Raw genomic sequence first — 115343 nt, 5'->3', positions numbered from 1 at the left:
CACCTGGGTGCGCGCCGAATTGACGTAGCTGGCCAGCACCGCCGCGATCGGGCCGGGGTCGCCGGGCCGGGTGGCGCCGCTCGGGTCGCGCGCGATGCGGCCGGCCAGGATGGCGGCGTCGCTCTGTTCCTGGTTGATGTCGTTCTTGCGCTTGATTTCCCACAGGTCGAGCGAGACCGTGGTGCGCCGGTACGGGTCCCACACCATGCCGACATTGACGCTGCGCGATTTTTCGGGCGACAAGGCGGGATTGGGCGAGGTGATGATGGCGACCTGGGCCGGGTTGCAGGCGATCTCGACGCCCAGGCTGCAGCGCAGCGGGTCGACCGCGGTGGAATACGCGGCCAGGCCGCCGACCCCGTTTTCGGCCGTGCTGGGCGCGCGAAAACCGCGCGCATACGTGCCGCGCAAGGCGAAAGTGCGTAGCGGCGTCCATTTGACGCCGAACTTGGGCGTGTACGAGTCGCCGGCGTCGGTGTAGCGGTCGGCGCGCAGCGCGGCCGACAGTTCGAGCGCCGGGTGCACGGGCGCGAGCACCTCGCCGTACAGCGCGGCCACGTTGCGGCTACCCTTGTAGGCCGAGTAACCGAGGCCGATGACGTTGCCGCGCTCGGTACCGGGGGTGGGGGCCAGCTCGGCCGATTCGTGCCGGAAGTCGGCGCCGATGGCGACTCCGAGCGCGCCGCCGGGCAGCTCGGCCAGCTGGCGCGAGGCGCGCAGGTCGGCCTGCGCGATGCGGCTCCTGGCATCGTTGGTCCTGGCCGGCGCCAGCGCCGCGTACAGGGCCGGCGGGTTCAGGGCGGCGTTTTCGGCGATGCGCCACACGCTGCCCGGCGCCAGCGCGGCATAGGCCGGATTGGCGCTGGCCGCCGCCACGTTGGCCGGGCTCGGATTGAGCAGCGCGAACGCGACGTCGCGCTGCGGATATCCGCTGCGTTCGTTGCTGACCTGGTTTTGCGAGAACAGCAGGGCGGTATCGACCTCCCACGGCCCGAGCGTGGCCTTGGCGCCGGCCAGCAGGCGCACGAAATCGGAATCGATCTGGCTCATGCGCGGGTCGATATCGGCGGCCATGTAGCGCAGCCGCGCCGCCGTACCGAAGTAGGGATTGTCGGGATGGGCCGGGCCCAGCGCCACGGCGGCACTGTTGACCGGCCCGCCCGGATAGCCGACCGCGCCGCTGACCGCCGAGGGCGTGGAGGAGGAGGCCGATACGCTGCGGTACAGATTGAGCTCGGCGTAGGCCTGCACCCGCGGCGTGGCCTGGAAGGTGGCGCGCCCGAAAAAGTTGATCCGTTCCTGGCTCGGCTGGATCTGGTTGTAGCGTTGCGCGGCATCGATCAGGCAGCCGCCGCCGGGGTCGCCCTGCGGATGGGACGTGAAGCCGGCGCAGGCGGCGCCCGGAAAGGTGCGCGTAAAACCGGCCCCGGCCAGGTTGCCGCGGTTATCGTAATCGAGCGTAGCGGGATTGCGCACGTTGCCGTTGATGGCGCTGCCGGCGGTATTGCTGGCGGTGATGGCGCCGGTGCCGCCGAGCGACTCCTGGGCGCTGAAGCCCCAGTCGCGCAGGTCGCCGCGCCCGATGTGGCCGCGCCCGGCGCGCTCGCGGTTCCAGATCGCGCCGCGCCGCCCGTACTCGAGGCTGGCCAGCACGTTGTAGCGGTCGGCCTCCAGGTCGCCGCCGCCCCAGGTGAGCGAGGCGACCCCATCGTTGCCGTCGCGCTCGCGCGACTGGCCGAAGCTGGCGCGCAGCGTGGTGCCGTGGAAGTCGCGCCGCAGGATCACGTTGACCACGCCGGCGATCGCGTCCGAGCCGTAGATGGCCGAGGCGCCATCCTTGAGCACGTCGATGCGCTCGACGGCGTCGGCCGGGATGATGTTCAGGTCGGAAAACATTTTCTGGCCATCGTCGGCCAGGCCATAGGGCGCCACCCTGCGCCCGTTGAGCAGGACCAGGGTGGAGGCGGCGCCCAGGCCGCGCAGCGAGATGCCGGAGGCGCCGCTGGCAAAGCCGCCGCCGAAACTGGACGGCACCGAGCCCTGGTTGTCGACGGCCAGGGTTTGCAGCAGTTCGGCCACCGTGGTTTTGCCGGACCGTTCGATATCGTTGCGGTTCAGGGTGATGACGGCGGCCGCGGTTTCGGCCGTGGCGCGCGGGATATGGGTGCCGGTGATTTCCACCCGCGGCATGGGGCCGGGCGGGGCCGGGGCTTGCGCCTGGACGGCGAACGGAAGCAGGGCCAGACTGGCCCCGCCGCCGCCGGCGACCAGGCGCCTGAGCGAGCACGATATGCGCGATGCGTTCATTGCGGACTCCGGAAAACGATTGACTGCCCCGCCCGCTGCGCGCCGACATGACCATGATTCAGCTCAATCTATCTATTTGGAAAAGTTGACCGTGGTTTGATCTGGCGCAAGCTTCGATGGGGACGCGATGCACCGAGTTTTGCACCGGAGGCGCCGCCACGACTGATCTGGATCAAAGGTGACAGGCATCGGCGTGCCCATTGTGGGGAAGGCGCAACCGCTTGTAGCGTCTTGTCTTGACGGGCGCCGATAAAACAGCTTGCCAATTTGCAGGAATTGTTGATATAGTCGTTGCATCACTTTTGGATTCTTGCCATGCACAACGTCGTTTTCTTTACCTGCTACTTTTACTTTAGCAATTCCAACCCAAAGGCGGTGGAGTAGCGGCAGGTTCACGTAGCAACGACGAGATCTTGCAATATCCAGAAAAACCGCCAGTCATGGCGGTTTTTTTTTAGCCCGACCATTTTGAATCCAGTTTGAAACACCTAGCCACGGAGAACACCATGCCACGCACCGACGATCTACGCATCCGCGAAATGAAGGAACTGACGCCACCCTCCCACCTGATCCGCGAGTTTGCCTGCGGCGAGCGCGCCGAGCAGACCGCCAGCTCCTCGCGCGTGGCGCTGCACCGCATCCTGCACGGCCAGGACGACCGCCTGATGGTGGTGATCGGCCCGTGCTCGATCCACGATACCCGTGCCGCCATGGAATACGCGCACCGCCTGGTGGGCGAGCGCGAACGCTTCAAGGGCGAGCTGGAAATCGTCATGCGCGTGTACTTCGAAAAGCCGCGCACCACGGTCGGCTGGAAGGGCTTGATCAACGATCCGTACATGGATAACAGCTTCCGCATCAACGACGGGCTGCGCATGGCGCGCGAACTGCTGCGCGACATCAACGAGCTGGGCTTGCCGGCCGGGACCGAGTACCTGGACGTGATCAGTCCGCAGTACATCGCCGACCTGATCAGCTGGGGCGCGATCGGCGCGCGCACCACCGAGTCGCAGGTGCACCGCGAACTGGCGTCCGGGCTGTCCTGTCCGGTGGGCTTCAAGAATGGGACTGACGGCAACATCAAGATCGCGGTCGAAGCGATCAAGGCGGCCTCGCATCCGCACCATTTCCTGTCGGTGACCAAGGGCGGGCATTCGGCGATCGTCTCGACCAACGGCAATGAGGATTGCCACGTCATCCTGCGTGGTGGCAAGACGCCCAACTATGACGCCGCCAGCGTGGAACTGGCATGCCAGCAGATCTCGGCACTCGGCCTGGCGGCGCGCCTGATGATCGATGCTTCGCATGCCAACAGCTCCAAGAAGCCGGAGAACCAGATACCGGTGTGCGCCGACATCGCGGCCCAGGTGGCCGGCGGCGACGAACGCATCGTCGGCGTGATGGTGGAATCGCATCTGGTGGCGGGGCGCCAGGATCTGGTGCCGGGCAAGGAACTGGTGTATGGCCAGTCGATCACCGATGGCTGCATCGATTGGGACAGCAGCGTGGCGGTGCTGGAAGGCCTGGCCGCGGCCGTGCGCGAGCGCCGCTTGCGCCAGGACCTGTAACCGTTCGCTGACATGGTGCGCGGGGCTGCTCCGGCACTGCGCTGATTTCCCGGCGCGCCGCCGCCGGCGTGGCCGGCGTGCGCGCCAGCATATCGAACGGCGCCATACCTGGCAAGGCGCGCTTCAAACAGCATCGGATTGGCTTGCGCGACGAGTGGGCATGGCTGCGCATTGCAAACCACGGCAATCAATTACCTTTATTCAATCACAATTTCTCTGCTTGCACGCAAAAAAATGCCGCGCAATCGTGCATACGACACCAATCCTGTTGTTTATATACATATTCCGTATTTACCATTGACATCAAATATTCCCATATGTTTCTATCTTGGGCTTGATTGGCAAAAAGGCATAGATGTCGAACGCCAATCGACAAGTCGCTTTAAGCGAAGTGAAGAAGTTCAGCCGAGGGAGACAGCGCTACCAAGAGCTCGGCTGGTTGTACCTTGCACCGGAAGGACTCCGCAATCCGGACCCGGCCACCGCAAGGTTCGCTACTTAAATTGATGCATCATCCAAAAGATGGTGTTAATACTAATATTTTATAAATCAAGGGATTCACACATGATGACGGAAACCGTTTTATCGCGTTCATTGCGCCTGGTTTTTTCGGGCGGTATCGCCGTCGGCCTTGGCCTCGCAGCACTGCCTGCCGTGGCGCAGACCGCTTCCCAGGACAATTCGATGCAGCGCGTCGAGATCACCGGCTCGTCGATCAAACGCCTGGCCGCTGAAACCGCAATGCCGATCACCATTATCAAGCGCGAAGATATCGAGCGCACCGGCGCCACTTCGGCCCAGGATCTGGTCAATCTGATCCCGGGTAACTTCGGTGGCGGCGTGTCCGCCAACAACGTGGGCGCCTCCGGCGTGCCATCGACCGCCAACCTGCGCGCCCTGGGCGCCCGCTACACCCTGGTGCTGCTGAACGGCCGCCGGGTGGCGAACTATGCGGTCGGCAACAACCCGGTCGACTTGAACTCGATTCCGCTGTCGGCCATCGAACGCATCGAAGTGCTGCGCGACGGCGCCTCGGCTGTGTACGGCGCCGATGCGGTGGCGGGCGTGATCAACTTCATCCTCAAAAAAGACTACAAAGGGATGGAAGTATCGGCCTACAAGACCCACGTCGACCAGGGCGGCGGCAATACCACCAGCTTTAACCTGACCGGCGGCTTCGGCGACATCGCGACCGACCGTTTCAACATCCTGTTCAGCGCCAACCACGAAGAAAACGACAAGCTGCGCGCTTCCGACCGCAGCTTCTCGACCACCTCGGTGCGTGAAGACCTGGGCATCAACAAGTCGTCGCCGCGTAACGGCGTGCCCAACCTGAATTTCAGCGATACCCTCGGCAACAAGTACGTGGGCGTCAATCCGTACCGCTACAACGGCTGCAAGAACGATGAATTCAGCCTGGTCGTCAACAGCGAAAAAGGCTGCGGCACCGACTACGTCAAGTACATCGATCTGGTTCCTGAAGCCAAGCACGACAACCTCGTCACGCGCGGCGTATTCAAGATCAATGAAAACCACGAGCTGTTCGCCGAAGCGGCGTACACCCGCGACAAGATGATCGCGGCCGCCTCGCCGGCCCCGTACACCAAGCCCATGACGTATCCGGCGAATGGCCGTTTCTATCCGAAGACCATCAAGCTGCCGAAGGGCCTGATCCTGCCGGCTGGCTACAAAATGCCGAACGGCTCCGTCACCACGGCTGAAACCACGCTCGCGGCCGATATGGATGTGACCCCGACCGGCCCAATGTCCGGCACCTGGCGCACCGTCGCCGGCGGCGGCCGCAACGACCTGACCAAGACCGAGAACACCCGTATCGTGGTTGGCGCCAAAGGCAATATGGCGGGCTGGGATTACGATACCGCACTGACCTACGGCAAGAACGAAGTCGAGATCCAGTTCGGTCCAGGCAAGTTCAGCTATGCCAAACTGAAACCGCTGGTCGATTCCGGCGAGATCAATGTGTTCGGCACCCAGGATGCGGCCAGCCTGGCAGCCTTGCTCGGTTCGCAGCTGAGCGGCTTTGAAAACGGCGGTACCTCGGTGTCGAAAGAGTTCGACTTCCGCGTCTCCAAAGAGCTGTTCACCATGCCTGCTGGCGCGGTTGGCTTCTCGGTTGGTACTTCCTTCCGCAAGGAAACGCTGACCCAGGTCTCCTCGCCAGTTCTGTCGTCCGGTGACGAAGTCGGTGGTGCCGGTGAAATTCCTGGCGTGATCGGCGACCGTAAAGTGTTCGGACTGTTCAGCGAAGTGGTGATTCCAGTCGTTAAGAGCGTGGAATTGAACCTTGCTGCGCGCTACGACAAATACAAAAACGGTTTCGGTACCGAGTTCGACAACCTGAGCCCGAAAGTCGGCTTCACCTATCGTCCAAGCACCGTGATCATGGCGCGCGGTGCGGTGGCGCGCGGCTTCCGCGCACCGACCCTGGTCGACAACCTGAATCCGAAGGCGCTGAACAACACCTCGTCGAACTTCCACGACCCGGTGCGTTGCCCGAACGGCGTGCCTGTCAACAGCATCAACCCAGTGGGCGAACTGCAGGATGAGTGCTCGGTCCAGCTGACCACCCAGAACAGCGGCACTCCGGATCTGAAACCGGAAAAATCGAAACAGTTCACCCTGGGTCTGGTGTTCCAGCCAACCGCGACCATCAGCGGTTCGCTCGACTACTGGAACGTGAAAATCGACAAGTCGATCAATGCGATGTCGGAAAACACGGTACTCGGTGATCCGGCTGGCAACATCAACCAGTACTACCGCTATGATCCGTCGATCGCTCCAGGCTTGCCAGGATCGGAAAAAGATCCTATCCGCGGCAGCACCAACAAGGATTTCCCGCTGGCGTACGTGGCCCTGCCACGCGTCAACACCGGCAAGTTCTACGCCGCTGGTGTCGACTTGAACCTGAACTATCGCCAGAAGATGGGCGATATGGGTACCGTGGGCGCGAACTACGATGCGACCAAGTACACCAAGCACGGCTACCAGTACGAAGGTTCGCCGGAAGTGAGCGATCTGGGTTCGTTCAAGGATTTCGGTCCAACCCCGAAATTCCGCCACATGCTGAGCATGACCTACGGCATCGGCCAGTGGAACGCTTCGGTGACGCATAACTACACCAAAGGCTACGAAGACTACACCGATCCATCGCTGATCAGTGCTACCTACCCGCTGGTGCGCAAGGTCGATGCCTATTCGACGTTTGACGCAACGCTGGGCTGGAAACCGATGAAAAACGTGAGCATGACCTTCGGTATCAAGAACATCGCGGACGAAGATCCACCATCGTCGCGTAACGGCGCCAACTTCCAGGTCGGTTACGATGCGACGTTCACCAACCCGCTGGGTCGCACGTTCTATGCACGTCTGAACTACAAGTTCCTGTAATTGCCGGGGTGCGCGGCGGTTGACAGACAGCCATCGCGTACTCTTGTAAGAAACTTGTATGACGTAAAAAACCCCGCCGGACGCTCTGTCCGGCGGGGTTTTTTCATGTGCGCCTGCCCGGACGCACGCCTCATGGCGAGACGTCGTTTCGCTGCTGAGCTCGAGCGTCAAGTGGCCCTCGTTTGATGTATCTTCCCGCGTGAATTTTTTGGCGTGCCGTCGTCGGTCCGGTCGACGCGATGCCGCTGCAGTGCGCCAGAAATATCCTGTGCCATCCCCTGGTTCTTGCGCACGTTCGACTAAAATTTATCATGGCGATAAAATATGTCGCTCTGATGGGCCGCCAAGGCGAGCCTTCTCCGTGGATTTGTGAAATGCCGGCGAACAATCGCGGAGGGGCCATTGATTGAGCTGGGGAAGCTGCGACAGCATATTGCTGATGCAAGCCTGGACCTCGAGAACGACGAGCATATGTGGGTAGCTACGCGCAAATGCCGTAGCGATCTGGAGAAGTACAGCTGGGACCATGCCCAAGTCGGCCGTATGCTGTGCGCGCTTCGTCGCGGACGCCAACCCAAGGGTGACTACAACAAGTCCGAGTGGTGCGAAGTTGATGGAGGCGAGATGTTCCCATGCGATGTCTAGCACTTGCCCTTTGACGAAGTGTGAGGCGAAAGAAATCCTCGTGGCCTGTCCATCTATTTGAAATTTTCATTGGGCGACCATGGCGAGCTGATGCTGGTGCTCGTTTCCTGCCATCTATAAATGAATGCACGGAGAACTGCCATGAAGACAAGCATAAGCTGCCGGGTTTGCAAACAGGGCGCCTTGCACGAGACGGTTTTTCGCCGCGAATTTTTCCCCAACAAGAATACGGTCAGCGTGGAGCTTCTGCAATCGACGTGCACCGTGTGCGGCGCTGTGTGCACCTTGTCCGCGCAGCACGCGGAAAATCTGCGCCGGCTTGCCGCCCGCAAGCCGGCGTACGAAGGACTGTTGATGGGGGAGGAATACCTGGCACTGCGTAAGCGCCATGGCTTGACCCAGCAACAGGCATCGAAGATATTCGGCAAAGGCGTGATCGCATTTTCGCGCTATGAGAACGAGGATTCATATCCGGATACCTCGACCCGGCTGTTGATCGAACTCGCGATTGCCCGCCCGGATATTCTCAAGACGCTGGCGGAGCGTGCCAATGTCACGGTCCCGCTGTGGAAGGAGCGCCGCGAGGACGAGAAAACCATGACGGCTGGCACACGCACTGCCCCGGCGCCCGGCCGCGTGATCGTCACGCATGAGTAATGCCTTACGCAAGGACGAAAAAAAAACCGCCGAACGCGGCGGTTTTTTGTCAGCTGAAAACGCTTAAAACGCGTAGCTGGCGCGCAGGTACACGGCGCGCCCGATCGGGTCGCTGAAGCGTGGATCGTAGCCCTTCTGGAACAGGGTGCCCTGGTTCGAGAACGGCGGCTGTTCGTCCAGCAGGTTCTTCAGGCCGGCGGTCAGGGTCAGGCCCTTGATGCCGCTGTAGCTGCCCGACAGGTTCAACAGGCTGTACGCCTCGACCTTGTGCTTGAACTCCGGATCGACCTGATCCTGGTCCTGGTACGCGGACTTGAACGATTGCGACAGGTTCACGCCCCACGGGCCATTGGACCAGTTCAGCGCGGCCGTGTGCTGCCAGCGGAACACCGGCGCCATGTCGGCGTAGCGGCCCACGTTGTGGATGAACTCGCCACTGCGCTCGTTCTGGTAATCGTACTTGTGCACGTAGGTGCCGTCCACCGTCACGGTGAAGTTGCCGGCGCTGGTGCGCGGCAGGCGCAGGGTCAGGCTGAGATCGACGCCATCGGTCTTGACTTCGCCCAGGTTGTTGAGGAAGTCTTCGATCGCGTTCGGCGAACCGTCCGGATTACGCAGGAACAGCGCCTTGTACTTGGCGTAGTTGCCGTAGATCGTTTGCTCGGGCAGGGCGGCGATCTTGTCCTTGAGCTGGATGTTCCAGTAGTCGGCCGCGAAGGTCACGCTCGGGATCGGCTCGACCACGGCGCCGAAGGAAAAGGACTTCGATTTTTCCGGTTTCAGGTTGACATTGCCGCCCTGCAGCTTGAACTGTTGCAGGTTGCAGTCGCGCAGCGGGTTCGAACCTGGCTGCGCCTTGCCGCCCGGGCACAGGATCGGATCGCTGTAGCTATCGTTGGTATCGTTGCGCGATGGCGGACCGTTTTTCTCGAACAGGGTCGGGGCGCGGAAACCGGTGCTGGCCGAGCCGCGCACCAGCAGTTGCGGCATCGGCTGGTAGCGCAGGCCGATTTTCGGGTTGGTGGTGTTGCCGACGTCGCTGTAGCGGTCGTAACGGGCCGCCAGCTGCACTTCCAGTTCCTTGGTGAACGGCAGGTTCAGTTCGGTGAACAGGGCCTGGATATTGCGCGAGCCGGTTTTCGACAGCGAACCGGACAGGCCCGAGCTCGATGCCTGCGAAGCGATCGCGCGGTTGACGTTGAAGTCGGCTGTCTCGCGCCGGATTTCGGTGCCGACCGCCACCGCCATCTGGCCGCCGCCCATCGCCATCAGGTCGCGGCTGGCCTTGAAGTCGAAGGCGGTGTTCTTGACTTCGGCGCTTTGCACGCGCCCGCGCAGGGCGGTGCTTTCAAGGTAAGTCTTGCCGGCCGCGTCTTGCAGCGCGAACGGGTTGAGGATGCCATTGGCCACGCCGGCCGCGAACGCGGCATCGGCCACATAGCCGCCCATGAAGTCTTCGCTCGACTTCGACATCGAGTGCGACAGGCCGCCCTTGTAATCCCAGCCCGCCAGCAAGCCTTCCATGCCGAACACGACGCGGTCGGCCTTGCCCTGCGAATCGATGGTGCGCTGGCCCGATTCAAGCGGACGCCAGTTGATCGACAGCGGCTGGCCCGACACGCCGCTCTTCGGATAGTACTTGCTGGTGTTGGGCATGATCAGCCCGGTCTGCGGCGGTGGTGCCGTGCGCGAGGTCACGTCGTTTTGCGAATGCAGGAATTCCAGGCTGGCCAGGTGGTCGGCGCCCAGCTTCATGCTGCCGCGCGCGAAGACCGCCAGTTGTTTCTGGTCGGGCATGCTGTCGATCTGGCGCGTGTAATCCTGGCGGCAGATGCCGTCCGCGTTCGGTACCGAGAATGGCGGATTGCAACCGCTGGCCCAGCCCGGATTGCCCGACTTGTCGGCGCCGGCATCGTAGAAGTTGCCGGGGAAGGTGGTGCCGGAAGTGAGGTTCAGGCCGCGGCTCGGGACGATGCCGGTTTTCGAGAATTCGCGCTGCTGCGAATTGATCGATTCCTGCTTGTGCCAGTCGACCACGCCGAAGACGTTGAAGCCATCCTTGTCGAGGTTGCCGAAGCCGCTGGACAGGTTGACCCGCTCTTCGTCGCCGCCTTCCTTGCGTGGGCGCACCAGTTCGCCGGTGATGGTGGTGGTGGTGACCGAGCGCTTGGTGATGAAGTTGATCACGCCGCCGATGGCGTCGGTGCCGTAGATCGCGGAAGCGCCGTCGCGCAGCACTTCGACGCGGTCCAGGGCGGACAGGGGAATCATGTTCAGGTCGACGCTGGAGCTGTCGTACGGGTGGTTGGCGAGGCGCCGGCCGTTGAGCAGCACCAGGGTCTTGTCGCCGCCCAGGCCGCGCAAATCGGCGCTGGCCTGGCCGCCGGTCGGCAAGCCGCTGCTATTGCCGCCAACCACGTTGCCGCTGCCCATGGTGGTCTGGTTCGATGGAATGCGCGACAGCGCTTCCTGGGCCGTGGTCAATCCCTGCTTGATGAATTCGTCGGCCTTGATGACGCTCAGCGGCGTGGCGGTTTCGCTTTGCATGCGCTTGATCGACGATCCGGTGATCTCGACGCGCTGCATTGGCTGGCCATCCTGTGCGAACGCCGCGCCTGCGAGTCCGCCGCCGGCAGCGAAGATCGCGCCCAACGACAGGGATAATACGGTTGGCTTCATCATGCTGTTCAACTCCATCCAAAAGTGAGAGGGGACTATAGAATCATCAGGTGCTGCGGGTGTCAATCGTGCAAGATTCCGTTTGATCAAAATACAACGGAAATGGCTAAATTGTTTAGCTTGATTTACAAAGTAAGCTTCCAGTCAGCAATCATGTTCCTGTAGGCAGCAACCGCCGCGACGCGACAATGCGTGTGCGCGTACATATACATACTTGCAGGACAGGGCAATGAAAAAGGGCGACGCCTGCGCGTCGCCCTTCCGTCATGCGTTCGCTGCCGGTTCAGACTAGAACTGGTAGCGCGCGCCGGCCTTGAAATAACGGCCGATGGCGCCGCTGGCGTCCATCGGGTTGTAGCTCATGCCGCCGTAGGTCAGTGCATCGAGCGGTGCGATCTTGTCGAACACATTGTTGATCGAACCGAACAGCTGGAAGTTCTTCGACAGGTTGTAGCGCACCGACAGGTCGGTCGAGGTGAACGAAGCGAGCGTGCATTCCGCGTTCGGCGCCGGGGTGCCGTTGGCGAATTTGGATGCGCAGATGTCGCCCTCGTACTGCACGTTCTTCATCTTCGAGCGGTAGTTGGTGGTGGCAGTCAGGTTCAGGTCTTGCCAGTCCCAGCCTGCCACGAAGCTGACCTTCTGTTTCGGCGTACCGGCGCAGTTGGAGGTGTCGCAGTTGCCGTGGGTGCCGGCGTACTGGTACTTGACGGCAGCCGACTCGGCACGGATCCAGGAATCGATGTAGGTCCAGGTCAGGCCCAGGTTGGCACGGCCATAGTCGCCGAGACGGAACTTTTGCTTGACGTCCAGGTCGACGCCCTTGATCTCGGTAAAGCTCGAATTGCGGTACGGCGCGTTCGAGATCAGGATGGTGCCAGTGTTCGGAATCGCCACGCCGCCGACCACCAGGTTGTTATCCGCGCGCACAGCGGTCGGCAGGGCCGCCGCTTCGTTGTACGGCAGCGGATTGATCTCGTCGCTGCGCTTGATCTTCCACAGGTCGACCGACAGGCTGGTATCGTTCAGCGGATCCCAGACCATGCCCAGCGTCATGCCTTTCGAGGTTTCCGGCTTGAGGGCCGGATTGCCGACCTTGACTGCGGCCAGCGAGATCAAGCAATCGGTGGCGCTGCCGCCGCCGGCTGCCGGCGTGCCGCCAGGGCAACGGACTGGATCGCGCGTGGTGGCGGTGCCGGTCGAACGCGACGAGGCGCTCGCTTCAGCGGCGCCCGGCGCGCGGAAGCCTTCCGAATAGGTGCCGCGCAGGGCGAAGCTCTTGACCGGGGTCCACTTGGCGCCGAATTTCGGCGTGGTCGAGGAGAAGTTGGTGTACTTGTCGTAACGCAGCGCGGCCGACAATTCCACCGATTTCAGTACCGGCGCCGCCACTTCGAGGAATACGGCCGAAATCTTCTCTTCGCCCTTGGCGGCCACGTACGAGGAATTGATGCTGCCATCCTCGGTGCCCGACAACGATGGATTGTCGAGTTTTTCGCGGCGGTGTTCGCCGCCCACGGCCAGGCCCATGGCCCCGCCCGGCAGCTGGAACAGCTCGCGCGAGGCCTTGAAGTCGACGATGTCGAGCTGGGTGGTCGAATGCGAGGTGGCGGTGCGCACCATGGCCGCGTACAGCGAGGCCGGGTTCTTGCCGGCCTGCTCGCCGAGGTAGTACGGGAAGTAGGAGCTGGCCGGATTGCCCAGCGCATCCTTGACCACGCGCAGGTTCAGCATATTGCTGTACATGAGGTCGAGTTTCGATTCCGAATGCACGTAGGACGTGTCGAAATCCCAGCCCATGCCGGCGCCCTTCAGGCCCACCACCAGGCGGTTGAATTCATTGTTGACCGAACGCTCGCTGGGACCCACGTCGAAGGCCGAATAGCGCACCCGTACCGGCACGCCGTACGGGTTTTGCGGGTGGTTGGCGGCCAGCTGCATGGTGGTGCCGGCGCCCGAACCCCAGTTGGTCACGCCGGTCGGATTGGCAGCCGTCGGCGGACCGGCATAGGTGCGCGTGATTTCGCCCGGCACCAGGGTGAACGAGGTATCGCGTTTCGAGTAACCGATTTCGCCGTAGACTTGCAGGTCTTGGCCCAGTTTCTTGGTGGCGCGCGTGTACAGGTTCAAGCCATCGACCTGCGGCTGCATCGAGCGGAACTGGTCGTGGTGCCACAGGCAGCCGCCTTGCGGATCGCTGTTGGCGGTCTTCGACAGGGCGCCGCAGCCGGGCAGCGAGACGTAGGTATTGTTGGCCGGGTTGCGGATCGAACCGGCCGGGCTGGCGCCGGTGTTGTTGCTGCCGGACAGGTAGCCGGACGCGAACTGGGTATCCATCGCATAGCCGTATGGGCGCAGGTCGCCGTGGCCGATCCAGCCACGGTTGGCGCGGTCTTTGTTCTTCAGTTCGTTGTTGGTGTAGTACTCGGCGTTGACCAGCACGTTGTAACCGTCGGCTTCCAGGTTGCCCTTGCCCCAGGTCAGCGAGCCCTTGGCCATTTCGCCGTCCTTGTATTTGGACTGGCCGATCGTACCCTTGGCGATGATGCCCGTAAAATCCTTGCGCAGGATGATGTTCACCACGCCCGCAATCGCGTCCGCGCCATAGGTCGAGGAGGCGCCGTCTTTCAGCACTTCAATGCGCTCGACCGCTTCCATCGGAATGGTCGACAGGTCGGTAAAGCTCTTCTGGCCATCATCGGCGCGGGCGAACGGCGCCATGCGGCGGCCGTTGAGCAGCACCAGGGTCGAGGTGGCGCCGAGGCCGCGCAGCGAAATCGCGGTCGAACCGGCGGCAAAGCCGTTGCCGAAGCCTGTCGGCAGGGAACCTGCGCCATCGGCGGTCAGGGTCTGGAGGTATTCCGCGACCGTGCCCTTGCCGGACTTGGCCATGTCTTGCGCAGTAATGACTTGGACTGGAGAAGCGGTTTCGGCGCTGGCGCGCTTGATGCTGGAACCGGTGACTTCGACGCGTTGAATCGGACCTGTTACTGCGTCCTGTGCCATGGCCGGCGCGGCCACGGAAAGTGCTGCCGAAGCGATCGCCAGAGAGACGGCGTGCGCAATTGCGGTTTTTCTAAACATGTGTAACTCCAGAGGGTATCAATGTTAAAGACGTCTATATCTGCATGCCTATTTCGCTTTTTGCACTATTCCCAGCACAGGCTTGCTGAAATTGGCAAAAAACACATGCAGTCTCCCGTTTTCTTGGGAAATAGTTGGTGAGAACATTTTCCAAGCGCACATATATCAACACCTGAGTGTCTGACTGTCAATGTACACACCGTTCATTTTGGCAGCGAAACAACAGTTCCCCGACGCTACAATTTTGTACTTGAATTTGTGGGCGTAGTCTGTCGTCGGCCTGTGTCGGCAGGGTTGCGGCGAAGGCAAGGCGCGCCCGGATATTGTTCGCCTGTCATGACCGCGCGCCCCTGAAATGCGCTATCGTGATGGCCTGCGCACTGCCGCAACCGAACCGCACCACGACCAGGAAAGACCGCGCCACATCCATGCTTGCCTATATCCTGCGCCGCCTGTGGCAGATGCTGCCCACCATGGCGGGCGTCGTGCTGCTGGTGTTTATCTTGTTTAACTGGGTTGGCGGCGATCCCGCGTATCTGCTCGCCGGCAAGATGTCCGATGCCGCCGAGATCGACAACATCCGGCGCCAGCTCGGCACCGACCAGCCGATGCATGTGCAGCTGTGGATGTTCGTCAGGCAGATTCTCACCTTTGACTTCGGCAATGCCTGGAGCACCGGCGAGCCGGTCTCGCGCATCATCGCCAGCCGGCTGGGGCCGTCGCTGACGGTGCTCATTCCCCTGACCGTGCTCGAAACCGCGACCGGCATCGCGCTGGCGCTGGCCGTGGCCTTCGTGCGCGGCTCGCTGACCGACCGCGCGGTGATGATTGCCTGCACGGTCGGCATGTCGGTCAGCATCCTGGTGTACATCATCGCCTTCCAGTACGGCCTGGCCTACAAGATGGGCCTGTTTCCGGTGCAGGGCTGGGGCGCCGGGCTGGGCGAGAACCTGCTGCGCTATGCGGCGCTGCCGGTGCTGATCGGGCTGGCCGTGTCGATCGCGCCGACCCTGCGCCTGTACCGCAGTTTCGTGCTCGACGAAGTGCAGCAGGACTATGTGCGCACGGCGCGCGCCAAGGGACTGTCCGAACGGCGCATCATGTGGGTGCATGTGCTGCGCAATGCCGCCATTCCCATCATCACGCACGTGATGGCGAACCTGCCGGCGCTGCTGATCGGCGCATTTTTGCTGGAGCGGTTTTTCGGCATTCCCGGCATCGGGCGCGAAGTCATTCTCGCGGTCGAGCGCAGCGATTTTCCGGTGATCAAAGCGATTACCGTGTACGTGGCCGCTGCCACCATGCTGTTCAATTTGCTGGCCGACCTGCTGTACCAGGCGGTCGATCCGCGCGTGCAGCTCGCGTGATGACGGGCGCACCGGCGGGCCTGTGGACCCTGGCCATGCGGCGCCTGCGCGCCGACCGCGTGGCGATGCTGTCGCTGGCCGTGGTGGCGCTGTTCCTGGCCATGCTGGCGCTGTCCTCCATGGGCCTGGTCGCCGCCGGCTGGGAAGAGGAGGTGGGCGTCACGTATGCGCCGCCATCGTTCATCGGCCCCGATGCCTTGACGCACGAGGGTGCCGGCGTGGCGCGCACGGCGCCGCCGCCCAACCCGTTCGATCCGCTGGCCGGCGACATCGCCGCCATCATCGCAGCGCAGGGCGCCGCGATTACCGCGCCACCGCCAGCGCGCCTGCCCACGCTGGCGTTCGGGGCCGACAAATGGGGGCACGACGTCCTGCTCAAAACCATCAAGGGCGGCGAAACCTCGATCGTGGTGGGACTGGCGGCGGCGCTGCTGGCGGTCGCGCTGGGGACCTTGTTCGGCGCATTCTCCGGCTACTTCGGCGGCGTGGTCGACGACCTGTTCAACTGGTTCTACAGCGTGTTCACCTCGATTCCCCCGATCCTGATGATCCTGGCGGTGGCCGCCGTGTTGCAGCACAAGGGCGTGGCGACCATCGTGCTCATACTCGGGCTGACCGGCTGGACCGGGCCGTACCGCCTGATCCGCGCCGAGTACATGAAGCACAAGGGGCGCGAATACGTGATGGCGGCCGACGCCATCGGCGCCTCGCACTGGCGCAAGATGTTCTCGCATATTTTTCCCAACATCAGCCATGTGGCGCTGGTGCAGCTATCGATCCTGGCGGTCGGCTTCATCAAGGCCGAAGTGATCCTGAGTTTTCTCGGCTTCGGCGTGCCGGTCGGCGTGGTGTCGTGGGGCAGCATGCTGAACGAAGCGCAGAACGAACTGATCCTCGGCAAATGGTGGCAACTGACCGCCGCCGCGACCGCCATGGCGCTGCTGGTGACGGCGTTTTCGCTGTTGACCGATGCGCTGCGCGACGCGCTCGATCCGAAACTCAAGTAGAAGGCCCGCATGCTGCTTCAAGTAGACAATCTGCGCATTGCCTTCCGCGTCGACCAGCACACCACGGTCGAGGCGGTGCGCGGCGTCTCGTTCGCGCTGCCGCGCAATGCCACCGTGGCGCTGGTGGGCGAATCGGGCAGCGGCAAGTCGGTCAGCTCGCTGGCGGTAATGGGTTTGCTGGCGCCGGAAACGACGCTGATCGATCCGGCCTCGCGCATCGTGTTCGACGGACGTGAATTGCTGGCGCTGCCGGCCAGGGAGCGGCGCCGCCTGTGCGGCAAGGAGATCGCGATGATCTTCCAGGAACCGATGTCCTCGCTCAATCCCGTGCTGACGGTCGGCTACCAGATCGGCGAAGTGCTGCGCCTGCACATGGGCATGAGCGCGCAGCAGGCGAGGGCGCGCACGCTGGCCTTGCTCGATGAAGTGGGCATGCCGGATCCGGCGCTCAAGATCGACGCCTATCCCGCTCACCTGTCGGGCGGCCAGCAGCAGCGCGTGATGATCGCCATGGCGATCGCGTGCGAGCCGGCCTTGCTGATCGCCGACGAGCCGACCACCGCGCTCGACGTCACCATCCAGAAGCAGATCATCGCGCTCATCGCCCGCCTGCAACAGCGGCGCGCCATGTCGGTGCTGTTCATCACGCACGACCTGGGGCTGGTCGGCGAGATCGCCGACCACGTCATCGTGATGCGCCATGGCGAGGTGCGCGAGCAGGGCCTGGCGCGCCAGGTGCTGGAGCGGCCGGCAGATCCCTACACGCGCGCGCTGCTGCACTGCCGCCCGCGGCTGGACCAGCGTCCGCTGCGCCTGCCGGTACTCGGCGACTATCTGGACGATCGGTTGGAAGTGCAAGAGCAGGCCGCCGGTCCCCAGCGCGTGCGCGGTTACGCGGCCGGCGACGAGGAAGTCCTGGTCGTGCGCAACCTGAGCAAAAGTTTTTACGCGCGCGAGGGACTGTTCGGCAAGCGCGAACTGCGCGCCGTGAGCGACGTCTCGTTTACCCTGGCGCGCGGCAAGACGCTGGGCGTGGTGGGCGAGTCGGGCTCGGGCAAGAGCACGCTCGGACTGACCCTGCTGCGGCTGCACCAGGCCAGCGGCGGCACGGCGATCTTCGACGGCAAGGACCTGATCGGCATGCCGGCGCGCGAATTCATGGCCTACAAGCGGCGCATCCAGATCGTGTTTCAAAACCCGTATGCCGCGCTCAATCCGCGTTTCACGGTGGGGCAGATCCTGCTCGAACCGATGCGCATTCACCAGATCGGCGCGGGCGACGGCGAACGCACGGCCATGGCGCTGCAACTACTCGACAAGGTGGGTTTGCCGACGCAGGCGATGCAGCGCTATCCGCACGAATTTTCGGGCGGGCAGCGGCAGCGCATCGCGATTGCGCGCTGCCTGACCCTGCGTCCGGAAATCCTGGTGTGCGACGAATCGGTGTCGGCGCTCGACGTTTCGGTGCAGGCGCAGGTACTCAATCTGCTGCAGGACCTGCAAGATGAATACCGCATGAGCTACATCTTTATTTCGCACGACCTGTCGGTGGTGAAGTACATGGCCGACCGGGTCATGGTGATGCGTGCCGGCAGCGTGGTGGAGATGGCCGATTCGGACGAGCTGTACCGCAATCCGCAGCACGCCTACACCAGGGTCTTGCTGGGGGCGATCCCGGGCGCGTAAATATGCGCATGCCGGGGCGCGCTTGCGGCAATGCGGGCAGCGGGCGATTTCCGGCGCATTTTCGGCTAAGATAGCGGCATGCCCAATCTTATCGAATTGCTTCAGGTCTACGGTGTGCTCATCGTGTTTGCCATCGTGCTGGTCGAGCAAATCGGCTTGCCGATTCCCGCTTTCCCCATCCTGATCGTGGCCGGTGCGCTGGCCGCGGGTGGCGAGATCAGCTTGCCGGTGTGCCTCGCCGTCAGCATCGGCGCCTGCCTGATCAGCGATGTGTTCTGGTTCAACGCCGGGCGCTTCTACGGCAAGCGCATCCTGCGGCTGCTGTGCAAAATCTCGCTCTCGCCCGACTACTGCGTCAGCCAGACCGAAGACCGCTTCAAGCGCTTCGGTCCCAAATCGCTGATGGTCGCCAAATTCATTCCGGGCTTCAATATCATCGCCTCGCCCATGTCCGGCGCGCTGGGCGTGAGCACGCCGCGCTTTTTGGCCTTCAGCATGACTGGCAGCCTGCTGTGGAGCGGCACCGGGATTGCCATCGGCGTCATCTTCCACAACAGCGTCGACAAAGTACTGGTCATGCTCGAAGACATGGGCAGCAGCGCGCTGATGGTCTTGCTGAGTTTGCTTGCCCTGTTCGTCTTGTACAAGTACATCGAGCGGCGCCGCTTCCGCCAGGGCATGCAGATCGAGCGCATCAGCATGAGCGAGCTGGTCCAGCTGATCCACGGCGGGCAGCATCCGATCATCATCGACGCGCGCAGCGTCACCGCCCAGCAGCTCGAACAAGCCGTGCCTGGCGCGCTGATCTATAACGCTTGCACGCCCGACAGCGTCATGGCGCTGCTCGACAAGGAGCGCCACATCGTCGTCTACTGCAGCTGCCCGAACGACGTCACGGCGGCCCAGGTCGCCAAGGAACTGATTTCCAAGGGCTACCACCGGGCCCGGCCCCTGCATGGTGGACTTGACGCATGGAACGCCCACCACAGCGGCGCGAGCGACCCGCAGACTGCCCACGCCGGCTGATTCGGTCCCATTTCCTTTCGTTTTGACCCTGCTGCGCGTAGCTATACTACGGGCAGCGTTGCCGGAACTCGCCTTGCCGCAAGAATTTATCGTTCTAATGTACTAAAACTACAAAGAAAGCTTGCACCTCGGGCATGTGATCCATTAAGCTTGGCGAGTCCATAGAACACTTGCCACCATGACTCAGCACGCTACCGCGCCATCTTCAGCTTCCCCGTCCCCCGCCTATGCCGACGGGCCGCGCCTCCTGGCCGACATCGGCGGCACCAACGCCCGCTTCGCGCTGGAGACGGCGCCCGGGCAGACCGGGCTGATCGAGGTGCTGCCCTGTGCCGACTATCCGACTCTGGCCGATGCCCTGCGTGCCTATCTGGGCTCGCCGAAGGTGCTTGCCGCCGGCGTGGGCGCCTTGCGTCACGCGGCGCTGGCGATTGCCAATCCGATCACGGGTGACCTGGTGCGGATGACCAACCATCATTGGGAATTCTCGATTGCCGCCTTGCGGCGCGAGTGCGGCTTCGAGACGCTGGAAGTGGTCAATGACTTCACCGCGCTGGCGCGTGCCTTGCCGCACCTGGCAGCTAGCCAGAAACAGCAGATCGGCGGCGGCGTGGCGCGTGCGCAGACGCCGCTGGGGCTGGTCGGAGCCGGGACCGGGCTGGGCGTGTCGGGGCTGATTCCGTCGGACGACGGCTGGACCGCGCTGCTCAGCGAAGGCGGGCACGTGACGTTTTCGCCGGCCAACGAGACCGAAGTGGCGATTTTGCAGTTCGCGTGGCGCCAGTACGAGCACGTGTCGGCCGAGCGTCTGCTGTCGGGCGACGGTATCGAGCTGATCTACCGCGCGCTGGCGCACTATACGGGGCGGGTGGCGCAGGAGCTGGACGCGCCCGAGATCTCGCGGCGCGCGCTGGCGGGGGAATGCGCTTTGTGCGACCAGGCGATCGACGCCTTCTGCGGCATGCTGGGCACGGTGGCGGGCAATCTCGCGGTCACGCTCGGTGCGCAGGGCGGTATCTATATAGGTGGCGGGATCGTGCCGCGGCTGGGCGAGCGCTTTGCGCGGTCATCCTTCCGCAGCCGCTTCGAGCAGAAAGGGCGCTTCGTCAATTATCTGGCGCAAGTGCCGACCTTTGTCATCACGGCCGAGTACCCCGCCTTTCTTGGCGTCTCCGCCATCCTCGCCGAAAAGCTCGGCAGCTAGGTAATTTCCCACGAACGAAACCGGGTCCCTCACGAATTCCTACAACCGGGGTCAGAGCTCTAACTAGAAATTAGTTGCATGTGAAGCAATTCTTCAGCACCGGGGTCTGACCTCTGATTAGCAACTAATTGCGAAATCTCAGCGCCGGGGTCTGACCTCTGATTAGCAACTAATTGCGAAATCTGGCGTGATCAGCGCCGGGGTCTGACCTCTGATTAGCAACTAATTGCGAAATCTGGCGTGATAATCGGGATTTCGGCCTGGTCGTACTTGAGAATTTCGGTGGTGGGGCATCGCCTTCATAGAGCGGAGGCAGGGCAGGATCTGGGCAGCACCGTTATCTGCTATTCGCCCGGCAACTAATTTCTAATCAGAGGTCAGACCCCGGTTGAAGCGTGTAATCAGAGGTCAGACCCCGGTTGAAGCGTGTTTTGAATCTGGGGGGGCAATTAATTGCTAGTCAGAGCTCTGACCCCGGTTTGGGGTGCTGGCCAATTTGGTGCAGGGCATTTGCAGGGGATTCTGACGCCCATGCTTGTCCTTTTCGCGCTTTTATCAGGTACAATGGCCGCAGTTGGAGGAAACGATGTCGATCGTTCGTGTAGTGCGCGCCCGGAGCTTGGCCTCCTTGCCGCTGCGGCGAACCAGCGTTTCTCTTGAAAATCAACGGTTTAGCCTCGCCAGGTATGCAGGTAACCGTGTGGCAGGGTTCGCATCTCGCCACCAGTAACATTCCCGCCCAGCGCGCTTCGTCCCGGGCGACGGATTCCAGTTTCAACGTGTTTCTCTGCAAGATGGTGTCATTCTGTGACGCTCGCTGCCATGCGTTGAGTGGTATTTGTTTGATTTTTTCTCTGCAGACCTAATTGCAATATCCGCATACGACATCGTTATGAATACTGATGAGGCCAAACGGGTCCTCGAAACCGCTTTGCTCTGTGCGCGCGAGCCCATGTCGATTCATGGCATGAAGAAGCTGTTCGTCGATGTCGATGACCATGGCCGCCCGATGGGCGCCGGGGTCGGTGCCGATACCATCAAGATCATGCTGGAAGAATTGCGCCGCGACTGGAGCGAACGCGGCATCGAAATCGTCAGCCTGGCCAGCGGCTGGCGCTTCCAGAGCCGCCCGGAAATGAAGCAGTATCTCGATCGCCTGAGCCCGGAAAAGCCGCAGAAATATTCGCGCGCCACCCTGGAAACGTTGGCGATCATCGCTTACCGCCAGCCAGTCACACGCGGCGATATCGAAGAAATACGTGGCGTTGCCGTCAATTCGCAGACGATCAAGATGCTGGAAGACCGCGGCTGGATCGATGCCATCGGCCACCGTGAAGTGATCGGGCGCCCGGCCTTGCTGGGCACGACCAAGCAGTTCCTCGACGATTTGGGCTTGAATTCGCTGTCCCAGCTGCCGCCATTGCAGCAAATCAGCGACATGCGGGGCGGTCTCGAAATGGAAGCACTCGAGGCAGCCTTGCAGGAAAATTTTGATAAAGCGGCGGCCTCGGAGGCCGCAAACGACGATGGTGCAGGTAGCGGCGACGCGCAGGAGGAATTTCCTCCCGCCGTCGCGGATGCGGCCGGCTCCGATACTTCATCTCCTGAAGTCCTCATTCACGACCCTGCGCCAGAAATAACGGTTGACGCTGCGCCAGGTCAGCACAACCAAGAAACGAATAATGAATCCAACTAAACCGACAGAGACAAGTACCGCCGACGTAGCAGGCATGGATGAGGCCGTAGCAAAGCCAAAACGCCGCACCAAGGCACAGATAGAGGCGGACGCCGCCGCCGGCATCGACGCGCCGAAACCGAAGCGCGCCGCCGCTAAAAAAGCCGTCGCCGACGTCGAGGCCGCCGCGCCCGCCGAGGCGCCAGCCAAGCCTGCCGCCAAGCCGCGCGCCAAGAAGCTTGTTGCCGTTGAAGCGGCCGAGTCCGCTCCGGCAGCCGCCAGCGCCCCAGCCGCTGCGTCCGTGAGCGCCGCGCCCGCCGCCGGTACGCCCGCCGCCGGTATGCCCGCCGCCGGTACGCCCGCCGCCGGTATGCCAGCAAGCGCCGCGCCAGCCCCGGCCGCCCGCAAGCCGCGCGCGCCGAAAGCGGCCGTCGCCGATGCCGCGCCAGCGCCCGCCGCCGGTGCCGCCGCCCCAGCCGCCGACGGCTCCGCTCCTGCGAACCAGGACCGTGGTCCACGTCCGCCACGCGGCCCGCGCCAGATGCGCGAACTGCGCGGCCAGCGCGAAGCCCGTATCCAGATGGAGCGCGCCGAATCGGGCGAGCCGGAAGTCGTCGCCGAAGCACCGGCCGAGCCGGTTGCCCGCCCCGAGCGCGGTCCGCGCCCGGAGCGCAGCCTGGACGCCAAGCCGCGCGTGAAAAAGAACAAAAAAGGCAATCCTGGCTTGCAGCACCACGGCAAGAACAAGATGAGCGATGCCGATGCCGCGTTTTCGTACGTGACCTCGGACGCCTTCGACGCCAACGACGGCGGCCGCGCGCAGCCAGTCAAGCAGGTGCGCCGCGACCTGACCTCCGACGACGACGCGCCGAAGCTGCACAAGGTGCTGGCCGAAGCCGGTCTCGGTTCGCGCCGCGACATGGAAGACCTGATCGTCGCCGGGCGCGTCTCGGTCAATGGCGAGCCGGCCCACATCGGCCAGCGCATCCTGCCGACCGACGCCGTGCGCATCAACGGCAAGCTGATTCACCGCAAGGTCACCAGCAAGCCGCCACGCGTGCTGGTGTACCACAAGCCGGCCGGCGAAATCGTCAGCCATGACGATCCGGAAGGCCGTCCATCGGTATTCGACCGCCTGCCGACCATGAAAGCCGGCAAATGGCTGGCCGTCGGCCGCCTCGACTTCAATACCGAAGGCTTGCTGCTGTTCACGACCTCGGGTGACCTGGCCAACCGCTTGATGCACCCGCGCTACAACATCGACCGCGAATACGCGGTGCGTACCCTGGGCGAGCTGGAAGAGGGCATGCGCCAGAAGCTGCTGGCCGGCGTCGAGCTCGACGACGGCGTGGCCTCGTTCACCAAGATCGCCGATGGCGGCGGTGAAGGCATCAACAAATGGTACCGCGTGGTCATCGGCGAAGGCCGCAACCGCGAGGTGCGCCGCATGTTCGAGGCGATCGGCCTGACCGTCTCGCGCCTGATCCGTACCCGCTACGGCATCATGACCCTGCCAAGCAACCTCAAGCGCGGTCGCTGGGATGAGATGGAAGAAAACACCGTGCGCGACCTGCTGGCCGCGTTCGGCGTCGAGAAAAAAGGCGCCGGCGGTGACGCGCGCGGTCCGAAAGGCCGCAGCGATGCCAAGCCGCGCACGGACGAGGACAAGCGTTCCGATGGCAACCGCATCGACCGCGTCGACGCCAACCGCAATGCCGATCCGTTTGGTCCGCCAAATGGACGTGGCGGTGCGGGACGCGGCGCCGGTGGCCGTCCGCAGGGGCGTCCGGGTGGTGCGGGCGGCGGCATGGGCGGCCAGCCACGCGGTGCCGGCGGCTTCGATGGCCAGAGCCGTGGCCAGGGCCAGGGTCGCCCGCAGGGTGATGGACAGCCGCGTTCGGCGCGTCCGCAGGGCGATGCGCAGCCGCGCAGCGGCCGTCCGGGCGGTGGCAATGGTGGTAATGGCGGTAATGGTGGCGGGGCCAAGGGGCCGCGTCAGCCGGATCCGCTGCAAACGACCTTCGGTTTCGGCAATGCCGGCGGCGCTAATCGCCGTCCGCAGGGTCCGCAAGGCCCGCGTAGCGCCGATCACGGCATGCCGCGTCGCGGTCGCCGGGGTTAATTTTTTCCCTAAGCGCGCGTTGCGGTTACCGTTGGCGCCCGCGTTGCCCGCATTGCTCGCGTACACCGTTATCTCGTCGGCTCTGGCATTGCCAGAACCGACTTCCCGCGCAGGCGGGAACCCAAGTTTGCTCTGAAGCCAGTGACGGCACCGAGAACTTGGGTTCCCGCCTGCGCGGAAACGACGGAGGGTGTTGTTTTGTATCCCCCCGGCGCGCGCACGGATCTCCGCGCGGCACTCCTGGCGCGGCTTTTGTTTTAAGATTGATAAGTGTTGTATGCCTGTTCATTTGCCCGTCATCGGATTGCGAACGGCCCGATAACAGGTTATAATCTGCAGCCTAATAAAAGTTCTTCCCACCACAGACTGGTGCAAGTACTTTCATCTGGTCGGGAGTATAGGAAGATGGGCAGATGCCCATTTTTTTTTTGGTAAATCGTTTTTAGTGGTCCTGCGGGACCGTGATCTGGAGAACTTGTTTGCAGCAGTTTGAATTAATCGCCAAGACAGTCAGTGGCCTGGGCTACGAACTCGTTGATGTCGAACGGGGCGAGCGCGGCATCCTGCGCGTGTATATCGATTTCACTGCAGCCGACGCGGCCGAAAAAGGCCCGATTACGGTCGAGGACTGCGCCACCGTGAGCCACCAGCTGTCGCACGTACTGACGGTCGAAAACGTCAACTACGAGCGCCTGGAAATCTCGTCGCCGGGGCTGGACCGCCCGGTACGCACCCTGGCCGATTTCGCGCGTTTCGCCGGTTGCGAATGCACCGTGAAGCTGCGCGTGGCCATGCCCGGCACGGCCGACCGCAAGACCTACACCGGTATCTTGCAGGCCCCGCAAGGCGAGAATGTCGCATTGGAATTTGAAAGCAAGGATGGTCCGGCGCTGTTGGAGTTTACGCTCGCCGACTTGGATAAGGCACGCTTGGTGCCGCAGGTGGATTTTAGGAGTCGCAAAGCATGAGTCGCGAAGTTTTGTTATTGGTTGATGCGCTGGCGCGCGAAAAAAATGTCGATAAAGATGTGGTCTTCGGGGCGCTCGAATTCGCCTTGGCGCAAGCCACGAAGAAGCGTTACGAGGGCGAAGTCGACATTCGCGTGTCCATCGACCGTGATTCGGGCGAGTTCGAGTCCTTCCGCCGCTGGCACGTGGTGCCCGACGAGGCTGGCCTGCAACTGCCCGACCAGGAAATCCTGCACTTCGAAGCCAAGGAAAACATCCCCGACATCGAAGTCGACGAATATATCGAAGAACCGATCGAGTCCGTCGAATTCGGCCGCCGCTTCGCGCAAGACACCAAACAGGTGGTCTTGCAGCGTGTGCGCGACGCCGAGCGCGAACAGATCCTGGTCGACTTCCTGGAGCGCGGCGACTCGCTCGTGACCGGCACCATCAAGCGCATGGAACGCGGCGACGCGATCGTCGAATCGGGCAAGATCGAAGCACGCCTGCCACGCGACCAGATGATCCCAAAGGAAAATCTGCGCATCGGCGACCGTGTCCGCGCTTATATCCTGCGCATCGACCGCAATATGCGCGGCCCGCAGGTGATCCTGTCGCGCACCGCGCCGGAATTCATCATGAAGCTGTTCGAACTGGAAGTGCCGGAAATCGAACAAGGCTTGCTGGAAATTAAATCGGCTGCCCGCGATGCGGGTGTGCGCGCCAAGATCGCCGTGTATACGGCCGACAAGCGCATCGACCCGATCGGTACCTGTGTCGGCATGCGCGGTTCGCGCGTGCAGGCCGTGACCGGTGAACTGGGCGGCGAACGCGTCGACATCGTGCTGTGGTCGGAAGATCCGGCGCAATTCGTCATCGGCGCCCTGGCGCCGGCGAATGTGTCGTCGATCATGGTCGACGAAGAAAAGCATGCGATGGACGTCGTGGTCGACGAGGAAAACCTGGCGATCGCGATCGGCCGCTCCGGCCAGAACGTACGCCTGGCTGCCGAGCTGACCGGCTGGAAGATCAATATCATGACGGCCGAAGAGTCCGAGAATAAATCGGCTCAGGAAACCGCGGCAGTCCGCGCGCTGTTCATGGAAAAACTCGACGTCGACCAGGAAGTGGCCGACATCCTGGTGGAAGAAGGCTTCGCTAGCCTCGAAGAAATCGCGTATGTGCCGATTTCCGAGATGCTCGATATCGAATCCTTCGACGAAGATACCGTCAACGAACTGCGGACCCGTGCCCGTGATGCGCTGGTGACTGAAGCAATTGCTTCGGAAGAAGGCCTGGAAGGGATGGACGAGCAGCTGGTTAACCTGGAAGGCATGGACCGCAACACTGCGGGCAAGCTGGGCCTGGCCGGTATCAAGAACGTTGAGGCGTTCGCGGCGCTCGCGTACGACGAATTCGGTGCCATCTTGGCGCTGGCGTCGGACCGTGCACGTGATCTGATCAAGAATGAATTTAATGATGTGACCGACGACGAGATGAAGCTGGTCGACTCAAAGTATGACGACCGCGCCAAGGCGCTGCAGGCGAAAGCCTGGAGCCTGGCAGAAGTGGCCAAGGCTTAATTTGAGTAACCTTATCATCTGTCTCGACACAAAGAAAAGAGGACTGAATGGCGAGTAACAACGTAGCCCAATTTGCCACCGAACTGAAGATGCCTGCAGATTTGCTGCTGACGCAGCTGCGTTCTGCCGGCGTCGATAAAAGTTCGACGTCAGATCCATTGTCGAAAGATGATAAGGATAAGTTGTTGGATCACCTGCGCCGTACCCACGGCACGGCGACCGACACCGAGAAGAAGAAAATCACGCTGACGCGCAAAGAAACCACCGAGATCAAGCAGGCTGACGCCACTGGCAAGTCGCGCACGATCCAGGTCGAAGTGCGCAAGAAGCGCACCTTCGTGCAGCGCGACGATCCGGCACCGGCGCCAGCGCCAGTGGCCGTAGCGCCCGTTGCACCGGTGATCGACGCAGCCGAAGTGGCGCGTCGCGAGGAAGAAGCACGCCGCCAGCAAGAGCTGATCGCGCGCCAGGAAGCCGACCTGCGTGAAAAGCAGGAGCGCCTTGCCAAGCTCGACGCCGAAAAAGAAGCCCAGGTCAAGCAGGCCGAGACCGACGCCAAGAAAGAAGCGGATGCCGAAGCGAAGCGCGTAGCCGCTGCTGCTGCCGCCGCCGCCGCTGGTGCCGACCAGGCTGCCGCCGACGAAGCGAAGAAAGCTGCCGCCGACGAAGCCAAGAAAAAGGCTGCTGTCGCCGCGCAGGAAGCTGCTGCCCGCGCCGAAGCGAACGACCGCGCCCGCAAGGCCGTGGCCGACGAAGTCGCGCAGATCAAGGCCATGATGAATGCGCCGCGGCGCGCGATCAAGGCGCCGGAACCGGTTGCGCCACCAGTGGCCGCGATCAAGCCGAAGCCGCCCGAAGGCACGCTGCACAAGCCAGCCGACAAGAAGCCGGGCGACAAGCCGGGCGACAAGAAGCCGGTTACGGCGGACAAGAAGTCGATCAAGTCGGCCAATGTCTCGTCGACCTGGTCGGACGACGCGAAAAAACGCGGCGCGCCGGGCTCGATCAAGCCACGTGGCAACACCGGTTCGCCGGGTGGCCGCGACAGCTGGCGCGGTGGCGCCAAGGGCCGTCGTCCATCGCACAGCGATGACCGCGAAACCAATTTCCAGGCGCCGACCGAAGCGGTCATCAAGGACGTTCACGTTCCTGAGACCATCACGGTCGCCGAACTGGCGCACAAGATGTCCGTGAAGGCATCGGAAGTGATCAAGCAGCTGATGAAGCTGGGCCAGATGTGCACCATTAACCAGGTGCTGGACCAGGAAACGGCGATGATCCTGGTGGAAGAGATGGGCCACAAGGCATTTGCGGCTGAACTCGACGATCCGGAAGCACTGCTGGCCGACCAGGGCGAACACGCCCACTTCGAAGCCGTCTCGCGCGCACCGGTGGTCACCGTCATGGGTCACGTCGACCATGGCAAGACCTCGCTGCTCGATTACATTCGGCGTGCCAAAGTGGCGTCGGGCGAAGCGGGCGGGATCACGCAGCACATCGGCGCTTACCACGTCGAAACGCCGCGCGGCATCATCACCTTCCTCGACACCCCGGGTCACGAAGCGTTTACGGCCATGCGTGCAAGGGGAGCGAAAGCGACTGACATCGTGATTCTGGTGGTTGCCGCCGACGATGGCGTGATGCCGCAGACGAAGGAAGCAATTGCTCACGCAAAAGCTGCCGGCGTACCGCTGGTGGTGGCGATCAACAAGATCGACAAGCCGGGTGCGAATCTGGACCGCGTCAAGCAGGAACTGGTTGCTGAACAAGTCGTGCCGGAAGAATACGGTGGCGAATCGCCATTCGTGCCGGTGTCGGCCAAGACCGGCGAAGGCATCGATGCGCTGCTGGAGCAGGTTCTGCTGCAAGCCGAAGTGCTGGAACTCAAAGCCCCGGTCGACGCGCCAGCGCGTGGCCTGGTGGTCGAGGGACGTCTGGACAAGGGCCGTGGTCCTGTTGCGACGATCCTGGTGCAGTCCGGTACCCTGCGTCGCGGCGACGTGATCCTGGCTGGTTCCTCGTATGGCCGCGTGCGCGCCATGCTGGACGAGAACGGCAAGGCGATCAGCGAAGCTGGTCCGTCGATCCCGGTCGAAATCCAGGGTCTGACCGAAGTGCCGGTGGCCGGTGAAGAAGTCATGGTCATGGCCGACGAGCGTAAAGCGCGTGAAATTGGTCTGTTCCGTCAAGGTAAGTTCCGCGACGTCAAACTGGCCAAGCAGCAAGCGGCGAAACTGGAAAACATGTTCGACAACATGGGCGAAGGCGAAGTCAAGAATCTGCCTGTCATCGTCAAGACCGACGTGCAGGGTTCGCAGGAAGCGCTGGTTGGCTCGCTGCAAAAACTGTCGACGTCCGAAGTGCGGGTACAGGTTGTGCACGCGGCGGTCGGCGGCATTACGGAATCGGACGTCAATCTGGCGGTCGCATCGAAAGCGGTCATCATCGGCTTTAACACCCGTGCTGACGCCCAGGCGCGCAAGCTGGCCGAGTCGAATGGTGTGGACATTCGCTACTACAACATCATTTACGATGCGATCGACGAGATCAAGGCGGCGTTGTCGGGCATGCTGGCACCGGAGAAGCGCGAGCACATCACCGGCCAGGTCGAGATTCGCCAGGTGATCCTGGTCTCGAAAGTCGGCGCGATTGCCGGTTGCCTGGTCACCGATGGCGTGGTCAAGCGTTCGTCCTCGGTTCGCCTGCTGCGCAACAACATCGTGGTGTGGACTGGCGAGATCGACTCGCTCAAGCGCTTCAAGGACGACGCGAAAGAAGTGCGCGCCGGTCTGGAGTGCGGCCTGTCGCTCAAGAACTACAACGATATCGAAGTCGGCGACGTCCTCGAAGTGTTCGAAGTTCAAGAGATCGCCCGTACGCTGTAATCGTTGGATGCACAACGGTGCGGCGCCCTGGAAACGGGCGCCGAACCGGTGGCCGCCAGCTGACGCTATTCCGGCCACCGCCTCCCAAACCGTCATTCCCGCCTGCGCGGGAATGACGGTTTTTAAGTTTGTGGTTTTAGGCCATGACGCCGACCCCGGCGCTGCGCTTTTCCACCTTACAAAATCATAAAGAGTAGTATACGAACATGGCTAAACACAGCAAAACCATTCCCGCCCGCGGCTTGCGCGTGGCTGACCAGATCCAGCGCGACCTGGCTGAAATCGTCGCGTACGGTCTGAAAGACCCGCGCATCGGCATGATCACCATCACCGAAGTCCAGATCACCCCCGACTACGCCCACGCCAAGGTGTTCTTTACCATGTTCAAGGACGACAAGGAAACGATCAAGAACACGGTCGACGGCCTCGGCGCCGCAGCCGGCTTCATCCGCAACCAGCTGGGCAAGCGCCTGCACATCCATACCTTGCCGATGCTGCACTTCGTGCACGACACCTCGACCTCGCGCGGCATGGAAATGTCGCTGCTGATCGACCAGGCCAATGCCACCCGCGCGGCCGATGCCGAGCCGGACCCGGTTCCGGATCCGGTTCCGGACCCGGTTCCGGTGCCTGAAGATACGGCGGCTACCGCCAGCAAGCCCGACACCGAATAACGCGGCATGAAACAAGCCCATATCAAACGCGTGCGCGACCTGGTCGACGGCGTGCTGCTGCTCGACAAACCGGTCGGCCTGTCGTCCAATGACGCGCTGATCAAGGCCAAGCGCGTGCTCAACGCCAAGAAAGCCGGCCACACCGGCACGCTCGACCCGTTTGCCACCGGCTTGCTGCCGCTGTGCTTCGGCGAAGCGACCAAGTTTTCGCAAGACTTGCTCGAAGCCGACAAGACCTATGAAACCACGGTCCACCTGGGCATCACCACGACCACCGGCGACACTGAAGGCGAAGCGATCGACATGCGCGACGTCGACGTCACCCTGGCCCAGATCGAAGCCGTGCTGCCGCAGTTCCGCGGCCCGATCATGCAAGTGCCGCCGATGTATTCGGCGCTCAAGCGCGACGGCAAGGCCTATTACGAGTACGCACGCGAAGGCATCACGCTCGAACGCGAAGCGCGCCCGGTCACCATCCTCAAGCTGGAACTGATCTCGTTTGAAACGCCGCTGCTGAAGTTAGCGGTTACTTGCAGCAAGGGCACCTATATCCGCGTGCTGGGCGAAGACATCGGCCACGCGCTCGGCTGCGGCGCGCACCTGATCCAGCTGCGCCGCACCCAGGTCGGCGCACTGACCATCGATGGCATGGTGACCCTGGAAGCCTTGCAGGCCCATGCGGAACCGCTCAGCCTGCTGGCGCCGGTGGATGCCTTGCTGTCGAGTTTCCCGGCGGTGCAGCTGAGCGAGGAACTGGCCAAGCGCTTCCTGCAGGGCCAGCGCCTGGCGCTCGGCAAGGAAGCGCTTGCCTTGCCGGATAGCCTGGGCCGGGTGCGGGTGTATCACGAGACCCGCCTGCTGGGCACGGCGAACTTGCAGGAATATGCGATCCTGGCGCCCGAGCGCCTGATCGCGGCCGTGCACGCGTAAATGCCGTTCACACCCTTCCACTTGGGTCCCGGCGCGGCCATGAAGGCCGTGGGCGGGCGCCATTTCAGCTTCATGGTGTTCGGCGGCGCGCAAGTGCTGATCGATATCGAGCCGCTGGTGGGCCTGATCCAGGGCGCCGACATCCTGCACGGTCCGACCCATACCCTGGCTGGCGCGCTGCTGATCGGGAGCGCGGCCGCGCTGACTGGCAAACCGGTCAGCGAGTTGGTGCTGCGCCTGCTGAAGATCGCCCATCAGCCGATCAGCTGGCTGGCCTCGTGCATGGGGGCGTTCCTCGGCACGCTGTCGCACATCATGCTCGACGCCATCATGCACAGCGATATGCATCCGTGGCGGCCGCTGTCGAGCAGCAATGGCTTGCTCGACCTGGTGTCGGTGAACGAGTTGCATCTGGCATGCCTGGGGCTGGCGCTGCTCGGGGGCGCGGTGGCCGCCTGGCGGCTGTACAAGGCAAGCCGGCAGCGGCCGTATTAGCCGCGTCGCCCGCGCGACGGGGTGAGCGCGTCGCACACGGCCGTCCCCCCGCTTCACGACATCACCAGTGATAGGTCAAGACCGTGAACACGGCGGTACTGCTGCGGGTATCCACCAGCGGGCTGTCGAGCGCATTGCCCATCAGGCGCGAGGCGACCATGCCGCTGCTGAGCGCGTACTTGGTGCTCAGGTCGATATTCCAGCGCAGCGACAGATAGGCGTCCTTGACCCCGCCCCCGGCCCGGTACACCGGCTTGCCGCTGCGCGCGGCCTGCGCGGGCGAGATGCCGAAATACGATTGCATGTAGCTGTGGTTGACCACGTTCATCCCCACGCCGGCATTGAGCGACTGGTGGGTACCGAGCCGCATGCTGTAATTGGCACCCAGATTGAGGCGCACGCCGCCGTGGTCATCGCTTCCTCCGTACAGCACGTTTGAATGGAAGCCGATATTGTGCGCCAGCCGGTAACTGGCAAACGCCCCCGCCTCGATCCCGAGCTGGAATTTGCTGTCCTTGTCGTCGCCACGGTGCGAGCGCGCGCCATAGGTGAGCAGGGGGCCGTACTTGAGCATGGGATCTTCCGACAGCTGCATGCCGACTTCGCCCGGCTCGGCAAAGATGCCGTTGCTCCACTGGGCTGAAATACTCGGCAGCACGATCGCTTTCATCCCGCTGCGGCCCTCTTTCGCCTGCACCAGCGCGGCGATCAGGCTGATGTCGACATCCGTGGTTCCTTCCGGCATCTGGGTGGTCGGCGACTGCGCCGCCGCCGGCAGGCAGCAAGCGCCCAGGGTCGTGAACGTGGCGATGGAGGCGAAGCTGGCGCGGGCGCGCGCCCGGGTTGGGATGGTCATGGTTTCCTGTGGAAGTGCGTTGGTCAGATGTAGCCGAGTTCGAGCCCGCGCAGCACCGCGCGTACGCGGTCGCGCACGGCCAGTTTGGCAAGGATGTTTGAAACGTGATTCTTGATGGTGCCTTCGCTCGGCCCCAGCGCGGCACCGATTTCGCTATTGTTCAAGCCGGCCGCCATCAGCGCCAGGATTTCGGTTTCGCGCGCGGTCAGGCGCGCGCCGCCCTCGGCCGGTATGCGCGTGCCGCCAGCCTGTTCGTAGGCGGCGCGCGTGCGTTCGGTCAGTCCCGGGCGGAACAGGGTGGCGCCGGCGGCGACGCTGCGGATGCCCTCGGCCAGGCGTTCGAGCGAAATATCCTTGAGCAGGAAGCCGCGCGCGCCGGCGCGCATGCCGTCGAACAGCGCTTCGTCATCGTCGAAGGTGGTCAGGAGGATGGTGGGCGGCAGCAAGCCCTGCTGCCTGCGCAGCAGCTCGATGCCCGAACACAGCGGCATGCGCACGTCCAGCAGCAGCACATCGGCCTGGGCCTGCGCGATCACGCCCACGGCTTCGTCGCCATTGGCCGCTTCGGCCACCACGCGAATGTCGGCGGTCAGGTCGAGCAAGCCGCGGATGCCGCTGCGCACCAGCATCTGGTCGTCCACCAGCACCACGCGGATCATGCCGCCGCTCCCGATGCCGGCAGGCGGATGCCGAGCGCGAAGCCATGCCGCGCGCCATTCGCGGCGTGCAGGCTGCCGCCCAGCTGGGCCAGGCGTTCGCGCATGCCGCGCAAGCCATTGCCTTCGGCCGCGCCGCCGCTGCCACGGCCATCGTCGGCGATGTCGAGCAGCAGCTCGCCGCCGGCGTCGCGCCGCAAGGCGACCGTCATGACGGCCGCGCCGGCGTGGCGGATGGCGTTGCTGACCGCTTCCTGCACCGCGCAGAACAGCGCATGCGCGACCGCCGCCGAATCGATCCCGAGCCGTTCGCCGATGCATAGCTCGATGCGCGGCGCCGGAATGCCGGCGCACAGGGTTTCCAGCGCCAGGCGCATATCGATATCGCATCCGCCGCGTTCGCTGCTGACCAGCAGGCGCACGTCGGCCAGCAGGGTGGCGGCGAGACTGCTGGCCGTGGCCAGCGCGGCCGGGGCCGCGTCGCCGGCCTGGCGCTTGGCCAGGTCCAGGTGCAGCTTGAGCGCGGTCAGGTGATGGCCGGCCATGTCGTGCAGGTCGCGCGCCAGGCGCATGCGTTCGCTGGCGCGCACCGCTTCGCCCAGCAGGGCCTGGGTCGCCTGCAGTTGCGCGTGCGCCGCGGCCAATGCGACGCGCGCGCGCCGTTCGCCCAGGGCCACATGCACCACCGTCGTGACGACGGCCATGATCATCGCTTCGCCTGCCGCGAGCATGCAAGCCATGATGAAGCGAGCGTCGGACATGGGCAGGTCCAGGATCACCAGCAGGGTTGCGCCCGACGAAACCAGGGCCGCCGCCGCCAGCCAGCGCAGCGCGCTGCGCAGCGGCAGTGTGCCGAGCTGGGCGGTGAAGACATAGACCAGGCCCATGTCGCCGACCACTGCCAGCACCAGTTGCAGCCCCAGCGCCGCCGGCGAGCGCAGCACGGCTGGCCAGGCCGGCCCGCTGGCGCGCAGCCAGGCCAGCGCGGCAAAGCCGATGGCGCAGCCGGTGCGCAGCAGGCGCACCAGCAGGGCGGTCAATTCCCTGCGGTCGGTGCCGGCGCTCAGCGCCGATGGCGGCGTGGTGAAGTGGTTGGCGACGATGCTGGCCAGGCGGCCGGCCGCGCTATGGAGCGCGTCGAAGTCGACCTGGTAGCTCCACAGCAGCGCGCAGCCCGGCCCCGTCACCACCAGGCAGGCCAGCGGCCATACGGCGCGGGGGAATAGTTTGTCGAATCGGGATGTCGTCATGGCGCTTTGTGAGCGCCGGGAGCGCTTGCTGTCGAGGTGGCAATTCTACGTGACGCGGCGCGGCGCGGGTCAGTGCCGGAAGTCATGCGGCGCCTCTATCTTGTGGCACATGGCGGCGCGCCCGCCCTGGACTAGAATGGCAGTCCCACTTTCTGTATTGCCACCGATGAAAACGCTGACGAAATTGCTCTTGCTTGCCGCCTGCCTGCCGACCGCCGTGCCGGCCGCCGATACTGTCGTTGCCGATTCCGTCGTGACGGTGGAGATCAACGCGCAGCGCGATTCCGAATGGATCGGCTACCGCCATGCCTACAAGGCGGCCGCCTTCTTCGCCCCGTTCGTGCGCACGCGGCCCCTGATCCAGGCCCATTTGCAGGTGCGGCCGCAGCGTCCCGAGGTGCCGCTCGAGGGCCTGCGCCTGAGCGTGGCGGGTGCACGCACCCGCTTCGAGGTGGCGGTCGACGCCATCGGCCGGGCCGAACTGCCGATGGAAAAGAAGGCTTACGAAGACGATGCCGTGATCACCCTGAACCGGCAAAAGGGCAATTACTATTTCAGCGGGCGCTATAGCATCCGCGAGCGCGACGACGGCGTGTACGAGGCCAGCCTGCTGCGCGACGCCTGCGAGCAATTGCTGGCGGCCCAGCGTGCCTCGGGCTACCGCATGCGCCTGTTCGGCAAGCGGTGCGCCGGCATCAAGATCGTGTATCCGGCCGGTTCGGCGCCCGAGGTTGCGCTGGAGGTGGGCGGTGCGCCGCCGCGCATGCTGGCGCCGGCCGAAGCCCATCCGTTCGAGGATGGCTCGATGGGCCTGTACCAGGTGGTGACGGTGCGCTTTGCCGACTTGCCGGCCGGGGCCAAGGTGACGGCCGCCACGCGCCCGCTGGCGATCGGCACCTTGTACGAATAGCGGGACGGGCCTTAGCCGATCGTCAGGCCGACGACCTACAGGAATTCGACCCGGCCGTTGACCGTATCGATGGCGGGCAATTCCGGGTCGCTGGCAAACGCCATGGAGCAGATGTCGGTAGGTGTACCGAGCGCGATCGGGCCGTTGGCGGTCATCCAGTGGCCGTCCGCGAACACGTTGCCGGTGCGGAAAACGTAGCGCGCCAGGTTGTGCAGAAAATTGAACGGCCACGACGGCGCTTCGGTCTCGCCGGGCAGGGCGAGCAGGCGCAAGGTCAGTTCCAGGCCATAGCCGCTGTCGTCCGGGTCGCCCGACTCCTTGCCGTACAGTTCCGACAGGCCGTAGGTGACGTAATGCCAGTGCGGCAGGCCCTGCGTGCTGCGATAGACGCTGATGCCGTCCAGCGGATCGCCCCCGCCCATGCTCGCGCGCAGCACCGTTCCCACGTGGCGCGGCTGCTGGCCGGGATACAGCCGCGCCAGGCTGGCGTCGATGGCGTCCCAGCCATCGTTGGTGGTGTCGCTGCCGGCGTGATCGCTCATCATGATTCCATTTGGTAAAGAGAGGGCGATGATGCGACGCATCGGCGCGACTCGGCAATCGCGGCGCGGTGAGCTTGTCATGCTGCTGACACGAAAAGCAGTCACAATTGCACCGGAGCGGTGCATGCCTGTGGTGAAAAAAGCAGCAAGCCATTGAAATTGCAGGGCTTTTCAAATTGGTGGTGCGCAATACGCCGGTTTAGCATGCTATACTAGTCGGTTCCTGATTTAAGCAGCACCGTACACCTTCGTACACCACGTACATTTCCGTTCCTTACGACCATGTCAAATTCAAAACGCGCAATTCGTAACATCGCTATCATCGCCCACGTTGACCACGGCAAAACCACGCTCGTGGACAAGCTGCTGCGCCAATCCGGTACCTTCCGTGAAAACCAGGCAGTCGAAACCCGCGTAATGGATTCGAACGACCTCGAAAAAGAACGTGGCATTACGATTCTGTCGAAGAACTGCGCGGTTGAATACAACGGCACCCACATCAACATCGTCGACACCCCAGGCCACGCCGACTTCGGCGGCGAAGTCGAGCGCGTGCTGTCGATGGTTGACTCGGTGCTGCTGCTGGTCGATGCGCAAGAAGGCCCGATGCCGCAGACCCGCTTCGTGACGCGTAAAGCGCTGGCGCTGGGTCTGAAGCCTATCGTGGTCGTCAACAAGATCGACCGTCCGGGCGCACGCGCTGAATGGGCGATCAACCAGACGTTCGAACTGTTCGACAAACTGGGCGCCACCGACGAACAGCTCGACTTCCCGGTCGTGTTCGCATCGGCCCTGAACGGCTACGCCAGCCTCGATGCGGAAGTGCGCGAAGGCGACATGACCCCGCTGTTCGAAGCCATCCTCAAGCACGTTCCTGTGCGTGACGACAATCCGGACGGCCCGCTGCAGATGCAAGTGACCTCGCTCGATTACTCCTCGTACGTCGGCAAGATCGGCATTGGCCGTATCTCGCGCGGCCGCATCAAGTCCGGCCAGGACGTCATCGTCCTGAACGGTCCTGATTCGACCCCGATCAAGGGCCGCATCAACCAGGTGCTGAACTTCAAGGGCCTGGAGCGCGTGCTGGTTGACGAAGCCGTCGCCGGCGACATCGTGCTGATCAACGGTATCGACGAAATCGGCATCGGTTCGACCATCTGCCAGCCGGACACCCCGGACGCGCTGCCGATGCTGACCGTCGACGAGCCGACCCTGACCATGAACTTCATGGTCAACAACTCGCCACTGGCCGGCCGCGAAGGCAAGTTCGTCACCAGCCGCCAGCTGCGCGACCGTCTGGACCGCGAACTGAAAGCCAACGTTGCCCTGCGCGTAGCGCCGACCGACGACGACACGATTTTTGAAGTCTCGGGCCGCGGTGAGCTGCACCTGACGATTCTGATCGAAAACATGCGCCGCGAAGGCTTCGAGCTGGCCGTATCGCGTCCACGCGTGGTGTTCAAAATGGTTGATGGCGTGCGCCACGAGCCGTTCGAGCAACTGTCGGTTGACGTTGAAGAAGCCAACCAGGGCGGCGTCATGGAAGAACTGGGCCGTCGTCGTGGCGACCTGCAAAACATGGAATCGGATGGCAAGGGCCGTGTTCGTCTCGAATACAAGATTCCTGCGCGTGGCCTGATCGGCTTCCAGGGCGAATTCATGACCCTGACCCGCGGCACCGGCCTGATGAGCCACGTATTCGACGAATACGCACCGGTCGACAACTCGAAAGGCGAAATGGCTGGCCGTCGCAACGGCGTGCTGATCTCGCAAGACGACGGCGCGGCGGTTGCTTACGCGATCTGGAAACTGCAAGACCGCGGCCGTATGTTCGTGGTGCACAACGACCCAGTGTACGAAGGCATGATCATCGGCATTCACTCGCGTGACAACGACCTGGTCGTCAACCCGATCAAGGGCAAGCAGCTGACCAACGTGCGTTCGTCGGGTACCGATGAAGCGGTGCGCCTGGTACCGCCGATCCAGATGTCGCTCGAATACGCGGTGGAATTCATCGCCGACGACGAACTGGTCGAAATCACGCCAAAATCGATCCGCCTGCGCAAGCGCTACCTGAAAGAGCACGAGCGTAAAAAAGCTGGCCGCGATTCCGCGTAATTGACGCCCACGGAGTGCCTCGCATTCCGTAGCGACAACGCCTTCCCCTGGGCTTGCATCGACACGATGCTGGCCTGGCGGAAGGCGTTTCGGCTTTCAGCACAACCCGGCACCACCGGGGTCTGACCTCTGACTCGAAACATTTCTTCATTGGGGTCAGAGCTCTGACTTGAAACATTCCTTCATCGGGGTCAGAGCTCTGACTCGAAACATTGCAGAAAGAATAGGCATGTCGTATCCGTATTTAAGCGATGTCATCAGGGACCTGACCGGCATCGACCTGCCGTTGCCGATCGCCACCTTCGGCTTGCTGGTGGCGTGCGCCATCATGGCCGGCGCCGAGTGCCTCAAGCGCGAGCTGGCCCGGCTGTACGCGGCCGGCCGCATCGGTCCGGCACATAAGCGCGTCAAGGGTGACGATGGCGTGGTGAGCGAGGTGGCGGTGCCGCCGCAGGAGATCGTCAATGATCTCGCCTTTGTGGTGGTATTGGTGGGCGTGGTCGGCGCGCGCCTGTTCCACATCCTGGAGCATACCGATCAGTTTATGGCCGATCCGTGGAGCATGATTTTCAGCCGTTCCGGCCTGAGCGTGTTCGGCGGGCTCATCCTTGGCACGGTGGCCGGGGTGATTTGCGTGCGCCGCTGGAAGTTGCCGATCCGCCCGCTGCTCGACGCAGTGGCGCCGGCCATGATGCTCGGTTACGCGCTCGGCCGCGTCGGCTGCCAGGTGTCCGGCGACGGCGACTGGGGCACGGCGGCGAACATGGCGCTGAAACCCGAGTGGCTGCCGACCTGGTTTTGGGCGCAGACCTACGACAACAATATTTTCGGTGAGGTGCTGGCGGCGCCGGGCGTGTATCCGACGTCGGTGTACGAGACGGTGATGGCGCTGGCTTGCTTCGCGCTGCTGTGGAAGCTGCGCAAGCACCAGTTCAAAAGCGGCTGGCTGTTTTCGGTGTACCTGGTGCTGGCGGGGCTGGAGCGGCTGCTGATCGAGCAGATCCGGGTCAATCCGAAATTCGCCCTGGGGAGTGTTCAGGCCAGCCAGGCCGAGATCGTGGCGCTGGTGCTGGCGCTGGCGGGCGCGGTCGGCGTCCTGCTGTTAAGCCGTCGCAGCAGCGCGCTCCAGGCACCTGAGGCGTTTTAGCTGAATGCAACATCGCCACACCGGGAGCTGAGCGATATTTGCAATGTTGCAAATTAGAGCTCTGACCCCGGTTGTAGGGAAAATCAGGCCGGAGTCGGACGAATTAGCATTGTTGCTAATCAGAGGTCAGACCCCGGTGGGCTCTAATCAGAGGTCAGACCCCGGTGGGCTGCTTAGTGCAGGCCGAGCAGGGCGAGGACGCGCTCGCGGCTGATGCCGACCAGCGCCGAGGTCAGCGCCAGCAGCGATTCGTAGTTCGGGGTGCTGGCGGTGTCGGCGAAATCCTGGGCCATCACTTCAATGTCGGCCGGCGGCGCCTGGTCGACGGCGGCGCGGCTGGCCGCCGCACTGAGCGCCTGGCTGGCCGCATCCTGCGAGCGCTGCACTTGCGCGAGCGCTTGCACGACTTCATGCAAACTCTGGCGCAGGGCGTCGGCGTTGCTGGCGCCCCATTGCTGTGGCATGACGACGTCGGTATCGGCTTCCACCGCGACCCGCCCCACCCCCTGGATCGAGAGCGAATCGCGTACCATCGGCCAGGCCGTCTCGGGCGTGCTGAAGACCAGCGCGCCGCTGCCGTCGGCGCTCACGCGCATATTGGCCGGGGCCAGCGCGCGGTCGAAGCGCACCACGATGTCGTCGCGCGTCATGGAGGGATCCACCGTCACCGTCAGCGGCTGGGTGTTGCCGCCCACCGAAAACGACAGGGTTTGGCCGGCCCCGGCGGTGAGCATGTCGAGGTTCAGGCCCTTGATGCGGAAGCGCTGGCTGGCCGGCGCCGGACTGCTGAAGCTCAGGCGCGCGTCGACACTGCCGCCGCTGGCCTGGCGCCGCTTGTCCATGGTCGCGCCAAGCTGGCGCAGGTGGGCTTCGATGGCGCCGCTGTCGCCACGGCGCGAGCTGAGTTTGGCGCTCAGCTCGCCCTTGAGCGCTTGCAGCTGGCCGGCCACCTGTTCCAGGAAATCGAGCGCTTGCTGGGCGCTGGCGACGTCGCCCTGCAGCTGGTGGTCGACGCTGGCCAGGCCGCGCCGCAGCGGGGCGGGGGTGCTGCGTGCCGGCGCCACCGGGGTCAGCTGGGGCGGACGCCCCCCTGGCGTGGCGCCCGGGGCCGCCTCGCTGCGCACGCCGCTGCCGTTGGCGCCGGCCGGGCCGCTGGTACTGCCGGTGGTGGGACGGATCGCTTCCATGGCGTCAGAGTGCCGCGAACAGGGACAGGTTGCCTATCTTGGCATAGGCCTTGTAGGTCGCTTCCAGCGCGCTGGTGTAGCCGCTCAGCTCGGTCGCGGCGAGGCCGTAGTCGAGCTGGCCGATGTCGGTCAGCGCCATCTGGTTCGACAAACTCACATTGCTGTGGTTTTCGTCGAGCGTGCTGAGGATGTTTTGCGAGCCGCCCAGCACGGCGATCTTGCCGGAAATGAGCTCGAGCGCGGTGTCGAAGCCGTCCAGGTTGGCCGCCAGGGTGGCCCGGGTGGCCGGATCATTGGCGCTGGCGCCCGGCGCGCTGAGCGCGGCCAGGGTCATGTCGAGCTGGTTGAGCATGGTTTCGATGCCGCTCATATTGCCGTTCGCAACCTGGGTGATGCCATTGCCGACCACCACCGTCTGGTCGTTGGTGTTGCCGGCGTAGCTGTAGCGCGAACCGATTGCGGCGGCCGCGTTGTAGGCGATCGGGGCGGTGCCGGTCTGGGTGCCGGAAAACACATAGCGCCCTTCCTGGTCGATCGAGTTGGCGCTGTAGAGCAGGCTTTCGCGCAGGGCGGTCAGGGGCGAGACCATGGCGGCCAGGTCGGCCGGGGCGTTGCCGCCGTCGGACGACCAGACCAGCAGGTCGCGCCCTTGCATCATGTCGTTCACCATGCTGCCGAGGTAGGCTTCGTTCTTGGTCAGGCGGATCTTGAGCGCGGCGATATTGTCGCGGTACTGGCCAACGGCGGACTCTTCGCGGTGCAGGCGCGACATGCGCACCGTGTCGACCGGGTCGTCGGACGGCAGCAGGATCCGGGTACGGCTCGCCATCTGCTGGTTCACGTAGCTGATGCGCTCCTGGTTTTGCTGGAGCGAGATATTCATCGTCGCTTGATATTGGCTGGTGGCAATCCGCATACGTTTCTCCTTAACCCATCATGGCCAACGTCGCATCGAACAGCGAATTGGCTACTGACATCACTTTCATGTTCGCCTGGTACATATTCTGGTACTCGACCAGATTGACCGCTTCTTCATCCTTGTTGACGCCGCTGGTCGAGGTCCAGTCATCCATCGCATGGTTGCGCATGGTTTCGGCGGTGGCCAGGGCCACCCGGTTTTGCTGGCTGTCGACGGCCAGCTTGCCGACCAGCTGGGAATCGGCGTCGCTGATCATGACCGAACCGAGCGTGCCGATGATGACCGGCTGCTTCTTGATGTCGATCATTTTTTGCAGGTTGCCGCTGTCGCCAGGGGTATTATCGCCCGAAAACGCGAGGTCGGCGGTCTGGTAGCCGGCCGTGACCTGCAGCATGTTCGAGGGGCTGCCCGGGGTGAACACGAACAGCGGGCCGCCGGCCGTGCCGTTCATGGTGTAGCCGGCCGCCAGCTGGGTGTTGACCTTTTGCGCCAGCTGCTGGGCCAGGTCGGACACGCCTTGCTGCATCGGCAGCAAGATGTCGCGTTCGTACAAGCCGAGGCCGCCGAGCTGGGCGCCGACCGCCGTCTTGTCGAGCTGGAACGAGGAACCGGCGAAGTCGACCCGCAGGTTTTGCGCCGCGCCGCCTTCGGCCACCAGGGTGGCGGCGACGTTGCCGATCACCAGCGCCTGGCCGGTCTTGAGCGAAATGCTGCGCGTGCCGTCGGGCTGGTCGGTCACTTCCAGGCCGACCTGGGTGGACAGGGCGTCGATGGCCAGGTCGCGCGCGTCGACCAGGGTCGAGGTGCTGCTGCCGGAGGCGGTGGCCAGGCCAATCTGGCGGTTCAGGTCGGCGATGGTCTGGATCGAGGCGTTGGCCGACGCAACAATCGCGCCGCGCTGGTCGCGCAAGGATTGCAGCTGGCCGTTGTAGACATTGTTCATGCTGTTGAAGCGCTGCGCCATGGCGCTGGCGGCGGTCAGTACTTGCTGGCGCAGCGGGGTCGAGGTGGGGTCGACCCCGGCCACCGCGTTGAGCGCCTGGAAGAATTTGTCGACCCCGTTGCTCAGGCCGGCGTCGTTGTCGCCCATGACCCGTTCGAGCTGGGTCAGGTAGGGCTGGGTCTGGGAATACTGGCCGACGCCGGAAGCGGCGCGCCACAGTTGCTGGTTCTTGTAGCCATCCGAAAAACGCAGCAGGGAATTGACCGCCACCCCGCCGCCGGCCGACCGCGTGCCCGTCTGCGGACCGACCGCGGTCAGCAGTGCCGACTGGCGCGTGTAGCCCTTGGTTTGCAGGTTTGCAATGTTTTGGCTGGTGGTCTGGAGCGCGAGTTGGGAAGCCAGGGCGCCGCTGAGGGCGTTGTTCATGATGCTCATGGTGTCACTTCTTTCTCGATGGGCCGGCAAGATGGGCCGTCATACTGACAAGGCGACCGTTTACTTGCTTCCATTAAATTTTTTGGCGGGAAGTTTGCAGCGGCATGGGCAGCGGGCCCGCTGCCGGCGCCGCGACCGCCGGCAATAATTGGCGCAGGATGGCGTCGGCCACGCCGAAGGCGCGCTGGTGCGCCATTTGCCCGGCCATCAGCTTGTCGGCCATGTCTTGCATGTCGCGGTTGACCGGGTCCTTGAACACGCTCTCGTCCTCGGCCATGGCGCGGGTGCCGTTGCGCATTTGCTGCAGCATATTGCCGATAAAAAAACTTTCGAATTCGATGGCGGCCTTGGTGGCTTTGGCCACGAACACCGGGTCGGCGGCCGGGGCGACAGCGGCCTCCTGGCCGGGGCCCATGCCGGCGCGGTTGAGCTTGGTGGTCAGGTCGAGTGGATTCATGGCAGCAATTCCTTAAATGACGACCAGTTCGCCTTCGATGGCGCCGGCCTGGTCGAGCGCTTGCAGGATCGCCATGATGTCGTCGGGGGTGGCGCCCAGGCTGTTGACGATGTCGATGATGGTTTGCAGCTTGGCGCTGGCGGGCCACTTGAACATGGCGCGCCCGGCGCCCTGGTCGACCGACAGCTTCGATTGCGGGGTGACGGCGGTGCGTCCGCCCGACAAGGGGCCGGGCTGGCTCACGGCCGAGCTTTCGGAAATCACCACCTTGAGCGAACCGTGGGTGACGGCGGCCGCCTTGACGCGCACGCCTTCGGCGATCACCACCGTGCCGGTGCGCGAATTGAACACCACTTTCGGCACGTCGCTGCCGACGTCGACCGACAAGGCTTGCAGCTTGGCCATGAAGGCCACGCGCTCGGTCGGGTTGGCCGGGGCGATCACCTGGATGCTGGCGCCGTCGGCCGTGGTGGCCAAGGGCCCGAAGCGGCGGTTGATGGCTTCGACGACATTGGTGGCGGTCTCGAAGTGCGGCGTTTTCAGGCGCAGCATGACTTCGGCGCGGGTCGAGAAATCGCTGCCGATTTCGCGTTCGATATGGGCGCCGTTGGGAATCCGTCCGCCGGTCGGGGTGTTGACGGTGACGCTCGAGCCGCTGGCGCCGGTCGCGTTCAGGCCGCCGACCACCACATTGCCCTGGGCCAGGGCATACACTTCATTGTCGGCCGCGCGCATTTGCGTGAGCAGCAGCACGCCGCCGCGCAAGCTCTTGGCGTCGCCCAGCGAGGACACCGTGACGTCGATCGGCTGGCCGCGCCGGTAGCCGGGCGGGAAGACGGCGCTGACCATGACCGCGGCCACGTTCTTGTTTTTCGCTTCGGCGCCGTCCGGCAGCTTGACGCCGAACTGCTTGAGCATATTGACCACCGACTGGCTGGAAAACTTGACCTGGCTGCTGTCGCCGCTGCCGTTCAGGCCGACCACCAGGCCGTAGCCGACCAGCGGGTTCTCGCGCACGCCTTCGACACTGACCAGGTTGCGCAGCGTTTGCGCGGCCGAGGCCGGCAGGGCAAAGCAGACCAGCAGAGTCAGGGCGAGGGTGAAGAGACGGGCTTGGATCATGTGATTACCTCAAAACGGCGCTGGCGAGAGCGCTCAGAACGGCATCCAGGGGCCGAGGAAGAAACGGGTCAGCCAGCCGGGTTCGTTGGCATTGGCGAGGGCGCCGCGGCCCGAATAACTGATCTGGGCATTGGCCACGCGCAGCGACGAGACCTGGTTGTCGGCGTCGATGTCGGCGGCGCGCAAGAAGCCCTTGAGGCGCACGAATTCTTCGCCCTGGTTCAGGGTCAGGCTTTTTTCGCCGGCCACGCGCAGCAAGCCGTTGGGCAGCACTTCCTGCACGATCACGGTCAGCGCGCCGGACAGGGCGTTTTGCTGGGTGCTGGTGGCGTCGCCCTCGAAGCCGCGTTCGGCCGACAGGTCGATCGCGGCCTTGGGAAATTTCTTGCCCAGCAAGCCGGGCGCGGTCACGCCCACGCTCGATTCCTTGCTGATGCTGGTGCCGGCGCGCTTGCTGGCCTGGGTGGTTTCCTGCAGGATCACGGTGACCACGTCGCCGGTGCGGAAGGCGCGGCTGTCGGAGGTCAATGGCACGGCGTCGGCGTTGAACACGCCACCCGACAGGCCGCCGCGCGTTTGCGCGCGCGGCAGGGGCGCGCTTTCGTCGGCCATCGCGCGCGGCGGCGGCTGGACGCTGCTGGCGCAGCCGGCCAGCAACACCAAGGCGAGCGTGGCGGCGCCGGCTTTCATCAGCGCGCCGCCTGGGCCAGGTACTGCAGCATGTTGTCGGCGGCCGAGAGCACCTTGGTGTTCATCTCGTAGGTGCGCTGGGCGGCGATCATGTCGACCATTTCCTCGACCACTTGCACGTTCGAGCCTTCCAGCGCGCCCTGCTTGAGCTTGCCGAAAGCGCCATCGCCCGGACGCCCTTCGGCGGCGGCGCCGCTGGCCGGCGTTTCCGAGAACAGGTTTTCGCCGAGTGCCAAGAGGCCGGTCGGGTTGACGAAGTTCGACAAGGTCAGCTGGCCCAGTTCCGACGGCGTGGTGCTGCCGGCAATCGTCGCCGAGACCATGCCGTTTTCACCGATGGTGATCGCGGTGGCATTGTTCGGGACCGTAATCTGCGGCACCAGCGGCAAGCCCTGGGCATTGACCAGGGTGCCGGTGGCGTCCACCTGCAACTGGCCGGCGCGGGTGTAGGCCGGGTCGCCGTTGGGGCGCCGCACTTGCAGGAAGCCATTGCCGGAAATGGCCACGTCGAGCGGCTGGCTGGTGGTTTGCAGGCTGCCGTTGGTGAATACTTTCTGGGTGCCCAGCAAGTGGGTGCCGTTACCGAGCTGCACGCCCGATGGCGACAGGGTATTGTCGGCGCGCTGGGCGCCCGGCTGCTGGTCGACCTGGTAGAACAAGTCCTCGAACACGACGCGGTCGCGCTTGAAGCCGACGGTGTTGACGTTGGCCAGGTTGTTGGCGATCGCCTGCAGTTTGGCGTCCTGGGCTTGCACCCCGGTTTTGCTGATCCACATTGCTGGATTCATGATCTTTTCCTTTTACGTGTTGGGGGCGCGTCAGGCGCCGAGCAGGCGGTTGCCCACTTCGTTCATGTTGTCGCTGGCCTTGAGCAGCTTCATCTGGAGCTCGAAGCTGCGGTTCAGGCTCATGGTGGCGACCATTTCTTCGACCGCCGACACATTGCTGCCTTCCAGATGGCGCCCGCGCACCGTCACCTTGTCATCGGCCGCCAGCGGCTGGCCGCTGCGCGAGACGATCAGCCCGCCTTCGTTCTTGGTCACTTCGCCGGCTTCGGCGTTGACCAGGCGTAGCTTGTCGATCACTTGCATGTCGGTCGTGCCCGGCGCCAGCACCGACACCGAGCCGTCCGCGCCGATGGTCACCGCGTTATGCGGCGGCAGCACCACCGGGCCGCCTTCGCCCAGCAGCGGATGGCCGTTGACCGACAGTGCGCCATCGGCATCGATATTGATGGCGCCGGCGCGGGTATAGGCTTCGCCACCCTGCCACTGGACCGTCAGGTAACCGTTGCCGGTGATCGCCACGTCGAGGTCGCGCCCGGTTTCCTTGATCGGACCGGAGCGGCCCGACACGGCATCGGACTGCATCCGCACATAGTGGCGGTCGTCGAAACCCGCGCCGCCCAGCGCTTGCGTGGCCGATAACTCCAGGTTGGCGCGAAAGCCGGTGGTGTCCATGTTGGCCAGGTTGTTGGCGTGGACCTGCTGGGCTTTCAGCGCGCGTTCGGCGCCGCTCAGTGCTGTAAAGATCAATTTATCCATGTTGCTCCCTCACGTCATTCATTATTTCCGTACGGATACTATAGTGCCTGCATCAAGGACTGGATCATCTGATTTTCTGTTGAAATCACCTTGGAATTGGCTTGATAGTTGCGCTGTGACGTCATCAGGCCGACCAACTCTGACGTAATGTCAACATTCGAGCGTTCCAGGGCGCCGGTATTGAGCTTGCCAGCCAGGCCGCTGCCCGGGGTGCCGTACAGGGCCGCGCCGGAGGCCGAACTGGCGGTCCAGCTGGTGTCGCTCATGGCGGTCAGCGATCCTTCATCGGCGAAGGTGGCGATCGCCACGGTACCGACCACTTGCTGCTGCTCGTTGCTGTACTTGGCCAGGACCGAACCGTCGGTACCCATTTCGACGCCGATGAAGGTGCCGGAGGCATAGCCGTCGGTGCTGTTGGTGGTGGTGATGGCTTCGCCGGCGAACTGGGTGGTGCCAGTATAGTTCACGTCCAGCGTGATCGCGGCCGCGCCGTTGGTCGGGGTGATGTTCAGGGTGGTCACCGGCGGCACCGGCGGCAGCTGGCCCAGGTTGCTGAAGGTCAGGGTGGTGGTGGTGGCCAGCGGGGCGCCGCCGTCGACCGCGTAGTGCACCGTCATGGTGGTGCCGGCGCCCTTGATGAAATACTGCGACAGGGTGTGCTGGCTGCCGAGCGAATCGTAGACCACCGATTGCTTGGCCATATTGTAGGTGGTGGCGTTGGCTGGGTCGAAGGCGCCGGCCGGGGTCACCCAATCGTTGGACAGGTTGCCGACGTAGTTGACCTTGGTGCTGGCGACGGCCGGGATCTGGCCGGTCGGCACTTCGATATTGCCCATCACGCCGAGCGCGGCGCTGCCCTTGATCGCGGCGTAGCCCTGCACCGAGCGGCCGTTGCTGTCGACCAGGAAGCCATCCTTGTTGGCCGAAAAAATGCCGACGCGGCTGTAGTTGACGATACCCTGGCTGTCGCGGCTGACGAAAAAGCCGCGCCCATCGATGGCGGCGTCGAGGCTGCGCCCGGTGGTGGTGACGCCACCGTTCAGGCCGATGCTCTGGGTCATCGAACCGACTTCCACGCCGGTGGCCTGGGAACCGGCGTACATGGCCGAAAAGTTGGCGCGGGTGCTCTTGAAGCCGTAGGTGCCGGCGTTGGCGATATTGTTACTGACTGCTTCAAGCTGGGTGTTGATCGACTGGATACCCGACAATGCGATTTCGAAACTCATGATGTAATCCTTTAATTTGCGGTGGAGGAGTTGGCGGCCGCCAGCGATGCGCCGGACTTGCCGTTGAAGCCAGTGACGGACGAGGGCGCAACATCGCCGATTCCTGCCACCTTGAGGACCACACCGCCACCGGCCGACATGCGCACGCTGTCCAGGCGGCCGATGACTTCGATGGCGCCCTGCGCCCCGGCGCTCGTTTGTACTTTGATATCGTATTTCCCTGGCGCCAGGCCAAGCGCGACCGGATCGATGGAAAACGCTTGCGGACCCGAACCGCGCGAACCGAGCTGCACGTCGTGTTTCACGCCATCGGCACCGGTCAGGGTCACGGTGTTGGTGGCGCTGGCCGCGGGGAGGGTGATGCTGGCCTTGAGCGGCTTGCCGTCCAGGCGCACGCTGTTGGTGCTGACGGTGATGTCGGAGCCGACCTGGGCGCCCAGGGCCAGGGTCTGGATGCTTTCGAGCACGCTGGCGCTGGCGCTGTTGAGCTTGGCGAGGCTTTGCATCGCCTCGGTCTGGCTCAGCTGCGAGAGCTGGTTGACGAACTGCGAGGGATCGCTTGGCTCCAGGGGATCCTGGTTGCGGATCTGCGCCACCAGCAATTTGGTGAACATGTCCGCCGTTTCGCTGGCCGGGGCTTGGCCTACGATGGTGTTGGCATTGCCGGCAGCCTGGTTATTGGCGCCGTTGAGGTTATTGGTGAGCATGGGATCAGCCTTCGCCGAGTCGCAGCAGGCCCGCTTGCATCGACTTGATGCGTCCCAGGACTTCCACATTGGTTTCAAAGGCACGCGAGGCCGACATCATGTCGGTCATCTCGGCCACCTGGTTGACGTTCGGGTAGAACACCATGCCATCGGCATTCGCTACCGGATTGCCCGGTTCGTAGGCCTTGCGCAGCGGTTCGGCCGATTCGACCACGTCGAGTACCTGGACCCGGCTGCCGGCGCCGAGCTTGCCGGAACCGCTGTCGAGCATGGCGGCGAACACGGGTTTGCGGGCACGGTAGGTTTCGCCTTCCGAGCCGGACACCGAATCGGCGTTGGCCAGGTTGCTGGCGATGGTATTCAAGCGCACCGACTGCGCCGCCATGGCCGAACCTGCAATTTGGGAGATATCTTTAAAGCTCATGATTATTGTCCTGCGATGGCTTTGGCCAAACCCTTGAGGCGCATATTCACGAAGGTCAGGCTGGTCTGGAAATCGGATGCGTTTTGCGAGAACGCGGCTTGTTCGACGCCGATTTCGACTGTATTGCCGTCGGCGGTGGGGTGGTACGGGACGCGGTACAAGGCGTCCTGGTCGTCGGCGCCCAAACCAGGCATGTCCGACTCGGTTTCGATGCGCTGCTGCAGCATGGCGCCGAAGTCGACGTCGCGGGCGGTGAATCCTGGCGTGTTTTCGTTGGCGATATTGGCTGCCAGTACGCGGGTGCGGTCGGCGCGCACATGCAGCGTGTCGGCGTGCACACCAAGTGCCTTTTGGAAATCAATCGACATGAAGCTTCCTCCGTGAATGAACTGCAGTGTGAATCTGGTTAGAATGAGGCTGTGCGGCGTTCCTTGCGTCGTGCGCAACGTTTGCCAGGGTGCTACTTATGCTTGAAGTCCGTCGCGCCACCAGCGCCTTGTTCCTGCCATTAACGGCCGCTGCGCTGATTTCATTAGCCGGGGGCAACATAAATGCGGCAGAAAATGCGATCACGGCCAGGCTGGAGCAGGCCGCGCGCGAACAGCTGGCGCGCCAGGCGGAAACGGCTGGCTTGGCGGAAGCGCAATTTACTGTCAATGTGGCAACGCCGCGCGCCGCGCCGCCCTGCGCCAAGCCGGTCGAGATCGAAGCGGTCGACACGCGCACGCCGGCGCGCATGCGCTTTGCCGTGCTGTGTCCGGATGCCGGCGGATGGAAATATGAATATGTGCTGCGCGCCTCGGTCAGCGCGCTGGTGGCGGTCGCCGCCGCGCCGCTCGCGGCCGGGCAATTGCTGACGGCGCAGGATGTCACGCTGGAGCGGCGCGATGTCACCACATTAAGCGATGCCATCAGTTCGGCCGAAGCGGCCACCGGGCAAGCCACGCGGCGCTCGCTGCGGGCCGGCGAAGTGCTGCGCCAGGCGCAGTTGAGCGCACCGCTGTTGGTCAAGCGCGGCGAACCGGTGGTGATGCTGGCGCGTTTCGAGGCGATCGAGATCAGCACCGCCGGCGAAGCGCTCGACGCCGGCGCACTCCATGCGCTGGTGCGGGTGCGCAACCTGGCCAATGGCCGGGTGGTGCGCATGCGCGTGATCGCCCCCGGCACAGTCGAACCGGTCGAGCTGCCGCGCTCGGCGCAGCCGTAGTTCACTCCGACGCTCCCTGCAAGCGCGCGGCCAGCTTGGTCAGCTTGGCGGCGTAGGCCGGATCGGTGGCGTAGCCGCCCTTGGCCAGGCCCTGGGCAAAGGCGCGCGCATCGGTGCCGGTGCCGATCGCGCCAGCGTAGCGCGGATTGTCCAGCAGCACCTGGGCGTAGTCGCGGAAAGCGGCGCCCTGGTCCGGGTAGCTGCGGAAGCGTTCGGTTTTCTTCACGGCCGTGCCGTGTTCGTATTCGGTGGTGGCATTGTCGGCCACCTCGCCCTGCCAGTTGGGACCGGCCTTGATGCCGAACAGGTTGTGGGTGCTGGCGCCTTCGGCCTGGCGCAGCGGACGCTGGCCCCAGCCCGATTCCAGCGCGGCATGGGCCGATACCAGTTGCGGCGCCACGCCCAGGCGTTCGCCGGCCTGGCGGGCCCACGGCGCGATCTGTTCCAGGAAGGCTTTTTGTTCGGAACCGTCGGCAAAGGCGGCGCCGACAGCGGCGCTGGCCGGCGCTGCCTCGGCATCTTGCAGGCGCGCCTGCAGCATGCGGCCCTGCGGGCTCAGCATGGAGGCGCCGCTGTCGGCACTACCCTGGCTGATGAAATCGGCAATCTCGTTCTGCATCGCGCTGTAGACGCCGCCGAAACCGGCGCCGCCGCCCACGGCCGCCATCGGGCGCGTGGACTGGGCTGGCGCGGTGGGCGCGATGCTGGCGGTATGGAAATCAGCGTGCCTCATACAAGGTCTCCTCTCCGTGCAGCACACGCTGCATGATGGAAAATTGTTCGGTCAGCAAGGCGCTGTTGCGAACATTCAAACGTTTGCATTCAAGTACCAGTTGCTCCAGCGCTTGCCAGTCGGCGGCGAGCTGCTCGCCTTGCGCCGCGGCCACGCCGGCGATCAGGGTGGCCATGCCGGCGGCCGCGCCGCACAGGGCGCGCACCAGCGAGACGCGCTGCACGCGGCGCTGTTCCATCGCGTCCAGCAGCGGCGTGAGCTGTTCGGCCAGGTCGGCCAGCTCGGCGCTGCGGTGGCGCAGGGCGGCGTCGAACTGGCGCGCCAGCAGCGCGAGGATGGCCTGGCAAGCGTCCAGGTCGGCGCTAACGCCGGCGCTCAGCTTGCCGAGTGCCTGCTCGCGCGTCATGCGGCTCATCGCTGGCCTCCGTGGAAGCGCGTGATCAGGCCGGCCAGGCGCGCCGGGTCGAACGGCAATTCGCCCTTGGCCAGCGCGTCGCGCAATTGCGCTACGCGTTCGTGGTCGATCTCGGGCATGGCTGCCAGGGCCGCCATGGCCGGCTGCAGCACTTCCGATTGCAGGGCGGCGGCGCTGGCGGCCACGCCGGCGCCGCCGCTTACCGGGGTCTTGGCCTCGGGCGCGGGCGCGGCGCTGCTGCGCTGCACCGCCGAGGCGTCGGCGGAGGCACCGCCAGAAGAGATTTTCATGCGTGGACCTCGGCTTTTGGATTGGATCGTCATGATTATTTGCCCTGGGCGCCGGCGCCCTTGACGTTCTTGAGTTTGTTACGCAGTTCCTCGACCGAACCTTTGGTGCCGGCCGCCGTGTCGGCGCCGACCTCGTTCTTGCCCGGCACGCCGAACATGGCGGCCACGGTATTGGCCTGGCTGTGGGTCAGGATCAGCAGTTCGATGCGGCGGTTCACGGCCGCGCCGGTATTTTCCGGCTCGAAGGGGGCACGGTCGGCCATCCCGACCACTTGCAGCACGCTGTCCGGATTCATGGAACCGGCCAGCAACTGGGAGCGGGCCGCCATCGCGCGCGCATTCGACAAGGTCCAGTTGGAGTTGCCATCCTGGTCACCCGCATACTTGCGCGAATCGGTGTGGCCGACGATCAGCATCTGGTTTTCCATTTTTGCAAACAAGGGACCCATCTCGCGCATCAGGCGCCCGAAGCGGTCGGTCGGCATGGCGCTGCCCAGCAAAAACATGCCCTGGCGGTCGGTGTCGTGCAGGGTGACGCGCAAGCCGTACGGGGTGATCACGGCTTCCAGGTTGTTCGACAAACCCGCATCCACGCTCATGGTGCCCAGCTTGCGCGACAGCACGGCCAGTTCGGCCGGCGAGTCGTAGCGCACTTTCGGGCCTTCGCCGCCGTTTTCCTTTTGCGAGGAGGTGCCGCTGTGCGGCATGGCGAAACGCTCGATCAGGCTGCCGCGCGGGCCGCCGCCGATTTCCGGCTTGTTGCCCTGGCCATCGGCGTAGCTGCCGTTTTGCTCGCGCACCATGGCTTTCATGGTTTGCTGGTCGCGCGCCGCCATCAGCCACAGCACCAGGAACAAGGCCAGCAGCGCCAGGCAAAAGTCGGCGAACGCGACTTTCCAGGCGCCGCCGTGGTCGTCCTCGTGCGCCTTGCCACGGCCGCGCACGATGATCGCGGCGTCGTGCTTGTCATGCTTGTCATGCTGCTTTTGCACGCGGCTCTCCTGCACGGTCGGTGGCGCGGCGTTTCGGCGATGGCGAATCCTCGCCTTCGCCGCCCATCGCGTTGATCCAGCTTTCCAGCTGGGCGAAGCTTGGCTTGATGTTCAATTGCACCAGGCGGCGGCCGGCATCGATGGCCAGCAGGGCCGGTTTGCCGGCCACGTGGGTGACCAGCACGACTTTGACGCATTCCATGTTCGACGCTTCCTGGTTCACCAGTTGCTTCATCATGTTGCTGATCGGGTCGAGTACGCCGTAGCAAAAGAAAATGCCGAGGAAGGTACCGACCATCGCGGCGCCCACTTTGGCCGAGATCGCGCCCGCATCGGCGCCCTCGGCTACCGAGTTCATCGCCAGCACGATACCGAGCACCGCCGCCAGGATGCCGAATCCGGGCATGGCTTCGGCAATCTTGTGCAGCGACTTGGAGGGCTGCACCAGCTCTTCGTGAATGGCTTCCAGTTCCTGCTCCAGTACGCCTTCAAGCTCATGGGCATTGATTTTTCCCATGGCCATCAAACGGAAATTATCGACAATAAACGCCAACAGTTTAGGCTCTTCCAGCACCAAGGGGTAACGCTGGAACAGCGGGCTGGACGCCGGGTCTTCCACGTGGGCATCGAGTGCCTTCAAACCACCTGCCGCGGTCTGCAGCAGTTCATACATCAATAACAACAACTGGCGCTGGAACTCGGAACCTTGCTTCTTGCGCACGATGATCTTGCGCAACTGGGTCGTCAATTCCTTGAGCACATGGTTGGGGTTACCCAACACCAGCGCACCGGCACCGCCGCCGGCGATGATCAGGATCTCGACCGGGTGCCAGATGGCATCGAAGGTGCCGCCCATGAGCACGAATCCGCCGAAAATACAGCCGAGAACGATAGCAATGCCGACTAGTTGCTGCATGTTAAATTCCTTTGGTAAGTCGTGAAGTGCGAAAGAAGCGGGTAAACCATGTCTTGATCAGCCTTTGAGGGCTGCCTTCATCTTGGCCAGCGCCGCCTTGTTGAGCTGGCAGACGCGCGCGTCCGACAAATCGAGGACGGCGGCAACTTCTTTGTAGCTCAGTTCGAATTCGTAAATCATCTGGATCACGCGCTGTTCGCGCTCGTCGAGGGCCATCAGGGCCTGTTCCAGGCTGTGCTTGATCATGAACTGCTCTTCCGGGCCGGGCGCGCTGTGGGCCCGTTCCGCGGCTTCCTGCAGCACTTCGTCAAAGCTCAGCAGCAGTTCGGCGCCATCGTCGAGCTGGTATTGCACATAGGCTTCCTGGCTCAGGCCCAGGGCGGCGGCCGCTTCCTGGTCGGTCGGCTCGCGCCCCAGCGAGCGGGTCAGGGCGCGCACCTGGTCGCGCATCTTGTGGCTGTCCTGGCGCACCGCGCGCGGACGCCAATCCTGGCGGCGCAGCTCGTCGAGGATGGCGCCACGGATGCGCAAGGAGGCGAAGCTGCCGAATCCGGCATCCGGCATGCCATAGCGGCGCAGCGCTTCGAGCAAACCCATCAGGCCGATCTGTTCCATGTCTTCGCGCCCCATCACGCCCGACACCTGGGCGTTGAGCTGGCGCACGATGCGCTTGACCAGCGGCGCGTAAGCGACCAGCTGGCGCTGCTCTTCGCGGGCGTCGAGCACGGGCGCGTACTCGGCCACCTGGGCGGCGCCATACGCGGCGCCGTAGTCGCTGGCGTGCCCGGTCGCAGCGCCATGGGCCAGCGGGTTACCGCCCACGTAGCTGGCGCCGCTGCTGCAATCGGTGTAATCGGCGTGATAGGCCACAGGATCCCCGGTTCGCTATTCGATGATCAGTTTGCCGATCATGACTTCGGAGAACGGCTTTTCGAGCTTGTCCTTGTCATAAGTGGCGGCGAAAGTGCTGTTGAGCTGTTCGGCGTACTGCTCGACCGTCAGGTCCTGGGCGGCGCTCATGGTGTACGCCGACAGGGCGCGCACGGCCACGCTGCGCAGCATTGGCAAGTCATCCTTGGCTTTCTTTTCCTGCTCGAGCGTGGTCGACAGCACCAGGTCGGTCGAAATGTAATGGGCCTGGGTTTCGCCAGGGGCGCGGCGCAGCATGACGATGACCTTGTCGAGCGAGACGTAGCGCGCCGGTTTTTTCGGATGCGCTGCCGCTTCCGGGGCGTGCTTGCCATCCTTGGCCGGCAGCGGCTGCTTGAAGTAGAGCGCCGCGCCGGCGCCGGCCGCGCCCAGGATGCCGATGACCACGAAAGCGACGATCAGTTTGGTGGTCTTCTTCATGCCGCAAGCTCCCGCCCGGACAGGGAGAAGGTGGCGGACGGATGGCCCGCTTCGGCCAGCGCGCGGCCAGGATCGTTGTCATGCGTGTCGCGCTCGGGCTGGCGCTGGCGGCCCTGCTGCTCGCCAAACGCGGCGCCGCTGCGCGGGGTGGCCGTGATGGTCACGGCGACATCGCTGAACTGGCGCTGGGCCAGGTCGGAACGCATGGCATCGCTGACACTGCCCAGCTGGCGCCGCACTTCGCTGTGGGTGGCGCTGATATTTACTTCCAGCACGCCGCCGGCGGCGTGGCGGATCGCGATCTCGATGCGGCCCAGCTGCGGCGGGTCGAGGCGGATCACGGCCTGGTCGATGTTGCGGCCCAGTTGCAGTTGCAGGCGCTCGCCCAGCGCGTCGCGCAGCGGTTGCTGCCAGTCGGCCGGGTTGGCCGGCAATTTCAGGTCGAGCGGGGCGGCCACGCCGGTACTTTGCGAGGCCAGGGCGTTGGCGCCGCTCATGACGTTGCCAGGGCCGGCCACGGGGGCGTCGCTGCGCGGCGCGCTGTCGGCTGTGGCGGCCACGATCGGCTGGGCAGTGGCGGCGACGCCGGTTTTCTGGGCGAGGGGCGCGGCTGCCGTGCCGCTGTCGCCAGTGCGCACGGGGGCACGCGGGGCCGCTGCCGGTGCCGGCGCGGCGGCCAGGACTGGTGGCGGCACGGCCAGCGCGGCCGCCGCTGGCGTACGGGGTGCGGCGGCGCCGCTATCGCTGGCGCTGTCGGCGGGGGCAGTGCTGCTGGCGCTGGCCGCTGGCGGGGCGCTGAAGGTGAACGAGACGGTGCTGGCCGGGGCGGCGGGCAGGGCGGCGGCGAACGGCGCGGCTGGCACGGCCGGGGTCGCGACGGCGGCCGGAGCGGCCGGGGCGGCAAAGCTGGCCGGGGCGGCAAAGCTGACCGGGGCGGCGGCAAGCGGCGTGGCAGCAGGCACTGGCGCGGCCATGGCGGCAGGCAAGCTGGACTGCATCGGCATGGCCGGCGGCAGGACGATGCCGAGCGGCAGGGTCATGCTCATCGTCATGCTCATCGCGGGCGTGCTGGCCTGGTCCGGGGTGGCGGCGGCGACCGGCGGCGCGGCGCTGTCGGGCAGCATGCCGGGGTCGGCCAGGGTGTCGGTGGGCGCGGCGCCGGCGCCGGCGCTATCGGTGTCGCCTTCGGCCACGGCCAGTCCGGCGGCGGCGCTGTCGAACATCAGCCAGTTGGCGAACGGCGCGGCGGCATCGGTGCCAGGGGTGACTGGCGTGGTGGTGGCGGCGGGCGCGGCGGCGCCGGGGGCGGCCGGGGCGGCGCGAGAAGGGGTCAGGTTAGCGAGCATCATGATTTATGCCTGGTTACGTTCTGTGTCAATTTCATTGTCGAGGGCGTAGGCGATAAAGCCAGCTTTATTTGCGTGCATATCGTGCATTTGCGCTCCCAGCGCTTCCAGCTCGGCGGCGCACAGCTCGGCGGCCTTGTCGTGCTGGGCGCGCAGCGCTTCCAGCGCATGTGTTTCCGCCGCGCTCCACGGGCCGCTGGCGGCCAGCACCCGCAGCTGGGTGCTCAGGGCGCCCACGGCGTGGTCGAGCGCAACCCAGTCGCGCGCAGCGCCGGCGCTGGCCAGGGCCGCCGTCAGGGCCTCGAGGGCGGCGCGCCTAGGCATTGCGCGCCTGCACGCCGAGCCAGCCCTGGCGGATCGTGCCGAGAATCTCGACCACTTCGTCCAGCAGCACCGGGTCCATCTTGATGCCGGCCCCGTGCAGGCGGGCGGCGCAAAAGTCATACAGTGTTGCCAGGTTTTCCACCACGTCGCCACCTTGCTCGAAGTCCAGCGAGCTGGACAGTCCATTGATGATTTCGACACATTTGTCGATGCTGGCCGCCTTTTGCTCGTAGCGCTTGCCGACGATGTGGGCGCGCGCGCGGGCCAGCTCGTCCAGCAAGCCGTCGGTCAGCAGCAGGACCAGCTCGACCGGTGAGGCGCGCGCCGTCTGAGCATCAAGGTTAACCGCGTGGTAGTCGCCGTAAGCGTCGGAATAGGACATCTTTTCCTCTCTTGATCAGGATTTGTCGCCGAACAGCGCGTCGAACATGGAGGTGTTGGACGCCATGCGGCTTTGCAGTGTTTGCAACTGTGTAAATTGGGTCAGATAGCGCTTGTAGGCGCTGTCGTACTGCTTGTCGAGCTGGTCCTGGCGCTTGGTCAGGCTGGTCTGCAACTTGGTGTTTTGTTCCAGGCGCTGCTTGAGCTGGCCGTCGGTGCTGCTGCTCCATTCCTTCAGGTAGCTGTCGAGATTGCCGGCGATGCCGCTGCTGCTGCCGTTCAGGCTGCTGCCGATCAGGGTGTCCAGGCCTTTGGGCGAGACCGCGAGCTGGCTGGTCAGGCGGGTGGCGTTCAGGGACAGGCTGCCGTCGCGGGTGGCCACGATGCCGTAGGCGGCCAGGCTGTCGGCGCCGTTGACGCCGCGCAGCATGCTGACCATGCGGGTTTGCAGCACGCGCACCCCGCCATCGTTGGCGAACACGCCGGGGGCGGCGCTCTTGGACGGGTCGCCCGGCGCCACCATGGCATCGATCACGCCCTTGAGCTTGTTGTAATCGTCGACGAATTTCTGCACCTTGGCCACGGTGGCGGCGTTGTCGCTGGCCACCGTCAGGGTGACTGGCGCGTCGCCGGTGGCCTGGGCCTTGGCGAAGGTCATGGTCACCCCGTCGACATTGGTAAACACGTTCGAGGCCTGGGCGATCGGGGTACCGCTGCCCTGAGCGCCGAGCCAGACCAGGGCATCCTGGCCGGTCACGACTTGGGAAGCGTTGAGGGGATCGTCGAGTGCGGCTTTGAGGCCGGCATTGTTGACCGCCGCCGTGTTCAGGGAAATATTCCCGGCCGCGCCAGTCGTCTTCGAGGTCAGCATCAGCTGGGTGACGCCGTTGACGGTGACGATCGAGGCCGACACGCGCCCATTGTTGGTCGGTTCGGCATTGATGGCGGCCGCGATTTCGCGCGGGGTCAGGGTGCCGTCGGCGTCGCTGTTGGCGGTGGCCAGGTTGACCGAAAAGCCGGGCACGCCGCCCAGTTCGATGCCCAGGGTGCCGCCATTGGCCGCGCTGTCGGCCAGGTTGTTGTAGGACACCTGGTTGGCGGTGGCGACTTTTTCGACGAAAAAGCTGTAGCTGCCGGCGCTGGCGTTGGTATTCGCGCTGGCGGTGCCGATCGCGCTGTTGCTGAAGGTCGCGGTCTGGCTCAGCATGGTCTTGCTGGCGGTCAGCGCGCTGAGCGAGCCCTGGTAGGACGAAATCGCCGAGCGCAGGGCGGTCAGGGCTTGCGCGGCCTGGGCGGCCTGCTTGGTCTGGGCCGTCAGGATGCTCTGGCGCGCCGAGGTGTAGTTGGTCGCCAGGCCGGCTGCGGTGGTGGCCGGATCGTAGGTATTGCCAATGCTCGCCATGGGGTTCTCCAGAGTATCTAAAATGAAATTACTTGCGGCCGGCCAGCCACGATTGCGTGGCCAGGTCGTCTTCGCGCTTGCGCTCGACGCGGTGTTGGGCCAACGCCGCCACGCCTTTTTTCTGTTCCAGTACCTGGTCGAGCAACTGGCGCTCGCTCCAGGCATCGTTCAGGGCGCGCTGCGACACGGCCATGGTCGCTTCGTGCAGGCTCAGGTCGGTGCGATGGGTGTCGGCCAGCGCGATCACGGCCAGCTTGTACTGGCCGCAGTTAAGCGCCAGCGCGAGCGGCAGGGCGCCGCTGGCGCCGCTGCCGGTGGCCAGGCCGTCCAGGCGTTCCAGGTTGGCCTTGTAGCGCGCCTGGGTCGCCTGCTGCGCCGCCAGGTCGGCCTGGAGGCGGTCCACCTTGGTAGTGCGCAGGCGTACCAGGGTGTCCAGGCTGTCGATCGTGTGCTTGATGGTCATGACATCATCGCTTCCAGTTGGGAAATGCATTCAGGCAAAGGCGCCGCTTCGCGCGTACCCTGGCACAGGTAAGCGTCGATATGCGGTTCCAGGCGCACCGCGTGGTCGGTCAGCGGATCGGCGCCCGGCACGTAGGCGCCCAGGGGAATCAGGTCGCGCACGCGGGCGTGGCGGGCCAGCGCGGCTTTGAGCTTGCGCGCGGCCAGCGCATGCTGGGTCGGCACCACCTGGGCCATGCAGCGGCTGATGGAGGCGGCCACGTCGATCGCCGGGTAATGGCCGCGTTCGGCCAGTTCGCGGGTGAGCACGATGTGGCCGTCGAGGATCGCGCGGGCGGTATCGACCACCGGGTCTTGCTGGTCGTCGCCTTCGGCCAGCACGGTGTAGATGGCGCTCATGCTGCCGTGTTCGTGCTCGCCGTTGCCGGCGCTTTCGACCAGCTGCGGCAGGGCCGAGAACACCGACGGCGGATAGCCGCGCGTGGCCGGCGGCTCGCCCAGCGCCAGCGCCACTTCGCGCAGCGCCATGGCGTAGCGGGTGAGGGAATCGACCAGCAGCAGCACGTTCAAGCCCTGGTCGCGGTAATGGGCGGCGATTGCGTGGCACAGTTCGGTTGCGCGGATGCGCATCAGCGGCGATTCGTCGGCCGGGGCGATCACCAGCACGGCTTTTTTCAAGCCCTCGGGGCCGAGCGACATGTCGACGAATTCGCGCACTTCGCGCGAGCGTTCGCCGATCAGGCCGACCACCACCACGTCGGCCACGGTCTGGCGCGTGATCAGGCCCAGCAGCACGGACTTGCCGACCCCGCTGCCGGCCATCAGGCCGACGCGCTGGCCCTTGCCGATGGTCAGCATGGAATTGATGGCGCGCACGCCGACATCGAGCGGCTCGACCACCGGTTGTTTTTTCAGCGGATTGATTTTGGGCGGCGTCATGTCCAGGCGATGCTCGCCGCCCAGGCGGCCCAGGCCGTCGATCGGCTCGCCCAGGCCATTGACCATGCGCCCCAGCCACGAAGGGCCGATCTGGAGGGTGGCGGCGGTCGGGCTGGGCAGCACGCGGGCGCCCGTGGTCAAGCCGATGGCTTGCTTGAACGGCATCAGGAACGAGAGGCGTTCGCGGAAACCGACCACCTGCGCATCGAGCCACTCGCCATCGACCGTTTCGATGCGGCAGCGCTGGCCCGTGTGCAGGCGGCAGCCGGCCGATTCCAGCAGCAAGCCCGAGGCACCGACCAGGCGGCCGGTCGGGATCGCGACCGGCACGTCGTCGAGCTCGACGGTGCGCAGGGAATCGGCCAGATTGCTCATGCTTCGACCTCCTCGGCCACCCGTTCGGGCACCGCCAGCAGCTGGGCGCTGACCTGCGACATGCAGGCCGCCAGGCGGCCCTGGCAACCGGCGTCGACTTCATTGTCGCCGGCGCGCACGCGGCATTCGCCCGCTTGCAGCGAGGGATCGGGCAGCAAGCTCCATTTGGCGGCGCGCACCGGATCGAGTTCGGTGATGCGCTTGAGTTCTTCCGGATTGAGGCACACTTCGATGCTGTCGCGGGTCGGCGGCATGGCGGCCAATGCTTCGTCGACCAGGGCCAGCAACTGGACCGGCTGCAGCGCCAGTTCGGCGCGGATCACCTGGCGCGCCACCTTGCCGACCAGGTCGACGACTTCCTTGCGCTGGGCGGAACGGAATTCCTCGACCATCTGGCCGAGCTGGGTGAACATGCCGTCCAGCGGGCCGGCCAGCTGCTCGAAGCGGTCCTGCACCTGCTGCATGGCTTGCTGGCGGCCGGCGGCCAGGCCCTCGGCCAGTCCGGCGGCGTAGCCTTCGGCGCTGCCGCGCGCCTGGCCGCTCTCGTATCCCTCGCGCTGCCCCTGCTGGTAGCCTTCTTCGACCGCGTTCTGCCACTGGCCCGCAGCCTCGGAGGAATGGGCGGCACCGAGCGCGTCGAGCTGCGACAGCGGCGGAAAATGATAGGGGCGGAATTGTTTCATTCTATGACTGCCTCGGCGAACAGTTGCACTTCGATCTCGCCGTTGTCGGCCAGTTGTTTCACGGTTGCCATGATGTCCTTGCGCGTCTGTTCGATGCGCGAGAGCGGCACCGGACCGGCGCGGCGCAGCAGGTCGTCGAAGTTCTGGGCCTGGCGGCGCGGCATGGTGGTGAGGATGGCGTCGCGGATCGCCGGTTCGGCGCCCTTGAGGGCGATCGCCCACTGTTCCAGCGGCACGTCGTCGAGGATGCGGGTAATCGTGGCCTCGGTCTGGCGCGACAGGATGAAAAAGTCGTACATGCTCATTTCGATTTCGGACACCACGTCCGGATCGTGGGCGCGCAGCAGTTCGACCATGCCGGCGCGGTTGCCCGGCAGCCGGTTGAGGATCTCGGCCACCTGGCGGATCCCTTCCACGCTGGCGCTCTGGGTGTCGAGCGCGCCCAGGCAGCGGGTCACCAGCTCTTCCAGTTCGGTCAAGAGGTCGCGGTCGATTTCATCCAGCCGCGCCAGGTTCAGCAGCACCAGGTCGCGCCCTTCGAGCGGCAGGGCGTCCAGGATCTGGCCGGCCAGCGCGGGCGGCAGGAAGGCCAGGAACACCGCTTGCATCTGCACGTGCTCGTTGGCGACGTAATCGGCCAGCCATTTCGGCGAGGCCCACTGCAGGCGCGCCATCATCGGGCGGATGGCATCGCCGTAGATGTTGTTGAGCACGCTGTTGGCGATGTCGCTGCCGAGCGCCAGGTCGAGCGAGCGCTTCAGGTAGCTGCGCGAAGCGCCATGCACGCCCGACTGCTGGCGGTAATCGTCGAAGAAGGTTTGCATCGCCACGCGCACGGAATCGACCTTGATGCCGCTCATGCGCGACATCACTTGCGTCACTTCCAGCAATTCCTCGCGGTCGAGGCAGCGCAGGACGGCCGCGGCCGGCTCTTCGCCAATGCTCAACAGGACGATGGCGGCCTGTTCGACAGGGGTCAGTCCAGGCGCCTCTTCGGCGTCCACGTTATTGTCCAGTTCGGCCATTTTTCTGCATCCATTGTTTGACGACTTCGGCGACCCGCTCCGGTTCCTTGGCAGCGAGAACTTTCAAGTGATCGACCATCACATCGACTGCCGAGCCGGCAGGGGGAAGATCGTAGTTTTCCAGCAAAGGCACCATCGGCAGCGCTGCGCCGAGGGCCGGGACCGCGCCGCCCGCCGCCTCGCCAGCGCGGTCGCCGACGCGCATGGCGGGACCTGCCACCGCGCTGGCGGCACCGGCCGGGCCAGCGAGCAGCTGGGCGTCGGCGGTGGCTGGCGGCGCCAGGCGCACGGTCAAGAGGCGCAGCAGCGGACGGATGATCAGCAGGAAGCCGAGCAGGATGCCCACCGCCCACGCCGCCCAGCTGCTCATGTCGACCACGTTGTCGCGTTCCTGCCACCATGGGGCGGCGACGGGCTGGACCGGGAAGCTCATGGCGGACACGGTCAGCACATCGCCGCGTTCGGTGTTGATGCCCAGGCCGCTGCTCAGGGTTTTTTCGATATTCGCCAGTTCGGTGGCGCTCCAGCCGGTCTTGGCGGCGGCCACGTGGTTGTTCAGTACCACGGCCACGCTAAGCTTGCGCAAACGGCCACGGCTGCGCTTGATCTGGGTGATGTTGCGGTCATAGGCGAACTGGCGCGTGCTGGCATTCTTGCGGGCGCTGCCATCGTCGGCTTTCGGATCGGTGCCGGCGCCGGCGCCGGCGACCTGCGGTTCGGGCATGGCTGGCGGACGGTTCGACAGGGTGCCTGGCACGCCGATTGCCATGCGGTTCTTTTCCTGCTCTTCGCGCACCGCTTCGCTGGTCACTTTCGGGGTGTCGCCGTATTTTTCGCTGGTTTCCTCGATCTTGTCGTTGTCGATGTCGGCGGTGACGCTGAGCTTGAAGTTATTCGCGCCCAGCACCGGGCCGAGCAATTCGTTGACGTTGCCGCGCACCTGGTCCTGGTATTTCTTGGCGTTCGCATCCGCGCCCTGGGCGGCGCCGTCGAAGCCGTCGCTCAGGTCGACCCGCGAAGACAGGTAGTTGCCGGCCTGGTCGACCAGGCTGACGCGCTGCGGGGACAGGCTGGCGACGCTGCCGGAGACCATGTTGATGATCGCGGCGATCTGTTCCGGGGCCAGGGTGCGGCCCGGTTTCACGGCCACCACCACCGAGGCGGACGATTTTTCACCGTCGCTGGCCACGAACGAGGTCGAGCGGGCGATCGACAGGTGCACTCTAGCCGAGGCGATGGCGTCGAGCGAGAGGATACTCTGCGACAGCTCGCCTTCGAGGCCGCGCCGGAAGCGCACGTCCTGCACGAACTGGGACACGCCCAGCGGATCGTTCTTGTCCATCAATTCCAGGCCGGCCGGCAGCTGGGCGGTGACGCCCTTGGCGGCCAGCAGCATGCGCACCTTGCCCAGCTGCGAAGCGGGCACCAGCAGCTGGCCGGTTTCCGGATGCAGGCGGTAGGCCACCTTGTCGGCGTCGAGCACGGCCATCATGTCGCCCGAGGCAACCCGCTCGTTGGCGCCGAACACCGGCTTGTAGCCAGCCTGGTCGTTCCACATGTACATCATCACGGCGGCCGTGATGGCGATCGCCAGCACCAGCATCGGGGTCAGGTTGTTGCGCAGCGCTGGCGGCAGCGAAGGCATGGCGCCCATGCGCCCGGCGAAGTTGGATTTGAGAGAGGCAATCACGCTGGTTTTTCCCTGCGGTTAAGGTAACGTTGCAAACAGGTGCTCAGACCGGGAGCTTGATCAGCTCGTCCACGGCGCCCATGACCTTGTTACGCACTTGCATCAGCATCGAGAAGGACAGGCTGGCTTCCTGGCTGGCCAGCATGGCGCCGACCAGGTCGTCGCTCTTGCCGCTGTCGACATCGTTCATTTTCTGGCCGGCCTGGGCATCTTGCTGGTTCACACTGTCGAGCGCGTTTTTCATGCTCTGGGTGAAAGAAAACCCGGCCGGGAGCGCTTCGCCGGCGGCGCGGCCCAGGTTGGCGTGCGCGGCCAATTGGCCCGCATCGTTGGCCAGCACTTTCAGCTCCGACTGGAGTTGGCTGGCGAGTGAATTCGATGTTGTAATTCCGACTTCCATGTTGTCTTCCCTGCATAATTTTTTGTTCATAATCAAACAGTTACGACGAATTCCATGTCGTAGCCGGCCTGAACGGGTAAGCGCCAAGTGTGCGCGTTCCGTGCCGCGATTCCAAACGAAAACATGCTCGACGGCAAAATAATTTATTGCTGAGTCGGGTAAAACCAACAAATTTCGCCAAACCGCTTGGAGCAGAAGCAAAGGTGTCGAAATGCCTAACAAAATCGCTTACTGTTGGTAACGGGAGGGACTGTCAGAACTTGAGCCTGCCCGCTAAATTATTGCCGTACGGCACTATATCACAGCTTACCGCGCTGCAACTATAATGCCACATGGAAATTAAATGCATCAAATAAAAATGCTCTGATATACTGTTTTCCTCAAATAAAACAAAGAGTTGCCCTCTTTGCCATGCACTTGCCGAGTTACTTATGACCATGATAAATAAGACAAACTTGCCGGCAACACCGCAGGTGCTCGATCCCCGGCTGCTGGGCCGGCCCGTCCATTTACTGCCCCAATTCGCGGCCCAGTTTGCCGAGGATCTGGCCGCTGCCTTGCGCCAGCCGGCCTTGCGCCGTTACTGGGATGGCTTCCAGCTCGCGGCGAGCGGTTTCGTCGGCCCGCCCGACCCCAGCCAGAGCGGGCGCTGGCTCGGCTTTAGCGGCGGCGCCGGCGGCATCGCCTTCGCGCTCGAACGCTCCCTGCTGCTCAGCGTGCTCAACCAGCGCTACGGACGGCGCGGCGCGGCCCCCGCGCCCTCGGTCGACCCGGCCACGGTCAGGGTGACGGCCACGGAAGAACGCCTCGCAATTGTGTTAGGTCAACAATTAGCGTCGGTGCTCTCCAAGCGGGTGGATGCAAACCTTGCGCGGGCGAATAATGAACCCAACGCAGCTTCCACCGAACTGGTGCCGGGCAGCGTGCCGCCGGCGCCGCCCAGCGCCGATGGCTGGACGCTCGGCATTACCCTGCGCCAGGCCCAGAGCGGAGAATGCGGCCAGCTGTGGCTGGCGCTGGACCAGGACATGGTGGCGCGCGTGCTGCTTGGGCTGGCGCCGGAGCGTGCGCGCGAGCACGCGCCGCCGCGCGCCAGCGTGGCGCTCGGCACGGCCTTGCAAGTGACGCTGGAGGGGCGCCTGGTGAGCAAGGAAATCACGCTCGAAGCGCTGTTTGCGCTCAAGCTGGGCGACATCATTCCCGTGACGGTGGGCCGGGCCGATGTCTTGCTGGCCGAGTCGCGCTTGTTTACGGCGGCGGTCACGGAACATAACGGGACGCTCTGCTTAACCTCTTTTGAAGATAGCGACTAATGAAAATCAACGAGAACGAACTTCAGGCGCAGGACCAGGACGCCGGGATCGACGAAGAATTGATCATCGATGAACCCCGGATGGGGGTGCCTTCCGGCCTGGAGGGCGCGCGCCCGCTTGAGAAGCGTCCCCAGCGCGACTTGCCGCAGATGATGCGCAAGATTCCCGTGACCTTGACCCTGGAAGTGGGCTCGGCCCGCATCTCGCTGCAGGAATTGATGGCGATCGGGCCGGCCAGCGTGATCGCGCTCGACGTGCTGGCGGGCGAGCCGCTGGTCATCAAGGTCAACGGCACCCCGATCGGGCGCGCCGAAGTGGTGGTGGCCGGCGAACAGTACGGGCTCAAGGTCATCGACCTCGACGGCCTGGACCTGGACCTGATCACTGCATGAGAGGGGGCGCACGCGGCCATGGCGCGCGGCTGGCCGCGCTGGCCTTGCTGGGCGCCGGCCTGCTGCTGTGCGCGCCGGCCGCGGCCCAGGATTTGCTGGCCGGGGTGATCCCCGGCGCCAAGACCGACCTGACGGTCAAGTCGCAGGTGCTGGTCCTGATGACCTTGCTTGGGCTCTTGCCCATCATGGTCATGATGATGACCTGCTTCACCCGCTTCGTGATCGTGCTCTCGCTGCTGCGCCAGGCGCTCGGCTTGCAGCAGGGCTTGCCGAACCGGATCATCACCGGCGTGGCCCTGATCCTCACCTTGCTGGTGATGCGCCCGATCGGCGACCAGATCTGGCGCGACGCCTTCGTGCCCTACGACCAGGACAAGATCGGCATGCAGGATGCCCTGAAAGTGGCCGAAGTGCCGCTCTCGCGCTTCATGCTGGCCCAGACCAGCAAGGCCGCGCTGGCCCAGGTCGCGCACCTGGCGGGCGAACCGGCCGCGCTGGAGCCGCACAAGCGCGCGTTCACCGTCAAGCTGGCCGCGTTTGTGCTGAGCGAACTGAAAACCGCATTCCAGATCGGCGCCATGCTGTTCATTCCCTTCCTGATCATCGACCTGGTGGTGTCCTCGGTGCTGATGGCGATGGGCATGATGATGCTCTCGCCGCTGGTCATTTCGCTGCCGTTCAAGCTGCTGCTGTTCGTGCTGGTCGATGGCTGGACCCTGACCGTCAACACCCTGGTCGGCAGCATCCGGCCGTTCTGACAGACCGATTGTGATGGGAGGAGAGAGGCGATGACCCCCGACGTGGCCGTGGACCTGATGGTCGGCGCACTGCAGATCGTGATGCTGATGGTGCTGGTGCTGGTGGTGCCGGGCCTGATCACGGGTTTACTGGTGGCGCTGGTGCAGGCCGCCACCCAGATCAACGAGCAAACCCTGAGCTTCTTGCCGCGCCTGCTGGTGACCCTGCTGGCGGTGATCGTGGCCGGGCACTGGATGACGAGCTACCTGATGGATTACTGCGTCTCCGTCTTCCAGCGCGCCGCCGCGCTGGTCGGCTAGGCGCATGGAACTGGCCGGCTACCTGCTGCCGCTGCTGAACGCCCTGTGGTGGCCGTTCATCCGCATCCTGGCACTGCTGAGTGCGGCGCCGGTGGTAGGCGACATCCTGGTGCCGCTGCCGGTGCGCGTGCTGCTGGCGCTGGTGCTGTCCTTCCTGATGCTGCCTTTTTCCCCGGGCAATGCGGTGGTCGACCCGTTTTCCGTGCTCGGCATCGCCACCACGCTGGAGCAGGCCGTGATCGGCGGCGTGCTGGGGCTGGCCATGCATTTTTCGATGTCGGTGGTGAATGTGCTCGGCTACCTGGTATCGAGCCAGATCGGCTTTTCGATGGCGCAGATGAACGATCCGGTCAACGGCACCGCCTCGGACGTGGTGTCGGGGCTGCTCTCGCTGCTCGCCATCATCGTGTTTTTCGCCATCGACGGCCATCTGGTGCTGACCGGGGTGCTGGCGACCAGCTTCAAGGCCTGGCCGGTGGGCGGCGGTTACGGGGCGCTGCTGTTGCATACCGTGGCGCTCAAGGCGGCCTGGATTTTCGCCGCCGCCATGCTGCTGGCGCTGCCGATCGTGTTTTCGACCCTGGTGGTGCAGCTCGGCTTTGGCCTGTTGAACCGGGTGGCGCCCTCATTGAATCTGTTTTCGCTGGGCTTTTCGCTGACCACCCTGTTCGGCTTGATGATGCTGATCCAGATCGTGCGTTTCATTCCCCAGCACTACATTGCGATGAGTAACCAGGTGCTCGAACTGATAGCCCAACAAATGAAGGCGGCCCATGGCTGACGATGCGAGCGGTGGCGACAAGACCGAAAAGGCCTCGCAGCAAAAGCTGCGCAAGGCCCGCCAGGAAGGCCAGGTGGTGCGTTCGCGCGACCTGGGCACCGCCATCGGCATCCTGATCAGCCTGAAACTGTTCGCCATGCTGCTGCCGACCTACCTGGCCTCGTTCCGCAGCCTGTTCGACCTGGTCTTCATCCCGCTGGGCGCGGACGGGGTCATCGAAAACGCCATGTCGACCATCTTCAGCAGCGCCATGTGGCTGTTGATCAGCATGGTGCTGCCGCTGCTGGGCGTGCCATTCGCGGTGGTGCTCTCGTCCCTCATCCCGGGCGGCTGGGTGATCAGCACCAAGCACTGGGAACCGAAAATGGAGCGCCTGTCGCCGATGAAGAACCTCGGCAACCTGATGACGGCCAAGCATGGCATCGGCGTGGCCACCTCGGTGGGCAAGGCGGTGGTGCTGGGGTCGGTGCTGGTGCACGTGAGCCGCTCGGGCATGAATGCCTTCGTCGAGCTGCAAAAGATGCCGCTCGGCGTGGCCCTGCCGACCGGCGCCGGCCTGATGCTCGACGCCCTGATGGCGATGTGCATGGTGTTCGTCATGTTCGCCGTGCTGGACGTGCCGATGCAGGCGTTCTTGTTCGCACGCAACCAGCGCATGAGCAAGCACGACCAGAAGGAAGAACACAAGAGCAGCGAAGGCAAGCCCGAAGTGCGCCAGCGCATCCGCCAGTTGCAGCAGCAGATGGCGCGCCGCAGCGTCAACAAGACCGTGCCCACGGCGGACGTCGTGATCGTCAACCCGGAACACTATGCGGTGGCGCTCAAGTACGAGGCCAGCCGCGCCGAAGCGCCGTTCGTGGTGGCCAAGGGGGTCGATGAAATGGCCCTGTACATCCGCCAGATTGCGCGCCAGCACAATATCGAGACGCTCGAACTGCCGCCGCTGGCGCGCGCGATCTACAATACCAGCCAGGTCCAGCAGCAAATTCCGGCCCAGCTGTACCAGGCCGTGTCGCAGGTGCTCAACTATGTGCTGCAACTGAACGCTTTTCGTGCCGGCCGGCGCACTGCGCCGCCCCGTTTTCCCAACGAGGTGGTCGTGCCATCTCATCTGAGTGAGGTTCCCGCCACATGAGTTTCTTGAACAGCCTGCTGGTCGAGTTGAAGCGGCATAAATTTGCCACTCCGGTGTTCCTGCTGGTGATCCTGTCGATGATCATCCTGCCGCTGCCGCCGGTGCTGCTCGACGTGCTGTTTACCTTCAATATCGTGCTGGCCATGATCGTCATCCTGGTGTCGGTCTCGGCCAAGCGGCCGCTCGACTTCTCGGTATTCCCGAGCGTCATTCTCGGCACCACCATGCTGCGCCTGACCCTGAACGTGGCCTCGACCCGGGTGGTGCTGCTGCACGGCCACCAGGGCACGGACGCGGCCGGTAAAGTGATCGAAGCCTTCGCCAACGTGGTTATCGGCGGCAATTTCGTGGTCGGCTTCGTGGTGTTCGTGATTTTGATGATCATTAACTTCGCGGTGGTGACCAAGGGTGCCGAGCGCATTTCCGAGGTATCGGCGCGGTTTACCCTGGACGCGCTGCCGGGCAAGCAGATGGCCATCGACGCCGACCTCAACGCCGGCCTGATCAACCAGGAAAAAGCCCAGGTGCGGCGGCGCGACGTGGCCGCCGAAGCCGACTTCTACGGCGCCATGGACGGGGCCTCGAAGTTCGTGCGCGGCGATGCGGTCGCCAGTATCCTGATTTTGATTATCAATATGGTGGGCGGCGTGGCCATTGGGTCGCTGATGCACAACCTGTCGTTCGGCGACGCCTTCCGCCAGTACGCCCTGCTGACCATCGGCGACGGCCTGGTGGCGCAGATCCCGGCGCTGCTGCTGTCGGCCGCGGCCGCCATCCTGGTGACCCGGATCAGCGATTCGGGCGACTTCGAACAGCAGGTCGGCGGGCAATTGCTGGCCTCGCCGGCGGTGCTGTACAGCGCCTCGGGCATGATGCTGGTGCTGGCCATGGTGCCGGGCATGCCGTGGCTGATGTTCGGCATCTTTGCCGCCGTGCTCGGCTATGTCGGCTGGCGCCTGGCGCGCATGGTCAAGGCGCCCGACCAGGCCGGCGTGGCGGCGATCGAAGCGGCCCTGCGCGACGAGCGCGCGCCGGACCTCGAATGGCACCAGTTGCCGGCGGTGCAGCCGCTGACGGTGGCGGTGGGCTACAAGCTGGTCGCTCTGGTGGACGCCGCCCAGGGCGAGCCGCTGACCAAGCGCATCAAGGGCGTACGCCAGAGCTTGTCGGAAGCGATGGGTTTGCTGCTGCCGCCGATCAATGTGCGCGACGACTTGTCGCTGCGCCCGACCCAGTATTCGATCATGCTCAGCGGCACCGTGGTGGCGGAAGCGGAAGTGGTGCCGGACTGCCTGATGGCGATTCCCTCGCCCTCGGTGTACGGCCAGCTGGACGGCATTCCCGGGATCGAACCGGCGTACGGCATGGCCATCACCTGGATTGCGCCGGACGACAAGGCGCATGCGCTGGGGCTGGGCTACCAGGTGGTCGAGGTGCCGAGTGCGATCGCCACGCACTGCTCGAAGGTGGTGCGCGACTACCTGCCGGATCTGTTCCGCCATGAAGACGTGCCGGCGATCCTGGAGCGGCTGACGGCGCTCTCGCCGAAACTGTCGTCGGCGCTGGACAAGGCGCTCACGCATACCCAGTTGCTGCGGGTATTTCGCGTACTGCTGGCCGAAAATGTGTCGCTCAAGGATATCGTGGTGATCGGCACCACCTTGCTCGACAGCTCGGAAACGACCAAGGACCCGATCTTGCTGGCGGCCGAAGTGCGCTGCGCGCTGCGGCGCCAGATTGTCACCGCGCTGTTCGGGAAAAAGAAGGAAATGCCGGCGTTCAATCTGTCGGCCGAGCTGGAGAATATGCTGCTCGGTTCCCTGAACCAGGCGCGCCAGGGCGGGAAGGTCGCGCTCGACAATTTCCCGATCGATCCGCAACTGCTGTCGCAGCTGCAACTGAACATGCCGGTGGCGCGTGAGCAGATGAAACAGCAGCAGAGTGCGCCGCTATTGCTGGTGCTGCCGCAGATCAGGCCTTTGCTGGCGCGCTATGCGCGCTTGTTTGCGCCGGGCTTGCATGTGCTTTCTTACAACGAGATTCCGGAAAACCGTGATGTCAGCATCGTCGGAACGGTTGGATAAGTGTCTTAACCGGGGTCAGACCCCAAGCTTCATTAACCGGGGTCAGACCCCAAGCTTCATAAGCCATGTTCCCCGGCACCGGCCTCTGGGGGCGACGGCTCATGGTTCGCCGTACGCCATGTCGCCCGGCAGCGGCTCCTGGGTGAAGCGCACCGTCGTGGTCGCATCCGGCCTGCTTGAGCCGGTCAGCAGCAGCGCCACTTCCGCCATCGCGCGGAACAGGGACGGGGGCAGGGCGGCGCTGATCTGGGCCGAATACTGTTGCAGCGGCTTGCCCGGCCATAATCCTTGCCGGACACTGGCGCGCGCCAGGCGCAGCCCGGCCTGTTCGACGGCCAGCTTGAGCCCCGGCAGCGCCTGGCGCAACTGCGCCACCGCGCGCGGATGCTCGGCCGCCAGCTCCATCAAGACCCCATCGACCAGTTCCAGCTGCACCGTGGCATGGCTGCCGTCGGCCAGCACCACGTCCAGCCGCAAGGCCGCCTTGGCGCGCTTGCGCCGGCTGGGCGGAGGATCGGGCACGCCGGTCAGCAGGCGCAGCGCCAGTTGCTGGCCGCCAGCCCCCGGCAGCACGAAACGCCACGCTTCCGGATGCCACAGCATGGTTTGCTGCCCCGTGGGGGTGACCTGCAAGGCGTGCTGCACGCCCGACCTCAGCAAGTTGCCCGGCATGAACTGGGAGCGCCCCTGCTCTTGCAGTGTCGCCAGCTGGGCGCCGTAGGCGCGCACCATGGTGCGCCACGCGTTGGCCAGGCTGGCGCCGTCGAGTACCGGCCAGGCCAGCTGGCGCGCCATGAAGACCTGGTCGGTGCGCATCGAGGCGCTTTCGTTCAGGTTGGCCGGCAGGCCGGCGCCCGACGCGGCCGCGGCCACCGGTTCGGAGACCGGCAGCGGCAAGCCCGTGCCAGCGGCGCCCGCCCTGGCCGGCGCCGGCAGCAGCGACACCGGCGCCAGCGCTGCAATCAGCGGCGCGCCCAGCGGTTGCGAAGTGATGGTAGACATGGCGTTCACGCATGGTCAGGATAAAAAAAGAGCCAGCCGGGTTCCCGGCTGGCTCGGTCGTTCCCGGCTGAAACGCCGGCGGCCGTGCCGGTTATTGCAGCAGCGACATGACCATCGAGGACATGCTGTTGCTCTGTTTCAGCATCGCGGTGCCGGCTTGCAGCAGCATCTGGCTGGTGGTCATTTTCGAGCTTTCGCTGGCGAAGTCGACGTCCATGATGCGGCCGGTCGCAGCCTTGCTGTTGGTGCTGATGTTCGACAGGTTGTTGTAGACGTGTTCCAGGCGGTTGGCCGAGGCGCCCAGGGCCGAGCGCACGGTGCCGATCGAGGCGATCGCGGTGGACAGCTTGTCGATCGTGGTCGAGGCGGTGCCCACGCCGGTCAGTTCGGTGCCGACCGTGTTCGGGGCGGCGTAGTTGGCGGTGGTGGCGCCGACGTCGGTGCCCAGGGTGGTCATGCTGGCCGACATATCGACCGTCATTTTTTCACTGGTGCTCGAACCGATCTGGAACGTCATGGCCGAGGCGATGGTGCCGCCGACGAGCAGCTTGGCGCCGCCGAAGGAGGTGTTGTTGAGTACGTTGTTCAGTTCGGTGCCCAGGGCATCGTATTCGGACTGCATCGCGGTCTTGTCGGCCGCGGTGGAGGAGGCATCGGCCGATTGCGTGGCCAGATCCTTCATGCGCACCAGCATGTTGCTCACTTCGTCGAGCGCGCCTTCAGCGGTTTGCAGCATCGAGGTCGAGTTTTGCGTGTTGCGCATCGCAACAGCCATGCCGCTGGTCTGGGCTTTCAGGCGGGTGGCGATCTGCAGGCCGGCGGCGTCGTCCATCGACGAATTGATGCGGTATCCGGTCGACAGGCGTGTCATCGAGGTCGACAGGCTGCCTTGGGTACGGTTGATCGAATTTTGTGCGGACAGGGCAGCGTTGTTAGTGTGCAGACTCAGCATGATCGAACTCCAGAGGGTGGGGGTGGGGGGGCGCCGCGGTATCTTGCGCTCTTATAAGTACAAGACGACCGTTTCGTCAAGCGCGTTAAGTGCCGCATGGAAATTAATCGAACTATTTTTTGTGCATGAAAAAAGCCAGCCGGAGCAGGGCTGGCTTGGCGGGAACCCGGCGCCTTGGCCGGGCATCCTTCGGGGATTACTGCAGCAGGGACATGACCATCGAAGACATGCTGTTGCTCTGCTTGAGCATGGCGGTGCCGGCTTGCAGCAGCATCTGGCTGGTGGTCATCTTCGAGCTTTCGCTGGCGAAGTCGACGTCCATGATGCGGCCGGTGGCGGCCTTGCTGTTGGTGCTGATGTTGGACAGGTTGTTGTAGACGTGTTCCAGGCGGTTGGCCGAGGCGCCCAGCGATGAGCGCACGGTGCCGATCGAGGCGATCGCGGTGGACAGCTTGTCGATGGTGGTCGAGGCGGTGCCGGCGGCGGTCAGTTCGGTACCGACCGTGTTCGGGGCGACGTAGTTGGCGGTGGTCGCGGTGACGTCGGCCACCAGGGTGGTCATGCTGGCCGACATATCGACCGTCATTTTTTCACTGGTGCTCGAACCGATCTGGAACGTCATGGCCGAGGCGATGGTACCGCCCACGAGCAGCTTGGCGCCGCCGAAGGAAGTGTTGGTCAGCACGTTGTTCAGTTCGGTACCGAGCGCATCGTATTCCGACTGCATGGCGGTCTTGTCGGCGGCGGTGGAGGAGGCATCGGCAGCTTGCGTGGCCAGATCCTTCATGCGCACCATCATATTGCTCACTTCGTCGAGCGCACCTTCAGCGGTCTGCAGCATCGAGGTCGAGTTTTGCGTGTTGCGCATGGCAACGGCCATGCCGCTGGTCTGGGCTTTCAGGCGGGTGGCGATTTGCAGGCCGGCGGCGTCGTCCATCGACGAATTGATGCGGTAGCCGGTCGACAGGCGCGTCATCGAGGTCGACAGGCTGCCTTGGGTGCGGTTGATCGAATTTTGCGCGGACAGGGCGGCGTTGTTGGTGTGAAGGCTCAGCATGCTCAAACTCCTGGGTGTTGGGGGTGGGGGCTGTTCGGAGCCGCGCTGGTGTCGCGCTCTCATCAATACAAGGCGACACTTTGATCCAGATCATTAAGTGCCACATGGAAATATATTTTAGTGTTGCCGCTGCGGCCATATGGCGCTGCGCATGGGCGAAAAAAAACCAGCCGGGTGGATGGCTGGTTTTCCGGGGAGGCCGGCTTGCCGGCCGGGCATGCGTGCCGATTACTGCAGCAGCGACATGACCATCGAGGACATGCTGTTGCTCTGCTTGAGCATGGCGGTGCCGGCTTGCAGCAGCATCTGGCTGGTGGTCATTTTCGAGCTTTCGCTGGCGAAGTCGACGTCCATGATGCGCCCGGTGGCAGCCTTGCTGTTGGTGCTGATGTTGGACAGGTTGTTGTAGACGTGTTCCAGGCGGTTGGCCGAGGCGCCCAGCGATGAGCGCACGGTGCCGATCGAGGCAATCGCGGTGGACAGCTTGTCGATGGTGGTCGAGGCGGTGCCGGCGGCGGTCAGTTCGGTACCGACCGTGTTCGGGGCGACGTAGTTGGCGGTGGTCGCGGTGACGTCGGCCACCAGGGTGGTCATGCTGGCCGACATATCGACCGTCATTTTTTCACTGGTGCTCGAACCGATCTGGAACGTCATGGCCGAGGCGATGGTACCGCCCACGAGCAGCTTGGCGCCGCCGAAGGAAGTGTTGGTCAGCACGTTGTTCAGTTCGGTACCGAGCGCATCGTATTCCGACTGCATGGCGGTCTTGTCGGCGGCGGTGGAGGAGGCATCGGCAGCTTGCGTGGCCAGATCCTTCATGCGCACCATCATATTGCTCACTTCGTCGAGCGCACCTTCAGCGGTCTGCAGCATCGAGGTCGAGTTTTGCGTGTTGCGCATGGCAACGGCCATGCCGCTGGTCTGGGCTTTCAGGCGGGTGGCGATTTGCAGGCCGGCGGCGTCGTCCATCGACGAATTGATGCGGTAGCCGGTCGACAGGCGGGTCATCGAGGTCGACAGGCTGCCCTGGGTGCGGTTGATCGAGTTTTGCGCGGACAGGGCAGCGTTGTTGGTGTGAAGGCTCAGCATGGTCAAACTCCAAGTGGTAGGGTGGGGGCTCCGGAGTCGCGTTGCTTCGCGCTCTCATCACTACAAGGCGACAGCTTCAGTCGGATCGTTAAGTGCCGTACGGAAATATATTTCGGTGTTGCCGCTGCTGCATGTTGCGGCGCGCAGGGACGAAAAAAAAGCCAGCCGGGTGGACGGCTGGCTTTCTGGGGACCCGGCTTGCTCAGCCGGGCGTACTACGCATTGCTGCTTGCGGATTACTGCAGCAGCGACATGACCATCGAGGACATGCTGTTGCTCTGTTTCAGCATGGCGGTGCCGGCTTGCAGCAGCATCTGGCTGGTGGTCATTTTCGAGCTTTCGCTGGCGAAGTCGACGTCCATGATGCGCCCGGTGGCGGCCTTGCTGTTGGTGCTGATGTTCGACAAGTTGTTGTAGACGTGTTCGAGGCGGTTGGCCGAGGCGCCCAGCGACGAGCGCACGGTGCCGATCGAGGCGATCGCGGTGGACAGCTTGTCGATGGTGGTCGAGGCGGTGCCGGCGGCGGTCAGTTCGGTACCGACCGAGTTCGGGGTAACGTAGTTGGCGGTGGTGGCGGTGACGTCGGTCACCAGGGTAGCCATGCTGGCCGACATATCGACCGTCATTTTTTCACTGGTGCTCGAACCGATCTGGAACGTCATGGCCGAGGCGATGGTGCCGCCGACGAGCAGCTTGGCGCCGCCGAACGAGGTGTTGGTCAGCACGTTGTTCAGTTCGGTACCGAGCGCATCGTATTCCGACTGCATGGCGGTCTTGTCGGCCGAGGTCGAGGAGGCATCGGCGGCTTGCGTGGCCAGATCCTTCATGCGCACCAGCATGTTGCTCACTTCGTCGAGCGCGCCTTCAGCGGTTTGCAGCATCGAGGTCGAGTTTTGCGTGTTGCGCATCGCAACAGCCATGCCGCTGGTCTGGGCTTTCAGGCGGGTGGCGATCTGCAGGCCGGCGGCGTCGTCCATCGACGAATTGATGCGGTAGCCGGTCGACAGGCGCGTCATCGAGGTCGACAGGCTGCCTTGGGTGCGGTTGATCGAGTTTTGCGCGGACAAGGCAGCGTTGTTGGTGTGAAGGCTCAGCATGATCGAACTCCAGGTGTAGGGGGGGGGGCTTCGGAGTCGCGTTGCTGCGCGCTCTCCCAAGTACAAGACGACCGTTTCTCCGAAGTCATTAAGTGCCCAAAGGAAATAATTTGAATTATTTTCCCGCCACGCTGGGACCTCACCGGCCTGGAATCATATTTCCCTTTGTAATGAATGACTTAGTGAATGCATGACCCGATTGAGGAGGGATAAACCCCGGCCGCCGGGCTGGCGCCAAGATGAGGTTCTTTCAACTTGCGGAGAGCTATCATGAAATGTTTGCTTAAATCATCTGTCTTGTTGTGCGCCGTGTTTTGCCTGGCGCAGGGGGCCGGGGCCGCGCCGGCAGCCACGCCGCAGCGCGCGGGCGGCGCCGTCCGCACCATCGTTGCGGGTGGGGAAACGTTGGTCATGCAGGGAGACCGGTTCATTGCCAGACTGACAGATGAACAGAGCACGCATTACTTCTATAAAGAGGGCCGGCTGTCCAACGTCTACCGTTCGGATGGCAAGTTCGCCACGTATTACTATGACGACGAGAAGCGCCTGGAGCGGATCGAATTTTCCGATGGGCAGGTGCAGCGGGCCGTGTATCAGGCTGGGGTGCTGGTATCGATCGACAGTTCCTCGGGACAGCGCATGTTCATGGCGCCGGCTGCGGCGCTGGACAAGCGGACGGCAGCAGCCCCCGGCAGGCAGGCGCAGCTCGCGGCGGCAGCTGTCCCCGCTGCCGCCGGAACGGCGGCGCCGGATGCCCTCAACAAAAAACTGATGGCCATCGTGGGCTGGGAAGAAAAGAGCTGGGAATGCCGTCTCGCGCCCGATGAACAGACCATTTGCATCGGGCGCGGGGGAGGGGGCGGCGACAGCGGCGGCGGTGGCGATGGAGAAGGCGGTGGCAGCGGCGGCGCGCCCTACGGCGGCACTGGCTGGACGCCCGGCGATAACGCTCCTTCCGGCGGCGGCGCTGGCGCTGACGGGGGCGGGGGCGGAAGTGGCGACGGCGGCGGCTACGGCCCGCGCTACCCGACCAATTTGCCTACACGTATGAGTTGCCTGTCCGCTGCGAGCGAGACCTTCGAGATCATGCGCGATGAGGTGTGCACCATGGTCCGCGATCCGACCATCTGCATGGAGCAGAACTTGTTGCTCTTTCAGCAGCTGTGGCAAGAATGCATCGCCAGGTTCCCCCATTAAGCCGTCGCCTGTGAGGAGAAAGAGCATGATTTCCATCGGATCGGATGACCTTCGACGCATCCAATATTTCATCTTCGCGGTCCAGCGGCTCAACGGCATGGCTGACGTCCTTGCCACCTGGATGGCGAACGGGACGATGACCGCCTGGGATGGCACGCCGGCCCGCTTTGCCGACTGCGAAGCGGCGGCGATGGCGTATTTCGACGCGCGCCCTGGACAGGAGGGGCTGCGCCACGACTATCTGGCGGCACTGCGGGCGGCGCGCCAGATCGACCAGACCCTGGCCGCCTTCCTGGCCGGTGGCGCGCAGGGCGACCTGAATGCCTTGCTGGAGCAGGCCAGCGCGGCGCTGAACCAGTTTGCGGGCATGATCGACAGGCTGCCGGACTACCCCGGCGCGGACCTGGACGCTCCCGCCTTCAGGACCGAAGCGCGCCACTGTTTATCGCTGCGCCAGGCTGCATAGCGGACGGGGGCCGGAGGCGGGGCGGCGTTTGCCGTCCGCTTCCGAATAAGTGCTGCGCAGCCGGTTCGTGTTGGCTTATCATTGTCATCGTCGGCACGGCGCGCTGCGCGCCACACGCACTTCCCCAACTCAACCCACCATGATGGTATGCCCCCGAAAAATGAATTGATCCGCGCCAGCGGCCTGGATACCTTGCGCGCGATTGCCATTGCGCTCGTGTTGATGTCTCATTATGGTGGTTTTGTCAGCGGCAAGGACACCTTCGGCGTGGTGGGCAGCGTCGGCTGGACAGGGGTGGACCTGTTTTTCGTGCTCAGCGGCTATCTGATCGGGAACCAGATCCTGTCGGCGATCGCGCGCAAGGAAGACTTTTCCCTGAAGGCCTTCTTCGCCAAGCGCCTGCTGCGCACGCTGCCGAATTACTACTTCATGCTGGCTGTGTATTTTCTGCTGCCGGGCTTGCTCAGCGGCTCGAGCACCACGCCGCTGTGGCGATTCCTGACCTTTACGCAGAATGTCGGCCTGGCTTATGGGCAAACGTTTACCCACTCCTGGTCATTGTGTATCGAAGAACAATTTTATCTGGCGCTACCCCTGGTGGCGCTCGCGGTGGTGCGCTGCAAGCGGCCGCTCGCCATCGCCTGGTGCCTCATTGGCGCTGCCATCGCCGCCGGCATGCTGGCGCGCGGCAGCGCTTTTGTACTGCATGAGTACGATGCTTTTTCGGCAGAAACGTATTACTCCACCTGGTGCCGCTTCGACGAATTGCTGCCGGGCGTGGCGATTGCCCTGCTCAAGAACTTTCATGGCGCCCTGTATGAGAAGATCCTGGCAAAGGGCAATGTGTTATTGGCCGCCGGGCTGGCCGCCGTCGTCGCCACGCTGTATTGCGTGAAACAGGAATTTCCCGACCCGATGCTCTCGACCACCTTCGGCTTTTCGCTGGTCGCCATCAGTTACGCCGTGCTGGTCATGGCGGCGCTCAGTCCGACCTCGCTTCTCGGCCGCCTGCGCGTGCCGGGCGCAACTCAGCTGGCGCTGTGGTCGTACGCCATCTACCTGATCCACAAACCCATCTTCATGGTCGCCGCGCCGCGTCTGCGCGAGATGAAGGTCGACGTCAATGCGCCGCTGACCGTGCTGCTGCTGTTCGCCGTCAGCATCGTCGCCGGCTGGCTGCTGTTTCGCTGCGTGGAGACCCCGTTCATGCAGTTGCGCGCGCGCTGGTATCCCTCGCGGCGGGCAGCGCCGCAACTGGCGCCGGCGGCCTGACAAGGGGCCGTTGGCGTGCGGCGCAGCATGGAAGAAACCAGCTTGGGGAGGCGTGGGCTTGCTGCCGACATTGCGGCCCTAAGCGGGCGGTATGATCATACGGACCTCAACCCCGCTGGATAGTTTCAAGCGCTCATGAATATTTTTCGCGAGATCAGCGTGGATTGCGTCGACCCGGGAATGGCCATGGTCCGGGCGCAACAATCCGGCTCAGGTGCGGTCATTTTTGATATGATTCGTCTTTCCCGGTGCGTGCTCCGCGCTGGCGCGCCTCTGCCGCCCACTGTTATAACCGGCACTATTTACATTTCCGCAGCTACTGCGCAGCACGGCGGACATCATAGGTAAAATCACTTGAAATCAACGAATTACCGGGGCAGGACGCTCTCTGTCGCCCCGATGATGGACTGGACCGACCGTCACTGCCGCAAGTTCCACCGCCAGATCACGCGCCATACCTGGCTCTACACCGAGATGGTGACCACCGGCGCGCTGGTGTACGGCGACGTCGAACGCCATCTGCGCTTCAATGAAGAAGAGCATCCGGTCGCCCTGCAGCTGGGCGGCAGCGATCCGGCCGACCTGGCCACCAGCGCCAGGCTGGGCCAGCAATGGGGCTACGACGAGATCAACCTGAACTGCGGTTGCCCGTCGGAGCGGGTGCAGAAGGGCGCGTTCGGCGCTTGCCTGATGGCCGAACCGCAACTGGTGGCCGATTGCGTGAAAGCCATGCGCGACGCCGTCACCATCGATGTCACCGTCAAGCACCGCATCGGAATCGACCGCAACGAGGAATACGGTTTCGTGCGCGACTTCGTCGGTACCATCGCCGACGCCGGCTGCAACACCTTCATCGTGCATGCGCGCAATGCCATCCTGAAGGGGCTCTCGCCCAAGGAAAACCGCGAAATTCCGCCGCTCAAGTACGAGGTGGCGTACCAGCTCAAGCGCGAGTTCCCGGACCTGGAAATCATCATCAACGGCGGCATCAAGTCCTCCGACGAGATCGCGCTGCACCTGGCGCATGTGGATGGCGTGATGATGGGACGCGAGGCTTACCATAATCCCTATGTCATGGCCGAGTACGATGCGCGCTTTTACGGCGACACGGCAGCGGTCAAGACGCGCGAGGAAGTGCTGGCCGCGATGATCCCGTACATCCAGGCGCAGCTGGAGCAGCATGCGGTGCGCGGCTTGAAACTGAACACCATCACGCGCCACATGCTGGGTTTGATGGCAGGGCTGGGCGGCGCGCGCAGTTTCCGCCAGGTGATGTCCGACCCGAAACGGCTGGCGGCGGCCGATCCGCACCTGCTGCTCGAAGCGGCCGCCGGGATGCGCCGGGCGCCGTAGCGCCGGGCGCCGTAGCGCCGGGCGCCGTAGCGCCGGGCGCCGTAGCGCCTAGCGCAGTAACTGCCCGCTGGCATCCTTCCCTCCCGGCTGGCATTCACGCCAGCCTCCCTCGCTTTTCCCTCCCTCCCGCAGGCCTGGCCTTGACTGGGCATGCGCGATCGCCTTCCCGCGCCGCGCGCTTGCCTCCAAGAAGCCATTTCAATTGCGCATGCGCATTTTTGCTTGCTCTAGAGCAAAAAATGCCTCTATAATTCCCTTATCTTTTGCCTGTTTTGCAATCGGCGCCGGCCCTTGCTCATCCTGTTGTTGTGCTGAAACAATTCGTTCTCAAATCAACGTTTTTGCATGCGCAGTCACTGTTTTGATTTATCCTAAATGGAACGCAGATAGCCAGGCGTTTCTTCAGAGATATCGGCAGGCCGGTGCCGGCTGCACCCACGGTGCCCACGGTTACCATAGCTAATTCGATCAATAGTTCCATAGAAAAGACGCGAAATGAATTTATCCAACATGAAGGTCGGCACCCGTTTAGGTCTTGGATTTGTCCTCGTCCTGACTTTTCTGGTCGCGGTCACCATCGTCGGTATCATCAGCATGGCGCAGATCCAGGCCCGTCTGGATAATGTGGTCGGCGTCAACAATGTGGTGACCCGTCTCGTGATCGATATGCGCACCAATGTCAGCGAGCGCATCGTGTCGCTGCGCATCCTGACCCTGATGACCGACTCGGCCGACATGGAACCGGAAATGAAGCGCATCAAGGAACAAACCGGCCGCTACGACGATGCCCAGAAGAAGCTGGGCGAGAAGTTCGCCGCCGGCGGCTCGGCCGAGGAAAAGAGCTTGCTGTCCCAGATCAAGGAACACGAAGCGCTGGCCATGCCGGCCCTGGCCAAGGCGTCCGAACTGTGGCTGGCCAACAAGGCCGAAGACGCGACCCGCGTGATGATCAAGGAAATCCGTCCGGTCCAGAAAAAATGGATGGAAGCGCTGGAACAGCTCGCCGCCCTCGAAGACAAGCTCAATAGCGCAGCCCAGAAGGATGCCGAACGCGGCTTCGAGAACGCCCGCCTGACCATGCTGATCCTGGGCGGCGTCGCCATCCTGCTGGGCGGTATCGCTGCCGTGTTCATCACCCGCGGCCTGCTCAAGCAGCTCGGCGGCGAGCCGGACTACACCGCCAGGATCGCCAGCAGCATCGCCCACGGCGACCTGTCGGTCCGCATCGAAACCAGCGGCGCCGACAAGGGCAGCCTGCTGATGGAAGTGCGCGAAATGCGCAACAGCCTGAAAGATATCGTCGGCCAGGTGCGCGGCGGCACGGAAACCATCGGCACCGCCTCGCGTGAAATCGCGGCCGGCAATATCGACCTGTCATCGCGTACCGAAATGCAAGCCAGCGCGCTCGAAAAGACCGCCTCGGCCATGGAAGAATTGACCTCGACCGTGAAACAGAATGCCGACAATGCGCGCGAAGCCAACCAGCTCGCCGCCAGCGCCTCGGACGTGGCCCGCAAGGGAGGCGAAGTGGTGTCGCAAGTGGTCGACACGATGGGTTCCATCAACGCCTCGGCCAACAAGATTGTCGACATCATCGGCGTGATCGATGGGATTGCCTTCCAGACCAACATCCTGGCGCTGAACGCAGCGGTGGAAGCGGCCCGTGCCGGCGAACAGGGCCGCGGTTTCGCGGTGGTCGCCTCGGAAGTGCGCAACCTGGCGCAGCGCTCGGCGGCGGCGGCGAAAGAAATCAAGAACCTGATCGGCGATTCGGTCGAGAAGGTCGAGCGCGGCAGCAAGCTGGTCGGCCAGGCCGGCGTGACGATGGATGAAGTCGTCGCCAGCGTCAAGCGCGTCACCGACATCATGGGCGAGATCGCCAACGCCAGCCAGGAACAGAGCGCCGGCATCGAACAAGTGAATATGTCGATCATCGAGATGGACAGCATGACCCAGCAGAATGCGGCCCTGGTCGAACAGGCCGCCGCCGCCGCGCAAAGCTTGCAGGACCAGGCCAGCGAGCTGGCGCACGTGGTCAGCATCTTCAAGCTGGTCGAAGGCGAAGAAACCCACGTCGCCGCGCCTTCCTCGATGGCGGTGGCGGCTCCGGCGCGTCCGGCCAAGCCGGCGCCGCTGCGCGTGGCCAAGCCGCTCCTCAAGCGTCCGGCGCCAGCTGCGGCGGCAACGCCCGCCAAGCCGAAAAAAGCCGCCGCCACCAGCGGCAGCGATGAATGGGAAGAATTCTGATCCGTTTCCCGCCCGGCTGGCAAGCGCGGGGTGCAACGGACGGACAGGTGCAGTGCAAGCTGCAGCGTTAGCGCCGACGTGATACAGGCGCGCGGTTGTACCTTATTGTCAGGGAATTGTATGTTGACCTCTACGCGTTCGATGAGTGTGATCGCTGGCTTGCTGGTGTGCGGCGCGGCGGCGGCGGGCGAAGTGCCGGCCAGTTTCGATGCCTCCAAGTGCAAGGCCGAGTATCCCAAGGCTTCGCTGATGAACGAGGAACAGGGCACGGTGTCGATGTCCTTCCTGGTCGCCGCGGACGGCTCGGTGGTCGAATCGAAGCTGGAAAAAACCAGCGGCTTCAAGAACCTCGACAAGGCCGCCATCAAGTCGATCAGCGCCTGCAAGTTCAAGCCGGGCACCAAGGATGGCGCCCCGGCCCAGACCTGGACCAAGGTCGACTACGCCTGGAAACTCGACTGATCCGCTAGCCCCGTTGCACGCGGCCGGTCCGCCCGGACTGGTCGCGGCAAACCGTTTTCTGGCGCCGGCGCTGCCTGGCGGCGGCACCGGTTTACATATTGTCCTCGCGCATGTATGGTCGCGCGCATGCACATCCACCTCCTCATTGCCGCAGCCTGCCTGCTGGGCCTGTTTTCGACCATCGGCGCCGCGCTGCCCTATCCCATCCTGCCGCCCCTGTTCGCGTCGGGCGCCAGCAACGGTCTCAATTCCTTTCTCGGCCTGCCGCCCAAGATGCTGTTCGGCCTGGCCCTGACCATCAATCCGCTCGGCCTGCTGATCGGGAATACCCTGCTCGGCCCGCTGTCGGACCGCTACGGCCGCCGCCCGCTGCTGATGGCCACGACCTTCGGCGCCGCCCTCGGCCATGTGCTCACGGCGCTGGCGCTGCTGCTCGAATCGTATCCGCTGTTTATCCTGGCCCGCTTCGGCACCGGCCTGCTGGAAGGCAACGGCGCCGTGGTGCGCGCCATGCTGGCCGACCGCCTCGAAGGCGAGCTGCGCGTGCGCGCGCTGTCGTGGCTGAACGGCGCTTTTTACCTGGGCTGGCTGGCCGGGCCGCTGCTGGCCGGCGCCACCGTGGTGTTTGGCATCACCGTGCCGTTCTGGATCGCCGCCGGTGCGCTGGTGCTGACCACGGCGCTGGTGGCGGCGGTGCTGCCGCGCGAGGCGGCCTCGCTGGCCACTACCTCGTGGTGGTACGTGGCGCGCCACCAGCACGCGTTTCACCTGCTGCGCCACGCCGGCCTGCGCAAGCTGTTCGTCGTCCAGTTCGCCTATACCTGCGGCGTGACCGCCTTTTACGAGTTTTATCCCTTGTGGCTGGTGGAATTTCCCGGCTACGGCGCGCCCGGCATCGCCTGGATCACCGCCGCCCTGTGCGCGGTGATGACGTTCACGGCCGTGTTCGCCGGACGCCCGAGCCGCATCGCGCCCTTGCAGCGGGCGGCCTGGAGCGCTTTCGGCGGCGCCGCCGCCATCGCCGCGCTGGCGCTGGGCAATGTCTGGCTGGGGTTGGCGGCAATCGTGCTGTTCGGCATTCCGAATGCGTTTTATAACGCCATCGTGCCGGGCTGGTGCGCGGAGCGTTTCGGCGCCCTGGGGCAGGGCGCGGTGATGGGATTGCTGTCGACCACGTTTTGCCTGGCGAATATCGTCATGGCCCTGGTCGGGTCGGTGCTGACCCCGGTTGATACGCGCCTGGTGCTGTTGCTGGGCGCGCTGTTGTCGGCCTGGGCCGCATGGCGCCTGCTGGGCTGGCGCGTGGGGATGGCGGGTCCCGCCGTGTCAGGCGGGCCCCCCGAAGGCTGAGGCGGGAATCAGCCTGCCGGCGCCGGCTTGCCCTGGGCCGTCGGCAGCGCGGACGCGCTGGCGCTGGCGCCTGGCGCAGCGCGCTGGATGGTCGGATCGAGGAAGCTGGCGGCGCGCCGGCTATAGGCGGGACGCATGTGGATGGTGTCCGTGTACAGCGGCGCGCCGGCATCGTCGAGCACCGGGCAGACATTGTCCTTGCACATGTACTGGGCCGGTTCGATGACGATGGCGCCGGTGTCGGCGGCAATCGCGGTCAGGCGGGCCAGCGGCGCGGCGTTGCGCTGGTGGTAGTCGGCCAGGTCGAACGCGGGCACCTTGGGCAGCGGGGCGATGGCGCCGAAACGCGAGCCGGTGTACATCGACTGCGGATCGAAGGCGGCGCCGGCCGGCGGTTGCAGCACCAGGAACACGCGCTTGCCGTTCTTGCGCAGCTTGGCAAGGCTGGCGTGCAGCGCCGCGTACGCCAGTTCCTGGGCGTCGGCCGCCGGGAAGGCTTTCGTGACGCCGCCTTTTTCAAACAGCAGTTCGTGCTGGCCGGCGTTGAAGTAGCCGTACCAGGCCGCGCCCACCACCACCGTATCGACTTGCGGGCTGTTGGCCAGCGCGTAGGCCGCATTGACCGTCTTGGGACACAGGGGGAAGCGGATTTGCGGCAGGCGCACCGTGTTTTCGATCGGCGGACAGCCGCCGGCCGTGGCGAAGATGACGCTGCTGAAGCGCGCCGGATCGCTGGCCACGGCGTGTTCGATGCGCGGGCCGTATTGCTGCATCACGGAGTCGCCCAGGAACACGGTCAGGCCCGGCCCGCGGCTGACGGCTTTCTGGAATACCACGCCATCGTAACGCATCGGCGCCAGGGTCGGGCCGGGGAACTGGCTGTCGTTCAGGGCCGCCAGGTAAGGCTCGGCGCCATGGGTGTCGATGCGTTCGCGCAGCACGCTGGTGCCGATCGCCAGGCCCAGCACGGCAATGGCGACCATGCCCATTCCCAGCGACCAGGTGACGCGGCTGCGGTCGCGCCGGTCGCGCAGCGGGATTTCGACCAGGCGGTAGGTAAGATAAGCGAGCACGAAGCCGGCGCCCACCAGCGCCAGCTTGATGGCGATCGGCGGCTTCTGGCCGTAGATGATGTGGCCGTAGGACAGCAGCGGCCAGTGCCACAGGTACAGGGGATAGCTGATCAGCCCGATTGCGACGGGCAGGCGCCGTCCCAGCACCAGGCGGTTCAGCAAGCCATTCTTGCCGGCCAAAATCAGCAGGCACGCGCCGCCGACCGGCAGCATGGCCCACCAGCCGGGGAACAGCGACTGCGCATTGGTCAGCCAGAACGCCAGGCCCAGCAGCAGCGCGCCGCCCAGCGACAGCAGCGTGCCATGCCGCTCGAAGCGCTGCGCGTGATGCAGGTGCAGCCAGGCGACCACGCCGCCGGCCATGAGTTCCCAGAAGCGCGTCAGCGGCGAGAAAAACGCGGCCACCGGATGGTCGTTCACCAGCAGGAGGTTGGCGCTCATCGAGATCACGAAGATGATGCCGGCCACCCACAGGAAGCGCAGCTTGCGCGAGAACACCAGCCACAGGATCAGCGGCCACAGGATATAGAACTGTTCCTCGACCCCGAGCGACCACAGGTGCAGGAAGGGCTTGGTGATGCCATCGTTGTCGAAATAGCCCGCTTCGTTCCACAGCACCAGGTTCGAGACGAAGGTGGTGCCGGCCACGGCGTGCTTGCCGATCTGCTCGAATTCGCCGCGCAGCAAGACCACCCAGCCGAAGGCGAGGGTGGCCAGCATGACCACGGTCAGGGCCGGGAAAATGCGGCGGATGCGGCGCACGTAAAAGTCGGCGATGCTGAATTTCCCCTTTTCAAGCTGGGAAAGCAGGATCGAGGTAATCAGGAAGCCGGAAATGACGAAGAATATGTCGACGCCCACGAAGCCGCCGGCGAACCAGGTCGGCCAGGCGTGGAACACGATGACGGCGACGACCGCCAGCGCACGCATGCCATCGATATCGGGCCGGTAGGCGAGGGCGCCCGCGTGCGCGGTATGCGAATTGGTTTGAATGACTGTCTCCAGGAAGATTGGGTGAAAAACAAGGCCGATAACACGCGCATTATAGAGGAAGCGCCCAGGCGGGTTGTGAAGAGTTCAACACGGCGCGCCTGTAAATGTTGTCGAAAACGCCGTGATTGTACCCTTTAGCGGTTCGGCAGCGCGCGTGGGGCGGCGTTTCCATTCAATGATGGCCGCTTGGGCGCGGTCAACGCCGCCCGGGTGCCCGGGCGGCTTGCGGTGCGCCGGCGCGTTCTAGCGTGCCGCTTGCGCGCGGCGCGCCTTGCGCAAGCGGTAGCGTTTGCGCAGCCACAGGAACAGGGGGAGGCCTACAAGCAGCCACGGCAGGACGGCGACGGTCGCGGTGATCAGGGTCGCCAGGCTCGACATCAGCACGCGCCCCGATGCGCCGGCCGCCTGCGCCACCGGCGCGGCCCAGCTCCTTTCGGCACCCAGCGGCTGGGGCACCAGGGTCAGGTCGACCCGGGTCATCTCGGTCTGGCCGGCCAGCGCCTTGCGCTTGCCCTGGATGCTGTCGAGCTCAGCCTGGATCATGGAAAGCTGTTTGTCGGCGGCCAGCACGTCTTCCAGGGTGCCCGAGCGTTTGGCGAGCAGGTCGAGGATGCGCGTTTTGAGTGCCGTCAGATTGGCGATTTTGGCGTCGACATCGATGACCTCGGGGGTCAGGTCTTCGTTTTCGCGCTGGTGCTGGAGCAGCTTGCCGTGTTCCAGCATGGTGTTGAGAAAGCTGTCGAACGCTTGCGGGGGAAGCCGCGCGGTCAGCGTGGCTTGGGCCGGGCGGTGCGGGCCGGCCTGGGTCTGGTCGGCCCTGAGCACCACGCAGGCCAGCTTGACGCAGGCTGCCTGGATGGCGTCGAACTGCTTCTGCAGCTCGGCCTCGGGCGCTTCGAGCAGCAGCGTGTGGCGCGTGGCGATGTAGCGCCTGGCCGCTGGGGTATCGAGCGCCGCACTGGAGGCTTTGCTTGAAAGCTGTCTCGGGATGGTGCTTTCGACACTTTTACCGAGCTGCTGCGAACAGGCGGACAGCAGAAGGACGACGGCTACACCGAAAAGACATTTCATGGCAGGGGCAAGGGGTGGATGTTGAGCGAATCATAACATCAGGCACGCGCCGTCCCCGGGCCAGCGAGGGCTGGCTGTGCAGGCTGCCGCTTGGCGCGCCTGTCAGGCGCTGCCGCGGCGCAGTGCGCGGGATTCTCGCCTGTGGAGCAGGCTAGCTGACTGCGGCGGCGCGCAAGCGGCGTGCGGCCTGGCGGCGGTCGTAGCTTTCGATCAGCGCGTTTTGTGAGATTTCATCGCCAATGCCGCGCAGCTTGAGAAAGCGCTGGGCGGCATCGCTGCCGAAGGCGCGCTGCAATGCAATAGCTTCGTGCAGTTGCGCTGCGGTTTCAAGGTCCTGGCGACGGTCTTCGTGGCGGCGGTCTGCATCGTCCATGTTGTTCTCCCGGTTACTGTATTGCATTTATAGCACGCAGAGAAAATGCATGCTTGAAATCCGCGTACCGAACGCAGCTTCTTACGCAAATCTCAGCCGGCCGGCGAAAAGGATGCTCAATGCATGCAGGGGCGAGGACGTCATGGACGCCGGGCTGTGGGTGCTGTCGCAGCCGCAATTGCCGCAGTAATGGCGCCGGTGGGGCGTTTGCGCAAAGCTGCCCAGGTCCAGGTGCGGATGGCCGCAGCGCGCGCAGTGCACGCAGCCGGGCGCCGGTCCGGCGGATGCCGCCCGGGTGTAGGCCAGCAGGGCGGGCGGGGTGATGTTGACCTGCACGATGCCGCTGCCGGGAAACGGCGCGCGCGGGCCGCTGTTGCAGATCGCCACGGCCGGGTAGCGTCCGGACCGGCTTGCTTGAAGACCGGCAGGCACGCTGGCCACCTCCATGCCGCTCCCGGCAGCGCTGGCAATCGTCACGCTGGCGCAGGCCGCCAGGTCGATCAGCGGGGGATGCAGGGCGTAGCTCATCGGCTCGGCATGGCGCGCGCAGCGGCGCTGGCCGCTGTGCGCCAGCGCGGCCAGGTCTGCCTTCACGCCCCAGTAGGTCTGGTGCGTACGGCACCAGTGGCGCGCGGCGCCGTTGCGGTATTTGCCGGCCGCGACCAGCACGCAGGCGACCAGCGCATCGTCGCCATGATCGGCGGGAAAGTGTCCTGACAGCTGGCCTGTCGCCACCGTGATGTGCCCGACCGTGGCCTCGTGCGGCCAGCAGATGCCGGCAAGGTGCCGCAAGCTCAGTCGGAATGGGCGATGTACAGGTCGCCCTTGCCGTCCGGCAGCCAGGTTTCGGCGATGTCGGAGCTGACGTCGAAAAAGCCCACACCGTGCTTGGCCGCCAGCCGGGTGACGGTGGCGTGCGCTTCGTCGATCTGGTCCCACGAAAACGTGATGTAGATGAGCGACTTGCCGATGGTGTAGTCGGTGCCCGGGCTGTCCTCGTCGTTATCCTCGCCGGCCAGGTCTTCCAGTGCCAGCGCCGGGAAGGTGTGCACGATGTCGGCGTAGAACGCTTGCAGCGCCGGGCTGGCGACGGCGGGGTCGGCGTAGGAATGGCCTTCACCCCACTCGGCTTGTTCGTCATACCAGGCCAGGAAAGCCTCGCGCTTTTTGGGCGCGGCTTCCGGGGCGAAAACCATCAGATCGTAACTCATGCGTGTGGGCCTCTCAAGTTGATATGCGCTGGACGGCACGTTCGGTATTGTAGTCGACCGGCCGCCGCGTGACGCCCCGTGCCGGCTGATTCCCGAGCCGTATGACAGCGGTTTCAGCGGCTTCGTGATATCGACCTATCATCAGCCGTCTATTTTCGTAAAGTAACAATGTCTTTTGTTAATAACTGCCGAGTGGAAACATTAATTTTCCATAAAAATTGAATTCGATGCCATTTTCGGGTATCGTTCTGGGCCAAATTTGTATTTATTTCTGCTTCGGCAATTCACTCGGAAACGCAGTTTTTTATGAACCACAAAGAAATCCAGGCAGACGCCTTTTTCTGGGCGCTGCAAGGTATTTGCGCGCTCCACCGACAGCCTTTTTCCCTCGAACTTGCACAGCAACAGCTGGCCGCCCCGCATACGGTCGCGGCGCTGACGCAGGCTGCGGGCGTATACGGCTTCGATGCGGCGCTGCGCAAAGTCCAGGCGGGCAAGCTGCGGCACGAAGCGTTTCCGCTCGTGGCATGGCTGCAAGCGCCGCCCGATGGCGACTGTGCCGCCGACGCGGTCCCGGCCCTGATTTTGCAGGCCGACGGCGCCAGCGTGCTGATTGTCGAAGCAGGCGACCCCGCTCCCAGGCAAATGACCCTGGCCGACTTGGCCGGGCGCTACCTGGGCCAGGTCACGCGCATCGCGCCGCGCGACGCGGGCGGCGCCGATCCGGACAGCGCAGCCGACGCCCTCAAGTCGCGCCGCTTCGGCTTTCGCTGGTTCATTCCAGAACTGATGAAGCACAAGCAGCTCTGGCGCGAAGTGCTGCTGGCCTCGCTGGTGATCCAGCTGATCGCCCTCGCCACGCCGCTGTTTACCCAGGCCATCATCGACAAGGTCGTGGTGCACCACACACAGAGCACCCTGATCGTCATTGCCATCGGCATGGCGGTGTTCGTGCTGTTTTCGGCGGCCTTGTCGTGGGTCCGGCAATATCTCGTACTGCACACCGGCAACCGGGTCGATGCCGTGCTGGGCGCGACCGTCTTCGAGCGCCTGTTCAAGCTGCCGCCAATGTATTTCCAGCACCGCCCGACCGGCGTGATCGCCGCGCGCATGCAGGGCGTCGAAACGATCCGCGAATTCATCGCCGGCGCCGCCGTGACGCTGGTGCTGGACTTGCCGTTCCTGCTGATCTTCGTGGCGATCATGTTCTATTACAGCGTCACGCTGACCTTGCTGGTGCTGGCCATTCTCGGCGTGATCGTGGCGCTCAGCGCCATCGTCGCGCCCCTGTTCCAGACCCGCCTGCAAGAGCAATTCCAGCTTGGCGCGCGCAACCAGGCGTTTCTGACGGAATATATCGCCGGCATGGAAACGGTGAAATCGCTCCAGCTCGAACCGCAACTGAACAGTAAGTACAGCGCTTACCTGGCCAGTTACCTGGCGGCCGGCTTTTCCACCAAACAGCTGGCAAATACCTATAACTCGAGCGCCAACCTGCTCGAACAACTGATGAGCTTGCTGATCCTCGCGATCGGTGCTTACACCGTCATGCACGACACCCACTTCACGATCGGCATGCTGGTGGCGTTCCAGATGTTCTCGGGCCGCCTGTCGCAGCCGATGATGCGCCTGGTGGGCCTGTGGCAGCAATTCCAGCAAGCCAGCCTGTCGGTCGCGCGCCTGGGCGACCTGATGAACGCACCCACCGAGCCGTATTCCCTGGTCCCTTCGCGCGACGGCAGCCGCAAGGGCCTGGTGCAGATCGATGGGTTGGCGTTCAAGTATGCCGAGCATTTGCCGCTGGTCTACGAGAATCTGTCCCTGACCATCCAGCCCGGCCAGACCATCGGCATCATGGGGCCGTCGGGCTGCGGCAAGAGTACCCTGGCCAAGCTGCTGCAGGGCTTCTATCAGCCGAGTGCCGGGCGCATCGTCATCGACGGGGTCGATCTCCGCTATCTGTCGGCCAACGAGCTGCGCAGCCACTTCGGGGTCGTGCCGCAGGAAACCGTGCTGTTCTCGGGCACCATTTACGACAACCTGCACATGGCCAGCCCCGACGCCAGCTTCGAGCAAATCGTCGCCGCCTGCAAGATGGCTGAAATCCATGGCGCCATCGAAGCGCTGCCGAAAGGCTACCAGACCGAGATCGGCGAGCGCGGTTCGGGCTTGTCCGGCGGACAGCGGCAACGCATCGCGATTGCGCGCGCGTTGCTCAAGCGCCCGACCATCCTGGTGTTCGACGAAGCTACCAGCGCCCTCGACGGTCCCACCGCCGAGCAATTCGCGCACACCATCAACGCCTTGCGCGGCAAGATCACGATGCTGTTCATCACCCACGGCTTGCCGAAGGGTTTGCAGGTCGATGCCATCTACCGGCTCGGTGCCCAGGGCGCCCAGCGCGTGGCGCTTGCGAGCGCACTGAACAACAATAGCGCTGGCGGCGATGCGCGCCAGCCCGCAGCCTGAGGATCCCATGACTGACACCACTTCCACCATGGGCCAGCCGCTGGCCCAGCCCGGCGGCGCCCAGCTTATCGCGCTGCGCGTGCCGAGCCGCTGGCACGATCCGCTCGGCCTGATCCAGGTCAACGCGCCCGACCGCAGCCGCCGCATCGTCTTATGGATCGTTTCGGTGCTGGTGCTGGTGCTGATTGTCTGGGCCGCCTTCGGCAAGCTCGACATCATCGCCAGCGCCGACGGCAAGCTGGTGCCGCAAACGCTGGTCAAGATCGTGCAGCCGGCCGAGGCCGGCGTGGTCAAGCAATTGCTGGTGCTCGAAGGCGACAAGGTCAAGGCCGGACAGGTGCTCGCGCGCCTCGACACCACCCTGGCCAGCGCCGACAAGAGCGGCATTGCCAACGACCTGGCGGCGCAGCGGATGCAGGCGCGCCGCATCGAGGCTGAGCTGAGCGGCAAGGCCATGCTGCCCAAGGCCGGCGACGATACGCTGCTGTATGCCCAGGTGCACGCCGAGTACGCCGCGCGCCGCACGGCGTTCGCGGACAGCCTGGAACATGAAAAAGCGCTGCTGGTCAAAGCCGCGCACGAAATGCGCAGCGCACGTGAAACCCTGGCCAAGCTGGAGCAGACCCTGCCGTCGTACCAGGCGGCGGCGAAAAGCTTTTCGGATTTGTCGGCGGACGGTTACGTGCCGGCGCTGCGCAGCGCCGACAAGCAACGCGAAGCGACCGAAAAGGCCAGGGACCTGGACGCGCAACAGTCTACCGTGGCCGCGCTCGGCGCCACCATCGCCGCCCAGGAGCAGAAGATCAGCCAGCTGCACAGCGGATACACCAGCGAACTGGAAAAGGAACTGGCGGCGATCCGGGCCCGCATCGGCCAGTTGCAGCCGAACCTGGACAAGACCAGCTACCGCGAAGGCCAGATGGCATTGCGCGCGCCGCAGGATGGCGTGATCAAGGACCTGGCCACGACCACGGTCGGCGCCGTGGTGCAGCCCGGTTCGGTGGTGCTGACCCTGGTGCCGGAGGGCGAGCAGCTGTTCGCCGACATCAATATCAAGAATGAAGATGTGGGTTTCGTGCGGGTCGGCCAGCGCGCGCAGATCAAGTTGTCGGCCTATCCCTTCCAGCGCTTCGGCATGCTCAAGGGCGAGGTGCTGCACGTCAGCGCCGATGCCAGTGAGCCGGCCCGGCAGGGCGGCGCCGAGGCGCAGGAAGGCGCTGCGGTGCCCGCCATGGCCAGCTACAAGGCGCGCATCCGGCTCGACCAGCAAAGCTTGAAGGACCCGCAGGGCACGGTGCTGCGGATTACCCCGGGCATGCAAGTCATGGCGGAGATTAACCAGGGCCAACGCACGGTGCTGGAATATCTGCTGTCTCCTGTGCAGAAAGCGGTGTCCGAAGCGGCGCGCGAACGATGAGCGCCGAGACGATTACCATGACCGCGCTGCCGCCGCGGCGCGTGCAGCGCATTCTGTTTATCCACCAGAATTTTCCGGGCCAGTTCGGGCGGATCGCCGCCAGCCTGGCGCGCGATCCGCGTTACGACGTGCTGGCGGTGGGCAAGGATGGCTGTCCCGGCCTGCCCGGCGTGCGCACGCTGGCCTACCAGCTGCACCGCGAGCCGGCGCCGGCGACCCACCACTACGCCAAGCCGTTCGAGGCGGGCATCCTGTACGGCCAGGCATGCCTGCGGCTGCTCATCACGGTCAAGGAAAAAGGCTTCGTGCCGGATGTGATCATCGCCCACCCGGGATGGGGCGAGACTTTGTTCGTCAAGGAAGTCTTTCCGCTCGCGCGGCTGATTCATTTTTCCGAGTTTTACTATCACACGGATGATGCCGACGTCGGCTTCGATCCGGAGTTTCCGAGCACGATAGACGACCGGGCGCGGGTGCGCGCGAAGAACGCGTTGCAGTTGCTGAACCTGGAAGCGTGCGACCTGGCCGTCGCGCCGACGCAATGGCAGAAAAGCCTTCATCCAAGGGCCTACCACGACAAGATTCATTTGATCCACGAAGGCATCGATACCGATTTCATGCGGCCCAATCCGGATGCGGCGTTCACGCTGCCAAACGGCAAAGTGCTGCGGCCAGGCGATCCGGTGCTGACGTATGTGTCGCGCAACCTGGAGCCGTATCGCGGCTTTCACATCTTCATGCGGGCACTGCCGCAAATCCTGGCCGACAATCCGGCCTGCGACGTCGTGCTGGCGGGCGGGGCCGATGTCAGCTACGGCGCGCGCACGGCCGACGGGCGCAGCTGGCGCGACACCATGCTGGCCGAAGTGACGGTCGATCCGGAGCGCGTGCATTTCCTCGACCGTATCAGCTATGCGCGCTACCGCGACCTGCTGCAGGTGTCCGCCGCGCATGTGTACCTGACCTATCCGTTCGTTTTGTCGTGGTCGATGCTTGAAGCGATGGCCTGTGGGTGCCTCGTGATCGGCTCGGATACGGCGCCGGTGACGGAGGTGATCCGCGATGGCGAGAACGGCTTGCTGGTGGATTTCTTCGATACCGCTGCGATTGCGGCGGCGGTGAGCAGGGCGCTGCAACATCCGGCGCCGCTGCGTCCCCTGCGCGAGCGCGCCGTGCAGTCGATCACGGAAGGCTACGGCGTCGACAAAGGGATCGCCGGATACCGGGCTCTGATCCGGACGGCGCTGGCCCAGGCCGACACCCGCGACGCGCGGCTGCAAGCATGATCGACATGTAGCCGGTTGCGCCCATAAACAAGAAAAATGACCTATCTGATACCTCGGTCCGGCTGCCTTCATGGCGCCCGCGAACTGCAGGATCGTAGTAACCGTCGATTCGCCAACGTAACCCCGGCTTTGTCAAAACATTCTCATCGCCGATGCCCCCTTACTGGAAAATACAATGTCCACCAAAACTGATGCAGTACAGCTGCCATTTTCATCTGCCCAAATCAAGATCATCATCAACAAGCTCGCGGCGATGAATCTGCTGGCTGCGGATAAAAAACACGTGATCGATGTTACCAAGTTGGCTTCGCAACCGGTAGGGCTGTTTGTGCCTGTGTATGCTCTGGTGACGCAGTTCATTCGTGAGAATGCTTTTAAAAACATGGGGAAGCTCGACCATGACACCGCATATTGGTTTCACGTGGCGCCGGATATCAATGGCGATAACAGAAAAGTCGACGGGGTCAATTACATACGCGGCGCCAGTCAGTACGGGCTTGAGTTAAACGGCAAGTTCGCAAACATGACGCAAGTCCAGAAAGATGCTGCGCTGCAAGGGACCTCGAATGCCATTGCAGCGAGCGTCATCAACGACATCATTGCGGCAAGCGGCATTCCGCAATTCACGAAAATGCTGAACAATGATATCAACGGGGCCATCAAAGGAAAATATCCACAGACCATCGGCGGCTGGGGCGGCTCTTTTTATTACTGGAATACCCCGTTTAATACCCCGAGTGGGCAGCCGTCGACCGTCGGCGGCGAAGTCAACCGGACATCGAGACAAGAATTTTTCTGGGATAACGGAAATGCGATTGCTGATATCGGCATATCGCTGCTGAAGGCGTTCGGCGAGACCGACTCGTTTATTGGAATGACCCTCATGAATCGCATGATCGCGCGCGGCTGGCCGGAGCTGATATCCCGGGTGTGGAATGCCATCGGCACGGCGAGCCACGCTTCTGCTCCGGCTGATGTCCAGAAATCGATGACGAATGCGGGACTGTTGATCATGCTCGGACGCCTGATGGCCTTTAAATTTGCACCCGGTCCGCATACCGATAATCCGACCGCGACCAGCTGGACGGTTGTTTCGACCACGAAAATGTTTGATGGGGTCGAGGTGAAGTACAGCGACGGCACCGTTATAAAACAGAATCTGAATGATTTGGAGTGGTCAAAAAGCGGAACGCGCGGGTGGCTGAGGCACTTTCCTGGAGGCGAGCTGTTGTTCTCCTCGCATAACCTCGACGGCACGACCGAAACGGCGAAAATCGCCGTCGATGGTTCTATCCAGATGGTGACCGGCGTTGGGGCCCACTTGGGCGGCGATGTGTGCGCTGGCGGCAAGGGTATCGATATATTTACCTTCCTGCCTTCCGATGGCAATGCTGGGATAGCGCCTTCAATCCAATCGATCGAGGATCTTGACGGCCTCGGCTCTATCCGCATCGGCGAGACGACCATTGCCGGCCAAGGCGCCACCTTGGTCGGCAACGGCCACACCTGGGTCGACAGCGCCGGCGTGCGCTACCAGTTCGATGCCGTCGGCGCGGGCGGCCAGCTCGGAAAAATGCTGCTCTCCGGCGGCGTGCTGGGCGAGGGAAAAATCGCGATTGACGACTTCGACCTCGGCAAGGCGATGAGCGAGAAGGACGGTTATCTCGGCATCAAGCTGGCCGAACGCATCGGCATGGCCGCCAACACCGGCACCCCCCTGTTCGACTCGGCCGACGCCCCGGCCGATAAATCCCTGACCACGGCCACGACGATCCAGCCGTTCCGGATTTCGGTTGCCGGCATCAGCGACCAGGACCGCACCGTCACCGTGCGCGGGACCAGCGGCAGCTTTTCCAATATGTACCTCGATATTGGCGATGGCATGCTCGACATGAGCAGTGGCTCGGTCAATGTCGTGATTCCCGCCGGCCAGGACAGCGTTGAAGTCGGCCTCGTGTATGGCGGACCGGCCAGGCAAACCCGTACCTTGAGCCTCTCCTCCAGCCTTGCCCAACCCGACCGGCCTGACTTCGTGCCTATCAGTAATGCGCTGACGGTGACCTTTAACGGCGATGCCGGTCCCAAGGATCCAACGGATTTCCCAGCCGACTGGTATCAAACCCTTCCCGCTGGAAAAAGTAGCCCATACAGTACTGAGACGACGCCATCGTTCCAGTTAATCCGGGCTCTGGGGTACCAACTCAACAATCGCATTAATGTCACTGATAAAAACGCCGTCGTGACTCTCCGGGACGGGGATAATCTTGTGACGGCGAATAATGCGCACGGTTGGGTGCGGCTTGGCAACGGGAATAATCGCGTATATGTGAACAAGGAAGTCGACCTGAACCAGGCGATCATCGATGCCAATACCGGTACGCCAACCGGGCAGAACGGCATGTTGGTCTCGGTCGCTGAGGGCAACAGTACGGTTGTTGGCGGAAATGGGAATGACATCATCGGTGTCGGTGCCGGCAACAACGTGGTTGTGATGGGGCCTGGCAAGAATGTATTCTTGGGTGGCATGGTATTGGACCAGTATTCCGCGCCCAGTCTGGACTGGAATGCCGCGGTGCACGATGACGGAGGGACCGTGACGATCGCAACGCCATTCACCCAAGCGCGTCACCCCGCAGGGATAAATATCGACATGGCTACGTATGAGGGCAATATTTATCTCGCATACGGTGAAGAGCCGGTCACACACCTTCCAACGCGCTTTCCGTACCCCTTGGGCTTTGGCAACGATACCGTTTTCGGCGGGAGCGGCGATTCGCGCTTCTTTCTTTCGAACGGAGACAATTACGTGGACGCCGGTAGCGGCAACAGCACCATCTATGGGGGCATGGGCAACGACACGATTTTCGGCGGTACAGGTAACGTCCGGGTGAGGGGCCGAGGGGGCAATGACTACATCACGCTCGAATCCGGTAATGATTTTGCGAGCGGTAATTCCGGTGACAATACGATCATCGGCGGCGCCGGTGACAGCGTGATTTACGCCGGGGGCAGCGGAGACGATTGGGCAAGCAGGGACAAGGGCAACAATTTGGTCCAGTCCGGCGATGGGGCGACCCGCGTCCATGGTTCAGGCGGCAAGGACACGCTGATCGGTGGCGCCGGCAAGACCTCCATCTATGGCGGGGCAGGCGACGAGTATATCGTTGCCGGAACGGGCAACACGTCCATCATGGGTGGAGCCGGGCTTAACACGCTGGTGGGCGGCAGCGGCAACGACACCATTTTCGCCGGCACCGGCGCGACCACCATTCGTGGCGGCGGCGGCCAGGATTATCTGCATGGCGGCGATGGCGCCAACATCATTTACGTCGGCGACGGGGGCACCATTGCCGCGCCGAATACGGTGCGTGCCGGTACAGGCGCGACCACCATCCACGGTGGCGGAGGCAAGGACCTGATTTACGGCGGCAGCGGCGCCAACGTTATATATGCCGGGGCAGGGGGGGGCGGCACGACGTCTGTCGATTTCACCCAGGTCGTCGCAGGCAGCGGAAATACGACCATTCATGGTGGCTCAGGTGTCAACCACCTGTTTGCCGGTGCCGGCAACGATATCCTGTACGGCGGCAGCGGTGGCACCATCGTCGCGCCGACTGAGCTGTGGGCCGGCGCCGGCAACGATACCCTGGTCGCCGGAACCGGCTTCAACAAGCTGTTCGGCGCGGCGGGTACGACCAATTTTGTGGTGAACAAAAATGCCGGCACGGTCGTGATTTTGCAGTGCGACAGTGACGATACCCTGTCCTTCGACGCAAGCTACAAGCCGGAGGAGCTCAGTATCGCGGACAACCACGACGGCGTGGAAATCGGTACCGGCAGCGGCACCATCTTTTTACAGCCAGGCCTGCAGCGCATCACCTTCAACGGCCAAGAAACCACGCTTGATGCCCTGCGTTCGCCAAGCTACAAAATTGGCACTTCCACGTATTCCTCGGTCAGTGTGACACTTCCGGCGGTTCCGGCGGTTCCGTCGGGCACGGCGCCTATCCAGACGGTCAACTTGCTGGGCAGCGCCGATATCCAAGCCGTGGGCAACAATGTCGCCAGCGTGATCCGGGCCAATAGCGGCGACGACACCTTGGTTAGTGGCAGTGCGAACGATACCCTGATCGGTGGAAGCGGCGCCAATGAATTCATTGCAGGGACCGGCAGCAGCACCATGATTGCGGGCACGGGCAGCTCGCGCTTCATCGTCAACATGAATAGCGGCAATGTCCTGATCCAGCACAGCCAGCATGACGATACACTGGAGTTCGGTGCGGGCATCACGGCAGCCAGCGTGACGGTCAGCGCGCACGCGGGCAGCGCTGGCATATCGGTCGTCACGCTCAAGGTCGCTGGTGGCCCTACGGTGACCGTGGAAGGCAGTGCCGCCAGCGGCATATTGGGACGGCTGGCTTTCGCCAATCGCGACAGCCGGACCTTGAGCGAGGCGCTGTTGCAAGCCGATCCGGCCGTGGCAACCTTGTCCACAGAGGTGGGCATGGCGCTTCCGGGGGGGATGATCGCGCTGACTCTGACGGGCAAGACGGCTGTGATTGCCAGTGGTAATGAACTCGACAACATCCTGCGCGCCAGCGCCGGCCGCGACACCCTGGTTGCCGGAGCCGGCAACGATACCCTGACCGGTTCGGGCCACGGCTCGGGCGGCGTGGCGACCTATGTGCCAAGCGCGAACGGCATCACGACGATCGACGCCAGCGTGCCGGGCGAAGCCATCGCCTTCGGCGCCGGTGTGCGCGCTGGTCAGTTGTCGGCGGGCATGGTGATCGACGCGTATGGCCGCAAGTCCGTCCAGATTTTCTCCGAATCCGGTGCGAGCGTCGTGGTGCAGGGCAACCAAGCCGGCAATATGCTCGACCAGCTCAAGTTCGACGATGGCAGCATGATCGGACTCGATACCTTGCTGGTGCAGTCGAACGCCAGGGGGCACACGATGTATTCGGCGGCCAGTCTCGTGCTGCCGGCCGGTATTCAGCATCTGCAGCTGACCGGCAGCGCAGGCCTGAGCGCGACGGGCAACGCGCTGGCCGACTACATCGTTGCCAGCGATGGCAACGATACGCTGAGCGGCGGTGACGGCAACGACACCCTGGTTGCTGGCATGGGCGACAGCGTGCTCAATGGCGGCGGCGGCGGCAACACGTTTGTTGCCGGAATCGGCAAGACGATCATGAACGGTAATGGCAAGATGGCCGGTGCGAACGTCAACACCTACGAGTACGCTGTGGGCGATGGCATGACGACGATCGTCAATGGTGGCCCAGGCGATATCCTGGCGCTGGGCGCTGGTATTGCCGCCACGACGGTCAGCCTGGTGCGCGCAAATAACGATTTGCAGGTCGCTGTCACAGCTGGTAAGCCGGTCATTATCCAGGACTACTATGCAGCCTCGGGCCCGACCTTGGGCAAGGTCGTCTTTGCCGATGGCGTGGTGTGGGATCACTCGATCATCATCGCGAAAACCACGCTGCCCGATGGCGTGCCGGGTCCCGGTACATGGCCCGGGATCGAGATGATGTATGGATTCGAGGGCAACGATTTTATTCTGGCGAAGGGCAGCGATACCTGGCTGTTTGGCGGAAACGGCGACGATTATCTTGTCGGCGGTCGTGGCCATGACACGCTCGATGGCGGCCGCGGGCTCGACCATCTCGATGGGGCCGGGGGAAACGACATCTATCTGTTCGGACGAGGCGATGGCCAGGATATCGTCGATAACAGCCATTTCGATCCATCCACGTTGAACACCGTTCAATTCAAACCTGGGATTCGGCCATCTGACGTGAAGATCAAGCAGGTTGCCAGCACAGCATGGTGGGAACGTCCATACGGCCACACTGCGCTTGAACTGGCCATTGCCGGCACTGACGACAAAATTACCATTGAGCGTTTCTTCGATAATCAGGAGTACTCGGGCGTTCAGTATACCGCTTTGATGCAGGTCTGTTTCGACGACGGCACGGTCTGGAGTAGAACGTTTTTGGAAGATTTTGTGCTGACCCCAACCGACGGCGACGACCATATTACCGGTACTCGGCAACCTGATTATCTGACTGGTGGCAAGGGCAACGATACCATCTATGGCCTTGGCGGCGCCGATACGCTCGAGGGTGGGCCCGGCAACGATTTTCTGGCCGATGGCGGCGCGCGTGAGGTTTTCGTTTTTGGCCTTGGCGATGGCCAGGATACGCTGGGCCAGTTCAACAACAACGATGCGGACAGGCAGGCAATCCTGCGTTTCAAGCCTGGTATTGTTGCGGCAGACGTTGTTGTCAAAAGAAATCGCAGCGATCTGCTGCTCTCGATCGCGGGCAGCACGGATTCCGTGACCGCGTTGACTTACTTCACAGAGGAGATGGAGATGACCGGATTGTCGCCGGTCATACGGATAGAGTTTGCCGACGGCACTGTCTGGGACTCCGAAACGATCAGGCCGTTCTTGATGACCGGCACGACCGCCGACGACCAGCTTGGCGGGTACGACACTGACGACCTGCTCGAAGGGGGCGCGGGCAAAGATACACTTTATGGGGCCAAGGGCGCCGACACCTTGCGCGGCGGGGACGGTAACGATACCTTGCGCGGCGGGCGCGGCGAGAATCTCATCGACGGCGGAGCGGGGGACGACCTCCTGGAAACGCATTTTGACTCAAGAGATACCTTCGTTTTCGGACGCGGTTCGGGACGAGATACGATCTCGGCATACAACGTGTCTTATTATGAAAAAACTAATGCTGACATTATCCAACTTAAACCCGGTGTGACTCCCGGCGATATCGCTTTATTTCGCACAGGAAAAACTCTGATCGTCTCGATCGCGTCGACGGATGATGCACTCTTCGTACGCCAATATTTTTTCGCGAATAACAGTCGTAGGGGTGCGGTGTTGCAGTTCGCCGACGGCACCGTGTGGGATGAGCGCGTCATCGATGCAAAAGCGAAAATTCGTGCCAATTCGCCGCCGCAGGACAATCTGGAGCTTGGATACTTGGCAGCGGAAGCCGGCGTTCCGTTCAGCTTCACGGTGCCGGCCGATACGATTATCGACCCCGACCCGTGGCAACACATTACCTATAGCGTGACCATGCGCGACAGCGTCAGCCCATTGCCGGCGTGGCTGAGCTTTGATCCCTTGACGCGCACGTTCTCGGGCACACCCGATAGTGCCGCCGTCGGTTACGTGCCGTTGATTCTTTGGGGAACCGATGACGACGGTGCGCGCATGGGCATGATGAAGACCCTGATCGTCAACGCTGCCCCGCCGAACCGGGCGCCGCTGGTATCGCAGGCACAGGAGGACCAGATTGCGTTACTGGATACAGAGTTCAGCTATACGGTTCCGAACTATGCGCTGACCGATCCCGATCGCGCCGACAAGCTGACCTTTAGCGCAAGCCTGGCCGACGGCGGCGTGCTGCCGGCATGGCTGCACTTCGATGCCGCAAGCCGCACCTTCAGCGGTACGCCCACTGTCCGGGGGCGGGTCAGCATTGTGTTGACGGCGACGGATAAAGCAGGTCTGAGCGTCAGCGATGAATTTGATATAGCGATGCAACTAGAAGGCGTGAACCTCGAGGGCACCGAACTCGGCGACGAACTCACAGGCGGCTTGGGCAACGACACCCTGAGTGGACTGTCCGGCAACGACACCCTCAACGGTGGCGGCGGTGACGACATCCTCGACGGTGGCGACGGTACGGATGGCATGGCGGGTGGCGCCGGAGACGATACCTATATCGTCGACTCCGTTTTCGACAAGATCGTGGAGAACGACAACGGCGGCTACGACACCGTCCAGACACAGGTCAGCTATACCCTTGGCGAGCATCTCGAGTCGCTCATCCTGGGCGACGGTGGCCACATCAATGGGACGGGCAATGCGATGGCGAACACCCTCGCCGGTAACTCCGAGGATAACATTCTCGACGGCGGCGCCGGTGCCGACTCGATGACCGGCGGGCGTGGTGACGATACGTACATTGTCGACACGGCGGGCGACGAGGTGCTCGAGTTATATGACGAAGGGGTTGACACGCTCGTGCGCTCCTACAATACCCAGGATGGGCTTGCTGCCGTTCTTGAAAACCTGGTCTTGACGGGTGTCGCGGTGCAGGGCATCGGCAATGGATTGGGTAACGCGATTACTGGCAATGAGCTTGCCAATTCCTTGTATGGACAGAGTGGCAACGATACCTTGAGCGGTCTGGCCGGCAATGACACCCTGTATGGTGGCAGAGACGACGATGTTTATCTGTACGGACGCGGCGATGGCCGCGATCTGATCTCGAACGTCGGGGTCAATGGCTCGGTGGACATCGTGCGCTTTGGCGAGGGGATTGCCACGACCGATGTATCCGTGATGCGCAGCGGCACTGATTTGCTGTTCAAGCTCAACGGAAGCACCGATCAAATCACGATCAACAAGTACTACGGCCCGGCCGCTCAGTCCGATGGCGCGGGAGCTGATCGTAAAATAAACTATGTGGCTTTCGCAGACGGCAGTACGTGGAACCAGGCTGACTTTGAAACGATGGCTGACCGTGCGCTGAGCAACCAGACTCCGGTCAAGGCGATCGCGCCGCCCGTCTTGCAAGCCATGGCGGGAAGCCTGTTTACCTACACCGTATCCGTGAATGCCATCACCGACCCCGATCCAGGCGATACGATCAAGTACAGCTTCAAACTGGCAAACGGCGCCGACCTGCCGGTGTGGCTGACATTTAATCCGGCGACGCGCGAGCTGTCCGGCACGCCGGCCAGCACCAACCTCGGCACGCTCCAGCTGGGGTTGTGGGGCAGCGATAACTATGACAAAACCGCCGGTCATGCCGTCACGATGAAGATCGGTGCTCCCAACCGGGCGCCGGTGGTGGCAACACCGCTGGCCGATAAAACCGTGGTACTGGGCGCGCCGTTCAGTTACGCGGTACCGGCAAACTCGTATGCCGATCCGGATGCGGGCGACACGCTGACCTATGCAGCCACGCTGGCTGACGGCAGCGCATTGCCGGCATGGCTGGCGTTCAATGCCGCCACCCGTGCCTTCAGCGGCACGCCGGTTTCGGCCGGCACGGTCAGCATCAAGGTAAGCGCAAAAGACGCTGGCGGCCTGAGCGTGTCGGATGTGTTCGATCTGAGCGCGACTGTCCAGAACCTGGTTCTGAACGGTAGCGCCAATGCCGAGACACTTACGGGCGGCAGCGGTAACGACGTGCTCAATGGGCTGGCGGGCAACGATACCCTGATTGGTGGTGGCGGCAACGATACGCTCGACGGCGGCGCCGGCGACGATAAGATGTCCGGTGGCTCCGGCAACGACGTCTATCTGGTCGACAATGCGGGCGATGTGGTCACGGAGAATGCCAGTGAAGGTAACGATCTGGTGCAGTCGTCAGCTTCGTACACCCTGGGTGCAAACTTGGAAGCTCTCCAGCTGACCTTGACCGGGGCAGTCAGCGGCACTGGCAATCCGATTGATAACCTCCTTGTCGGCAATGCCGGCAACAATGCCTTGAACGGACTGGCTGGCAACGACGTCCTGCAAGGTGGAGATGGCATCGATACTTTGAGCGATACGGCAGGCAACAACTTGCTGCATGGTGGCGCCGGGGCCGACATTCTGACCGGCGGTATCGGCAAGGACATGCTGATTGGCGGTGCCGGCAACGACACCGTCACCAGCAGTACCGGCGCCGATGTGATCGCTTTCAACCGCGGCGATGGACAAGATATCGTCAATGCCAGCACCGGCAAGGACAATACGCTGTCGCTTGGGAAAGGCATCTTGTACGCCGATTTGCTGTTCAAGAAATCGGCCAACGACCTGATCCTCGTGACGGGCGCCAGCGAGCAAATCAACCTCAAGGATTGGTACCTCGGCACGACCAACCGCAGCGTCGCCAATCTGCAGATGGTGATTGAAGGAACGAGCGATTACAACGCGACTTCCACCAACAAGTTGAATAACAAGAAAATCGAGCAATTCAACTTCGACGGGTTGGCGACCGCCTTCGACCAGGCGCGTACAGCCAATCCGGCATTGACGAGCTGGGCCTTGTCTTCATCGCTGCTCAATTTTTACCTGAGCGGCAGCGATACGGCGGCCATCGGCGGCGACCTGGCGTATCAGTATGCGAAAAACGGCACGCTGTCGAACGTCTCGCTGACGCCGGCGGCGGCCATCCTGGCCAATGCATCGTTCGGCACGGCGGCGCAAACCCTGCAAGCCGGATCGGCGCTGCAGGATCTGTCGCCGCGCCTGATGTAAGGGCATCGCCCGTCCGGCCTTTCTCTGCCCGCGTGGCGGATGAAGGCCGGGTTCTTTCTCAATTGCATGAGTATTGGCGAGTTTTGGGCATGGCTCCGGCTGGTAAGATGCCCAATCTCCATCTTGCAGGCCAGCGCACGACCCTATGACATTCACACCAGCCCAGCCTTTGCCTTCCGGCGCGCCGCGCGCGCGCCGCATCCTGTTCATTCATCAAAACTTTCCCGGCCAGTTCAAGCGCATCGCCTCGCACCTGGCGCGCGATCCGGCGTACGACGTGCTGGCGATCGGCAAGGACGGCTGTCCCGGCTTGCCGGATGTGCGTACGCTGACCTACAAGCTGCACCGTGGCGCGGCCAAGGAAACCCACCACTACGCCAGGCCTTTCGAGGCGGGCATCCTGCATGGACAGGCATGCCTGCGGGTCTTGCTGGCGATGAAAGAGAAGGGCTTCGCGCCGGACGTGATCATCGCCCATCCGGGCTGGGGCGACACCATGTTCGTGCGCGAAGCGTTTCCGGAGGCGCGCCTGGTGCATTTTTCCGAGTTCTACTATCACACGGATAACGCCGATGTCGGCTTCGATCCGGAGTTTCCCAGCACGATAGACGATCGGGCGCGGGTGCGCGCCAAGAACGCGCTGCAACTGCTCAACCTGGAAGCCTGCGACATCGCCGTGGCGCCGACCGCATGGCAGAAAAGCCTGCACCCCAAGCCTTACCACGACAAGATCGCGCTGATTCACGAGGGAGTCGACACCGCCTACCTATGCCCGAATCCCGACGCCACGTTCACACTGCCGAACGGCAAAGTGCTGCGTCCGGGCGACCCGGTGGTGACCTATGTGTCGCGCAACCTCGAGCCGTACCGCGGCTTCCACACCTTCATGCGCGCGCTGCCCAAGATACTGGCTGACAATCCGGACTGCGACATCGTGCTCGCCGGCGGGGCCGACGTGAGCTACGGCGCGCGTCCGGCCGGCGGCCAGACGTGGCGCGCCAGGATGCTGGCCGAAGTCGCCATCGATCCGGATCGCGTGCATTTCCTCGACCGCATTTCCTACGCGCGCTACCGCGACCTGCTGCAGGTCTCGGCCGCGCATGTCTACCTGACGTATCCGTTTGTGCTGTCGTGGTCGATGCTCGAAGCGATGGCGTGCGGCTGCCTGGTGATCGGCTCGGACACGGCGCCGGTGACGGAAGTCATCCGTCACGGCGAGAATGGCTTGCTGGTCGATTTTTTCGATACGGATGCGATTGCCGGCGCCGTCAGCCGGGCCTTGCGCGAGCCTGCACAGTGCGCGCCGCTGCGCGCGCGGGCTGTGGAATCGGTCAAGTCCGGCTATGCGGTCGAGGAGGGCATTGCCGGCTACCGGCGCCTGATCGACGCCGCGCCGGCGGCGTAGCGCGAGCGCGGAAGGCCGCGCTGTCGAACACCGGGTGGGCTAGCCATCCGCCTTGGTGGAATTGGGGGCTGCTGCCCGGCCATGCGGGGACGGGCGATATCGCCCTGCGAGCGAGCGCGTCACGGCATCGCCCCGCATCGAACTGCTAGGCGACCGGGGCCTCGGCGGCCGGCAAGGAGCGGGCCGGCAGCGCGCGCCGCTCGGACCACTTGCTGTTCAAATACAGGCGCATTGGATTCTCGAAAAGGTAGTACGACACCGCACCCACGGCGATTGCCGCCAGCAAGCCGGCCATATGCGGCCAGCGGCCCTCGATCACGGCATAGTAAATTGGTTGCTGCCACAGGTAGAGCGAAAACGAACAGACGCCGAACCATTGCATCACCCGGCTTGCCAGCAGTTGGCGGATAAACTGCGGCATGCGTTCCAGATGGTTGATCGAGTACGCCAGGAACAGCGGGCCGATGGTAAACAGGAGCCGCTTGTGCGCAAAAATCGAGTAGCAGGCAATCGCCATGACAAAACTCAGTACCGCAAGCAATGGATGGGTTTCCCGGATCCATTTGGCCTGCGTGCTTGCGGCGGTAACGCGATAGGCAGCCGCCGCGATCAGTCCCAAGGCTGCGGCCTCGCTACGCAGGAACCACGGCGTTGCGCCGGCCGGCGTGTGCGACGGGTAATAGGCATTGATGGCCATGATGACGCCTGTGCTGACGAGCAGGAAGGCCGCGCCGGCGTACCGGTTCTTCAGCTTGCCGACCAGGACGGCGCCCGCCGCCAGCAACAGATAGCTGTGCTCCTCGACGCAGAGCGACCACAGATGCCCGATCGGCCAGCCGCGGTGCCAGATGTTCATGTCGACGGGGAAGTAGTTGCACAAGAACGTGAAGGTGGAGAGCAGCTCGGCTCGCGTGGCCACATAGCGCACCGGTTGCAGGAAGGCCGCGTAGGCCGCCATTGCAATCACAAACACCCAGAAGGTCGGGAATACCCGGCTCATCCTGCGGACAAAGAAATCCTTCAGCGGCACCTTCTTTATGAACAAGAGATTGCCCATCAAGAAGCCGGACAGCACGAAGAAGAGTTGCACGCCGAATCCGCCCAGCCAGGAGAATTCCTGCGTCGCCTTGAAGTGCGATACCAGGACGGCGATGATGGCCAGTCCGCGCCACCCGTCAAGGTAAGGGATATGCTTGGTTGGATTGCTTGCCATGTTTGCCGCCGTGTCTGTTAGTGAATCAAGCAATTACACGTGGCTATCGCATTGATAAATGATGTTGAATAAAGGTGACCGGCTGGTTGAGCGATCAACGTCCGTGTCGTCCGAGGCTGCCCTACCGGTGCGCGCAGCCGCCGAGCGCGCGCTGCATGCGCAGCGGTGGCTGGATTGTGCGGTGCCCCGTTGCCCGGCCTGCGCACAAGCGTGCGCAAATTAAAAAGCCACCTCGAAGGTGGCCATGTCTTGGGAAAATTGAGATAACCGCTGTCAGAGACGCATTGTGCAATGCGATGTCACGTGGAAGTCTTTCATTTCAATGCGAACGATGGGGTGGCTGATGGGGCTCGAACCCACGACAACAGGAATCACAATCCTGGACTCTACCAACTGAGCTACAGCCACCATCGAATCTGCATTTTGTTCAGATGCTTCCTGAACAGAAAAAGATTATACAAACATCTGAGCGAACTGGCAAATCAAAATGCACTGAAAGCGAAATATTTTCAAATTGCCACTTCGCGCACGGGCGCTTCGATGCCCAGCAAGTTGGCAAACGCGAGCGACAGCGCCGTTGCGCTGGAACTGGTATAGCCTTGCAGGGTCGCCGCGACATCCATGTCACCTGCCGCGATGACGCTAGCGGTGGCACGAGACGCCGAACCCGCAGCCACGACGTAAGCTGTGCTGGACTTCGCGCTGGCAGCCACCGCGCAACCGGTGGCGGGAGTCGCACTGGCATCCACAGTGATGCCGGTGGCACCAGGCGGCGCGCCGGGAGCACTGCTCCGATTGAGCAAGCCGGCGGCACCCAGCAAGCGCGCCAGTTGCCGCGCCACCGCATCGCCGGTGTCGATCAGCACGATCTCGCGCGCCGTCGCCGCCGCGATGACCTCGCCAAGCATCGCCAGCACGAACGGGTAGTGCGTGCAGCCCAGCACCAGCGTATCGGCACCCTGGTCCAGCAGCGGCACCACGTAGCGCTCCAGCAGCGTCCTGACTGCGGGCGATTCCAGGTCGCCGAGCTCGATCTGGTCGACCAGCCCCGGACACCCCTGCAGCAAAAACTGCGCATTGCTGGCGGCACTGATCTGGTCGCGCAGCAGCAGGAACTTGGCGCCGGCGATGGTCACGCTGGTCGCCAGCACGCCCACCTTGCCATTGCGCGTGGCTGCCGCAGCCGGCTTGAGGCCAGGTTCCACCCCGACGATGGGCATGTCGGGATAGTGCGCGCGCAGCACCTTGATGGCGGCCACCGTCGCCGTATTGCATGCCACCACCAGCGCCTTGGCGCCGTTGGCAACCAGAAAAGCGGCGACCGCCAGCGAGCGCTCGGCCACCACGCTTTCCGGCTTGTCGCCATACGGCGCAAAACCGGAATCGGCGAAGTACAGCAAATGCTCATGCGGCAGCTGCGCGCGGATATGGCGCAGGACCGACAAGCCGCCCACGCCGGAATCGAACACGCCGATTGGCGCGGTAGCCGACGCGGTAGCCGACGCGGTAGCCGACGCGGTAGCCGACGCGGTAGCCGACGCGGTAGCCGACGCCGTGGCCATCGCCGGGACGCTCGCGCTTGTCACTGGTGTTGTCACTCGTGCGTCACTCAGGCCACGCTGACAGGAATCTTGCCGACGCTCGACAAGGATTCGATCTTCGCTGCCCATTCCGTTGGACCGGTGTTGTGCACCGACGTTCCATTGGAATCGACGGCCACCGTGACCGGCATGTCGATCACGTCGAACTCGTAGATCGCTTCCATGCCCATGTCGTGGAAGCCGAGCACCTTGGCGCTCTTGATCGCTTTCGACACCAGGTAAGCCGCGCCGCCGACCGCCATCAGGTAGGCCGATTTGTGCTTCTGGATCGATTCGATCGCCGCCGGACCGCGCTCGGCCTTGCCGATCATGGCGATCAGGCCGGTTTTTTCCAGCATCATGTCGGTGAACTTGTCCATGCGGGTGGCGGTCGTCGGACCGGCCGGGCCGACCGCTTCGTCGCGCACCGGATCGACCGGGCCGACGTAGTAAATCACGCGGTTCTTGAAGTCGACCGGCAATGGCTCGCCCTTGGCCAGCATGTCCTGGATGCGCTTGTGCGCGGCGTCGCGGCCGGTCAGCATCTTGCCGTTCAACAGCAAGGTCTGGCCCGGGGTCCACGAGGCGACTTCTTCCTTTGTGAGGGTGTTGAGGTCGACGCGGCGCGATTTCTCGGTGTCCGGGGTCCAGTGCACGTCCGGCCAGGTCGACAGCGCCGGCGGCTCGATGTAGCTCGCGCCCGAGCCGTCCAGCACGAAGTGCGCGTGGCGGGTGGCGGCGCAGTTCGGAATCATCGCCACCGGCTTGGAAGCCGCGTGGGTCGGATGCATCATGATCTTGACGTCGAGCACGGTGGTCAGGCCACCCAGGCCCTGGGCGCCGATGCCCAGGGCATTGATCTTGTCGCACAGCTCGATACGCAGTTCTTCAGTCTTGTTTTGCGGGCCGCGCAGTTTCAGTTCGTACATGTCGATGTCATCCATCAGCACTTCCTTGGCCATCAGCATGGCTTTCTCGGCGGTGCCGCCGATGCCGATCCCGAGCATGCCCGGCGGACACCAGCCCGCGCCCATGGTCGGCACGGTCTTCATGACCCAGTCGACCAGCGAGTCGGACGGGTTGAGCATGACGAACTTGGACTTGTTCTCGGAGCCGCCGCCCTTGGCCGCCACCTTGACGTCGACGGTGTTGCCCTCGACCAATTCCATGTGGACCACGGCCGGCGTGTTGTCCTTGGTGTTCTTGCGCTCGAACTGCGGGTCGGCCACGATCGAAGCGCGCAGCTTGTTGTCGTCGAAGTTGTAGGCGCGGCGCACGCCTTCGTTGACGGCGTCGGTGACGGTGCCGGAAAAGCCTTCGAAACGCACGCCCATGCCGATCTTGAGGAACACGTTGACGATGCCGGTATCCTGGCAGATCGGGCGCTTGCCCTCGGCGCACATGCGCGAATTGGTCAGGATCTGGGCGATCGCATCCTTGGCGGCATCGCTCTGTTCCGACTCGTAGGCGCGCGCCAGGTGGGCGATGTAATCGGCCGGGTGGTAGTAGCTGATGTACTGGAGGGCGGCGGCAACCGATTCGATCAGGTCTTCCTGCTTGATGATAGTCATGGCTATTCTCGTTGGCTTAGTGAGGGGTCTTGGACTGGTTCTGGGTGCCGATCATGATGCGGTCGGTATAGGCGATCGCCAGCGCCGACAGCAGGAACACGATGTGGATCACCGTCTGCGCGATCAGCACCTTGGGTTCGTACGCGTTGGCGTTAATAAACGTCTTGAGCAGGTGGATCGACGAAATGCCGATGATCGCCATGGCCAGCTTGGTCTTGAGCACCGAGGCGTTCACGTGCGAGAGCCACTCGGGCTGGTCGGGATGGCCTTCCAGGTGCATGCGCGAGACGAAGGTTTCGTAGCCGCCCACGATGACCATGATCAGCAGGTTCGAGATCATCACCACGTCGATCAGGCCGAGCACCACCAGCATGATGGTCGCTTCGTTGAGCTTGGTCGCCTGCTTGGCGCCCGGTACGGTAACTGCATCGAAGATATGCTGCAGCGCCGCCTCGTTACCGAGTACGGCACCGATCAGGTCCTTGAGTTCAACCCAGAAATGGAAAACATACACGCACTGCGCCAGGATCAGGCCCAGATACAGCGGCAACTGCAGCCAGCGGCTCATGAAAATGAGGTTATTCAAGGGGGTCAGTTTTTGACGTTCTTTCGGTAAAATCGGTTCAGACATGAATGCTTGGCTCCAGAGTAAGGCAAAAATTTTCGCTGCGTCATTTTACCAGCGCTTGGCCCGGCTGCAGAGAGCGGCCTCGGTCGGACCTCGTATTGATCTGGCGCAAACCACAGCTGATCGTCATGCCGTGCGCATTGATCTTGTCGTTAATGCAAGTGACCATACCGCTTGATGGGGCTATCCATGTTTTAATGTCTCATCGACCTTCCTCGCCGACGTGCACGTAAGGGCGCAGTAAGCGAGCGGGACTATGGTTTTAGCAAAACAACACCACCAATGGAGACCAGCATGGCAGCAACAGATTCCACCCAGCAGGACAACCCAGGCTTGCAGGAAAGCCGCGTGTTTGCGCCGCCGCCCGACTTCGTGGCCAACGCCGCCATTTCCGGGATGGATGCCTACCATGCACTGTGCGCGGAAGCGGGAGCCGATTACGAAGGTTTCTGGGCGCGCCTGGCGCGCGAAAATCTCGAATGGCACAAGCCGTTCACCTCGACCCTGGACGAAACCAATGCGCCGTTCTACAAATGGTTCGATGACGGCGAGCTGAACGTGTCGTACAACTGCCTCGACCGCAACCTCAAGAACGGCAACGCCGACAAGACCGCCATCATTTTCGAAGCGGACGACGGCACGGTCACGCGCGCAACGTACCAGGAGTTGTACGAGCGCGTCTGCAAATTTGCCAACGGCCTCAAGGCGCGCGGCATCAAGAAGGGCGACCGCGTCATTATTTATATGTCGATGTCGATCGAAGGCGTGGCCGCCATGCAGGCCTGCGCGCGCATCGGCGCCACCCATTCGGTGGTGTTTGGCGGCTTTTCGGCCAAATCGCTGCAGGAGCGGATTATCGACGCCGGCGCGGTGGCGGTCATCACGGCCGACGAGCAACTGCGCGGCGGCAAGCACCTGCCGCTGAAAAGCATCGTCGACGAAGCGCTGGCGCTGGGCGGCTGCGCCAGCATCAAGAATGTGATCGTCTACAAGCGTACCGGCGGCAACATTGCCTTCACCGAAGGGCGCGACCTCTGGCTGCACGAGCTGGTGGCCGACCAGGCCGCCGAGTGCGAGCCGGAATGGGTGGGGGCCGAGCATCCGCTGTTCATCCTCTACACGTCCGGTTCGACCGGCACTCCCAAGGGCGTGCAGCATTCCAGCGGCGGCTACCTGCTGTGGGCCGCGCTGACCATGAAGTGGAGCTTCGACATCAAGCCGCAGGACGTGTTCTGGTGCACGGCCGATATCGGCTGGGTCACCGGCCACAGCTACATCGCCTACGGCCCGCTGGCGGTGGGCGCGACCCAGGTCGTGTTCGAGGGCATCCCGACCTACCCGAACGCGGGGCGGTTCTGGGCCAATATCGCCAAGCACAAGGTCAGCATCTTCTACACGGCGCCGACGGCGATCCGTTCGCTGATCAAGGCGGCCGATGTCGACCCGGGCGTGCATCCGTCCAAGTACGATTTGAGCAGCCTGCGCCTGCTCGGTTCGGTAGGCGAGCCGATCAATCCGGAAGCCTGGATGTGGTACTACAAGAACGTGGGCGGCGAGCGCTGCCCGGTGGTGGACACTTTCTGGCAGACCGAGACGGGCGGCCACATGATCACCCCGCTGCCGGGCGCGACGCCCATGGTGCCGGGTTCGTGCACCTTGCCGCTGCCGGGCATCATGACCGCGATTGTCGACGAGGCCGGCGCGGACGTGGCGAACGGGCAGGGCGGCATCCTGGTGGTCAAGCGGCCGTGGCCGTCGATGATCCGTACCATCTGGGGCAATCCGGAGCGCTTCAAGACCAGCTACTTCCCGGATGAACTGGGCGGCAAGATGTATTTGGCGGGCGACGGCGCGATCCGCAACAAGGAGACGGGCTACTTCACGATCACGGGGCGCATCGATGACGTGCTCAACGTGTCGGGCCACCGCATGGGCACCATGGAGATCGAATCGGCGCTGGTGGCCAATCCGATGGTGGCCGAGGCGGCCGTGGTCGGCAAGCCGGACGACACGACCGGTGAATCGATCTGCGCGTTTGTCGTGCTTAAGCAGGCCCGGCCGACCGGGGAAGAGGCCAAGAAGCTGGCGCTGGAGTTGCGCAACTGGGTGGCCAAGGAAATCGGGCCGATCGCCAAGCCGAAGGAAATCCGCTTCGGCGACAACCTGCCCAAGACCCGTTCCGGCAAGATCATGCGGCGTTTGCTGAGGGTACTGGCGAAGGGCGAGACCATCACGCAGGACATCTCGACCCTGGAAAATCCGGCGATCCTGGAGCAGTTGAAGGAAGCCTCGTAAGGGCGCGCGAAATTTTCTTCATACCCCGCGGAATCTTTGCTATAATCTGCGGCTTCGCGAAGGCGGAGATGTAATGCAGGAGAGATGGATGAGTGGTTGAAGTCGCACGCCTGGAAAGCGTGTATAGGTTCATAGCCTATCCGGGGTTCGAATCCCCGTCTCTCCGCCAGGAATAAGCAAGTAACTGATGTGAAAAGAAAAAAGCCAACCGACGAGGTTGGCTTTTTTCGTTTCCTGTCGCGTTTGCGCTGTGTGGACCAGCTTCGGGCTCCATATCGTGAAGTAGGAACTCGTTCTTGTTGTCATGGATGAGATGACGGCAGGGCACGGAAGGTTGGAACACATGCGGAACTGCCGCTACAATCGACAGTAGCGGCCCCTTCGTCGATGAATAGTCTGCGAGCAGATTCGGCCGGTCTGCCAGTCTAAAATCGGCCAATACCTGCCATTGATCGGCGATGAAAAACCATGGACAAGATGGATCCCTACAATACCTATCGCTCTCTCGACCAGGAATTTGCCCAGTCTCTGGGCTACTCGGGGAAACGCGAAATTCCGGACGCGTTAGTGCTCAAAGTCGCTGAATTTATCGATGCGCATCCGGCAGACATGATGACGGCCTACTATGCCAAGTCATTGCTCGACAAGTTCTATCGAAAGAGAACAAAAAGACGGTCGGGAAATCTGTTCAATGCATTGGATTCCTATCTGCGCAATAAGAGATTCTTAATCCCGCTGTTTCTCGAATATCGAAACAATGAGAAAAATCCTTTCTCCGCCGAAAATCATGATATTGCCGCCATCTGGCTGGCGATCCACGATCTTCCTGACGGTTATGATAAGGCAAATTGCATCGGTAAATTTTCACGTTTATTCACCGGCGAAATGGCCCGTCTGTCGTATCAATCCATTCTTGCGATGCCCGACATATACAAGACCAGAGCTCTTGGGGGAATTTATCCCAGAATGGACAAGCTTCACAAGGCAGAGATTTTTCCCTACATATGTCAACAATTTCGGTCTGGATCGCCAGAGGCCGCGTATCAGCTTAAGCGGATGTTTCCGCACTTGGACGAGGAATCCAGAACCGAGGTAATTTCTCTTCACCTTGACCTGCCGGACCTCCCGGAAAGATTGATCGCCTTCCTCGTTATCCGCAATGTGCAATATCTCCAGCCCTCAGATGCGAACAGGATTGCGGCGAGGGTCAGGATGTTCCCCACGGATTATTTCAGGAACCGCTGCCTGCTGAAGCTAACCGCGCACTTGCCTGCCGGTGAAATCGAAGCATTGTTCAAGCGATTCATGGAAGACTTCAACACGCTGGAACCGAGCTCGGAATTGATACACAACCTTTACCATTTTGGCGCCGTTCTAAAAACATTGGAAAAGAGCGATGTCATTAGCATGGCTTTGGAAAAAATCGCTTGCCTGGACGATTCCGAGAGTGAACTTTACAACCAACAAAAATATAGCGAAATGTCGTTTATCGTGCCCCTCCTGGCCGAAGCTGACAAAGCAAGAGCAATAGGCATCGCAGAAACTGTGAAAGGCGGTTACAAGAGAAACCTCATTGCAAGACTGCAGGCCCATTTTTCCCGTAGCAAAGGGTTTTGTGGATTCAGGGGCGCGCTCATCTGCTATTGAGGGACCGCCGCGCTGCACGAATATGCGCCATTGACGAAATCTGACAACGGCATTAGAGCCAATTGCAAAACGATTTTTCTGAACTGGCCGGCATCACGGGAGCGCGACTTTCCATCGCATTTTCGTGATGCTGGACGAATTCTGGTCGGTTATGGTGGCGGAATCATGGTTAATCTCATTCTGAAGACGTGTGGATGCCGCACCGGAAAAATTTGGTGCGAAATCGGTGGTTGAGTTATGCGGATTAGTCGGGTCATCGTCGAAGTCGCATCAACTGGTCAGCACCGAGGGCGAGCAGCCCAAACATCAAATGGCTCATGACTTTGGCATGTCCTTTGACCATAATGTTGCGGCCGCCGAATTCGTCCTTGAGACGCGCGTTGGTCCGTTCGGCTACAGTGCGCTCACGGTAGCGAACTTCATCGGCAGGCTCGAAGTGCTCCTTCTCGCCCCCACGCGGGTTGTGGTCGATCAGGGGGACATGTCCCAGTTCGCGGCAGT

91 protein-coding genes, 2 tRNA genes and 1 pseudogene (1 of these 94 running past the window's edge) are annotated in these 115343 nt (G+C 63.5%); 42 read left to right on the top strand and 52 right to left on the bottom strand.

The window, feature by feature from the left end:
- Window positions 1–2307: the 5' portion of a TonB-dependent receptor gene (locus F2P44_RS09485; RefSeq protein WP_167086454.1), read on the bottom strand. It extends 543 nt beyond the left edge of the window; the window shows 2307 of its 2850 coding nt (coding positions 1–2307); it begins with the start codon at window positions 2305–2307; its stop codon lies beyond the left edge, outside the window.
- Between the two features lie 506 nt (window positions 2308–2813).
- Between F2P44_RS09485 and aroG the strand changes: the two genes are divergently transcribed.
- The 3 genes from aroG to F2P44_RS09470 all read left to right on the top strand — a co-directional run bounded on the left by aroG (window position 2814) and on the right by F2P44_RS09470 (window position 8585).
- Entirely contained in the window at window positions 2814–3875 is a 1062-nt protein-coding gene (gene aroG, locus F2P44_RS09480) for a 3-deoxy-7-phosphoheptulonate synthase AroG (protein ID WP_167086453.1), read from the top strand.
- Window positions 3876–4439: 564 nt separating this feature from the next.
- On the top strand, window positions 4440–7283 hold the full coding sequence (locus F2P44_RS09475; RefSeq protein WP_167086452.1) for a TonB-dependent receptor plug domain-containing protein: 2844 nt from the start codon (window positions 4440–4442) through the stop codon (window positions 7281–7283).
- 765 nt (window positions 7284–8048) lie between these two features.
- Window positions 8049–8585 carry a type II TA system antitoxin MqsA family protein gene (locus F2P44_RS09470; protein ID WP_308610059.1) on the top strand — a complete coding sequence of 179 codons (537 nt, stop codon included), beginning with the start codon at window positions 8049–8051 and terminating at the stop codon, window positions 8583–8585.
- 63 nt (window positions 8586–8648) lie between these two features.
- Here F2P44_RS09470 and F2P44_RS09465 read toward each other — a convergent pair whose 3' ends face one another.
- Window positions 8649–11267, bottom strand: a complete 2619-nt coding sequence (locus tag F2P44_RS09465) for a TonB-dependent receptor (RefSeq protein WP_167086450.1) — start codon at window positions 11265–11267, stop codon at window positions 8649–8651.
- Between the two features lie 285 nt (window positions 11268–11552).
- Window positions 11553–14348 carry a TonB-dependent receptor gene (locus F2P44_RS09460; protein WP_223165015.1) on the bottom strand — a complete coding sequence of 932 codons (2796 nt, stop codon included), beginning with the start codon at window positions 14346–14348 and terminating at the stop codon, window positions 11553–11555.
- A gap of 428 nt (window positions 14349–14776) precedes the next feature.
- On the opposite strand from F2P44_RS09460, the gene F2P44_RS09455 reads away from it, so the two are divergent.
- From F2P44_RS09455 to F2P44_RS09395, 13 genes are all read left to right on the top strand, one after another.
- A complete protein-coding gene (locus tag F2P44_RS09455; protein ID WP_167086563.1) occupies window positions 14777–15715 on the top strand; it encodes an ABC transporter permease in 939 nt (312 codons plus the stop codon).
- Complete coding sequence (locus F2P44_RS09450; RefSeq protein WP_167086449.1) at window positions 15715–16722, top strand: ABC transporter permease; 1008 nt, start codon at window positions 15715–15717, stop codon at window positions 16720–16722. The genes F2P44_RS09455 and F2P44_RS09450 overlap by 1 nt, the downstream gene beginning before the upstream one ends.
- Before the next feature lie 9 nt (window positions 16723–16731).
- A complete protein-coding gene (locus tag F2P44_RS09445; RefSeq protein ID WP_167086448.1) occupies window positions 16732–18408 on the top strand; it encodes an ABC transporter ATP-binding protein in 1677 nt (558 codons plus the stop codon).
- 78 nt (window positions 18409–18486) lie between these two features.
- Window positions 18487–19434 (top strand): VTT domain-containing protein, encoded by a 948-nt coding sequence (locus tag F2P44_RS09440; RefSeq protein ID WP_167086447.1) that lies wholly within the window; start codon window positions 18487–18489, stop codon window positions 19432–19434.
- Between the two features lie 178 nt (window positions 19435–19612).
- Window positions 19613–20638 carry a glucokinase gene (locus F2P44_RS09435; RefSeq protein WP_167086446.1) on the top strand — a complete coding sequence of 342 codons (1026 nt, stop codon included), beginning with the start codon at window positions 19613–19615 and terminating at the stop codon, window positions 20636–20638.
- Window positions 20639–21530: 892 nt separating this feature from the next.
- On the top strand, window positions 21531–22334 hold the full coding sequence (scpB, locus tag F2P44_RS09430; RefSeq protein WP_167086562.1) for an SMC-Scp complex subunit ScpB: 804 nt from the start codon (window positions 21531–21533) through the stop codon (window positions 22332–22334).
- Window positions 22321–24435, top strand: coding sequence for a pseudouridine synthase (locus F2P44_RS09425; protein WP_167086445.1), 2115 nt, complete (start codon window positions 22321–22323; stop codon window positions 24433–24435). The genes scpB and F2P44_RS09425 overlap by 14 nt, the downstream gene beginning before the upstream one ends.
- A 479-nt stretch (window positions 24436–24914) precedes the next feature.
- Window positions 24915–25403: a ribosome maturation factor RimP gene (gene rimP / locus F2P44_RS09420; RefSeq protein WP_167086444.1), complete on the top strand. Its 489-nt coding sequence runs from the start codon at window positions 24915–24917 to the stop codon at window positions 25401–25403.
- Window positions 25400–26965 carry a transcription termination factor NusA gene (nusA, locus tag F2P44_RS09415; RefSeq protein WP_099874597.1) on the top strand — a complete coding sequence of 522 codons (1566 nt, stop codon included), beginning with the start codon at window positions 25400–25402 and terminating at the stop codon, window positions 26963–26965. Before rimP ends, nusA begins: the two co-directional genes overlap by 4 nt.
- A 47-nt stretch (window positions 26966–27012) precedes the next feature.
- A complete protein-coding gene (infB, locus tag F2P44_RS09410; RefSeq protein WP_167086443.1) occupies window positions 27013–29850 on the top strand; it encodes a translation initiation factor IF-2 in 2838 nt (945 codons plus the stop codon).
- Between the two features lie 206 nt (window positions 29851–30056).
- A complete protein-coding gene (gene rbfA / locus F2P44_RS09405) occupies window positions 30057–30524 on the top strand; it encodes a 30S ribosome-binding factor RbfA (RefSeq protein ID WP_167086442.1) in 468 nt (155 codons plus the stop codon).
- Window positions 30525–30530: 6 nt separating this feature from the next.
- Complete coding sequence (gene truB, locus F2P44_RS09400) at window positions 30531–31454, top strand: tRNA pseudouridine(55) synthase TruB (RefSeq protein ID WP_167086441.1); 924 nt, start codon at window positions 30531–30533, stop codon at window positions 31452–31454.
- Complete coding sequence (locus F2P44_RS09395; protein WP_167086440.1) at window positions 31455–31949, top strand: hypothetical protein; 495 nt, start codon at window positions 31455–31457, stop codon at window positions 31947–31949.
- Between the two features lie 61 nt (window positions 31950–32010).
- Here the strand turns inward: F2P44_RS09395 and F2P44_RS09390 are convergent, their stop codons facing one another.
- The 3 genes from F2P44_RS09390 to F2P44_RS09380 are packed head-to-tail and all read right to left on the bottom strand — an operon-like array spanning window position 32011 to window position 34711.
- Window positions 32011–32805, bottom strand: coding sequence for a MipA/OmpV family protein (locus F2P44_RS09390; RefSeq protein ID WP_167086439.1), 795 nt, complete (start codon window positions 32803–32805; stop codon window positions 32011–32013).
- A gap of 23 nt (window positions 32806–32828) precedes the next feature.
- A complete protein-coding gene (locus F2P44_RS09385) occupies window positions 32829–33464 on the bottom strand; it encodes a response regulator (protein WP_167086438.1) in 636 nt (211 codons plus the stop codon).
- Window positions 33461–34711 (bottom strand): sensor histidine kinase, encoded by a 1251-nt coding sequence (locus tag F2P44_RS09380; RefSeq protein WP_167086437.1) that lies wholly within the window; start codon window positions 34709–34711, stop codon window positions 33461–33463. Before F2P44_RS09380 ends, F2P44_RS09385 begins: the two co-directional genes overlap by 4 nt.
- Window positions 34712–34877: 166 nt before the next feature.
- On the opposite strand from F2P44_RS09380, the gene F2P44_RS35430 reads away from it, so the two are divergent.
- Window positions 34878–35621, top strand: coding sequence for a hypothetical protein (locus tag F2P44_RS35430; protein WP_167086436.1), 744 nt, complete (start codon window positions 34878–34880; stop codon window positions 35619–35621).
- A gap of 35 nt (window positions 35622–35656) precedes the next feature.
- Here F2P44_RS35430 and F2P44_RS09370 read toward each other — a convergent pair whose 3' ends face one another.
- Window positions 35657–36163, bottom strand: a complete 507-nt coding sequence (locus F2P44_RS09370; RefSeq protein WP_167086435.1) for a suppressor of fused domain protein — start codon at window positions 36161–36163, stop codon at window positions 35657–35659.
- 282 nt (window positions 36164–36445) lie between these two features.
- Between F2P44_RS09370 and typA the strand changes: the two genes are divergently transcribed.
- Both typA and F2P44_RS09360 read left to right on the top strand, forming a co-directional pair.
- The gene (typA, locus tag F2P44_RS09365; RefSeq protein ID WP_167086434.1) at window positions 36446–38281 is read left to right on the top strand and encodes a translational GTPase TypA; all 1836 of its coding nucleotides are present in this window, start codon (window positions 36446–36448) and stop codon (window positions 38279–38281) included.
- Window positions 38282–38510: 229 nt separating this feature from the next.
- Window positions 38511–39428, top strand: a complete 918-nt coding sequence (locus F2P44_RS09360) for a prolipoprotein diacylglyceryl transferase (RefSeq protein WP_167086433.1) — start codon at window positions 38511–38513, stop codon at window positions 39426–39428.
- A 173-nt stretch (window positions 39429–39601) separates the two neighbouring features.
- On the opposite strand, the gene F2P44_RS09355 is transcribed toward F2P44_RS09360, so the two are convergent.
- The 12 genes from F2P44_RS09355 to flgB form a co-directional block, all read right to left on the bottom strand.
- Window positions 39602–40615 carry a hypothetical protein gene (locus F2P44_RS09355; protein ID WP_167086432.1) on the bottom strand — a complete coding sequence of 338 codons (1014 nt, stop codon included), beginning with the start codon at window positions 40613–40615 and terminating at the stop codon, window positions 39602–39604.
- A gap of 4 nt (window positions 40616–40619) precedes the next feature.
- Window positions 40620–41531 (bottom strand): flagellar hook-associated protein FlgL, encoded by a 912-nt coding sequence (gene flgL, locus F2P44_RS09350; RefSeq protein ID WP_167086431.1) that lies wholly within the window; start codon window positions 41529–41531, stop codon window positions 40620–40622.
- Between the two features lie 10 nt (window positions 41532–41541).
- Window positions 41542–42912 carry a flagellar hook-associated protein FlgK gene (gene flgK, locus F2P44_RS09345; protein ID WP_167086430.1) on the bottom strand — a complete coding sequence of 457 codons (1371 nt, stop codon included), beginning with the start codon at window positions 42910–42912 and terminating at the stop codon, window positions 41542–41544.
- Window positions 42913–42985: 73 nt separating this feature from the next.
- The gene (locus F2P44_RS09340) at window positions 42986–43369 is read right to left on the bottom strand and encodes a rod-binding protein (protein WP_167086429.1); all 384 of its coding nucleotides are present in this window, start codon (window positions 43367–43369) and stop codon (window positions 42986–42988) included.
- Window positions 43370–43381: 12 nt separating this feature from the next.
- Window positions 43382–44491, bottom strand: a complete 1110-nt coding sequence (locus F2P44_RS09335; RefSeq protein ID WP_167086428.1) for a flagellar basal body P-ring protein FlgI — start codon at window positions 44489–44491, stop codon at window positions 43382–43384.
- Window positions 44492–44524: 33 nt separating this feature from the next.
- Window positions 44525–45181: a flagellar basal body L-ring protein FlgH gene (flgH, locus tag F2P44_RS09330; protein ID WP_167086427.1), complete on the bottom strand. Its 657-nt coding sequence runs from the start codon at window positions 45179–45181 to the stop codon at window positions 44525–44527.
- Window positions 45181–45969 (bottom strand): flagellar basal-body rod protein FlgG, encoded by a 789-nt coding sequence (flgG, locus tag F2P44_RS09325; protein WP_167399876.1) that lies wholly within the window; start codon window positions 45967–45969, stop codon window positions 45181–45183. The genes flgH and flgG overlap by 1 nt, the downstream gene beginning before the upstream one ends.
- A 30-nt stretch (window positions 45970–45999) precedes the next feature.
- Window positions 46000–46725: a flagellar basal body rod protein FlgF gene (locus F2P44_RS09320; protein ID WP_167086426.1), complete on the bottom strand. Its 726-nt coding sequence runs from the start codon at window positions 46723–46725 to the stop codon at window positions 46000–46002.
- A 38-nt stretch (window positions 46726–46763) separates the two neighbouring features.
- Window positions 46764–47951 (bottom strand): flagellar hook protein FlgE, encoded by a 1188-nt coding sequence (locus F2P44_RS09315; RefSeq protein ID WP_167086425.1) that lies wholly within the window; start codon window positions 47949–47951, stop codon window positions 46764–46766.
- A gap of 11 nt (window positions 47952–47962) precedes the next feature.
- Window positions 47963–48658, bottom strand: a complete 696-nt coding sequence (locus tag F2P44_RS09310) for a flagellar hook capping FlgD N-terminal domain-containing protein (RefSeq protein ID WP_167086424.1) — start codon at window positions 48656–48658, stop codon at window positions 47963–47965.
- Between the two features lie 4 nt (window positions 48659–48662).
- The gene (gene flgC / locus F2P44_RS09305; protein ID WP_167086423.1) at window positions 48663–49082 is read right to left on the bottom strand and encodes a flagellar basal body rod protein FlgC; all 420 of its coding nucleotides are present in this window, start codon (window positions 49080–49082) and stop codon (window positions 48663–48665) included.
- 2 nt (window positions 49083–49084) lie between these two features.
- On the bottom strand, window positions 49085–49450 hold the full coding sequence (gene flgB / locus F2P44_RS09300; RefSeq protein ID WP_167086422.1) for a flagellar basal body rod protein FlgB: 366 nt from the start codon (window positions 49448–49450) through the stop codon (window positions 49085–49087).
- A gap of 98 nt (window positions 49451–49548) precedes the next feature.
- On the opposite strand from flgB, the gene flgA reads away from it, so the two are divergent.
- The gene (flgA, locus tag F2P44_RS09295) at window positions 49549–50289 is read left to right on the top strand and encodes a flagellar basal body P-ring formation chaperone FlgA (RefSeq protein ID WP_167086421.1); all 741 of its coding nucleotides are present in this window, start codon (window positions 49549–49551) and stop codon (window positions 50287–50289) included.
- Window position 50290: 1 nt separating this feature from the next.
- On the opposite strand, the gene F2P44_RS09290 is transcribed toward flgA, so the two are convergent.
- From F2P44_RS09290 to fliE, 17 genes are all read right to left on the bottom strand, one after another.
- Window positions 50291–51022: a glycoside hydrolase family 73 protein gene (locus F2P44_RS09290; RefSeq protein WP_167086420.1), complete on the bottom strand. Its 732-nt coding sequence runs from the start codon at window positions 51020–51022 to the stop codon at window positions 50291–50293.
- A complete protein-coding gene (flgN, locus tag F2P44_RS09285; RefSeq protein ID WP_167086419.1) occupies window positions 51009–51437 on the bottom strand; it encodes a flagellar export chaperone FlgN in 429 nt (142 codons plus the stop codon). Before flgN ends, F2P44_RS09290 begins: the two co-directional genes overlap by 14 nt.
- On the bottom strand, window positions 51434–51727 hold the full coding sequence (gene flgM / locus F2P44_RS09280; protein ID WP_167086418.1) for a flagellar biosynthesis anti-sigma factor FlgM: 294 nt from the start codon (window positions 51725–51727) through the stop codon (window positions 51434–51436). The genes flgN and flgM overlap by 4 nt, the downstream gene beginning before the upstream one ends.
- A 35-nt stretch (window positions 51728–51762) precedes the next feature.
- Complete coding sequence (locus F2P44_RS36545) at window positions 51763–52719, bottom strand: flagellar motor protein MotB (RefSeq protein WP_167086417.1); 957 nt, start codon at window positions 52717–52719, stop codon at window positions 51763–51765.
- The gene (gene motA / locus F2P44_RS09270; protein WP_167086416.1) at window positions 52703–53635 is read right to left on the bottom strand and encodes a flagellar motor stator protein MotA; all 933 of its coding nucleotides are present in this window, start codon (window positions 53633–53635) and stop codon (window positions 52703–52705) included. Before motA ends, F2P44_RS36545 begins: the two co-directional genes overlap by 17 nt.
- Before the next feature lie 57 nt (window positions 53636–53692).
- Window positions 53693–54379 (bottom strand): FliA/WhiG family RNA polymerase sigma factor, encoded by a 687-nt coding sequence (locus tag F2P44_RS09265; protein ID WP_370662663.1) that lies wholly within the window; start codon window positions 54377–54379, stop codon window positions 53693–53695.
- Window positions 54380–54520: 141 nt separating this feature from the next.
- Entirely contained in the window at window positions 54521–54985 is a 465-nt protein-coding gene (locus tag F2P44_RS09260) for a flagellar basal body-associated FliL family protein (RefSeq protein ID WP_167086415.1), read from the bottom strand.
- Window positions 54982–56334 (bottom strand): flagellar hook-length control protein FliK, encoded by a 1353-nt coding sequence (locus tag F2P44_RS36090; protein ID WP_167086414.1) that lies wholly within the window; start codon window positions 56332–56334, stop codon window positions 54982–54984. The genes F2P44_RS09260 and F2P44_RS36090 overlap by 4 nt, the downstream gene beginning before the upstream one ends.
- Window positions 56335–56337: 3 nt before the next feature.
- Window positions 56338–56655, bottom strand: coding sequence for a hypothetical protein (locus F2P44_RS09250; protein ID WP_167086413.1), 318 nt, complete (start codon window positions 56653–56655; stop codon window positions 56338–56340).
- A complete protein-coding gene (gene fliS, locus F2P44_RS09245) occupies window positions 56648–57037 on the bottom strand; it encodes a flagellar export chaperone FliS (protein WP_167086412.1) in 390 nt (129 codons plus the stop codon). Before fliS ends, F2P44_RS09250 begins: the two co-directional genes overlap by 8 nt.
- A 15-nt stretch (window positions 57038–57052) precedes the next feature.
- Window positions 57053–58438: a flagellar filament capping protein FliD gene (gene fliD / locus F2P44_RS09240; RefSeq protein ID WP_167086411.1), complete on the bottom strand. Its 1386-nt coding sequence runs from the start codon at window positions 58436–58438 to the stop codon at window positions 57053–57055.
- A gap of 28 nt (window positions 58439–58466) precedes the next feature.
- On the bottom strand, window positions 58467–58901 hold the full coding sequence (locus F2P44_RS09235) for a flagellar FliJ family protein (protein ID WP_167086410.1): 435 nt from the start codon (window positions 58899–58901) through the stop codon (window positions 58467–58469).
- On the bottom strand, window positions 58898–60214 hold the full coding sequence (gene fliI, locus F2P44_RS09230) for a flagellar protein export ATPase FliI (protein ID WP_167086409.1): 1317 nt from the start codon (window positions 60212–60214) through the stop codon (window positions 58898–58900). The genes F2P44_RS09235 and fliI overlap by 4 nt, the downstream gene beginning before the upstream one ends.
- Window positions 60211–60897, bottom strand: coding sequence for a flagellar assembly protein FliH (gene fliH / locus F2P44_RS09225; protein WP_167086408.1), 687 nt, complete (start codon window positions 60895–60897; stop codon window positions 60211–60213). The genes fliI and fliH overlap by 4 nt, the downstream gene beginning before the upstream one ends.
- Entirely contained in the window at window positions 60894–61922 is a 1029-nt protein-coding gene (locus F2P44_RS09220; RefSeq protein WP_099874634.1) for a flagellar motor switch protein FliG, read from the bottom strand. The genes fliH and F2P44_RS09220 overlap by 4 nt, the downstream gene beginning before the upstream one ends.
- The gene (gene fliF, locus F2P44_RS09215) at window positions 61903–63567 is read right to left on the bottom strand and encodes a flagellar basal-body MS-ring/collar protein FliF (protein ID WP_223165017.1); all 1665 of its coding nucleotides are present in this window, start codon (window positions 63565–63567) and stop codon (window positions 61903–61905) included. Before fliF ends, F2P44_RS09220 begins: the two co-directional genes overlap by 20 nt.
- 88 nt (window positions 63568–63655) lie before the next feature.
- Window positions 63656–64012 carry a flagellar hook-basal body complex protein FliE gene (gene fliE, locus F2P44_RS09210; protein WP_167086407.1) on the bottom strand — a complete coding sequence of 119 codons (357 nt, stop codon included), beginning with the start codon at window positions 64010–64012 and terminating at the stop codon, window positions 63656–63658.
- A gap of 431 nt (window positions 64013–64443) precedes the next feature.
- Here fliE and F2P44_RS09205 point away from each other — a divergent pair, with 431 nt between their 5' ends.
- From F2P44_RS09205 to F2P44_RS09175, 7 genes are all read left to right on the top strand, one after another.
- On the top strand, window positions 64444–65325 hold the full coding sequence (locus F2P44_RS09205; RefSeq protein ID WP_167086406.1) for a hypothetical protein: 882 nt from the start codon (window positions 64444–64446) through the stop codon (window positions 65323–65325).
- A gap of 80 nt (window positions 65326–65405) precedes the next feature.
- Entirely contained in the window at window positions 65406–65717 is a 312-nt protein-coding gene (locus F2P44_RS09200) for a FliM/FliN family flagellar motor switch protein (protein ID WP_187363281.1), read from the top strand.
- Window positions 65714–66475, top strand: coding sequence for a flagellar type III secretion system pore protein FliP (fliP, locus tag F2P44_RS09195; RefSeq protein WP_167086404.1), 762 nt, complete (start codon window positions 65714–65716; stop codon window positions 66473–66475). Before F2P44_RS09200 ends, fliP begins: the two co-directional genes overlap by 4 nt.
- Window positions 66476–66505: 30 nt before the next feature.
- Window positions 66506–66775: a flagellar biosynthesis protein FliQ gene (fliQ, locus tag F2P44_RS09190; protein WP_167086403.1), complete on the top strand. Its 270-nt coding sequence runs from the start codon at window positions 66506–66508 to the stop codon at window positions 66773–66775.
- Window positions 66776–66779: 4 nt separating this feature from the next.
- Window positions 66780–67556 carry a flagellar biosynthetic protein FliR gene (fliR, locus tag F2P44_RS09185; protein ID WP_167086402.1) on the top strand — a complete coding sequence of 259 codons (777 nt, stop codon included), beginning with the start codon at window positions 66780–66782 and terminating at the stop codon, window positions 67554–67556.
- Window positions 67549–68691, top strand: coding sequence for an EscU/YscU/HrcU family type III secretion system export apparatus switch protein (locus F2P44_RS09180; RefSeq protein WP_167086401.1), 1143 nt, complete (start codon window positions 67549–67551; stop codon window positions 68689–68691). The genes fliR and F2P44_RS09180 overlap by 8 nt, the downstream gene beginning before the upstream one ends.
- Complete coding sequence (locus F2P44_RS09175; protein WP_167086400.1) at window positions 68688–70775, top strand: flagellar biosynthesis protein FlhA; 2088 nt, start codon at window positions 68688–68690, stop codon at window positions 70773–70775. The genes F2P44_RS09180 and F2P44_RS09175 overlap by 4 nt, the downstream gene beginning before the upstream one ends.
- A 99-nt stretch (window positions 70776–70874) precedes the next feature.
- On the opposite strand, the gene fliK is transcribed toward F2P44_RS09175, so the two are convergent.
- The 5 genes from fliK to F2P44_RS09150 form a co-directional block, all read right to left on the bottom strand.
- Complete coding sequence (fliK, locus tag F2P44_RS09170; protein ID WP_167086399.1) at window positions 70875–71777, bottom strand: flagellar hook-length control protein FliK; 903 nt, start codon at window positions 71775–71777, stop codon at window positions 70875–70877.
- Window positions 71778–71868: 91 nt separating this feature from the next.
- Entirely contained in the window at window positions 71869–72729 is an 861-nt protein-coding gene (locus F2P44_RS09165) for a flagellin N-terminal helical domain-containing protein (protein WP_167086398.1), read from the bottom strand.
- Between the two features lie 196 nt (window positions 72730–72925).
- Window positions 72926–73786: a flagellin N-terminal helical domain-containing protein gene (locus F2P44_RS09160; protein WP_167086397.1), complete on the bottom strand. Its 861-nt coding sequence runs from the start codon at window positions 73784–73786 to the stop codon at window positions 72926–72928.
- A gap of 228 nt (window positions 73787–74014) precedes the next feature.
- Window positions 74015–74875, bottom strand: coding sequence for a flagellin N-terminal helical domain-containing protein (locus F2P44_RS09155; RefSeq protein ID WP_167086397.1), 861 nt, complete (start codon window positions 74873–74875; stop codon window positions 74015–74017).
- 236 nt (window positions 74876–75111) lie between these two features.
- Window positions 75112–75972 (bottom strand): flagellin N-terminal helical domain-containing protein, encoded by an 861-nt coding sequence (locus F2P44_RS09150; protein WP_167086396.1) that lies wholly within the window; start codon window positions 75970–75972, stop codon window positions 75112–75114.
- 270 nt (window positions 75973–76242) lie between these two features.
- Between F2P44_RS09150 and F2P44_RS09145 the strand changes: the two genes are divergently transcribed.
- The 7 genes from F2P44_RS09145 (at window position 76243) to F2P44_RS09115 (ending at window position 84319) form a co-directional block, all read left to right on the top strand.
- Window positions 76243–77169 carry a hypothetical protein gene (locus F2P44_RS09145; protein ID WP_167086395.1) on the top strand — a complete coding sequence of 309 codons (927 nt, stop codon included), beginning with the start codon at window positions 76243–76245 and terminating at the stop codon, window positions 77167–77169.
- A gap of 25 nt (window positions 77170–77194) precedes the next feature.
- Complete coding sequence (locus tag F2P44_RS09140) at window positions 77195–77635, top strand: hypothetical protein (RefSeq protein WP_167086394.1); 441 nt, start codon at window positions 77195–77197, stop codon at window positions 77633–77635.
- Between the two features lie 147 nt (window positions 77636–77782).
- Window positions 77783–78907 (top strand): acyltransferase family protein, encoded by a 1125-nt coding sequence (locus F2P44_RS09135; protein WP_167086393.1) that lies wholly within the window; start codon window positions 77783–77785, stop codon window positions 78905–78907.
- 354 nt (window positions 78908–79261) lie between these two features.
- Window positions 79262–80260, top strand: coding sequence for a tRNA dihydrouridine(20/20a) synthase DusA (dusA, locus tag F2P44_RS09130; protein WP_267877592.1), 999 nt, complete (start codon window positions 79262–79264; stop codon window positions 80258–80260).
- A gap of 495 nt (window positions 80261–80755) precedes the next feature.
- Complete coding sequence (locus F2P44_RS09125) at window positions 80756–82507, top strand: methyl-accepting chemotaxis protein (RefSeq protein ID WP_229423472.1); 1752 nt, start codon at window positions 80756–80758, stop codon at window positions 82505–82507.
- A 120-nt stretch (window positions 82508–82627) separates the two neighbouring features.
- A complete protein-coding gene (locus F2P44_RS09120; protein ID WP_167086392.1) occupies window positions 82628–82969 on the top strand; it encodes an energy transducer TonB in 342 nt (113 codons plus the stop codon).
- Window positions 82970–83095: 126 nt separating this feature from the next.
- Window positions 83096–84319, top strand: a complete 1224-nt coding sequence (locus F2P44_RS09115; RefSeq protein ID WP_167086391.1) for an MFS transporter — start codon at window positions 83096–83098, stop codon at window positions 84317–84319.
- A gap of 8 nt (window positions 84320–84327) precedes the next feature.
- Here F2P44_RS09115 and F2P44_RS09110 read toward each other — a convergent pair whose 3' ends face one another.
- From F2P44_RS09110 to F2P44_RS09090, 5 genes are all read right to left on the bottom strand, one after another.
- On the bottom strand, window positions 84328–86322 hold the full coding sequence (locus tag F2P44_RS09110) for an acyltransferase family protein (RefSeq protein WP_167086390.1): 1995 nt from the start codon (window positions 86320–86322) through the stop codon (window positions 84328–84330).
- A gap of 306 nt (window positions 86323–86628) precedes the next feature.
- Window positions 86629–87456 carry a DUF4349 domain-containing protein gene (locus F2P44_RS09105; protein ID WP_167086389.1) on the bottom strand — a complete coding sequence of 276 codons (828 nt, stop codon included), beginning with the start codon at window positions 87454–87456 and terminating at the stop codon, window positions 86629–86631.
- A 151-nt stretch (window positions 87457–87607) separates the two neighbouring features.
- Window positions 87608–87829 carry a hypothetical protein gene (locus F2P44_RS09100; protein ID WP_167086388.1) on the bottom strand — a complete coding sequence of 74 codons (222 nt, stop codon included), beginning with the start codon at window positions 87827–87829 and terminating at the stop codon, window positions 87608–87610.
- 81 nt (window positions 87830–87910) lie between these two features.
- Window positions 87911–88621: a hypothetical protein gene (locus tag F2P44_RS09095; protein ID WP_167086387.1), complete on the bottom strand. Its 711-nt coding sequence runs from the start codon at window positions 88619–88621 to the stop codon at window positions 87911–87913.
- 2 nt (window positions 88622–88623) lie between these two features.
- Window positions 88624–89040 (bottom strand): hypothetical protein, encoded by a 417-nt coding sequence (locus tag F2P44_RS09090; protein WP_167086386.1) that lies wholly within the window; start codon window positions 89038–89040, stop codon window positions 88624–88626.
- A 306-nt stretch (window positions 89041–89346) separates the two neighbouring features.
- Here F2P44_RS09090 and F2P44_RS09085 point away from each other — a divergent pair, with 306 nt between their 5' ends.
- From F2P44_RS09085 to F2P44_RS09065, 5 genes are all read left to right on the top strand, one after another.
- Entirely contained in the window at window positions 89347–91509 is a 2163-nt protein-coding gene (locus tag F2P44_RS09085) for a peptidase domain-containing ABC transporter (RefSeq protein ID WP_167086385.1), read from the top strand.
- A 7-nt stretch (window positions 91510–91516) separates the two neighbouring features.
- Entirely contained in the window at window positions 91517–92926 is a 1410-nt protein-coding gene (locus F2P44_RS09080) for an HlyD family type I secretion periplasmic adaptor subunit (RefSeq protein ID WP_167086384.1), read from the top strand.
- Window positions 92923–94212, top strand: a complete 1290-nt coding sequence (locus F2P44_RS09075; protein WP_229423471.1) for a glycosyltransferase family 4 protein — start codon at window positions 92923–92925, stop codon at window positions 94210–94212. Before F2P44_RS09080 ends, F2P44_RS09075 begins: the two co-directional genes overlap by 4 nt.
- Window positions 94213–94387: 175 nt before the next feature.
- Window positions 94388–104503 (top strand): putative Ig domain-containing protein, encoded by a 10116-nt coding sequence (locus tag F2P44_RS36085; protein WP_167086383.1) that lies wholly within the window; start codon window positions 94388–94390, stop codon window positions 104501–104503.
- Between the two features lie 145 nt (window positions 104504–104648).
- Window positions 104649–105908 (top strand): glycosyltransferase family 4 protein, encoded by a 1260-nt coding sequence (locus F2P44_RS09065; protein WP_167086382.1) that lies wholly within the window; start codon window positions 104649–104651, stop codon window positions 105906–105908.
- A gap of 145 nt (window positions 105909–106053) precedes the next feature.
- On the opposite strand, the gene F2P44_RS09060 is transcribed toward F2P44_RS09065, so the two are convergent.
- From F2P44_RS09060 to F2P44_RS09040, 5 genes are all read right to left on the bottom strand, one after another.
- Complete coding sequence (locus tag F2P44_RS09060) at window positions 106054–107121, bottom strand: acyltransferase family protein (protein WP_167086381.1); 1068 nt, start codon at window positions 107119–107121, stop codon at window positions 106054–106056.
- Window positions 107122–107453: 332 nt separating this feature from the next.
- Window positions 107454–107529 (bottom strand) — tRNA-His (locus tag F2P44_RS09055).
- Between the two features lie 101 nt (window positions 107530–107630).
- A complete protein-coding gene (gene murI / locus F2P44_RS09050) occupies window positions 107631–108707 on the bottom strand; it encodes a glutamate racemase (RefSeq protein ID WP_370662659.1) in 1077 nt (358 codons plus the stop codon).
- Between the two features lie 23 nt (window positions 108708–108730).
- Window positions 108731–110272, bottom strand: a complete 1542-nt coding sequence (locus F2P44_RS09045; RefSeq protein WP_167086380.1) for a fumarate hydratase — start codon at window positions 110270–110272, stop codon at window positions 108731–108733.
- A gap of 16 nt (window positions 110273–110288) precedes the next feature.
- A complete protein-coding gene (locus tag F2P44_RS09040; RefSeq protein ID WP_167086379.1) occupies window positions 110289–110903 on the bottom strand; it encodes a YqhA family protein in 615 nt (204 codons plus the stop codon).
- A 291-nt stretch (window positions 110904–111194) separates the two neighbouring features.
- On the opposite strand from F2P44_RS09040, the gene acs reads away from it, so the two are divergent.
- From acs to F2P44_RS09025, 3 genes are all read left to right on the top strand, one after another.
- Window positions 111195–113195, top strand: coding sequence for an acetate--CoA ligase (gene acs, locus F2P44_RS09035; protein WP_167086378.1), 2001 nt, complete (start codon window positions 111195–111197; stop codon window positions 113193–113195).
- A gap of 78 nt (window positions 113196–113273) precedes the next feature.
- Window positions 113274–113364, top strand: a tRNA-Ser gene (locus tag F2P44_RS09030).
- Window positions 113365–113663: 299 nt separating this feature from the next.
- Window positions 113664–114842: a hypothetical protein gene (locus tag F2P44_RS09025; protein ID WP_167086377.1), complete on the top strand. Its 1179-nt coding sequence runs from the start codon at window positions 113664–113666 to the stop codon at window positions 114840–114842.
- Window positions 114843–115095: 253 nt separating this feature from the next.
- On the opposite strand, the pseudogene F2P44_RS09020 reads toward F2P44_RS09025, so the two are convergent.
- A pseudogene (locus F2P44_RS09020) lies at window positions 115096–115343 on the bottom strand (IS5/IS1182 family transposase); the annotation flags it as partial.

The sequence above is a fragment of the Massilia frigida genome, from assembly GCF_011682175.1.
Taxonomy (GTDB): Bacteria; Pseudomonadota; Gammaproteobacteria; order Burkholderiales; family Burkholderiaceae_D; genus Telluria_A; species Telluria_A frigida.
Note: the sequence above shows the minus strand (reverse complement) of the source record. Positions and strands in the feature narration are given on the sequence as shown.

Coding starts and splice junctions, on each gene's coding strand:
- aroG (WP_167086453.1), top strand. CDS start 2,814: ATGCCACGCACCGACGATCTACGCATCCGCGAAATGAAGGAACTGACG.
- F2P44_RS09475 (WP_167086452.1), top strand. CDS start 4,440: ATGATGACGGAAACCGTTTTATCGCGTTCATTGCGCCTGGTTTTTTCG.
- F2P44_RS09470 (WP_308610059.1), top strand. CDS start 8,049: ATGAATGCACGGAGAACTGCCATGAAGACAAGCATAAGCTGCCGGGTT.
- F2P44_RS09465 (WP_167086450.1), bottom strand. CDS start 11,267: ATGATGAAGCCAACCGTATTATCCCTGTCGTTGGGCGCGATCTTCGCT.
- F2P44_RS09460 (WP_223165015.1), bottom strand. CDS start 14,348: ATGTTTAGAAAAACCGCAATTGCGCACGCCGTCTCTCTGGCGATCGCT.
- F2P44_RS09455 (WP_167086563.1), top strand. CDS start 14,777: ATGCTTGCCTATATCCTGCGCCGCCTGTGGCAGATGCTGCCCACCATG.
- F2P44_RS09450 (WP_167086449.1), top strand. CDS start 15,715: ATGACGGGCGCACCGGCGGGCCTGTGGACCCTGGCCATGCGGCGCCTG.
- F2P44_RS09445 (WP_167086448.1), top strand. CDS start 16,732: ATGCTGCTTCAAGTAGACAATCTGCGCATTGCCTTCCGCGTCGACCAG.
- F2P44_RS09440 (WP_167086447.1), top strand. CDS start 18,487: ATGCCCAATCTTATCGAATTGCTTCAGGTCTACGGTGTGCTCATCGTG.
- F2P44_RS09435 (WP_167086446.1), top strand. CDS start 19,613: ATGACTCAGCACGCTACCGCGCCATCTTCAGCTTCCCCGTCCCCCGCC.
- scpB (WP_167086562.1), top strand. CDS start 21,531: ATGAATACTGATGAGGCCAAACGGGTCCTCGAAACCGCTTTGCTCTGT.
- F2P44_RS09425 (WP_167086445.1), top strand. CDS start 22,321: ATGAATCCAACTAAACCGACAGAGACAAGTACCGCCGACGTAGCAGGC.
- nusA (WP_099874597.1), top strand. CDS start 25,400: ATGAGTCGCGAAGTTTTGTTATTGGTTGATGCGCTGGCGCGCGAAAAA.
- infB (WP_167086443.1), top strand. CDS start 27,013: ATGGCGAGTAACAACGTAGCCCAATTTGCCACCGAACTGAAGATGCCT.
- rbfA (WP_167086442.1), top strand. CDS start 30,057: ATGGCTAAACACAGCAAAACCATTCCCGCCCGCGGCTTGCGCGTGGCT.
- truB (WP_167086441.1), top strand. CDS start 30,531: ATGAAACAAGCCCATATCAAACGCGTGCGCGACCTGGTCGACGGCGTG.
- F2P44_RS09395 (WP_167086440.1), top strand. CDS start 31,455: ATGCCGTTCACACCCTTCCACTTGGGTCCCGGCGCGGCCATGAAGGCC.
- F2P44_RS09390 (WP_167086439.1), bottom strand. CDS start 32,805: ATGACCATCCCAACCCGGGCGCGCGCCCGCGCCAGCTTCGCCTCCATC.
- F2P44_RS09385 (WP_167086438.1), bottom strand. CDS start 33,464: ATGATCCGCGTGGTGCTGGTGGACGACCAGATGCTGGTGCGCAGCGGC.
- F2P44_RS09380 (WP_167086437.1), bottom strand. CDS start 34,711: ATGACGACATCCCGATTCGACAAACTATTCCCCCGCGCCGTATGGCCG.
- F2P44_RS35430 (WP_167086436.1), top strand. CDS start 34,878: ATGAAAACGCTGACGAAATTGCTCTTGCTTGCCGCCTGCCTGCCGACC.
- F2P44_RS09370 (WP_167086435.1), bottom strand. CDS start 36,163: ATGAGCGATCACGCCGGCAGCGACACCACCAACGATGGCTGGGACGCC.
- typA (WP_167086434.1), top strand. CDS start 36,446: ATGTCAAATTCAAAACGCGCAATTCGTAACATCGCTATCATCGCCCAC.
- F2P44_RS09360 (WP_167086433.1), top strand. CDS start 38,511: ATGTCGTATCCGTATTTAAGCGATGTCATCAGGGACCTGACCGGCATC.
- F2P44_RS09355 (WP_167086432.1), bottom strand. CDS start 40,615: ATGGAAGCGATCCGTCCCACCACCGGCAGTACCAGCGGCCCGGCCGGC.
- flgL (WP_167086431.1), bottom strand. CDS start 41,531: ATGCGGATTGCCACCAGCCAATATCAAGCGACGATGAATATCTCGCTC.
- flgK (WP_167086430.1), bottom strand. CDS start 42,912: ATGAGCATCATGAACAACGCCCTCAGCGGCGCCCTGGCTTCCCAACTC.
- F2P44_RS09340 (WP_167086429.1), bottom strand. CDS start 43,369: ATGAATCCACTCGACCTGACCACCAAGCTCAACCGCGCCGGCATGGGC.
- F2P44_RS09335 (WP_167086428.1), bottom strand. CDS start 44,491: ATGATCCAAGCCCGTCTCTTCACCCTCGCCCTGACTCTGCTGGTCTGC.
- flgH (WP_167086427.1), bottom strand. CDS start 45,181: ATGAAAGCCGGCGCCGCCACGCTCGCCTTGGTGTTGCTGGCCGGCTGC.
- flgG (WP_167399876.1), bottom strand. CDS start 45,969: ATGAATCCAGCAATGTGGATCAGCAAAACCGGGGTGCAAGCCCAGGAC.
- F2P44_RS09320 (WP_167086426.1), bottom strand. CDS start 46,725: ATGGATAAATTGATCTTTACAGCACTGAGCGGCGCCGAACGCGCGCTG.
- F2P44_RS09315 (WP_167086425.1), bottom strand. CDS start 47,951: ATGAGTTTCGAAATCGCATTGTCGGGTATCCAGTCGATCAACACCCAG.
- F2P44_RS09310 (WP_167086424.1), bottom strand. CDS start 48,658: ATGCTCACCAATAACCTCAACGGCGCCAATAACCAGGCTGCCGGCAAT.
- flgC (WP_167086423.1), bottom strand. CDS start 49,082: ATGAGCTTTAAAGATATCTCCCAAATTGCAGGTTCGGCCATGGCGGCG.
- flgB (WP_167086422.1), bottom strand. CDS start 49,450: ATGTCGATTGATTTCCAAAAGGCACTTGGTGTGCACGCCGACACGCTG.
- flgA (WP_167086421.1), top strand. CDS start 49,549: ATGCTTGAAGTCCGTCGCGCCACCAGCGCCTTGTTCCTGCCATTAACG.
- F2P44_RS09290 (WP_167086420.1), bottom strand. CDS start 51,022: ATGAGGCACGCTGATTTCCATACCGCCAGCATCGCGCCCACCGCGCCA.
- flgN (WP_167086419.1), bottom strand. CDS start 51,437: ATGAGCCGCATGACGCGCGAGCAGGCACTCGGCAAGCTGAGCGCCGGC.
- flgM (WP_167086418.1), bottom strand. CDS start 51,727: ATGAAAATCTCTTCTGGCGGTGCCTCCGCCGACGCCTCGGCGGTGCAG.
- motA (WP_167086416.1), bottom strand. CDS start 53,635: ATGCAGCAACTAGTCGGCATTGCTATCGTTCTCGGCTGTATTTTCGGC.
- F2P44_RS09260 (WP_167086415.1), bottom strand. CDS start 54,985: ATGAAGAAGACCACCAAACTGATCGTCGCTTTCGTGGTCATCGGCATC.
- F2P44_RS36090 (WP_167086414.1), bottom strand. CDS start 56,334: ATGATGCTCGCTAACCTGACCCCTTCTCGCGCCGCCCCGGCCGCCCCC.
- F2P44_RS09250 (WP_167086413.1), bottom strand. CDS start 56,655: ATGCCTAGGCGCGCCGCCCTCGAGGCCCTGACGGCGGCCCTGGCCAGC.
- fliS (WP_167086412.1), bottom strand. CDS start 57,037: ATGTCCTATTCCGACGCTTACGGCGACTACCACGCGGTTAACCTTGAT.
- fliD (WP_167086411.1), bottom strand. CDS start 58,438: ATGGCGAGCATTGGCAATACCTACGATCCGGCCACCACCGCAGCCGGC.
- F2P44_RS09235 (WP_167086410.1), bottom strand. CDS start 58,901: ATGACCATCAAGCACACGATCGACAGCCTGGACACCCTGGTACGCCTG.
- fliI (WP_167086409.1), bottom strand. CDS start 60,214: ATGAGCAATCTGGCCGATTCCCTGCGCACCGTCGAGCTCGACGACGTG.
- fliH (WP_167086408.1), bottom strand. CDS start 60,897: ATGAAACAATTCCGCCCCTATCATTTTCCGCCGCTGTCGCAGCTCGAC.
- F2P44_RS09220 (WP_099874634.1), bottom strand. CDS start 61,922: ATGGCCGAACTGGACAATAACGTGGACGCCGAAGAGGCGCCTGGACTG.
- fliF (WP_223165017.1), bottom strand. CDS start 63,567: ATGCCTTCGCTGCCGCCAGCGCTGCGCAACAACCTGACCCCGATGCTG.
- fliE (WP_167086407.1), bottom strand. CDS start 64,012: ATGGAAGTCGGAATTACAACATCGAATTCACTCGCCAGCCAACTCCAG.
- F2P44_RS09205 (WP_167086406.1), top strand. CDS start 64,444: ATGACCATGATAAATAAGACAAACTTGCCGGCAACACCGCAGGTGCTC.
- F2P44_RS09200 (WP_187363281.1), top strand. CDS start 65,406: ATGGGGGTGCCTTCCGGCCTGGAGGGCGCGCGCCCGCTTGAGAAGCGT.
- fliP (WP_167086404.1), top strand. CDS start 65,714: ATGAGAGGGGGCGCACGCGGCCATGGCGCGCGGCTGGCCGCGCTGGCC.
- fliQ (WP_167086403.1), top strand. CDS start 66,506: ATGACCCCCGACGTGGCCGTGGACCTGATGGTCGGCGCACTGCAGATC.
- fliR (WP_167086402.1), top strand. CDS start 66,780: ATGGAACTGGCCGGCTACCTGCTGCCGCTGCTGAACGCCCTGTGGTGG.
- F2P44_RS09180 (WP_167086401.1), top strand. CDS start 67,549: ATGGCTGACGATGCGAGCGGTGGCGACAAGACCGAAAAGGCCTCGCAG.
- F2P44_RS09175 (WP_167086400.1), top strand. CDS start 68,688: ATGAGTTTCTTGAACAGCCTGCTGGTCGAGTTGAAGCGGCATAAATTT.
- fliK (WP_167086399.1), bottom strand. CDS start 71,777: ATGTCTACCATCACTTCGCAACCGCTGGGCGCGCCGCTGATTGCAGCG.
- F2P44_RS09165 (WP_167086398.1), bottom strand. CDS start 72,729: ATGCTGAGTCTGCACACTAACAACGCTGCCCTGTCCGCACAAAATTCG.
- F2P44_RS09160 (WP_167086397.1), bottom strand. CDS start 73,786: ATGCTGAGCCTTCACACCAACAACGCCGCCCTGTCCGCGCAAAATTCG.
- F2P44_RS09155 (WP_167086397.1), bottom strand. CDS start 74,875: ATGCTGAGCCTTCACACCAACAACGCTGCCCTGTCCGCGCAAAACTCG.
- F2P44_RS09150 (WP_167086396.1), bottom strand. CDS start 75,972: ATGCTGAGCCTTCACACCAACAACGCTGCCTTGTCCGCGCAAAACTCG.
- F2P44_RS09145 (WP_167086395.1), top strand. CDS start 76,243: ATGAAATGTTTGCTTAAATCATCTGTCTTGTTGTGCGCCGTGTTTTGC.
- F2P44_RS09140 (WP_167086394.1), top strand. CDS start 77,195: ATGATTTCCATCGGATCGGATGACCTTCGACGCATCCAATATTTCATC.
- F2P44_RS09135 (WP_167086393.1), top strand. CDS start 77,783: ATGCCCCCGAAAAATGAATTGATCCGCGCCAGCGGCCTGGATACCTTG.
- F2P44_RS09125 (WP_229423472.1), top strand. CDS start 80,756: ATGAATTTATCCAACATGAAGGTCGGCACCCGTTTAGGTCTTGGATTT.
- F2P44_RS09120 (WP_167086392.1), top strand. CDS start 82,628: ATGTTGACCTCTACGCGTTCGATGAGTGTGATCGCTGGCTTGCTGGTG.
- F2P44_RS09115 (WP_167086391.1), top strand. CDS start 83,096: ATGCACATCCACCTCCTCATTGCCGCAGCCTGCCTGCTGGGCCTGTTT.
- F2P44_RS09110 (WP_167086390.1), bottom strand. CDS start 86,322: ATGCGTGCGCTGGCGGTCGTCGCCGTCATCGTGTTCCACGCCTGGCCG.
- F2P44_RS09105 (WP_167086389.1), bottom strand. CDS start 87,456: ATGAAATGTCTTTTCGGTGTAGCCGTCGTCCTTCTGCTGTCCGCCTGT.
- F2P44_RS09100 (WP_167086388.1), bottom strand. CDS start 87,829: ATGGACGATGCAGACCGCCGCCACGAAGACCGTCGCCAGGACCTTGAA.
- F2P44_RS09090 (WP_167086386.1), bottom strand. CDS start 89,040: ATGAGTTACGATCTGATGGTTTTCGCCCCGGAAGCCGCGCCCAAAAAG.
- F2P44_RS09085 (WP_167086385.1), top strand. CDS start 89,347: ATGAACCACAAAGAAATCCAGGCAGACGCCTTTTTCTGGGCGCTGCAA.
- F2P44_RS09080 (WP_167086384.1), top strand. CDS start 91,517: ATGACTGACACCACTTCCACCATGGGCCAGCCGCTGGCCCAGCCCGGC.
- F2P44_RS09075 (WP_229423471.1), top strand. CDS start 92,923: ATGAGCGCCGAGACGATTACCATGACCGCGCTGCCGCCGCGGCGCGTG.
- F2P44_RS36085 (WP_167086383.1), top strand. CDS start 94,388: ATGTCCACCAAAACTGATGCAGTACAGCTGCCATTTTCATCTGCCCAA.
- F2P44_RS09065 (WP_167086382.1), top strand. CDS start 104,649: ATGACATTCACACCAGCCCAGCCTTTGCCTTCCGGCGCGCCGCGCGCG.
- F2P44_RS09060 (WP_167086381.1), bottom strand. CDS start 107,121: ATGGCAAGCAATCCAACCAAGCATATCCCTTACCTTGACGGGTGGCGC.
- F2P44_RS09045 (WP_167086380.1), bottom strand. CDS start 110,272: ATGACTATCATCAAGCAGGAAGACCTGATCGAATCGGTTGCCGCCGCC.
- F2P44_RS09040 (WP_167086379.1), bottom strand. CDS start 110,903: ATGTCTGAACCGATTTTACCGAAAGAACGTCAAAAACTGACCCCCTTG.
- acs (WP_167086378.1), top strand. CDS start 111,195: ATGGCAGCAACAGATTCCACCCAGCAGGACAACCCAGGCTTGCAGGAA.
- F2P44_RS09025 (WP_167086377.1), top strand. CDS start 113,664: ATGGACAAGATGGATCCCTACAATACCTATCGCTCTCTCGACCAGGAA.